The sequence below is a fragment of the Tractidigestivibacter montrealensis genome, assembly GCF_024741235.1.
GTDB lineage: Bacteria > Actinomycetota > Coriobacteriia > Coriobacteriales > Atopobiaceae > Tractidigestivibacter > Tractidigestivibacter montrealensis.
Genome location: NZ_JANSKA010000004.1, coordinates 57,046 through 172,388 on the forward strand (window position 1 = coordinate 57,046; position 115,343 = coordinate 172,388).

Genomic DNA, 115,343 nt, shown 5'->3' on the forward strand with positions numbered 1-115,343 from the left:
CGCGCTTGGTGCCGGGATGGTGGCTAGCTGCTACTCCGTGGCCAACAACCTGCCCAATCAGCTGTACGAGATTGTCGTAGGCGGCATGCTGGTCACGGCGTTTTTGCCGGTCTACATGTCGGTCAAGCAGCGCGAGGGCGAGGAGGGCGCCAGCCGCTACACGTCGAACCTCGTCTCCATCGTCACGCTGCTCATGGGAGCCGTGGCCGTTCTCGGGTTCATCTTTGCTGCGCAGCTCGTGTGGACGCAGTCCTTCTCGGCTACCAGCGACTTTGACGCGGACTTCGCCACCTACCTCTTTAGGTTCTTCGTGGTGGAGGTCGTGCTCTACTCGCTCTCCTCGATCTTCTCGGGCGTGCTCAACGCCGAGAGGGACTACTTCTGGAGCAGTGCCAGCTCGATTTTCAACAACTTTGTCATCACCGCGTCGTTCTTGCTCTACGCGGCGCTGGTGAACGTGAACCCCACGCTGGCCACGCTGATTCTGGCCATTGGCAACCCTGCCGGCGTGGCCGTGCAGGTGCTGGTCCAGATGCCGTCACTTCGCAAGCACGGCATCCACCTCACGTGGCACATCGACTGGCACGACCCGGCGCTCAAGGATACGCTCTCCATTGGCATTCCCTCGCTGGTGGTCATGATCACGTCGTTTGTCACCACGTCGGTGCAGCAGAGCACATCGCTTTCCGTCTCGGTTTCTGGCGCATCCGTCATCTACTACGCGCGTCTGTGGTACACGCTGCCCTACGCCATTCTCGCCGTCCCCATCACCACGGCCATGTTCACCGAGCTCTCCGACCGCTTTGCGCACAACGACATCGACGGCTTCAAGCGCGGCGTCACCTCCGGCATGAGCCAGATCCTCTTCTTCATGGTGCCGTTTGGCATGTACCTCATTGCCTTCTCCATGCCGCTGGCGTCGCTCGTTGCGGCTGGCAAGTTCACCGCCGACCAGCTCTCCATGACTGCTGCCTACATCTGCGGCCTTGCTTGCGCGCTGCCGTTCTACGGCATTGGCATGTACTTCCAGAAGGTGACCTCGTCCATGCGCCAGATGAGGGTCTACGCGCTGGCAAACGTCGTGGGCGGTGCCGGGCAGGTTGCCGAGCTGTTGTTGCTCAACCCCGTATGGTTCGGCGAGACGGGCTCCATGTTTGTGATTGCGCTGACGTCCTTTGTCTTCTTCCTGCTCGTCGACGTTGTGACCATCGTGAACCTGCGTTCCTCGCTGGGGCGCGTGGGCTTTGGCTCGGTGCTGAAGTCTTTCGTGAAGTCGGTCGTCTTTGGGCTGGCGGGCGCCGGTGCGGGCATTGCGATCCTCTGGGCACTCTCGTCGTTTGTTGGTAGCTGCGAGGGGCACACTTTCCTGGCGCTGCTGTACTGCGCAGTGGCGGGCATCCCCTCTGTGCTGGTCACGTATGGCCTTGCCATCCTGTTCAAGGTGCCCGAGGCGCACTTCATCAAGTCCGTTCTCGCCCGCTTCACGCGCCGGCGCGGATGAGACAAAGGGACTGTCCCTTTGTCTCATAACGGTCGCCGGAGGGCACGTTTTGTTGCAGCTTGCATCATGGAGGCCTTTCCGGCGACTAATAATCGCCGATGGGCGTCAAATGGCGAAAAACGCAACAAAACGGGGCTTCCGGCGACTCGAGCACGAGCCCTCGCGCCCTGCCGCTGTACTCTCCCCATATGAATGGAGCGTTAACGCTCTGTGAGCGATGGCCGTACGCTGCCCTGTGCACTTTAGTATGCTAAAGTGACAACGCACGAGAAGGACAACGCACGAGAGACGACGGCGCGCCACACAACGCGCGCGGCAATTTCCGTCGTGGCAGAGCGGTATGCTCTACGTACGAAAAGGGGAGAGGGGCAGGCGTGATAGCAGGCACACCAAGCGGGTTCCGTGACATCCTTCCTCAGGAGGCGCTCGCGCGCGAGCGCATCTCCGGCATCGTGCGCGAGGTCTTCTCGTCGCATGGATACCTTCCGGTTGAGACGCCGCTCTTGGAGTCGCGCGACGCCCTCGAGCGGGCCGGCCGCATCAAGGGCCTGCCGTTCCAGCTCTTCGACGTGGACGGGAGCCTCCTCACGCTGCGCCCGGATCTCACGCTGCCCATCGCGCGCATGGTCGCCACGCGCGTGAGCCCGGACCGCCTGCCCGTGCGCCTTCGCTACGAGGCGCCCGTCGTGCGCGAGGAGTCCTCGCTCAAGGGCCAGCCGCGCCAGTTCACGCAGCTAGGCGTGGAGCTTGTGGGTGGTGATGGCGCCGCCGCCGAGCACGAGGTCGTGGACCTTCTCGCCGAGACGCTCGTCGCGCTTGACGTGCCCGCGTGGCGCATCGTGCTGGGCTCTGTCAAGCCGCTCAAGGCCCTGCTCGACACCTGCGCACCCAGCGCGCGCTTCCGCGAGGAGGCACTTGCCCTGGTGCACGACTCAGACTTTGTCTCTCTGGACGAGCTGGTCGAGAAGGCCGCTGCAGCAGGGGAGCTGGAGCCCGCCGCGGCACGCGCCATCTGCCGCATCCCGCGCCTGGTGGGCGGCACCGAGGTGGTCCCCGCGCTCAACGCGCTGCTCGACGAGGCGGGTGTCGAGAAGGACGCCCGCGGCACCGCGGAACTCTCGCATCTGGTTGACTCGCTCTCGGACCTCTTTGCCGATGGCCGCGCCTCCTTTGACTTCTCGATCATCAACTCCTTCGACTACTACACGGGCATCATCTTCAAGGGCTACGCCGAGGGCATCGCGGCCTCGCTTGCCTCTGGCGGCCGCTACGACGCGGTTCTCACCAACTTGGGGCGTGAAGGCACTGCTGCCTGCGGCTTTGCGCTCTCGCTCGAGCGCCTGCAGGAGATTCTGGGCGAGCCGGGAGAGTCGGGCGTGGTCACCCCCGGCGTGAGGCTTGCCGAGAGGCCCCTGCGCATTGCCGTCCCCAAGGGGTCGCTCCTCAAGGACACCATCCGCGTCCTGGAGGCTGCGGGGCTGCCCGTGGAGGGCCTGCGTGACCCCGGCCGCCAGCTCACGGTGCGCGAGGGCGACGTTGAGTACGTGATCGTGCGCGCCCAGGACGCGCCTGCCTTCGTGGGCCACGGCGGCTGCGACTGCGGCATCTGCGGGCGTGACTCGCTCGTGGAGGCCAACATGGACGTGCTCCAGCTCGTCGACCTGGGCTTTGGCGGCTGCCGCTTTGTGGTTGCCGAGCCGCGCTCCAAGGCGGGCCTCGCCGAGCGCAACTACGCCTGGCGCGGCACCGTGCGCGTGGCCACCAAGTACCCGCGCATCACGCAGGCCTACTACGACTCAATTGGCCAGCAGGTGGACATTGTGACCCTGCACGGAAACATCGAGCTTGGCCCCATCGTGGGCATGACCGACCGCATCGTGGACATCACGGCAACGGGAACCACGCTCCGCGAGAACGACCTGGTTGTGGTGGATGAGGTCATGGAGTGCGCCGCCCGCTTCTTCGCGGGCCCGGCCGCATACCGTTGCGACAAGAGGATTCGCGACCTGGCGACTCGTCTCGCCGAGGTCGCGGGAGGGGAGTAGCTTTGAGAAGGATCACGCTTGCCGCCGGACAGGTGCTCACGCAGGCAGACCTCAATCGCTCGGGGGCGCTTCCTCGTGAGGTGATGGAGAGCGCCGCAGCCATCGTGGATGACGTGCGCGAGAGGGGCGACGCAGCCGTTCGCGAGTATTGCCAGCGCTTCGACGGCGCCTGCCCCAGCGAGTTCCGCGTCCCGCAGGAGCTGGTGGACGCTGCCCCCAGCATAGTGGATGCGGAGTTCCTCTCGTCCCTGCGCCGCGCCTACCGCCAGATCCGCGAGTTCCACGAGCGCCAGCGCGAGAACTCCTGGTTCGAGACGCGCCCCGACGGCACCATCCTGGGCGTCAAGGTGACGCCGCTCGACTCCGTGGCCATCTACGTGCCCGGCGGCCGCGCGCAGTACCCCTCGACCGTGCTCATGGACGCCATCCCGGCAAAGGTGGCCGGCGTGGGTCGCGTTGTCATGGTGACGCCGCCCCAGCACGACGGCACGCTCTCTGCCTATACCTTGGCCGCGGCCTCCGTGGCTGGCGTCGACGAGGTCTACGCCGTGGGAGGTGCCCAGGCGATTGGCGCTGTGGCATACGGCACCGAGTCCATCCCCCGCGTCGACAAGGTCGTGGGTCCCGGCAACGCCTACGTGGCGGCCGCCAAGCGCCACGTCTCCGGTGACGTGGGCATCGACATGATCGCCGGCCCGTCCGAGGTCTGCGTCCTGGCGGATGCCTCGGCGGACCCCGTTGTGGTTGCGGCGGACCTCATGGCCCAGGCCGAGCACGACCCCATGGCTTCCTGCTACCTCGTGACCTGCGACCCCGCGCTTCCGGACCGCGTTCTCGACGCCGTGGAGCGCTTGGTCTCGCAGAGCCCGCGCGAGAAGATCACCCGCGCCTCGCTTGACGACCGCGGCGTGGTGGTTGTTGCCGCAACGCTGGCAGACGCCGTGGAGGCCGTGAACGTGGTGGCGCCGGAGCACCTCGAGCTGCACTGCGAGGACGCCATGTCGCTCCTGGGCTCGGTGCGCAATGCGGGCGCCATCTTTGTGGGCGCCTGGAGCTCGGAGCCCCTGGGCGACTACGTTGCCGGCCCCGATCACACGCTTCCCACCGGCGGCACGGCGCGCTTCTCCAACCCCCTGGGCGTCTACGACTTCCAGAAGCGCTCGAGCGTTATCTCCTACACGCCGCAGGGTCTTCTTGCGGATGCTCCTGCCGTCCAGGCCATGGCCCAGGCCGAGGGCCTCTGGGCGCATGCGCTCTCCGCTGGCCTGCGCGTGAAGCTGGCCAAGGAGGGCGAGAGGGGCTTCGCGGATGCCTCTGCTGCCTGCGAGGATGCCACGCACGCCGCGTGGCCGCGCACGCTCGACGAACCGGGCGTGCCCAAGCTGCCGGGATACGAGGGATAGGGGAGAGATGACAGGCATCACACCAGAGGTCCGCGCGCTCATGCGGCCGTCCGCGGCGGCGCTCGAGCCCTACGACCCGGCCTTCTCGCCCGTCGATGTGATCCTCTCGGCAAACGAGAACAACTACGGCATCCCGCCCGAGGTGGCGCCGGTGCTCGCCAAGGCCGTGACCGAGGCCGCCTGGAACCGCTACCCCGTGCCCCTTGGCGGCGAGCTGCGCAACCAGCTTGCCGCGTGGCATGGCGTGGCGCCCGAGCAGGTGATTGTTGGCAACGGCGGCGACGAGCTGCTCTTCAACCTCTTCCTGGCGTTTGGCGGCGCGGGGCATGCCCTTGTGAGCTGCCCGCCCACCTTCTCGGTCTACGGCCTCTACGCTTCCATGGTCGAGACTCCCGTGGTGGAGGTTCCGCGCGAGAAGGACTTTGCCCCCAACGTGGACGCGCTGGTAGAGGCCGCGCGCACGGCGACGCTCGTGGTCGTGACCTCGCCCAACAACCCCACGGGCGACCTCTTCCCTCGCGAGGGCGTGCGCAGGCTCTGCGAGGCGTGCCCGGGCATCGTGCTTGTGGACGAGGCCTACATCGAGTTCGCAGACCCGGGCTCGACCGTCGAGGACCTGCTTGACGAGTACCAGAACCTGGCCGTGCTGCACACCTTCTCCAAGGCGTTTGCGCTGGCAGGTGCCCGTGTGGGCTACGTGCTGGCAAGCCCTGCGGTGGTGGCGGCGCTTGCCGCCGTGCGGCAGCCCTACTCGGTGAGCGTGCTCGACCAGGCCGCAGCCCTTGCCGCCGTCACGCACCGCGACGCGTTCCAGCCTGCCATCCAGGCCATACGCCAGGACCGCGGTCGCCTCTCCAACATGCTGGGTGGCCTCGCGCCGCTGGACGTGCGCGTGTGGCCCAGGCAGGCAAACTTCCTCTGCGTCCGCGTGCCGCACGCCCACGAGGTGTGGTGCCGCCTGCGCGACGAGCACTCCATACTGGTGAGGGACTTCTCGTCCACGCCCGGCCTCGAGGACTGCCTACGCATCACCGTGGGCAAGCCCGAGGAGAACGACCTTGTGGTCGCGGCACTCACGTCCATCCTGAAGGGGGAATGACCATGGCACGCGTGGCAAGCGTCTCTCGGCAGACCGCCGAGACATCGATTGAGGTCACGGTGAACCTTGACGGTACCGGTACCTCGGACATCTCGACGGGGGTGGGCTTCTTCGACCACATGCTCACGGCGCTCTCGCGCCACTCGCTCGTGGACCTCACGGTGCACGTGAAGGGTGACACCTGGGTGGATGACCACCACACCGTTGAGGACACCGGCATCGTGCTGGGACAGGCGCTCCACCAGGCGCTGGGCGACAAGCGCAGCATCCGCCGCTTTGGCGATGCGCTGGTCCCTCTCGACGAGGCCCTGATCATGGCGGCCGTTGACATCTCCGGCCGTGGCGAGCTCTTTTGGGACGTGCCCATTGGCCCGCAGAAGGTGGGCACCTTTGACACCGAGCTGGGGCACGAGTTCTTCTGCGGCCTGGCGCGTGACGCCGGCATGACCGTTCACCTGCGCGAGGTTGCCGGCGAGAACGCACACCACATCCTCGAGGCCACGTTCAAGTCGTTCGCCCGCGCCCTCCGGGCCGCCGTCGAGCCGGACCCGCGTGTGGAGGGCATCCCGTCCACGAAGGGGGCGCTCTGATGGCATCCGCAAAGATCGTCGTCATCGACTACCACAAGGGCAACCTCCTCTCCGTCCAGCACGGCCTTGCCGCCGTGGGAGGCGAGGCGGTCATCTCGGACGCGCCCGAGGACATTTCCGTTGCCTCTGGCCTTGTGCTTCCCGGCGTGGGGAGCTTCGAGAGCGCCATGGAATACGTGAATGCCTCCGGCCAGGGTGAGGCAATCCTCGACGCGCTTGGTCGTGGCGTTCCCTTCCTGGGCATCTGCCTGGGTCTCCAGCTCCTCTTTTCCCGTGGCGAAGAGCGCTCTGGCGAGAGGGGCCTCCCGCACGAGAACGAGGAGCCCGTCGCCGCCGGCACGCCTGGAGACGACCGCTGGGTCGCCGGACTGGGCTACTTCCCCGGTTCTGTCACGCGGCTGCGCTCGGGGAGGCTCAAGGTGCCGCACGTGGGGTGGGACCAGGTCTACCCAACCGAGGTTGGCGAGAGAGCGCAGCTTCTGCGAGGCGTGCCCTCAGGTGCGAACTTCTACTTCACGCACTCCTACGCGCTGGCTGACGATGTCGACCCAACGCTGGTTGCTGCCCGCACGCACTACGCGCGGAGCTTTGGCTCTGCCGTTGCCCGGGGTCCCGTCCTTGGTGTGCAGTTCCATCCCGAGAAGTCCTCGGCAACGGGCCTTGTCATTCTCTCCAACTTCGTCGACATCGTGAGGGCTGGGGGCGTCCGATGATCCTCTTCCCGGCAATCGACCTGGTTGGCGGCCGTGTGGTGCGTCTTGCGAACGGTGACCGCTCGCGCATGGACGTCTATTCGGATAGCCCGGCCTCCGTGGCCCGCGACTTTCTCGCCCGCGGTGCCAGCTGGGTGCACGTGGTAGACCTCTCGAGCGCGCTTGGCGAGGACGAGGCAGCCCGCGAGGCTAACGCCCAGGCGATACGCGCAATCTGCCAGGTCGAGGGGCTTTCGGTCGATGCCGGAGGCGGCGTGCGCTCCATCGAGGCCATGCGCCGGCTTGCGGGGCTGGGCGTGCGGCGCATCGCCATTGGCACCGCGCTCGTGCGTAACCCCGCATTTGCCCGCCAGGCGGCGAGCGAGTTTGGCGACATGGCGGTGGCAGACGTCGCCGCGAAGGACGGCGTGGTGCGCGTGAACGGCTGGCGCGAGGGCGGCTCGCTTGCAGCGGACGACCTTGTTTCCAGTCTTGCTAAGATGGGCTTTCGCCATCTTGTCTTCACTGACATCGCGCGCGACGGCATGCAGACGGGCGTCGACCCCGCGGCGTACAGGCACATCGCCGAAGTTGCAGGCTTTCCCGTGGTGGCCTCGGGTGGCATTGCCAGCGTGGACGACGTGCGTTCGCTTGCCGCGCTGGGCCCACAGGTGGTTGAGGGCTGCATAACGGGGCGCGCGTTGTATGAGGGCGCGCTCACGCTCGAGGACGCTCTCGCCGCGTGCGGGTAGACAGTGGGGGTCTGCCGGCCCTCCTGCCCGGCTCAGCGCTCGCCGCCTTTGGCGGCTCGCTCGCTGCGCGATTCGCCTAGCAGGAGGGCCGGCAGACCTCGAAACGGCCACGCGCAGGCAGCGCGCCCTCGCGCAACGTCGCTTGGCTTCTGTTCTTTTGTTCTTTTGGAAGGTCGGGCCCTGGTCCCAGGCTCCAGTCAGGGGATGACCCTCTTAACGCGTTAGTTTCGTGTAATAGCCCCTTCGCGCCTCTCGCAAAGTGAGTCGCGAAGCGAGCGAGCCGCCCCAAGGGCGGCGAGCGCCGAACTTTGAGAGAGGCGCGAAGGGGCTCCCATCGAAGGGAAGTAACCATGCTGACAAAGAGGGTCATCCCCTGTTTGGACGTCAAGGACGGCCGCGTCGTTAAGGGCGTCAACTTCGTCGACCTACGCGACGCCGGCGACCCCGTGGAGCTTGCCGCCAAGTACGACCGCGAAGGCGCGGACGAGGTTGTCTTCCTCGACATCACCGCAACCTCGGATGATCGCTCCACTACGGTGGACCTGGCCTCTCGCGCGGCAAGCCAGCTGCACATCCCCTATACCGTGGGCGGCGGCTTCCGCGACGTCGAGGGCTGCCGCGTGATGGTCTCGGCGGGCGCCGACAAGGTCTCCATCAACTCGGCAGCCGTGCGCGACCCTACCCTCATCACGCGCGCTGCCAGCGCCTTTGGCAGCCAGGCCGTGGTCGTGGCCATAGACGCCAAGCAGGTGGGTCCGGGCGACAAGTGGGAGGTCTACCTTGCCGGAGGCCGCATCCCCACGGGCATCGACGCCGTCGAGTGGGCCGAGGAGGCCGCACGCCGCGGCGCCGGAGAGATTCTTCTCACGAGCATGGACCGTGACGGCACCAAGGATGGCTTCGACATCCCGCTCACCCGCGCAGTCTCTCGTGCCGTGAGCATCCCCGTAATCGCCTCGGGCGGCGTTGGCACGCTCGAACACTTTGCCGAGGGCATCATCGAGGGCGAGGCCGACGCCGTTCTCGCCGCGAGCGTCTTCCACTTTGGTACGTACACGGTGCGTCAGGTGAAGGAGTACATGGCGAGCCAAGGCATCCCGGTGAGGCTCGACTTCTAGCGCACCTTGCGCTCCGCTATCCGCAACACCTGTACGAGAAGGAGCAAGAACCATGACAGATGCTTCGCACGTCTCGCCAACCTATGCCGGCGAGCCCACGCAGCCCTGTGACGACTTTCCCGGCTGCGTGAGCTTTGACGCCCACGGTCTTGTGCCCGTGGTGGTGCAGCAGGAGGGCACGGGCGAGGTGCTCATGGTCGCCTGGGCCAACCACGAGGCCCTGGACCTCACCCTCAAGACGCGTACCAGCTGGTTCTGGTCGCGTTCGCGCAAGGAGCTCTGGAACAAGGGTGCTACCAGCGGCAACATGCAGCAGGTGCGCCGCATCCTTGTGGACTGCGACGCAGACACCCTCGTCTACGTGGTTGACTCGCCCGGTCCCGCCTGCCACACGGGACACCGCAGCTGCTTCTTCCGTGAGGTTCCTCTCGTCTGAGCTCCGTGCCCCCAAGCGCTACGTTGCCTGCACATTCCGCGGGCGCCCTTGCCGTACACTGGGGTAGGTTGCTCGCACAGACCAAAGGAGAACAGATGGGCGTCAGAACCGCAAACGTGCAGGACGGAAACATCGGGGAGACCCTGGAGGGGCTTGCCGCCGTCATCCACGAGCGTGCCGCCTCGGCGTCCCCGGAGGAGTCCTACACGGCGCGCCTCCTCACGCCCGAGAAGGGCGACAAGCTGCTCTCCAAGCTCGCCGAGGAGTCCTCGGAGATCATCATGGCTTGCAAGGACGAGGACCACGACCACATCCGCTACGAGATGGGCGACCTTCTCTACCACATGCTCGTGGTTGCCGAGAAGTACGGCATCACCCTCAATGAGCTGGCCGGCGAGCTTGACGCCCGCCGCAAGTAGGCAGAACCGGAGGTAACCCAAGCATGGCGCAGAGGCCCAAGGTCACAGACAGAGACGAGCTTGCCAAGAAGATCCAGCCGGTCATCCTGGGGGCAGACTACTCCTGCTACGCGTATGTCCGCGCCTTCTGGGAGGCCTACCACGTTCGCTCGATCATCTACGCGGGCTCGGACATCAAGTCCATCTCGCGCACCAAGTTCGCTAACTACCACGTGGAGGAGGGCGTCGACTCCGAGGAGGTCCTCATCCCGCTGCTCAAGCGCGTGGGCGACCAGCTTTGCGTCGAGGGACGCGTGCCCTTCCTCGTGACCTGCGGCGACTTCTACGCGCGCATCGTCTCGAAGCACAAGCCGGAGCTCGAGCGCTGGTACTACACGCCTGTCGTGGACTTTGACGTGCTCGACTTTGTCACGCAGAAGCAGAACTTCTACGAGGTGTGCGAGCAGGTGGGCATGGCCTACCCCAAGACGCGCTTCCTCGACTGCTCGCTCAAGGGCGCCGTTCCCAACGACGAGGGCTTCACCTACCCGCTGGTGGCCAAGCCGTCCAACTCGGCCCACTACCACTATGCGGAGTTCGAGGGCAAGAAGAAGGTCTTCGTCATCCAGACGCCGGAGGAGCTGCGCCGGGTCTACACGGCACTCCAGGAGTCCTGCTACGACGACAGCCTCATCGTGCAGGAGTTTGTCCCGGGCGGCGACTCCCACATGTATGCCCTCTACTGCTACGTCGACAAGGACTCCAACCCTGTATTTACGGTCTGCTGCCACGTTGGCCTCGAGGACCACCACCCCAGCGCCATCGGAAACGCCGCTGCCATCGTCCCCGAGCCAAACGAGGAGATGACCTCCTCGGCCGCGCGCTTCCTCAAGAAGGTAGGCTACCACGGCATGTGCTGCTTTGACGCCAAGTACGACGCGCGCGACGGCAGCTACCGCTTCCTCGAGGTCAACGCCCGTCCCGGCCGCAGCTCGTGGCTCGTGCTCCTCTCGGGCATCAACTATGCCCAGATTCAGGTGGAAGACGCCATTCTCGGCGTGAACCCTGAGCCCGTGGAGCCCAAGGGCGACTGGGCTTACGTGGGCGTCCCCAAGGCTGTGATCGAGCGCTGCATGCCCAACGTGCCCGTGAAGGAGCGCGTGCTTGCTGCCTATGACAACCACACCGCGAGCTTTGCTCTCGACTGGCCCGAGGACTCCTTCTCCCAGCGCTTCTGGGCGCGGGTCAACTTCGAGCATCAGGTCTCTAAGTTCAAGCGCTACCTCCCCGAGCCGGACCAGCCGTGACGGTTGGGCGCTCCAGCGCAGGAAGGCATAGCGTGCCATGACAATCCGTGACCCCGGTGCCCGCCCCGACTTCGATGACGCGCGTTCGCTTGACGAGAGCCTGCCCGAGTTGCGTCGCCAGGTGGACGACGCGCCCACCGACCCCGGCTGCTACCTCTGGAAGGACGCGCGCGGACAGGTCGTCTACGTGGGCAAGGCCAAAAACCTGCGTGCTCGCCTGCGTCAGTACGTGACGCTCCAGGACGACCGCGACAAGATCCCCCTCATGATGCAGGTCGTGCGGTCGTTCGACTACATCGTGGTGGGCTCCGAGCACGAGGCCCTCGTGCTCGAGCGCAACCTCATCGCCCAGTATCACCCGTACTTCAACGTGGACTTCAAGGACGACAAGAGCTACCCCTACATTGCCATCACCGAGTCGGACGTGTTCCCGGCCATCAAGTACACGCGCGAGCACCACCGCAAGGGCACGCGCTACTTTGGGCCCTACACCGACGCCCACGCCGCACGAGACACCATCGACACGCTGCGCAAGGTCGTTCCCATCTGCATAGCCACGTGCGCGGAGTGGAAGCGCTGTCGTCGCGAGTTGGAGCGCCGCCCTGACGAGGCGGCCGTGGCCAACCTGGCGCTTGCCCGCACGGGGCGGCCCTGCTTCGACTACCACATGGGCAAGGGGCCGGGCGTCTGCGTGGGCGCCATCGACACCGTCGAGTACGCCAAGCACGTGCGTCAGGTCGAGGACTTTCTCGCCGGGCGCCGCTCGCACGTGGTCTCGGCCGTGGAGGAGCAGATGCGCGAGGCCGCCACGGACCTCGACTTCGAGCGTGCGGGCCGCCTCAAGGCGCGCCTCGAGAGCCTGAACGCCTTGGACGATCGCCAGCAGGTCATGTTCTCCTCGGACGTCTCGCTTGACCTCATTGGCTTCTACCGCGAGGAGACCATCAGCGCGGCGTGCGTCTTTGTGGTGCGCGAGGGCCGCACGGTGCGCACCGTCGAGTTCATTCTCGACAAGGGTGCGGACGTGGGGGAGGTCGAGCTGCAGGGCGGCTTCCTCAAGCGCTACTACGACGAGACGGCAGACATCCCCTCCGAGGTGGACGTGGACGTAGACCTGCCGGACGCCGAGCTCCTCTCGGAATGGCTTGCCGAGAAGCGCGGGCGCGCCTGCCACATCCATCACCCGCAGCGCGGCGAGAAGCGCCACCTCCTGGACATGGCGGCCGCCAACGCCCGCCATGCGCTCATGCGCTACATGGTGCGCACGGGCTACGCGGACGACCGCACCAACCAGGCGTTGCTGCAGCTCGAGAGCGCGCTTGCCCTCGACGCGCCGCCCATGCGCATCGAGTGCTTCGACATCTCGACGCTCCACGGCCACTTCACGGTTGCCTCCATGGTCGTCTTCACCAACGGCCGTCCCGACAAGTCCCAGTACCGGCGCTTCAAGATCCAGACGCCGCTCACCGAGGCGAACGACTTCGTGAGCATGTCGGAGGTTCTCGCCCGCCGCTACGCGCCCGAGCGCATGGCCGACGAGCGCTTTGGATCGCGCCCGGACCTGCTGGTGGTCGACGGCGGCAAGCCCCAGCTCACGGCTGCCATGGAGCAGCTCTCCTCGCTGGGACTGGACATCCCCGTGTGCGGCCTTGCCAAGTCTGACGAGGAGGTCTTTGTCCCCTGGGACGAGACGCCCGTGGTGCTGCCCTCGGGCTCGGCCTCGCTCTACCTCATCAAGCAGGTGCGCGATGAGTCGCACCGCTTTGCCATCACCTTCCACCGCGAGCTGCGCGACAAGGCCATGACCGTCTCGGTGCTCGACGACGTGCCGGGCGTGGGCCCCAAGCGCAAGCGGGCCATCATGCGCCGCTTTGGCTCGCTCAAGCGCTTGCGTGCTGCGAGCGTGGAGGACATCGCCCAGGTTCCGGGCGTGCCCGCCGAGGTGGCGCAGGCGGTCTACGACGCCCTGCGCGTCTGGGACGAGGAGGCCCAGACGGTGGCGGAGAAGGCCCGTTAGTCGGGGACCGCAAACATTCCGGAGATGTAGCTAAAGTCTCCGTCGATGTGGCTCACGGTGGAGCGGCCAAGCGGAGACAGATTGTCTGTCAGGTCAAACGAGAGGAGCTCGCGATCGGCGCCCACAACGTAGAGCGTGTCGCCAGAGATGCAGCTCTGCATGGCGGTGCAGGTAAGGTTGTGCTCTTCCGAGAGCGGTTCCCACGTTGCGGGGTCGTAGAGCGCGGCTGTGGTCGGGCTCTCGCTATGAATGTCTCCAAAGAGGAGGAGCACGTAGCCATTCCAGGGGAGGGCATCAAGCACGGCCGTATCGAATTCCTTCGATTCGAGCATGCCCGTGTCGGTGTGGTAGATGCCGAGCTGCGTCGATGGGACTTGCCCCGAGGTATCTTCCCAATTCGCAAAGAAGAGCAGGTCGCCTGCGGCAACGGGCCGATAACGACCGGATCCAAGCTTAGTCGTGGTTACGGTGTCCATCAGATTGAGGTCTCGGCCGTAGATGCTGATCCACGATGTGGACTCGTCTGGCGCATCAGGCGAGAGGGGACTTCCCGTTGAGAAGGCATACAGCTTCCCGCCGTAAAGGCAGAGGGATTCGATGTAGGTGTCCGTCTCCTCAATGTCAGTGACATCGCCCGTTTGCCGGTCAATGCGGCATATGTGCGAGACGTTGTTGAGGTTGCTGCAGGTAAAGATATAGTCATCGTCTGCGCAGACTCCATAGAGGTTTATCTGATCGACGCCGTAGCGGGTCACGGAAAGGTCATCCAGGTCCACGCCGAGCACCGTCTTCTCGTCGCGCTTGGTTGTGTAGCCTTGAGGGATAACATAAAGCGTGCCGTCATAGACGGGGGAGAGGTTCCAGTCACATCCGAGCGTGGCATAGTCAAGCGGCAGATCGCCGAGTTCGTCGAGCTCGCTGTCATAGAGAATGATTCGGCTACGCGCCTGGAACTGCCGTGTCTCAATCACGCCAAAGGACGCCTGTCCCGTGGGGGCAGGGGAGACGTTTCTTCTGGCAAGCCAAACGATGAAGAACGCCGTGGCAGTGCATGCGAGAAATGCAACCAGCAGTGCGGCACGCTTTTTCATCTGCGTCTCCAGTCAGGGGTGAAGGAGGCGCACCCCCATGGAATAAACGGGGTGCACCGTGAAGCCAGACTATACTTGAGAGTAAATTGTCGACGTATGCGAAGACATAACAAGTTCTGCCGGGTAGACCGCATTACCCCAGGCAGGTGTGTCGAGGTCAATTCCATAGAGGTCTTTGTAGGCAGCCCACACAAGCTGAGAACAATAGAAAGAGCTACGCGTATCCCTATCGAAGAAATTGTAGTTGTATGGCTTTCCAATCTGCGAATAACACCAGTTGGCCGCTGCTGCATCTTGTGTCGTGGTCGTCTCGTTCACGTTTAGACCGTATACGACCCCCTTCGAGGATGCCCAGTTATTTGACCCAAAAACGACTCCTTGGTCTGTGGACTCTACAACTCTTGAGGAAGAGTAGACGATAGCTGCATGTCCAGAAGGAATCCACTTAAACTTGTCCCCGGTGACAAGGATCACTCCCTTGCGAGTGGGGTAGGTTCCCAAGCGCCTCATTGGTCCCTTATCGGACATTATCGGCATACGTGCAGCCTCTTCCCAATAGGGCGCGAACTCCTCTTCAGAGGGGACATCTCTCGCGGGTGGCTCTGATGCAACTGCAGGGGTGTGAAAACTACTGATAGCGAGAAGAACAACGAGGATTGGTAAAACGGCAATCATCTTCTTGTACATCTCAAACTCCTCTTGGATAAGGAATGTTCTCGCCGTATCGATCCGAGATACTTCTGAGACGTTTTAGTCGACAGAGGTGCTTGTACCGTTCCATCTATCTCTTCCTCTCGCCTCCGTGTTTGATATGGGACTGACTAGGAAGATGATTTCAGGATTAGGGGTTCGCGTCTGTCGTCCAAGAGGATGGGATTCGTAAATTCGTGTCAACTCAAGAGCGAGGTTATTACCTTGTGCAATTCAGCTGCGCTGTGAATGCCAAGGGCGACATAAATGCGACTCCGGTATGACTTAACAGTTCCTCGTGCTATATGAAGCTGATCACAGATTTCACTCTCGCTGTCACCCCGAGCGATGAGGAGGGCAATTTGTGCTTGGAGCTCGTTGAGCCCGCAACTGCGGAGGTGCTTGAGCACCACGTCCGCGTCCTTCGGAGAGTTTCCGTCGGGGGATGTTGTTGGGGAGATCTTTCCAAATACCATGGCCCCGGCAACAAAAAGAAGTGCACACAGCATGTATGACACGTCGGGATGAGATGTGAGTAGGGAGTCAATGGGTCTCTGAAGAAGGAAACAGAATCCCACGAGAGCCGCGAGTTCGCGGGAGCGACAAAATAGTCCCTGTATGCCTGTTTGCAGGAGATGCCTGGTGCGATGCGTCCACGAGATTTCAGCTCCGGGTAGAGCTACGTTCGTGCCAACGAGCAAAACGGTTGCGAAAAGAACCAACAGTGAAAGGATGCGAAAGAGCCACAGAAGTGGCCAAGACGCCACCAGAAGCGCTGCGGAGAGTGTCGTTCCGGTAGCCGCGAAGAGGCTTTTTTCCCATGAGGGGGAAACGCCAAGCCGTTGTCGAAGGGCTTCCTCTCCTCCCGAATCTGGATGGCAGAGAAAACCGACGAGCGCACCACAGATGAGAGCGAGTCCAAAGGCGTGTGCAGTCACAAGTTGACTGTCAGCATCGAAAGGACACAAGGTATATGCAAGGCAGAACCCCATACAGGTAAGGGTGCTCCAATGCTTATGCAAGAATGCAAATCTACGGTTGGCTGATGTTGAGTTTTCGCTTGCGTTATCAGATTTGACGTCATTGCTCTGCTGTGCAGAAGAGATGAGAAGGCAGAGTTCTTGCTTGGAGCGTATTCCCAATTTCTCATATCCCCGAGAGCGATTGGTATTGACAGTTGACTCTGAGACGCCGAGTTCTTGTGCGATGATGCGGCGCGGCTTTCCAAGTGCGGTACTGATAAGAACCTCGGTCTCTCGACTACTGAGCGGACGGAGTGCATGGGAGGAGAGAAGCTGCTCGATACGGGTGCTCTCACGGGCTATTTGCCTGGGATTTGTCGACTCTCCGGTGGTGGTTGTATGCCTGGGGGACGCATGACGGATAAGACATACAATTACGACGGTAACAGCAAAGAGGTGCGTCCCCGTTAGAACAAGAGCGAGATGTGGGTAATCCGATAGGGTGTCATAGAGTGAGGCCGAGAATACGAGTCCGGAGACAAGTGAGAAGAGCATCCGTTCGTCTGTTCCGGAAGATAGACGAGTGAGGAGTTGCGCTACGAGAGATGCCGTGGCACCGAGGCATGCCGAGAAGGCGGGAAACCATGGGCCGATTGCCGGAAACGAGAGACCCAGAACAAGCGGCACAGCAAAAGTAATTCCGAGAATTACTGCAGACTGGAGAACTGCGTTACCATTGGGTTCCGGATGCGCAAACTCAAGGGCGAGACAAATCCACCCAACAAGAGCGAATGCGGTAGCTACGACCTCAGCTGCAGCAAACTCTACGAGAGCGTTGGCTTCAACAAGCAATACCTCTAGCGCGAAGATGGGAATTGCGACTATGGCTCCTGCAATAGCCATGAACTGCCGACACTTCTCGGAAGAGACCTTGTCGGCAGCTCCGAGCGTGCGTCCGACGAGCAAGGCGGCGCAGGTGAGGCTGAGCGTGAGTAGTGGTTGGCGGGGAGGTAGCGCTGCAATCAATCCCGACCAGATACACCAGATGGGCTTACCTCTTCGCGCAAGGATGGCATACGCTCTCATCATGTCTCCCTCATGGCTTGATGCTGAGAATAGGACAAAGCCTGCTCTACTGAGGCTGCGCTCCGGTAGGTGGTGGGCGAGAGCCCGATGAGACAGCGCGGGATATCACTCGGGTTCGCTGTGCCTGATGTGAGTATGCAAAAGCGCCCAGCTCCGAATCTCGCGAGCCAGTTGCTCTCAGCATCGGCTAGCCTTGTCTCTAGTCCAAAATGGCGCGACCATGGTGGCCGCGCGGAGAGGAGCATCAATGGCTGTCAATCCGCTCGTCCAGTCCCTCAAGGGCAAGCTCATCGTTAGCGTCCAGGCGTATCCCGGAGAACCCATGCGCCACCCCGAGACCATGGCCCAGATCGCCCGCGCCTGCGAGCTGGGTGGTGCCGCAGCCATCCGCTGCCAGGGCCTCTCGGACATCGCCGCCATCAAGGGCCGCGTCGAGGTTCCCGTCATCGGCCTCTGGAAGGAGGGCCACGACGGCGTCTACATCACGCCCACGCTGCGCCATGCCGTTGCCTGCGTGAACGCCGGTGCCGACGTGGTGGCAATCGACGCCACCAATCGCCCGCGCCCCGACGGCCGCACCTTCGAGGAGACCGTCCGCGACCTGCGCGCCCAGTGCGAGACCATCGTCATGGCCGACTGCATGACCATCGAGGACATCCGTCGCGGCGTCGCGTGCGGCTGCGACATCGTGTCCACCACGCTCTCGCACAACAAGCCTGCCATCGACACCACGTTGGACGACGGCCCCGACATCGCCCTTCTCGCAGAAGCCGCCAAGGAGTTCCCCGGCTTCCCCGTGATCTGCGAGGGCCACGTCCACACCCCGGCGGATGCGCGCGCGGCCATCGACGCCGGCGCGTGGGCGGTGGTCTCGGGCACCGCGATCACGCATCCCACGAGCATCACCAGCTGGTTCAAGGCGGCCATCGAGGCGTAGGGCATTCTTGGCAGATGGTAGTAACCCGGCCCTAGCGGCCATGAGAGAGGAGAAGCACATGGCAGAGAACAACGGGTCTGGAACTGCGGCGCCGCTCGATGCGGCCGCTGCCGCAAAGGTAGCGTTTGCCGAGGTCACAGGCGAGCCATTCCCCACAGACATCTACACGGCGCCGCAGCTCTCCTGGACGGTCATCGGTTGCGGCGTGATTGCCAACCAGATGGCGACCTCGCTTGCCCTCTCCGGCCGCCATCTCCGCGGCGTTGCCAACCGCACGCGCGAGAAGGCCGAGGCCTTCGCCAAGCGTTACGGCGTGGAGCGCGTGTACGACTCGGCCGAGGAGCTCTACCAGGACCCCGGGGTAGATGCCGTCTACATCACCACGCCGCACAACACGCACATCCGCTACCTGCGCGGTGCCCTCGCGGCAGGCAAGCACGTTCTCTGCGAGAAGTCTATCACGCTCAACTCCGAGGAGCTCGACGAGGCCCGTGCGCTTGCGCGCGAGAACAACGTGGTGCTCATGGATGCCACGACCATCCTGCACATGCCGCTTTACCAGGAGCTTCTCCGCCGCGCCAACGCGGGAGAGTTTGGTGCCATGAACCTGGCGCAGCTCAACTTTGGCAGCTACAAGGAGTACGGCGACCTCACCAACCGTTTCTACAACCCCAGGCTGGCGGGCGGCGCGATGCTCGACATTGGCGTCTACGCGCTCTCGCTCATGAGGCTCTTCATGGCAAGCCAGCCCACGGAGGTCGTTTCTCTCGCCAACCTGGCGTCGACGGGCGTGGACCAGACCTCGGGAATCGTGTGCCGCAACAAGGAGGGGCAGATGGGCGTCCTCTCGCTTACGCTCCACTCCAAGCAGCCCAAGCGAGCGGTCCTGAGCTTTGACCGCTGCTACGTCGAGGTCATGGACTATCCCCGCGCTGACGTTGCAACCATCGTGTGGACGGAGGACGGGCGCCGCGAGGAGGTTCGCGCAGGTCGCTCGGGCTATGCGCTCTGCTACGAGATTGCCGATCTCGAGCGTACGGTTGCGGGCGACGCACGTGCAGCAGGCCTCATCGACTACGCCGCTGACGTCATGCAGATCATGACCCGCCTGCGCCGCGAGTGGGGCGTGGTCTATCCCGAGGAGCGCGCATAGGTGCTAGCTGCAGAAATGCGCCCTTCGACGAGAAAATGCCGCCTGAGCGAAGGTGTCGTACGGAATGCTGTCGAAACCTCACACTCGGGCGAGAAATTCTCCCCCGAGGGGCGCTTTCGTATGAAGTAGCTGCGATAACGTGCCCTCCGGCGTCAATTCCGCGCCGGAAGGGCAATTTCGTACGTAATCCTTGCGGTAACGCTGCTTCCGGACCCCCGGACCCCCGGACCCCCGGACCCCCGGACCATTTTGCTTCCGGACCAGCGGAGAATAGCTCCTTTTCTTAAACGGCGGTTGCGTTTGCCCAGGTGGCGGCTAACTGGATTAAGAAATGGAGCTTATACTCCACGGGGCGAGAGGGGCTAGAGCCTGAGAGAGGCACGCCATCCCAACTTAGAACGTTGCTATTAGCGAGAGCCCCTATCAAAAGCGCATCTCTATGGACGGCACTGCTGCATCTCGGCACTTTATTGCGCGTTTTTCCTCATCCTAAATACGTTTGCTCAGATAAGCTCAAATTTACGAGAAATATCGCGCAATAATCCTATGCGAGAGTTTCGATAGTGGGGCGATCGCCCCGCCCGCCCGTCGAGAGGCCCGCCCGCCGAGAAGCCCGCCCGCCGAGAAGCCCGCCAGCTGAGAGCCCCGGACGAGAAGCACGGGCCCCGGGGGAGCAACGGCACCAGCACCAGCGCACCGGCTGGGCACCAACCCCTATACTTGATGCGGTTTCCACCAGAGCGGAGGAGGGGCGAATGCCAGACACAAGCACCGGCCAGGACATGCGCGACGCCGAGAGCCGCGACCGCGTCCCCGACATCGTGATCATCACGGGCATGTCCGGCTCGGGCCGCACGCAGGCCCTGCACTGCTTCGAGGACATGGGCTACTTCTGCATCGACAACCTCCCTCCGCGCCTTGTCCCGCAACTCGCGGAGCTCGTGGGAATCAACTCGGGCGTGGGCCGCCACCTGGCCGTGACCTGCGACCTGCGCAGCCAGGGCCTCTTCGATGAGCTCACGGACACCATCCGCCAGCTCGGCGAGCACGAGCTCTCCTGCAAGCTCCTCTTCCTGGACGCCTCCGACGAGATTCTCATGCGCCGCTACAACGAGAACCGCCGCCGCCACCCGCTCGCGGTCCCCGGCGAGTCCGTCGAGCACGCCATCAAGCGCGAGCGCCGGCAGCTCAAGGACGCGCGCGCGATGGCCGACCTCGTCATCGACACAAGCCACATGCGTACCTCCGCCCTGCGTGCGCGCCTCAGCGCGGCCTTCTCCGAGCTCACCGAGCAGCAGCTCCTCGACGTGAACGTCTTCTCGTTTGGCTTCAAGCACGGCATGCCCTCCGAGGCAGACCTCATGATCGACGTGCGCTTTCTGCCAAACCCCTTCTACGACCCCGAGATGCGCTATCTCACGGGTAATGACGAGAAGGTCGCACGCTTCGTGATGGACAACAAGATCACGCGCGACTTCATGGACGCGTGGCTGCGGCTGCTCGACGTTGCCATGCCGGGTTACGTCGCCGAGGGCAAGGCGCGCCTGTCCATTGCCGTGGGCTGCACGGGCGGCCAGCACAGAAGCGTCGCCATTGCCAATGCCACGGCGGCCCACCTCAAGGCGCAGGGCTATCGCGTGAACCTCTTCCATCGCGACCTCCCGGAGGCTGTCGCTACGGCTGCGCACGACGCAGCCACGGGCGAGAGGTAGCCCATGTCCTTCACCGCCCAGGTAAAAGACGAGCTCTCGCGCATAGAGCCCGCCTCCCGCATGGCCGAGCTCGCGCAGCTCTCGGCGCTTGTCCGCGTCTGCGGCACCATGAGCTTCCACGGTTCGGGGCGCTACTCGATTCGCATCGCCACTGAGACCGGAGCCGTGGCGCGCACCGTCATCAAGCTCACGCACCGCGTGTTTGACCTCGAGACCTCGCTTACCGTTAGACGCTCGGTCCTTCACAAGACGAGAAACTACCTCATCGAGATGCCCGAGCAGGACCGCCTGGCCGACGATCTCACCAGCCTGGGGATTCTCATCCCCGGGCGCGGCATCGCCCTAGGGGTGCCCGAGGAACTTCTCAAGACGAGAGAGGCACGCTGCGCCTTTGTGCGGGGCGCCTTCATGGCAGGTGGCTTTATCGCCGATCCGCGCGGTGACTTCCATCTCGAGATCGCGGTGACGGGGGAGGAGTTCGCCCGAGGCCTGGCCGATGTCATCTCGACCCTGGGCGCCTCGGTGCGCATCAACCGGCGCCGCGGCGCCTACGCGCTCTACCTCAAGAGCTTCGACGACGTGCTGTGCCTCCTGCGCCTGATGGGTGCCCAGCGCATGGCTCGCGTGGTCGAGGTCGCGCGTGCGAGAAAGTCCGTCAAGAACGACGTCAACCGCCGCGTCAACGCCGAGGTGGCCAACCAGGCGCGCTCGTCCTCGGCAGCCGTGGCGCAGCTCGAGCTCATCGACCGGGCGGACGAGCTCGTGGGCATCTCGCGCCTCCCGCCTGCGGTGCGCGAGTTCTGCGTCGCGCGCAGGGAGAACCCCGAGCTCTCGCTTGCGGCGCTGGGCGAGACCTTCGATCCGCCGGCCTCCAAGTCCGCCATGTACCACCGGTTGCTCAGGCTGGAGCAGATCGTGGGCGAAGAGGGCGCACCCGAGAAAAACTGAGAACGTTTCCACATCAGAAAATCCTCATTTATTCTCATAAAAGCGCAGCTAGATTGCATCACATACTATATTTTGCACAGAAATGCGTCCAGAATTGTGCCAGCGTTGCGGATTACTCGTTTTAGATTGGCAAACGTGCGGTAGAATGTCCCTAGCAATGACGTTTCGGCGTTGTTACATGGTCAGTCGGGGGGAGGCCCCGTCGGCCACTCGAAAGGAGAAAGCATGGCAGTTAAGGTTGCAATCAACGGCTTCGGTCGCATCGGTCGCCTGGCGTTCCGTCAGATGTTCGGTCACGAGGGCTCCGAGATCGTCGCCATCAACGATCTTACCTCTCCCGAGATGCTCGCCTACCTGCTGAAGTACGACTCCACGCAGGGCAACTACTCCCGCGATCACGAGGTCACCGCTGGTGAGGACTCCATCACCGTCGACGGCAAGACCATCAAGATCTACAAGGAGGCAGACGCCAACAACCTGCCTTGGGGCGAGCTCGGCGTCGACGTCGTCCTCGAGTGCACCGGCTTCTACACCTCCAAGGCCAAGTCCCAGGCGCACCTCAACGCTGGCGCCAAGAAGGTCGTCATCTCCGCTCCTGCGGGCTCTGACCTCAAGACCATCGTCTACAACGTCAACCACGAGACGCTGACCGCCGACGACGACATCATCTCCGCCGCCTCCTGCACCACCAACTGCCTCGCTCCTATGGCCAAGGGCCTGAACGACTACGCCCCCATCGTCTCCGGCATCATGACGACCATCCACGCCTACACCGGCGACCAGATGATCCTCGACGGCCCGCAGCGCAAGGGCAACTTCCGTCGTAGCCGCGCCGGCGCGGAGAACATCGTCCCCAACACCACCGGTGCTGCCAAGGCCATCGGCCTCGTGCTCCCCGAGCTCAACGGCAAGCTCATCGGCGCCGCTCAGCGCGTTCCTACGCCCACCGGCTCCCTCACCAACCTCTACGCCGTGGTCAACAAGGAGGTCACCGTCGAGGGCGTCAACGCCGCGATGAAGGCCTACTCTGAGCAGATTCCCGAGACCTTCGGCTACAACGAGGACCAGATCGTTTCTCGCGACATCGTCGGCATGACCTATGGCTCGCTCTTCGACGCCACCCAGACCATGGTCAACCCGCTCGGCAACGGCCAGAGCCTCGTCCAGGTCACCTCTTGGTACGACAACGAGAACTCCTTCACCTCTCAGATGGTCCGCACCATCAAGTACTTCGAGAAGTTCGTCGCCTAGTCGATGCTTCGGTGAGGTAACTATGGGGCGCGGTTTGCAGCTTTCGGGCCGCGGCCGCGCCCCTATTTTTGCACGTATCGACAATAAGGAGTGAACATGGCTTTCACCAAGAAGACCGTTCGCGACATCGACGTCGAGGGCAAGCGCGTCCTCGAGCGCGTCGACTTCAACGTGCCCCTGAAGGATGGCGTCGTCACCGACGACACGCGCATCAAGGCCGCCATCCCCACCATCAAGTACCTCAAGGAGCACGGCGCTGGCATCGTGCTCATGAGCCACCTCGGCCGTCCCAAGGGCGACGGTCCCGAGCCCGAGCTCTCGCTCAAGCCTGCCGCCGAGAAGCTCGCCGAGCTCACCGGCTATGACGTGAAGTTCGTCGACGACACCTACGGCGAGAAGGCCGCTGCCGCCGTTGCCGAGGTCAAGCCTGGTGACATCCTTGTGCTCGAGAACGTCCGCTTCGACAAGCGCGAGAAGAAGAATGACCCCGAGATCGCCAAGAAGCTCGCCTCCTACGGTGACATCTTCGTGCTCGATGCCTTTGGCACCGCGCACCGTGCGCAGGGCTCCGTGGTCGGCCCTGCTGCCTACATTCCCGCCGTCGCCGGCTTCCTGCTCGAGAAGGAGGTCGACACCCTTACGTCGATCTTCGCCGAGCCCGAGCGCCCGTTTGTCGCCATCGTGGGCGGCTCCAAGGTTTCCTCCAAGATTACCGTTCTCGATCGCCTGATCGACTCCGCTGACACCCTCATCGTTGGCGGCGGTATGGCCTACACCTTCTTCCTGGCCCAGGGCTACACCGTGGGCACGTCGCTGCAGGAGCCTGACTACGTCGACGAGGCCAAGAAGCTCCTCAAGAAGGCCGAGGACAAGGGCGTCAAGCTGCTCCTGCCGGTCGACAACGTGGTCACCGACGACTTCGACAACCCCACCGTCAAGGAGGTCGTCGACTCCAACAAGATCCCCGACGACCGCATGGGCATGGACATTGGCACCAAGACCCGCGAGCTCTATGCCGAGGCCATCAAGGGCGCCAAGACCGTCTTCTGGAACGGCCCCATGGGCGTCTTCGAGAAGGACGAGTTCGCTGACGGCACCAAGGCCGTTGCCGAGGCTGTCGCCGAGGTCAAGGCCAACGGTGGCACCTCCATCATCGGCGGTGGCGACTCCGTGGCCGCAATCAACAAGTTTGGCCTGGCTCCCAAGATGAGCTGGATCTCCACGGGCGGCGGCGCCTCGATGGAGCTCGTCGAGGGCAAGGCTCTTCCTGGAGTGGAGGCGCTTCTCGATGCGTAACAGGATGATCGCTGGCAACTGGAAGATGAACAAGACCTACGACGAGGGCGTTGTTCTCGCGCAGGGTCTGGTCGACGAGCTCAAGGACGGCACCGGCTCGGTGGACGTTGTTGTTTGCCCGCCCGCCATCGACGTCAAGGGCGTCGCCGAGGTCATCCAGCAGGCCAATGCCCCCATCGCCGTGGGTGTCCAGAACGTCTACTGGGAGGAGAAGGGCGCCTACACGGGCGAGACCGCTCCTGACATGATCACCACCGTTGGTGCCACCTACTGCATCATTGGCCACTCCGAGCGTCGTGGCTACTTTGGCGAGACGGACGAGGACATCAACAAGAAGGCCAAGGCCCTCATGGCCCATGGCATTGTCCCCATCTCCTGCTGCGGCGAGTCCCTCGAGGTCCGCGAGGCCGGCAAGCACGTCGAGTTCGTGGTCGAGCAGATCAAGAAGGACACCGAGGGCCTCACGATCGATGACCCCTCCAAGTACGTGGTTGCCTATGAGCCCATCTGGGCCATCGGCACCGGCAAGACCGCCACGGCCGATGACGCCGAGGAGGTCTGCGGCGCTATCCGCAAGACCCTGGCCCAGATCTTTGGCCAGGAGACCGCTGACGGCATCCGCATCCTCTACGGCGGCTCCGCCAAGCCCGAGAACGTGGGCGGCTTCCTTGAGAAGGAGGACGTTGACGGTGCGCTCGTCGGCGGTGCTTCGCTCAAGGCCGACAGCTTCGCAGCCATGGTCCGCAGCGCAATGGCGTAGTGAGACAAAGGGACTGTCCCTTTGTCTCATTCGGCCCCGGTGCGCCTGTCGCGCCGGGGCCTTTTCTAGATGGGGTGGTTCTTCTAGCCCGAAAGGTGGCGGAAGTTGTTTCTCGAGAAGTCGACATGGCCTGCAGTCGAGGCATACTTTGCAAACAATGACCTGGTAGTCCTTGGGTTTGGCAGTACGGAGAACCATGGGCGGCACAATCCACTTGGAACCGACTGGATGGCCCCCCAGAGGATACTGGACCTCATGGATGAGCGCAGGCCCAAGTTTCTGTACGGGCCGACGCTTCGCCTTGGGTCTGCCGATCACTTCATTGACTACCCCGGAACGCTCTCGCTTGGGGATGACCTCCTCCATCAGGTGACCGCACGAATCTGCGGGCAGCTCTACCACTACGGCGCTCGGCACTTCTGCTTTGTCAACGGTCATGGGGGAAACACCCGAGCCCTCACCATAACCGGCTATGACCTCAACGACCGTGGCTGCCAGGTGGCGCTTCTCAACTGGTGGAAGCTGGCAGGCGAGCTTAACCCTTCGTGGGGTGGAGGCCACGGCGGTGCTCAGGAGACCTCAGCCAACCTCTGGATAGACCGAAGCTCCGTGGACACTTCCGCATTGGGCCCCATGGACCTTGTGGATGACGGCGGTAGCGATATCAAGACAAAGGGATTTGATGTCGTCGAGTTTGAAGGGGTTCACCCTTCGCTCATCCGTCGCGCTCGCAGGTATGCCTCGAACGGATGGATAGGGAAAGACGATCCCAAGCAGGCGTCTGCGGAGTGGGGAGAGCAGATGCTCACCTCCTTTGCGGATTGGGCCGTAAAGTTTCTCGACGCCTTCGCTCAGTCTCCGCTGCCGGGCCAGATAGAGCGCTAGGCGAGAACGTCGAGGCTTCTCCCCACGATTGCACGGAGACCTTCTCTGCAGGAACGCGCCCTCCGGCGAGAAAATGACGCCGGAGCCGGGGTTACCGCAGCGATTCCGTACGGGATGCACCCCCGAGCGGGGGTTTCCGACGGGATTCTGTACGAGAAGGGCTCCGGCGCCCTTTTAGCGCCGGAAGGGTCGTTGCCGCAACTATCGCGTACAAAAGAGTTCTTCCGGCGCCGTTTGGGCGCCGGAGCTTGAGTTATAGCGACGTTCGTCTCTGCGGCCTTCTCGCAGAAAAACGGGGCCCATCGGCATCGACCGGTGGGCCCAGGCAACTACGCGCTGAGATCTGTTGAGAACTGCGCCTACTGCGCGGGCGTTGCGTCCCTTAGCTCGGGCAGGCGTGCGGCATCGACCTTGATGCCGGTGAACTTGTTCGAGGTCACCTTGTTCAGGGTCTTGTGGAGCATGGGGATGATGGGCATGTCCTCGGCAGCAATGGCGTCCGCCTCGTGCATGAGCTCGACGCGCTTGTCCTCGTCCACGGTCTTTCTCGCCTCGTCCAGCTTGGCGTCGAACTCGGCGCTGGAGTAGTGGGAGACGTTGTCGCCCACGCCGGTGTACATGAGCGGCTGCAGGAAGTTGTCCATGATGGGATAGTCTGCGGTCCAGCCACGAGATCCAAGCTGGAAGGTGCCGGCAACGTAGTCGTCGAGCATCGACGCGTATTCCTTCTGGTCGATGGTCACGTTGATGCCCACGGCCTTCCAGTCGCCCTGCAGGACCTCGAACTCGTTTGTCTTGTTGGACGAGGAAACCATGATGGTGAGGTCGATGCCGCGCATACCGTCTGAGCCGGCGGGATAGCCTGCCTCGTCGAGGAGCTGACCAGCCTTGTCAACGTCATAGGCGCAGTACTGCCACGTGGTCTCGTCGTTGCCCTTGATTCCCGGCGGGACAATGTCGCCTGCGGGCTGCGCAAATCCCTCGTAGAGGGTGTCGCAGAGGTTCTGGCGGTTGATGGCAAGAGACATTGCCTGGCGTACCCTCTTGTCGGAGAGGAAGGGGTCGTTCACGTTGTACGCAAGGTACTCAGTGTACAGAACCTCGCCAACCATCGTCTGCTTGTTGGGAGTGCCGGTGTAGCCGTCGTCCGACTGTCCGTACTTCTCGACCGTCTCCTTGACGCGCCCCGCGGGAACGTCGCAAAGGTCGAGGTTGCCGGCCTCAAACTCGCGGAATGCCGTGTCGGTGTCCTTGTAGATGTTGAAGTGTACGGCGTCGACCTTGGCGGGGTTGTCACCGGCATAGTCCTCGTAGCGCTTCATGTTGATGTACTGGCCATCGTTCCAGGTGCCATCCATCTGGAAGGGGCCGTTGCCAACCGGCGCCTTGGAGTAGGTGTCGTAGTTGTCCTTCGCGCAGTCCGGGATGGGCGAGAGGGGCGTGCAGCACACCACAAAGGGGAAGTCTGCGTAAGGGCCGGTGAGCTCCACCTTGAGGGTGTAGTCGTCGGGGCAGGAAAGCCCCTCAAGCTCTTCGACGTTTCCGTTGACCACGTCTTCATAGCCCTTAACCATGGCAAGGTGGTACGAGACCACAGACGGCGCCGTGGTGGTCTTGGGGTTGCAGATGCGGTTCCAGGCGTACTGGAACGACTTGGCCGTGACGTCGGTGCCATCGTGGAACTTGAGGCCCTGCTTGATGTGGAAGGTCCACGTCGCGGCGTCGTCAGATGACTCCCAGGACTCGGCAACGCTGGGCTTCAGCTCCTCTGTGTCGTAGTCGTAGACCGTGAGCTGGTCAAAGAGCTGAGAAGCAACAGCCGCGCCGTTGAACTCCTCGATGTCAAAGGGGTCGATTGACGTGGGGTTCGTGATTGCATAGTTGATGGTTCCTCCCGATGCCGCCTCCCCACTGGATGACTCTCCGCTGCTGGACGAGCGCTGTCCGCAGGCACCAAGTCCTGCGGCTGCCATCGCGGCAGCTCCGCCCTTGATGAAGGTGCGACGATCCATCGAATGACCCATCTTTTCCTCCCACCGTCTGTCCCCATGCGGACACCGCATGACCGCAGTGTCCGCTTTTCGAGAAAGATGTTCGTCCTGTTGGAGGAAAGTGGCGGAGGACTGAAATACGCCTGAAGCAAATATTTGCAGTATTGAAACTCCTGGCCTGATTTGCCTACCGCTCGCCGACTGCAACTCGAAAGTCGCATGGCCGCACCTCGCTCGCGAACCTCACAAGAATGGGTGCGAGCATGACTGCCCGCACCCATCAAGAGGCACCGTCTCCAATGGCGAGAAGCTTCGCCCGTGCTGTCCGCTATTCCAGCGCAAGGAAGGCACAATAGCCCTTATAGGCCTCCCAGATGTCCGCCTTGCTCGTGACCTCCCAGGGGGAGTGCATCGAGAGCACGCCAATGCCGGAGTCAATCACGTTCATGCCGTAGGTGGCCAGGATGTAGGCGATGGTGCCACCGCCACCGGCGTCAACGCGGCCGAGTTCGGCGGTCTGGAAGCGGACGTTTGCGTCATCCATCACGCGGCGGATGAGGGCAACGTACTCGGCGTCGGCATCGTTGGAGCCAGACTTGCCGCTGCCTCCCGTGTACTTGTTGAAGGTGAGGCCGCGCCCAAGGAAGCACGAGTTCTTTGCCTCGAAGACCGAGGAGTAGCTGGGGTCGAAGGCCGCGGAGACGTCACTCGAGAGCATGCGAGAGCGCTCGAGGCAACGGCGCAGCGCCAGGGGAGTACCCTGTCCGGCTGCCTCGATAAGCTCGGCCATGACATCCTCAAAGAAGCGGCTGCTCATCGAGGTAGCACCGCGGCTGCCAATCTCCTCCTTGTCAACAAGGATGGTGACGGCGGTGCGCTTGGGCGCCTCGCACGCAAGCTGGGCAAGAAGCGAGGGGTAGGCGCAGGAGCGGTCGTCCTGGCCGTAGCCCAGGATCATCGAACGGTCCAGGCCCATGTCGCGCGCCTGGCCTGCGGGCACAATCTCAAGCTCGGCGGAGAGCAGGTCCTCCTCGGTGATATCGTACTTCTCGGCGAGAATATCAAGGACGGTTGCCTTAACCGCTTCTTTGTCTTGGTCCTTCTCGGCGCCGTCGCTAGCTGCCCTGGGGCGGTTGCCCACAATCACGTCGAGAAGCTCGCCCTCAATGAGCTCGGACGCCTTCTTCTGCATCTGCTCACGGGCAAGGTGGGGGAGAAGGTCGGAGACGCAGAAGACGGGGTCCGAGGGGTCCTCGCCAATCACGACCTTGATGACGCTCCCGTCCTTCTTGGCAACAACGCCATGAATTGCCAGGGGCAGGGTTGCCCACTGGTAGGTCTTCACGCCGCCGTAGTAGTGCGTGTCAAGCGTGGCGATGTCGTTTCTCTCCTCGAGCGGGTTCTGCTTGACGTCCAGGCGGGGCGAGTCGATGTGAGCACCAAGGATGTTGACGCCCTGCTCGAGAGGCTCCGTGCCCAGCTCGATGAGCATGAGGCTCTTGCCGCGGACCGACGCGTAGACCTTGTCGCCGGCGGAGAGCTTCTTGCCTGCCTCGACCTCTTCCTCAAGCGGGCGATACCCATGTGTCTCCGCAAGCTCGATGGCAGTAGCGCAGCACTCTCGCTCGGTCTTGTTCTCCGAGATGAACTTTCGGTACCCCTCGCAGAATTCCGTGAGTTGCGCCAGGTCCTTCTCGCCATAGCCCTTCCAGGCGTTTGGTCTCTCCATTCCTGCTCCTTTCCAAAGTCCTCAGGTAAGCTCCGGAGAAGACTGTATCACCCATGGAACCCACGCCGCTCATCGTGCCGCTCGCCGGACGCCACCTGAGTTGTGGAATGAGAAAAACGATAAAACGCGCGTATCACCATATGCTATGCTGAATAGCATTGCATACAGCCCATCCGCTCTCGAAGGAGCCAGAATCCGTGAACGTCCTCAACGTCATCCTCCTTGTCCTGCTGTTCATCTCCGGCCTGCTCACCGTGGCTCTCGTCCTCATGCACTCGGGCAAGGGCACGGGCGTTTCTGACATGATTGCCTCCTCGCTCTACAACGCCTCCGCCGGCTCTGGCATCTGGGAGAGGAACCTCGACAGGCTCACGGTCATCACCTCCGTCATCTTTGTGGCGTGCGTCATCGTGATGGCGGTGACCTTCCCCACGGGAACCATCAGCCTGGCCGGCTAGGCCTTCTCGAAAAACGGTTTCATGCGGGACGGAGCGGCGAGTGCCCTCCGTCCCTTTTTTATCCGCACCACATTCTTTGGTTAACAAGTGGGACATTGAACCATCGAGTTGGCATCCTTAAACGCTTGCAAGCCTATGCTGGTGACATAAAGGCTTGTCGCAAGGAGGATGCCACATGTACATGGAGAGAAGCACCTGGACGCAGGTTCGTGACTACTTCAAGGAGCACGACCTGGTGATTATTGGAGTTGGCTCGACGGAGTGCCACGGCAGGCACAATCCGCTGGGCACCGATACCATGGCGCCAGACAAGATCCTTGAGCTGCTGGAACAGCGCGACGGGACGTATCTTGTGGCACCAACACTTCCCTATGGCGCAACGGACGACCTCGTTGGGTACCCTGGCACGGTGAGCCTTGGTGTCCAGGGGCTCTACGACGTCCTTTCGAGCATCACGCGGCAGCTCAGAGCCTATGGCGCACGCCGCTTCGTCTTTCTCAATGGTCATGGCGGTAACGTCAAATCTCTCTCTATGGCGTCGATGGACCTGAACGATGCCGGCTGCCTTGCGGCGGTGGTCAACTGGTGGAGGGTTGCCCCGCAGCTTGATCCCGCATGGGGCGGCGGGCACGGTGGCGCCATGGAGACCAGCGCCAACCTTGCCATCGATCCCGCTTCCGTTGACATGTCGCAGGTGACAGACGAGAACCTGCTCCCCGACATTGGGGCCGACATGCCCTCAACGGGATGGAACAGCGTGATCTTTGGCGGTGCCGAGGTGGAGTTCCCGCGAAGGCTCGCCCGGTTTGCAAGCTCCGGCTGGGTTGCCGAAGGCCACGAGGACCATCCGCGCGGCGCAAGCGCCGAGCTTGGGAAGGCGATGCTTGAGGGCACTGCGGCGTGGCTACAGGAGTTCACGCATGCCCTCGAGGCGGAGACGCTGCCCAAGCCAATCGACTTCTCTCGGGCAACGGAGCACCTCGACCAGTAGCGCACACTGCATAGCTGCATCTGTACCAGGCGTTCCCGCCTGCCGAGGAACGGGCGGACAACAAGGAGGAGAAATGCGCATCGAGCTGAGTACCTGGCCTGCCGTGAAAGACTACTTTGAGCGGGGAAACGACCTCGTCGTCATGGCCATAGGAAGCACGGAGGAGCACGGGAGGCACAACCCGCTGGGAACAGACACCCTTGCACCCAATCTGCTGCTGGAAAAGATTGATGCTGCCCTTGGCGAGGACGTGCTCATTGCGCCCACGATTCCCTTTGGCAACGCGGATGACCTCCTGGGGTTTCCGGGAACGCTCTCGATAGGCTATGACCTTCTCCGTTCGCTTGTCCGGACGCTCAGCATGCAGCTCTACGACTATGGAGCAAGAAGGTTCCTCTTCATCAACGGCCACGGCCCCAACATCAAGCCCATCTCAAGCGTGTGCGAGGAGCTCAATAGGCGAGGGTGCCTCGCGGCAAGGGCGGATTGGTGGCTCATGGCAGGCGAGCTCAACCCTGCGTGGGGCGGTGGCCATGGCGGGGCAGAGGAGACGGCTGCGGTGATGGCCGTCGACCCCTCGCTTGTGGATTCCTCCGAGCTTGGCCCCATGGCGCTTGCTAACGACATCTCCGACGAGCTTCCCACGTCTGGCTGGGACAACGTTGAGTTCAAGGGCGCTCACGTTGCCATTCCGCGTGACGCCTGCCGCTACGCCGGCAACGGCTGGATTGGCCCCGACGACCCAGCGAACGCCAACCCGGAGTGGGGAGGCCAGATGATGGACGGCGTAGCCAGCTACCTCGTCGACTTCATCGGCGCCCTCAAGCGCGCGCCGCTTCCCGCGCCCATGCCCGTCCGCACTACCAAGGCATACGGCGGCAATGGCGACAAGTAACGTCAGCACGTACGCGATATTGGCTCCCAAGAGAGAGGCAAGTGGCAATGGATTTCAACGATAGCGAGGTCGTGGACCTTCTCGGCAGGCTCTCTAACGCAAAGTCCCCCTCGGGCTTCGAGGACGAGACCATAGAGGTCGTGCGCGACTTCTGCCAAGGGTGGGCAAAGGTCGAGACCAACAGCGTCCACGACGCACTCGTCACCCCCAAGAACTTTACTGGCGAGAAGCCCGTGCTCATGCTCGATGCCCACGGCGACGAGGTTGGAGGCATGGTCAAGTCCATCCGCTCCAACGGCACGATGACCTTCGTTGAACTAGGACGCTTCTCTCCCAACGTGCTCACCGGCCAGGACGTGCTGGTGAGAAACACGCTTGGCGAGTGGGTCCATGGCGTGATTGGCGTGAAGCCGCCCCACTTCATGAGCGCTGCCGAGCGCGCCTCCGGAGAGCTGCAGCTCATCCTGGACGTTGGCGCCACCTCCAAGGAGGAGGCGGTAAACGTCTTCCATATGGGCATGGGCGAGCCTTTTGTCCCGGCCACCAAGTTCGAGTACAACGAGAAGACTGGCGTTGCGTTGGGGAAGGCATTCGACTGCCGCGCAGGAGTCACCGCAGAGCTCCTCGCCCTGCGCGAGCTTTCTAGCCGCACGGATCTACCCTTTGACGTTGTTGCCTCGGTGAGCTCGATGGAGGAGGTGGGGGAGCGCGGCGTGCTGGCAGCGGCGCTGCACTTCGATCCCATGGTCGCCTTCATGTTTGAGGGCTGCCCGGCAGATGACACGTTTACCATCCCCGATGACGTCCAGACTGCCTTTCGCCATGGCCCCATGTTTCGCTACTTTGACTGCTGCATGATTACGAACCCTCGCTACCAGCGCTTTGTACTCAAATGTGCGGCGGAGGCGGGACTTGTCTGCCAAACGAGCGTGCGGGAGGGCGGCGGCACCGACGGCGGCCCCACCCACATGCTTGACATCCCCTGCGTGGTCGCTGGCGTTCCCAGTCGCTACGTCCACTCGGGAACCGCGCTGTGCACGCTCTATGACGTAAAGATGACGGCGGAGGTTGCGGTTGCCGTGGCCGAGCGGATTACTCCGGATGCCGTTCGCTCCTTTTAAGCAGAGCGGGACCCCTGGCAATTTGGAGTTGCGTTAACGGGTAATTACATTGTCATTTCATAAACTTTTCTATTTACGTTCTTAACGTTACATGTGGACTATTCAACCTTAATGAACACTGTTTAGAAACAATAGCCCGCTACCCTGTTTCACAACATCAAGGTGGGACTTGATGCTTTGACAGTCAAATTGGTGTGGAAGAGGAGGAGCATATGGAAGACAGGTTTGGCGGAGTCTCTCGTCGAGGCTTCATCAAGGGTGGCGTCGCAGCCGCCGCACTGGCCGGTCTCGCGGGATGCGGCAAGAACAACTCTGGAAGTGCGACTTCGGGTGGCTCTTCTTCTGATGCGGGAGCCAGCACGGGCGGCGTGCTGAAGTACTACATCAACGACCCCGTTGCCATCGACCCCTACAACACGCAGGAGTCCGAGGGCACCCAGGTCGCGAAGTGCCTGTTCGATTCCCTCACCAAGTACAACTACGACACCAAGGAGCTTGAGCCGGCGGCGGCCGAGTCCTGGGAGTCCAACGACGACGCGACCCAGTGGACCTTCCACATCCGCAAGGACTGCAAGTTCCACAACGGTGACACCGTGAAGGCAGAGGACTTCAAGCGCGCCTTTGAGCGCATCTGCGACCCAACGATGAAGACCCCCTCGGACGTTGCCTACCACCTCGACCCCGTCAAGGGCGCCAAGGAGATGCAGGCGGGCGAGGCCGACGAGATCTCTGGCGTCACGTGCCCCGACGACAACACGCTCGTCTTCGAGCTCACCACCCCTATGTCCGAGTGGCCGCTCGTCTGCGCCCACCAGGCGCTCGTGCCTGTTCCTAAGGCGGCACGAGACGATCCCGACAGCTTCCTCGTTGCCCCCATCGGCAATGGCCCCTTCCAGATGGATGGCTCCTGGGTCTCCGGCCAGTACATCAACGTCAAGAAGTTCGACGGCTACTATGGCACCCCCGCAAAGCTCGATGCCGTGAACTTCTCCATCCAGAAGGACCCGGACACCGCCTTCAAGGAGTTCCAGGCCGGCAACATCGACTTCTGCTCCGTGCCCTCCGGCCGTCTTGCCGAGGTCGAGCAGCAGTATGGCACCTCTGACGACGGCTATACCGTGACCCCCAAGAAGCAGGTCCTTACTGGTGCCGAGGCCTCAACCTACTGGCTCATCTGCGAGATGGGCGACGAGACCCTTGGCAAGAAGGAGGTCCGCCAGGCACTTAGCCTTGCCATCAACCGCCAGAACATCTGCGACACGCTCTTCGAGGGCTCCCGCAAGCCTGCCACAAGCTGCTTCCCGCCGCTTATCGATGACTCCCCTGATTCCACGTGGGAGTACTGCGACTACGACCCCGAGAAGGCCAAGGAGATTCTTGATAGCGCCGGCTACACGGCAGACGCGGACGGCAAGCGCAACCTCACGGTTAAGCTCTCCTACAACTCCGGTGGCGGCCACGAGGACATCATGTCCATCATCCAGGGCGACTTCGAGGCCATCGGCGTGACCGTTCAGCAGAACTCCCTGGAATGGGCTGCCTACCTCACCGCGCTCGATGACGGTGGCTTCCAGCTCGGCCGCATGGGCTGGATCACCGACTACCCCAACATGGACAACTTCCTGTACCCCAACTTCTACAGCACCTCGTCGAACAACTACGGCAAGTACTCCAACCCTGAGTTCGACAAGCTGGTCGAGGACGCCCGCAAGGTCACCGACGAGGAGGAGCGCAAGTCCGAGTATCGCAAGGCCTGCAAGCTCCTGGGCGAGGACATGCCGGTCATCCCCATCATGTTCTACGCGCACGACCACATTGGCTCCGAGAGGATTCAGAGCCTGTACTACGACCCGGCAGGCATTGCCCACCTAGGCGAGGCTAGCGTCCAGGCCTAGTCCCCACGAGCTCGTGCGGGGCATCGGGTTTCCGGTGCCCCGCCCCGCCTTAATATCGGCATCTATTGGCTCGTCCCATGTGGTGGCAGGGGAGTGACCATGGGAAAATACATCATCAAGCGCGTTTTGCAGTTCATCCCGGTGTTCTTGGGAGTCACACTGATTCTGTTCTCCCTCGAGAACATCGTCCCGGGAGACCCAATCAGGCTGATTGCCGGAGACAAGAAACTCGACCCCGTCACCGAGAACAACCTGCGCGCCTCGTTCCACCTCATCGAGACGAACGACGATGGCACAATCAAGTACGACGAGAACGGCAACACCATCGAGACCCCCATGTGGGAGAGGTACTTCCTCTACGTTGGGGGCCTTCTCCACGGCGACCTTGGCGTGAGCTACCAGAAGTCTGGCCAGTCGGTCTCGAGCATTCTGGCAGACAAGTACCCCTATACTGTGCGGCTTGCCATTGTGGCTATCATCATGGAGGCGGTGCTCGGCATAGGAGCCGGCATAGTGAGCGCACTCAAACGCTACTCATTCTGGGACATATTTGTCACGTTCCTCTCGGCCCTGTTCGTCTCCATGCCCGCATTCTGGTTAGGCATGCTCTTACAGCTGTTCTTTGGCGTGTTCCTCAAGGATGCCACTGGCGGCGCCTTCTACCTGCCAATATCTGGCGCTGGTGGCCCGTATGCCGAGTTCCAAGACTGGGTGTACTACATACTCCCCGCGTTCACCCTGGCTGCAATCTCGATGGCATACACGGCCCGCATCATGCGCTCCCAGCTGCTTGAGGTCATGAACCAGGACTACATCCGCACGGCAAAGGCCAAGGGGCTCTCTCGCAAGGACATCGTCATTCACCACGCCCTCAAGAACGCGCTTATCCCCGTGGTCACCTACATTGGCATGGACTTTGGCGGCCTTCTTGCCGGTGCCATCCTCACCGAGACGGTCTTCAACTGGCCGGGCGTTGGCTACGAGACCTATCGTGCCATCACGCAGCGTGACTGGCCGCTGGTACTTGGCTCGGTAACGGTCATCGTGGTTGTGGTCATGGTCATCAACCTGATCGTCGACGTGAGCTATGCCTTCCTTGACCCGCGCATTCGCTTTGGCGCACCCAAGAACGAGAGGTAGGCAGGCATGGCTGATAACACCGCACAGACGCAAGAGAAAGCCAATGACGAGAACACCCTGGGCATCTTCTCGGCAAAGGCTGCCGCCGCAGCCGTCAATGCCCAGACCTCGTCTCGCACTATGTGGGGCGATGCTTGGAAGAGGCTGAAGCGCAACAAGCTTGCTATGATCGGCATGATCTGGATTGGCTTCGTCATCGTTGTTGCCCTGACGGCAGACCTTTGGGTTCCGGGTACGCTTGGCAGCCCAACCGAGACCGAATCGGCAACTATGGCGCAGAACTCTAGGCTTGCGCCATCGGCCGAGCATCCCTTTGGCACCGACACGCTGGGGCGTGACGTCCTCTGCCGCGTCATCTACGGTTCGAGGATCTCGCTTGCCGTCGGCGTTCTTGCAACTGCCATTTCGACCGTGCTGGGCCTCATCATGGGCGCACTTGCCGCCTATTACGGTGGCATTTGGGACACCATCATCATGAGGTTGGCCGACATCTTCTTAGCCTTCCCGTACACGCTCTTTGTCATCGCGATGCTTGCGGTCATTGGGCCGGGCGTCCAGAACGTGTTTATCGCCATCGGCATCCTGGGCTGGCCGTCCATCGCCCGCGTGTTCCGTTCGGCAATCCTTACCGTCAAGGAGAACGACTACGTTGACGCGGCGCGTGCGATGGGCGCCTCCGACGCGCGCATCATCGCCCGCCACATCTTCCCCAACTCCGTGGCAGTCATCGTGGTCTACGCCACGATGAACATCGGCTCCGCAATCCTCACCGAGGCTGCCCTGTCCTTCCTGGGTATGGGAGTCCAGGCACCCAACCCGTCCTGGGGCATCATGATTCAGGACGGCGCAACCTACCTGGCCACCCAGCCCTGGCTCATGATCATGCCCGGCCTCGCGATTCTCACCACGGTGCTCGCCTTCACCCTTCTGGGCGATGGCCTGCGCGATGCCCTCGACGTCAAGATGAAGGATGCCTAAGCCATGTTCAAGAAGAAGACCAGAGTGCAGATGCACCTCAAGGACCAGCCCGTCCCCGAAGGAGAGCACCTTCTCGAGGTCGATGACCTCAAGATGTACTTCCACACGCAGGACGGCGTGGTCAAGGCCGTGGACGGCGTGTCCTACACCCTCGACCGCGGCGAGACGCTCGGCGTGGTTGGCGAGTCTGGATCGGGCAAGTCCGTCACGCACCTCACCATCATGGGCCTCATCGACATGCCCCCGGGACGCATCGAGGGGGGTGACGTTCGCTACCGTGGCCAGTCCCTGCTCAAGATGAGCGAGGAGCAGATGCAGGACATACGCGGCAACGACATCGCGATGATCTTCCAGGACCCCATGACCTCGCTGAACCCCGTCTACACCATTGGACGCCAGCTGGGCGAGGGCCTGCGCCTGCATCGCGGCTACTCCAAGGAGGAGGCCCTCAAGCGTTCGGTCGAGCTTCTCGACATGGTGGGCATCCCCAACCCCGAGCAACGCGTCAAGGACTACCCGCACCAGTTCTCGGGTGGCATGCGCCAGCGCGTCATGATTGCCATGGCCCTTGCCTGCGACCCCGACATCCTCATTGCCGACGAGCCCACCACGGCCCTCGACGTGACCATCCAGGCGCAGATCATCGAGCTCATGCGCGAGATGCAGAAGAAGAACGGCAACGCCATCGTGATGATCACCCACGACCTGGGCGTTGTTGCCGACGTTGCCGACAAGATCATGGTCATGTACGCGGGGCATCCCGTGGAGTTTGGCCCTGCCGAGGAGATCTTCTACAACTCCACGCACCCCTACACCTGGGGCCTCATCCGCTCGATCCCCGACCCGGTCATGACCGAGAAGCACCCGCTCACGCCCATCAAGGGCAACCCGCCCTCGCTCGTGACGCTGCCCTCCGGCTGCGCGTTCTCGCCGCGTTGCCCGTATGCCACGGACAAGTGCCGCTCCGAGCGTCCTGACCGCATCATGGTTGGTCCCAATCACTATTCCTGCTGCCACTACGCGCTTGACAAGGACTTTGTCACCAAGAATGCCCCCAAGACGAGCAGGACCACGGCAGCAGCGCCTGAGCTGGCCGAGAAGGGAGGCGAGGCGTAATGGCAGAGCCCCTTCTCAAGGTCGAGCACCTCACCAAGGAGTTCCCGGTAGACTCGAGTGTCTTCTCTCGCGAGAAGCGCAAGGTCTCTGCCGTGAGCGACGTGAGCTTCCAGATCTATCCCGGCCAGACCCTTGGCCTGGTCGGCGAGTCCGGCTGCGGCAAGTCCACCACGGGCCGCTGCATCATGCGCCTCATCGAGCCAACCTCCGGCAAGATCACCTTCGATGGCAAGGACGTCACGAAGATGAACGGCAAGGCTCTCAAGGCCATGCGACGCGACATGCAGTACATCTTCCAGGATCCCTACGCGAGCCTCAACCCGCGCATGACCATCGGCGAGATCGTCTCCGAGCCTCTCGTCATCCACAACTTGATGCCCGACAAAGTCGAGCGCACCAAGTACGTAGCGTCCCTTCTCGACATGGTTGGCCTGAACCCCGAGCACATCAACCGCTACCCGCACGAGTTCTCGGGCGGCCAGCGCCAGCGCGTGGGCATCGCGCGCGCCTTTGCCCTGAAGCCAAAGCTCATCATCTGCGACGAGCCGGTCTCGGCGCTCGACGTCTCCATTCAGGCGCAGGTCTTGAACCTCCTGGCCGACCTTCAGCAGGAGTTTGGAACGGCGTATCTCTTCATTGCGCACGACCTCTCGGTGGTCCAGCACGTCTCAGACCACGTGGCCGTGATGTATCTGGGCAACCTCATGGAGTACGCGGACTGGAAGGAACTCTACGAGAAGCCCTGCCACCCTTACACGCAGTCGCTCCTCTCGGCCGTGCCGGTGCCCGACCCCGACATCCAGCACTCGCGCAAGCGCATCATCCTTGCCGGCGACCCGCCTTCGCCCATCGATCCGCCTTCCGGATGCCGCTTCCACACGCGCTGCCCGCTTGCTACGGAGAAGTGCGCCAAGGAGCACCCGGACTTCCGCGACCTTGGCGGGGGACACTTCTGCGCCTGCCACTACGGTCAGCCGTTCCCCATCAAGGATTCGTCGATCGAGCTGTAGTAAAAAAATCAATCTTTGTTGATTTTCGCCCCGCGCCACGACCCTCGGTCACCGGCACGGGGCGTTTTGGTCGTTTGGTTTGCATTCTGTTTTCTATTGTGTAACAGAGCCATGGTGATAGACTACCCCATGTTGTGTCGTGCCACGCCAGACCCACATGGCGTTGCGTGGCACGCGACATGTGGGTGGCTGTGCGGCTGGATCCCGTCTCCTTTCGTTGTGCCAGGGGGACTCATGCTCCGTATGGCTCGGGCGAGCGGAACCCCCAAGGGGCGTGCGGGCGCAGGTGGCCGGCACCTCTCCTTTGGTTGCGCGAACGGCACAAAGGAGTTTCGATGGCACGATTTCTAGGGTACCTGGCCAAGAGGATCGTCAACTACATTGTGATGATCTTCGTTGCGACCTCGCTTACCTACTTTCTCGCGTGCGCTTTCATGAGCCCGCGCTCGAACTACGAGTCGCGCACGCCCCGGCCCTCCCAGGAGTCCATCGAGGCCTCCCTGGACAAGGCCAACCTCAACGACAAGACCCCGGTCACCGAGCGCTACCAGCGTTGGCTCACCAACATCGTGACCGAGTGGAACTGGGGCCTCTCGCCCGCGGGCGACTCCGTGAACAACGAGATCTCCAGCCGCATTGGAGCATCGGTCAAGCTCATGCTTCTCTCAACCGTCCTTTCCATCGTGATTGGCGTGAGCCTGGGCGTCTACACGGCGCAGCGCCAGTACCAGTGGCAAGACAGGTTCTGGAGCGGCCTTGCGTCGGTCTTTCTCGTCATCCCCACGGTCGTTCTGGCAATCCTCATCGTTTTCTTTGCCATCGAGATAAACCAACAGACGGGACAGCGCATCTTCTACGTCACTGGCCTCTCGAGCTACGACGGCCCCAACGTATTCGTTGCGTTCATTGACTTCCTGCAGCACATCCTTCTGCCCACGATCGTCCTTACCATCATCAGCTCCGTGGGCTACCACCTGAACCAGCGCACCTACCTCCTGGACGAGATGCATGCGGACTACGTGCGCACGGCACGCTCCAAGGGCCTCACCAAGAAGCAGGCCATCCGCAAGCACGCGCTGCGCGCAAGCCTTATCCCCACCTCGGTGAACGTGGCGTTCTCGATTGCCAGCATCTTCACGGGTGCCGTCATGACGGAGAAGATCTTCGCCATCCACGGCATGGGCGAGTACTTCATCAACTGCATCAATAACAACAACATCAACGGTGCCGTTGCGGTCGCCGCCTTCTCGGGCGCCTGTACGCTTGTGGGCGCCCTGCTCGCAGACCTCTTCGCTGCGGCGCTCGACCCCAGAATCAAGATGAGCTAGGAGATGGCAATGGAAGAGCAGAACAACAAGAACGAGCAGCTCACCAATGCCCAGCTCGAACTCCAGGCCGACGCTGCCGGCCCCAGCGAGGTCAAGCGCATAAGCTACGCGAGCCTCATCGCGCGCAGGTTCTTCAGGCAGAGGAGCGCCGTGGTTGGCCTCACCATCCTGGGCATTCTGGTGCTTCTCGCCATCTTTGGGCCCCTCATCTGCAAGTACGACTACACCGACCCAGACTTTACGGCCATCAACGTGGCCCCCAACGCTCGCCACTGGTTTGGCACCGACGGCGGCGGCTTTGACCTCTTTGCCTGTGTGGTGCACGGCCTTGGCCGCTCCCTTGTGATCGGCCTCACCTACGCCATCCTTACCACTGCCATCTCGGCCATCGTGGGCACTGCCATCGCCTATGCGCGCGGATGGGGCGAGAAGATTGGCATGTGGCTTCTCGATATGCTGCTTGTCATCCCGAGCTTCCTTCTTGTTGCCATGATCGTCCGCGCCGCCTCCGGCACGCAGGGCTGGCTCATGCTCATCCTCGGCCTCACTGCCTTTGGCTGGATCGGCTATGCGCGAACGCTGCGCACCATGGCGCTCTCGCTGCGCGAGCGCGACTACGTGCGCGCGGCCAAGTACATGGGCGTTCCCTCGATCAAGATCATCATTCGGCACCTGATTCCCAACCTGGGCTCGATCCTGGTCATCGACACGGTCCTTGGCGTCATCAGCGGCATCAACTCCGAGACGGCCTACAGCTTCCTGGGCCTGGGCATCAAGGCGCCCGACACCTCGCTGGGCTACATCCTCTCGCAGGGCTCCTCGGCCATGCTCTCTGCCCCGTGGATCGTCCTCATCCCATCGGTCGTCCTCATCATCCTGTGCGTGAGCATGCAGCTCATTGGCGACGGACTGAGGGACGCCTTCGACCCCTACTCCCGCGCTGCGGGCGAGGTGGCCGACGAGGAGTCCAAGAAGGACGAGGCCGAGAAGACCGCCGCTGCTGCCGCCGGCACCGCTGCCGGATCACACCACGAGTAGACGGAGACGTACGCATGTCTGACACCACCAGCACCACAACCATGGACGACACGCTTCGCTACGAGCTGCTCGAGGCAAACGGGCCCAAGGGTGCGCCAACCGGCGACCCCGTCATGAGCGTTCGCAACCTGCGCGTCTCCTTCAACACCGAGGCCGGCGTGGTCCACGCCGTGCGTGACGTGAACTTTGACCTCTGGGGCGGTCGCACCCTGGGTATCGTGGGCGAGTCCGGCTCGGGCAAGTCGGTCACGGCGCTCTCGCTCATTGGGCTTCTCGATGACAACGCGCGCGTCTCGGGCTCGGTCAAGCTCAACGGCGAGGAGCTTATCGGCAAGAGCGACGAGGAGATGTCCAAGATCCGCGGCGCTCGCATCTCGATGATCTTCCAGGACCCGCTCTCTGCCCTTACGCCCATGTTCTCCATTGGCGACCAGCTTGCCGAGGCGCTGCTCATCCACAATCCCGGCATGCCCAAGGACGAGGTGCGCAAGCGCTGCATCGAGCTGCTCACCCTGGTTGGCATCACCAACCCCGAGGACCGCCTTGACGCATATCCCCACGAGTTCTCTGGCGGCATGCGCCAGCGCGTTGTCATTGCCATCGCCATTGCGAACAACCCCGACATCATCATTGCCGACGAGCCCACCACGGCCCTCGACGTGACCATCCAGGCGCAGATCCTGGACATCCTGAAGGTCGCGCAGAAGGAGACCGGTGCCGCCGTCGTGCTTATCACGCACGACCTGGGCGTTGTTGCCGGCACGGCAGATGACGTGATGGTCATGTACGCCGGCCGTGCGGTGGAGCGTGCGAGCATTGACACGCTGTTCGAGCGTCCCTCTCAGCCCTATACCATGGGCCTTCTCGGCGCCGTGCCCAAGCCCCACATGGCGGCCGAGCACCGCCTGGTCCCCATCAAGGGCAACCCGCCTTCGCTTGCGGCCATTCCCGCGGGCTGCCCCTTCTCACCGCGCTGCCCCATGGCAACCGACGAGTGCCGCGTGACCGAGCCTGACCTCCTGCCCATCGAGGCGGGGGAGGGCCACCTGGTCTCGTGCCACCACATGGACCAGATTCGCGACAAGCGCCTCACCTACGCCGACGTCTACCCGGCGCTTGAGCCGCTGCTGCCCAAGTGGGCCGACGTCCCGCGTGACCAGCGCCCCGTGGTTCTCGAGGTCAAGGACCTGGTGAAGACCTTCCCCATCCAGGGCAAGGGCCTCATCCGCAGGAACAAGGGAACCATGACCGCGGTCGATCACGCATCGTTCACCATCCACGAGGGCGAGACGCTGGCGCTTGTCGGCGAGTCCGGCTCGGGCAAGTCCACCACGCTCATGCAGATCATGGACCTTGTGGTGCCCGAGGAGGGAACGATCACCGTCCTGGGTAAGAAGACCTCCGAGCTGAAGAGTGCCCGCGACCGCCGCGAGTTGCGCCGCAACCTCCAGATCATCTTCCAGGACCCCATGAGCTCGCTTGACCCGCGTATGCCCATCTACGACGTGCTGGCCGAGCCCCTCGAGGCCCAGGGCTGGGACAAGGCCAAGATCAACAAGCGCATCGGCGAGCTTATGTACCTCGTGGGCATCAACCCGGACTACGTGGACCGCTTCCCGTCGCAGTTCTCCGGTGGCCAGCGCCAGCGCATTGCCATCGCCCGTGCCCTGGCCACAAGCCCCAAGCTGCTCCTTCTCGACGAGCCCATCGCGTCGCTTGACGTGTCTATCCAGGCGGGCATCATCAACCTTCTCGAGGACCTGCAGGTACAGCTCAAGATTTCCTACCTCTTTGTTGCGCACGACCTTGCCGTGATTCGCCACATCTCCGATACCGTGGCCGTGATGCACCTGGGCAAGATCGTGGAGTACGGCGACACCGAGGAGGTCTTCACCAACCCCCAGGACCCCTACACAAAGGCGCTTCTCTCCGCAATTCCCATCCCCGACCCCAAGGTCGAGCGCACACGCGAGCGTCTTGTCTACCGTGACGGCGAGCTCATTCCTGCCTCGAGTCTGCTTCCCACCTCGCTTACGTAGCGAGAGGGGAGAGAAGCCGGCCGGTTCAGGCCGGAACGTGACCTTGCGGGCCCGGACCTCCGGGCCCGCTTCTCTGCGGTAACCGTACAATTTGTGTCCAAATCATTACGTATCGATTTCTAAACACGATTCAATAACGATGTGATTTCATTACCTAATGCCAGTCTGATACCATCTTTAACGGTTCATTACGAACCGGTATCATCCGAGAGAACGGGAGAGAACATGTCTGTTTCCAACCTTTCGCGTCGTGCCTTCCTGGGCATGAGCGGCAGCGCCGTTGCGCTGGCAGGGCTTGGTCTCGCTGCCTGCGGGTCCGACTCCGCGTCCAGCGACAATGCCAACGCCACCGGCACCGCCAACAGCACCGACGTCACTGGCGCCGAGACCCAGAACGGCTCGCCCGCAACCACCCCGCTTGACCAGCTGCCGCTCCCCGAGAAGGGCAAGGTCTACAACAACCCGCTCGATCGCGACCAGATCCAGGACGGCGGCACCCTCACCCTTCCTGCCGGCGAGATCGGCCCCAACTGGAACTACCTCTCCGTCGAGGGCAACACCGCCGAGATGCACAACATGTGGGACTGGTACATGCCCACCAACCTCTTCATCTCTGACGCCACCGGCTCGAAGTTCGAGCCCAACCCCAACTTCGTGACCAAGGCCGAGACCAAGGATGACGGCGGCAAGCAGACCCTGACCCTCGACCTTAACCCCGATGCCAAGTTCAACGATGGCACCCCCATCGACTACCGCGCCTTCCAGGCAGTCTGGACCGTCATGAACGGCACCAACTCTGCCTACACCCCTGCCGCCACCGACGGCTACGACCGCATCGAGTCCGTCGAGAAGGGCGACTCTGACAAGCAGGTCGTGATCACAACCTCGAATCCGGTCTATCCTGCCGAGGCCCTCTTCAACTTGGTCATTCACCCCGACGCTGCCGATCCCGAGGTCTTCAACAACGGCTGGAACAACAACCCCCACGCCGACGACTGGGGCTATGGTCCCTACACCGTGGACTCCTTCGACACCACGCAGGTCACCTTTGTTCCCAACCCCAACTGGTGGGGCGACGCACCCAAGCTTGAGTCCGTCACCTACAAGCAGATGGACTTTCAGGCGCTCTTCAACGCCTTCAAGAACGGCGAGATTGACGCCACCGGCACGGCCCAGAGCGGTTCTCAGGAGATGCTCTCCAACTTCTCCAGCATGGACAACGCCGAGATCCGTCGCGCGAACAGCCTCTCCATCGCCAACATCGAGATCAACTCCACGCGCGGCGTGCTCACCGACGAGAACGTGCGCAAGGCCTTCGTGCAGTGCCTCGACATCCCCACGCTGCGCTCCGTGGTGTTCCAGGGCGTGAACTGGGAGGAGGACGTCCCCGGCTCGCTGCTGACCCCCGTCTGGGCAGATGGCTACGAGAACAACATGCCGGATGACGTCACCAGCCTCAACACTGCCGACGAGCGCACCGCCGCGGCCAAGAAGACCCTCGAGGACGCCGGCTACGCGCTCGACGACGACGGTTACTACGCCAAGGATGGCACCGAGGTCGCCTTCTCCTTCACCACGTTCGGCGACTCCAACACGGTGAAGAACCGCGCTGCCGCCATCATCAAGATGGCCAAGGACGCCGGCATCAAGATTGACCAGGACGCCAAGCCCTCCTCGGAGTTCTCCACCACGCTCACCAGCGGCTCCTGGGATATCTGCCTGTTTGGCTGGGTTTCCACGCCCACCTCGGTCTGGAACGGGCCCCAGATTTACGGTTCGGACTCCCCGTCGAACTTCACGCACCTCGGCAGCGCCGACCTCGACGCCGAGCTGGCCAAGATCATCTCGATTGAGGACCACACCGAGCAGATGAAGGCCCTGAACGCCGCCGAGAAGAAGGCCCTTGCCTCCTACGGCTTCGTGCCTCTGTACGCCGGCCCCGACGTTGTCGTGACCAAGCAGGGCCTCGCCAACTACGGCCCCGCGCTGTACCTCACCGTGTCCAACGAGAACATCGGCTGGGCCAAGTAGTTCGGCTGTCGCCGGAAGCGCGATTTCTGCGAAGCTTGCAACATGCGGGCCCCTCCGGAGACATTTCGTCGCCGGAGGGGCCCTTCTTTCGGGACTTGCAGCGGCAGCGCCTCAAGCTGCGGATGCCGAGAGCTCCTCGGGCAGGGAAGGCGGGTCTTCTCGTCAATGCCGCACTTTGTCGGCAATGCCGCACCTTCTCGGCATTTAGGAATTTTCCGAACGGTTAGGGTTGCTTAAATGGCGAGAACGCGCGGCATCGCGGAGGTGCCGCGCATTTCGAACGGTTAGACCGCCTTAAACGTTCGGATTTTTTCTAACCAGTGAAATCGCGCGGCATTGGCGAGAGGGTCGGACCGTCTGACGACAGGAGTAGGTCCTGTCCCTTTCGGCACATTTTTGGTCTGGCGAGAAAAACTTGCGATTCGCGCTTGCCACCGCGCGAGCGTGTGTTAAGATACTCCTCGCGTTCAAGGCGCACGTCGGAGTGGCGGAATTGGCAGACGCGCTAGCTTGAGGTGCTAGTGACTGACTAAAAGGTCGTGCGGGTTCAAGTCCCGCCTCCGACACCACGAGCGTTCGCGGGTCCCCGGAAACGGGGGCCCGCTTTTTTGTGAGACAAAGGGACAGTCCCTTTGTCTCATGCGTCATTCGTAGCCCGCTCGCAACCAAGACGAAAACAGAAAGCGCGACCATGTCCCCCAAGGTTCCTTGTCGGCCGCGATGCCGGTGCGGGCGCCGCGGCACCATCGGGAAGGGGTGTGCCATGGAGAGCGCAATGATCGACCAGCTGACCGTCTGCCTGCCCAACGAGCCAGGAAGGCTCGCCCAGATGAGCCGCGCCATGGGCGCGGACAACATCCAGATTCACGCCCTCATGGTGGCAGACACTACGGACTTTGGCATCATCCGCATCGTGTGCGACCGCCCGCAGGACGCCCTCTCGCTCCTGCACGGACTGGGCTACGACGCCACGCTCACGCAGGTTGTGGGCATCGAGGTGTCAGACGTCCCTGGCGGTCTGGGGGTTCTTCTCGACCATCTGGCCTCAGCCGACCTCAACGTGGAGTACGCTTACACCTGTCCCATGGGCGGGCGAACGATCGACATCGTGAAGGTCACGGGAGAACCGCTTGCCATCAAGCTGCGCGAGAGCGGCCTCACGATGGTCTCGGCAGAGGAGCTCTGCACGCCACGCCGGACTGTGTGAGAACGTCGTGCCGCCCGGGACCCAGGCTTCGAGGAAAGGGCGGCACGTGGCAAAGAACGCACTCAGCACACGGCGCGTGGAGGGCATAGGAGAGGGGAGCCTCGCCGCCACCTTCGCGCGGCTCCTGCAGCTTGCCTCAGAGGCTGTAGTGGCCTTTGACGGGGCGGGACGGGTTCTTCTCGCCAACGACCAGGCAACGTCTCTGCTGCCGCACAGAGAGGCCGAGGGCCTTGCTGGCGCGGACGTGCGCACGCTCTTCCCCCCGGCGGGAAGCACCGACCCCGAGGCTCCCTTCTCGGTAGACGCGCTGCCGTTTCCCGTTGATGGGACGCCGACGGTGGTGACCATGGCCTCGCACGCGGGCGAGGCCATGCGACTGAGGGTTCGCTGCGACCGGGTGCAGGCGGCAGGCGAGACGTACGTGGCGGTTGCGCTTCCGGCCGAGAGCCAAAGCCTGGAGGAGCGCCAGGGCGAGAGGGACCTCGATGACCTGCGCCGCGCAAACAAGCGCCTGGCAGGCGCCCTGCGTATCGTCCTGGACACGCTTGACTCGCGTGACGTCGCAACGCTCTTCTCGCGCGTGCTCGAAGAGATTACGCAGACCATGGACGCCGACGCCACGATTGTCTACTTGGCCGAGTCCGACGGCTTCCACCTGCGCGGCATTTCCAAGTCGCTTGAGGGCGCCCGCGTGCCGCACTTCATGGCGTACGGCAAGTCGGTCGAGACGCTTGCCACACGCGCGGGGCACGCGCTGCGTCTGCGTGTGAAGCCCCCGCAGCCGCAGGAGCTGCGACAGGGCAAGATTCGCGTGAGCGAGGTCGTGGACGAGGAGACCCGCGAGATCCTACGCATTCGCAGGAGCCTGCTTCCGCCCTTTGCGAGCTTCTTTGCCGTGCCGGTGTGGTTTGGCGGCCACGTTATTGCCATCATCGAGGTGGGCTGGTCTCGCCCGCGCCCTCTGGACACAGACGACGCGCGCCTGCTCGACTCGGTTGCGCATTACCTCTCGGTGCAGCTCATGGGGGCCTTCTCGACCATGCGCCAGCAGCGAGCGGAGCGGCTCAACCAGCGCGGCTCCGAGCTGCGCGAGGAGCTCCTGGATGCCTCCGAGGGCGACGAGGACCTTGCCTCCCGCGCCGAGCAGGCCTTTGCGCAGGCGGCCGAGGAGCTCGATGCCGTTTACGTGCGGCTCGAGCAGAACGTCCACCAGAGCGTCCTGGTGGCGGAGCTCCCCGTCACGGGCATGCGCGCCGTGCCCATCGACCTCGACGCCGCCGAGGAGGGCCATGTGGAGGACGACGTGGCCGTGGTGCCGGTGCTCGCGGGCACGGACGTCTACGACGTCCTGCGCGACTTGGGGGAGCCCTGTGTGGGCGCCCTCGTGGACGCGGGCAAGCTGGCGGGCGAGAGGCGCTGCTGCCTTGTGCTGCGCCCGGACGGCGCCGAGCCCCTCGACGCGGGCGAGCTCGCGTTTCTCGGCACGCTTGCCGGCGACGTGCGCGACATCTTCCTGGGCGAGGAGAGGCGCGAGAAGGACAAGCGCATCTCCCAGGCGCTCCAGACGGGCATGCGCAACGTCCTGCAGCACGTGGACGGCCTTACGGCGCAGGGAATCTACTCCTCGGCAACCGAGTCAGCCTTCGTGGGCGGCGACTTCTACGACCTCATCCGCCTGCCGGGGCGGCGTGCCTGCGTGATCATGGGCGACGTCTCGGGCAAGGGCGTTGAGGCGGCCTCGGTCTCGGCGGCCGTCAAGACGGCGCTGGGCGCGTACTCGTGGGAGGGCCTCGCGCCCGCGCGCATGGTGCGCTCGCTCAACGAGTTCCTTCTCGGCTTCTCTCGCATCGAGACGTTCGCGACGCTCTTCGTGGGCATTGTGGACCTTGCGGCGGCTACGCTCACGTACTGCTCGGCGGGGCACCCGCCCGCGGTGCTCGTGCGGGCGGGAACGCGCCAGATGGACCTTCTCGACGTGCAGTCCGGCGTCGTGGGTGCCTTCCATGACATGGAGTACCGCGATGGCGTGGCGACGCTCTGCGAGGGGGACATCCTTTTCCTCTACACCGACGGTACCACCGAGGCGCGCTCGCCCTCCGGCGCGTTCTTTGGCGAGGACGGCCTGCGTGACATGGTGTCTGCCGAGACCGCAGGGGACTTCGATGGGCTTCTCGACCGCTGTTTGGCGCGTCTGGATGACTTCACGGGGCGCAACCTGAACGACGACGTCTCGATGGTCGCCGTGCGCTTCGACGAGCTGGGGTAGGGCGCGTAAGGTCTAAGGCGCCGCCGTGTCGCTTGCGCACTTCTCGGCATACACCCGCATGGTTGTGGGAAGCATTCCCGTATGGAGAGAATGCCGGACATAGCCGTTGTGAACGTCTCGGGAGACCTGGACGTGACGAGCGTTGGTGCGCTGAGAAGGACCATCGACGCGCTCATCGCCGACGGCTGTCGGCGCATTGTGCTCAACATGGATGACGTTGGCTTTGCGGACTCCGCAGGGCTGGGGCTTGTGCTCTGCGAGCTGCGGCGCATGAGGTCTCTGGGTGGGCTGCTGTCGCTCACCAACGTGCGGCCGCGCGTGTACATGAGCCTGGCGCTCATGCGCATTGTGGACTACATGCCGGTCTCGCGCGCTGGAAGCAAGAGGACCGTCTCGGAGCTCGACCCTTCCGTTCTGCCGCTGTGGCGCACCACGTTTCCCGTGGACGCCGTGCACCTTGGCGAGGCCCGCGACCACGTGGGCGAGCTCATGCGTGGCATGCCCTTCTCGGATGACGAGATCTTTGATATGACGCTTGCGTGCGGCGAGGCGCTGGGCAACGCCGTCGACCACACCTGCGCCAGGGGTGTGCTTGCTACCGTCACGGCTTACGACGACCGGATCGAGGTGGACGTGGCAGACTGTGGCGATGGCTTCGAGCTTGGTGCCGACGAGGAGCCGCCCGAGGCGGGTCCCGGTGCCGAGCGCGGGCGCGGCATTCGCCTCATGCGCCTACTCGCCGATGCCGTGTCGATCACGCGCAAGCCCTCGGGGAAGGGGACCGTTGTGCGGCTGGTGAAGCTCGTGCCCGCGCGCGAGAAGATCGGCGTCGTGGGTGGCGCCGGCGCGTAGACGCGCGTCGTACGCGGCGACAGTCATGGACGTCGCCGGAAGCCCCAAATTGTTGCAATTCTCATCAAAACGTGCCCTCCGGAGACAAATCATCGCCGGAGGAGCCCCTGTGTTGCAAATGGCGCCAAAATGGGCTTTCCGGCGACGAGAGAAGCCCACGCAAGAAAAAGGGCACCCGCTCTCACGGGTGCCCGTTCTTTTTCTGGAGGCGAAGCCCGGATTCGAACCGGGGGTAAGGGCTTTGCAGGCCCGTGCCTTACCACTTGGCCACTTCGCCATATGAAAAAGGCCGATTTGCACCGGCCGGAAATGCATGGAGCGGGCTACGGGGTTCGAACCCGCGACCTCCACCTTGGCAAGGTGGCGCGCTACCAACTGCGCTAAGCCCGCGACGCAGGGGATAATATACGGGAACCATCGCGTCGATGCAAGCGAGAATTTGAAATTTTTTGAGGGTCTTGTAAACGCCGCAGGTAGAAGCCACAAAATGACGAGAAGAATCTCTGAAGACGTCGCTGGCGGTCGTGTCGTATGCTAAGAGGACGCGCGATTGCGCCCGTGCCGCCGGATAGTCACCGCCCATCCAAAGGGAGACGCCCCATGATCCTTAGCCTGCTCACGCTTCTCCTCATTGCCCTTATCGTCGAGGGCTTTGTCCGTGTGATTCGCTACTTTGCCGATTGGCTGCGCCAGGGAAGGAAGCTCGACGAGTCGGAGGTCTCGGAGGCGCACGAGGCAGAGGAGGCTGCCGAGAAGGTCGCCGAGCGCGACCTCAAGGGCATAGACGACAAGGCCGTCCCTCAGCGCCGCGCAACCGTCGTGCGCACCGAGCACGATGCGATTGAGACGTACCTCGACGAGATGCACCTGGGCTTCTACCAGATCATCATCGTCTTCTTCCTAGGCTGTATTGCAGGCCTCTTTGTCGAGGAGGTCTGGATGTTCGTGACGGCGGGCCTCACGCAGAGCCGCGTGGGCCTGGTATGGGGGCCCTTCTCGCCACTCTATGGCTTTGGGGCCACGTTCCTCACGCTCATCTGCTTTGAGATGCGCCGCCACCACGCCAAGGGCTGGCAGATCTTCCTCATCTCCATGGCGGTGGGTGGCATCCTGGAGCAGGTCACCGGCTGGTCGATGGCTATGCTCTTCCACGCCGAGTCCTGGACCTACGAGTATCTGCCCGACCACATTACCCAGTGGGTTGCCTGGCGCTTCCTCTTCTTTTGGGGCATCCTGGGGCTCACCTGGTGCCGCGTGGTCATGCCGCCCCTGCTCTACCGCATTGGCATGCCCACCTCTCACCGCCAGCTGGTCTTTGTGATCCTGGTGAGCGTCTACCTTGCGGCGGACATCTGGATGACGCTCGCATGCTTCAACCGCAAGACGGCGCGCGACGCCGGCATCCCCGCGAGCAACGCCTTCGAGCAGTGGGTGGACGAGCACTACACGGACGAGTTCATAGCCAACCGCTTCCAGAACCTCGTCATTGGGGGCGACGAGCAGTGATGCCCGACCGCATGGTGCCACGGTCTGCCGCGCAGGTGCAGGCCACGAGCGGCGCGGGCGCGCCTGCCCCTGCCCGCGATGTCTACCTGGACTACGCTGCCGCCACTCCGCTAGACCCCAGGGTCCTCTCGGCCATGGAGCCCTACCTCACACGCTGCTTCGAGAACCCCTCGGCCCCGTACGCCCGCGCCCGCGCGGCGCGAGATGCCGTTGAGGGAGCGCGGGCGGACATTGCGCACCTCATGGGCGCCAAGCCAGATGGCGTCATCTTCACCGCTGGCGCCACCGAGGCCAACAACCTTGCCTTTGCGGCAGCGGACGGTGGCGTTGTGACCGACGCCGCCGAGCATGAGTCCGTCCTCGCCTGCGCCCAGGCACGCGATGCCGTGGTGGTGAGCGTGGGCGCCGACGGCCGCGTTGACCCGGAGCGGCTGTGCGCGGCCATTGGCCCCACCACGCAGCTCGTCTCGGTTGAGCTTGCAAATGGCGAGGTGGGCGCCGTACAGCCCGTGCGAGAGATTGCCCGCAGGGTCGCCGTGGTGCGCCAGCAGCGCCTGGCCGAGGGGAGCCGCGTGCCCCTGTGGCTGCACACGGACGCCTCACAGGCCGCCGGCTCGCTCTCGTGCAACGTGACCTCGCTTGGGGCCGACATGGTCACCCTCTCTGCCGCCAAGGTCTACGGGCCAAAGCAGGTGGGCGTCCTCTGGGCGGGGGAGGGTGTGCGCCTGCGCCCTCTGGTCCTCGGCGGCGGCCAGGAGGGCGGCGTGCGCTCCGGCACCGAGAACGTTGCCGGTGCGGTGGGGTTCGCTGCCGCGCTCTCAATCGCGCAGGGCTGCCGCGCCGAGGAGTGCCGCCGCGAGGAGGCGCTGCGTTTGCGGCTTGAGCGCGCCCTTGCGGACGAGTTCCCCGGCATGGTGGTCTCGGGGCCGAGAAGCCCCAAGCACCGCCTTCCCGGGCTTCTCCACGTGAGCTTTCCCGGCCTCGAGGCCAGGCGCCTGGTGGTGCTTCTCGAGCGCCGCGGGGTCTCTGTTGGGACGGGCAGCGCCTGCGCGGCCAGCCGCATGCGCGAGAGCCACGTCCTTCACGCCATGGGGCTGCCCCCGGAGGTCTCGGCGGGGAGCCTCCGCATCACGATGGGTCGGCAAACCAGCATTGACGACATCGACTACGCGGCCGCGCAGATCGCAGATGCCGTGCGCACTGAGATGCGGCGCACGGGCCTCTCCCAGGACGACATGCTCGGCCGTGCCGGTGGGCTGGCCGTGGGGAGGCGGCGCTAATGGGCGAGAAGGTCTTTCTCGGCCTCTCCGGAGGCGTGGACTCGGCGCTCTCGGCCGCGCTCCTTGTGGAGCAGGGCTATGACGTCACGGCCGTCTACATGCGCAACTGGTCGCGTGACCTGCCGGGGTACCGCTGCCCCTGGGCCGACGACCTCGCGGACGCCGAGCGCGTTGCCGTGACCCTGGGCATTGGCCTCGAGGTCTGGGACTGCGAGGAGGAGTACCAGCGCACAGTCGTGGACTACCTGGTGGACGCCTACGCGCGTGGCCTCACGCCCAACCCAGACGTGATGTGCAACCAGACCGTCAAGTTTGGCACCTTTGCCGACCGCGCCTTTGCGCGTGGCGCGGACCTCATTGCCACGGGGCACTACGCCCGCGTGCGGCGTGGTCCCACGACCGGCTCCATCCAGCTACTGCGCGCCGTGGACGAGCACAAGGACCAGACCTACTTCCTCTGGCGCGTGGGCGAGGAGGCCTTGTCGCGCACGCTCTTCCCCGTGGGCGACGTGCGCGACAAGGCCGAGGTGCGCCGCATGTGCGCTGAGAGGGGCCTGGGCGTTGAGTCCAAGCCGGACTCCGACGGCATCTGCTTCGTGGGGCCCGTGGGGATAAGGACCTTCCTCCTGGACACGCTGGAACGTCGGGCGGGAGACATCGTGGAGTGGGAGACGGGTCGCGTCCTCGGTCACCACGACGGGGCATTCCTCTTCACGGTTGGGCAGCGGAAGGGCCTCGACCTGGGTGGCGGCCCTGCTCGATATGTGGTTTCGACGGATACCGAGAAGAACGTGGTCTACGTGACCGCAGACCCTGCGTGCCCGGGCCTGTGGTGTACGCAGCTCAACCTCTCTGACGTGCACTGGGTTGCCGGCGAGGCACCCGCAGACGGCGACTACCTGGTGAGGACGCGGCACACGGGCGAGCTGCGGGAGGCTCGCCTGGAGGTGCTCGACGACAGGCGCGCTCGCGTGAGCTTCCCCGAGCCCGTGCGCACAGTGGCACCGGGGCAGTCGGCCGTCGTCTATGGGGGTCTCGTCTGTCTGGGCGGAGGAATCGTGGAACCAGACCCGGTGGCATATAATCGGTAAGTTACTCATGTGGTGAAACCAGGTGGCAGCGCTGGCGTTGACCTGGGACGAGGCTGGTTGGAGGTGCTTGTGGCAGAGGACGCCGAGAAGAAGGCCCCTGCGGCGCAGAAGCGCCCCAAGGCTCCAAAGCCGCAGGTGGTTGGTGCCAAGGTGAGCGCCTCCGCACCCAAGCGGACAGCAGGTTCCGCCAAGGGTGCCGCCGGCTCTGCCGGTGCCAAGGTCAAGTACCGCGTCAATGCCGCCAAGGCGGTCTCTGCCCAGGACCGAGAGGCCGACAAGCAGAGCATGGGCCAGGTGCGCAAGAGCCTGGTCTTTCTCGGCGGTGTTACCGTTGCCTACCTGGCATACCTCATCTTCTCTGGCCAGATGGATGTGTTTCTCGCCAGCCTCTCCCAAGTTGACAGCAGCTGGATGCTGCGTGGGGTCTTCTGCTATGTGGTCTATTACATCATTGGCGTCTCGGCGTATGTGCTCTCGGTCATCACGGACCCTAGATCTCCCGTGGGTGTGCGCGACCTCATGAGCGTCGAGGCAGCCGGCGTCTTCTTCATGAACCTCACGCCCAATGGCATGGGCGCCGCGCCTGCGCAGATATACCGCCTTACGCGTGCAGGCCTCTCTGTGGGCGGAGCCGGCGCGCTCCACTCAACGCGCTTCATCATGTACGAGGCGGGCGAGGCCATCTTTGCCGCCATCATGCTCATCTTTAGGCTTGACTACTTTCTCAACTCCTTTGGCGACTTCATCATCATTGGTATCCTGCTCTTTGTGTTCAAGATCCTTGAGTGCGCGGTGCTCTTTGGCATCTGCGCATACCCCAAGTTCTTCTCGAGCATTGGCAACTGGGTGCTGCGCTTTGCCAACAAGCACGGCTGGGTGAAGGACTACGACCACTGGTACCAGGTCGTGAACAACCAGATCAACGAGTTCTCCGACGGCTTCAAGTCTGCCGCCAAGAACAAGGGCGACCTTGTTGGCGTGCTGGTGCTCACGCTGCTGCAGCTGGGCTGCCTCTACGCGCTGCCATGGTTCGTGCTCAACGCCTTTGGCAAGGAGGCCGACCTCATCACCTGCCTGGCGTCCGGCTCGATGCTTGAGCTGCTCACCTCGGCCATCCCGCTGCCCGGTGGCACCGGCGGCGCCGAGGGCGGCTTTGCGCTGCTCTTTGGCGGCATGTTTGGCGCGCAGGCCTCGGCGGGCTTCGTGCTCTGGCGTGCCATCGAGTACTTCCTGCCCACGCTGTGCGCGGCACCGCTTCTGGGCCTGCGCTCGACCAGCGGCGAGAGTATCAACCATCGCTTCAAGCGCTATGGGGCGCGGCTGCGCAGGCTCTTCTCGCGCGGGAGCGGCGGCAAGGGCTCCGGTGGCATCAAGATCACGTTCAAATAGAGAGGCGGCGGGAAGCGCATATGGCTTCCCGCCGCTTTCGTAACGTGTGCCGGTCGTATGACGCTACCAGGAGACCTTGGCGATGTTCTCCTCGATGTGTCTGCAGCTTGCCTGCCAGCGCTCCTGCTCGTGCGGTGTCATGGTGGGGACAATGACCTTCTCGACGCCGCTCGCGCCAATCACGCAGGGTAGTGAGGCATAGTGGCCTGAGACGCCGTAGACGCCCTCGACGAGGGTCGAGACGGGCGTCACGAGCTTGGTGTCGCCTAGGATGGCCTCGATGATTGCAACGGTTCCGTTGGCGATGGAGTACTCGGTGCACGCCTTGCCCACCATGGTGGTGTATCCGCCGCGCACGGCCTGCGTCTCGAGTGCGTCACGGTCGAGCGTGACGTCCGTCTGCGCCTCTAGCTCCTCCGGGGTGAGGCAGCCAAAGGTTACGTGAGACCACAGGGCAAACTCGGAGAAGCCATGCTCGCCGAGCATCCAGGCGTTGATGGAGCCCTGGTTGAGGCCGGTCGCGCCGGCAAGCGCATGCTTGAAGCGCGCGGAGTCGAGCGTTGTGCCCGAGCCCAGCACGCGGCGTGGGTCGCAGTCTGCCAGGTCGCGTATCTCGGTGGCGATCACGTCGTTGGGGTTGGAAACGCTCACCCAGATGCCCGTGAAGCCCGCGTCCTCGATGCGGCGGACGAACTTCTTGGGCTCCTCTGTGGTGGGGACAAGCTCGCCGTCGCGGTCGGTGCGGGCGGCGTCCACGTGACCCGCGGCGTTGACGATGACGTCGCAGCAGGCAAGCTCCTCGTAGCGGTCGTCGCACTCGACGACGCGCGCGGGGCGCGGATAGAAGCTCATGGCGTCAAGGAGGTCGTTCGACTGCGCACGGCAGAGCTTCTCATTTGTGTCCGATAGGCGAATCTCGTCCGCGAGGCCTTGCGCGAGCAGCGCGTTTGCGACGTGCGCTCCCACGTGGCTGCAGCCGATGATGCCGATAGTCGTATGCGTTGCCATTCTCCGCGCTCCTTATGTCGTGACTTGTCTCGATTAATTGTCTCACTAGGTGCTGCTGCTTGTCATAAAGCGGACCTCATCTACCCTGGGCACATGCACGCGAATGAGCGCCGTTGCGCGGTCCTGCTCGTCTGTGGCGAGCGTGCGGGTGCTGGTCACCGTTGCCACGATCCGTTCGGTTGGCCGCGGGGAGCCTGATGCGTAGCTGTACTCGGTTCCCACGGAATAGCGCTCGACCTCGGGCTGCACCGCCTTGAGCTCCTGCGTTGTGAGAGCGGTCTCGTACTGGTCCGAGGCCTGGGAGGGGGTTGCCGTTGCGTCCTTGGCGTGCTGCTGGATTGTCTCTTGGACCACGCCGGTGGTCACCATGAGGCAGGGGATCGCAAAGACGAGCGTCCCAATGATGACGTTCCTGCGCAGGCGACGTGATATGGCCACGGCATCCTCGCTCTCCTGCGGGGTTACGACGCCGTCGTCGTTGATGTCTCGGTGGAGCGGCACATGCAGGAGGAGCAGCACGACCTCTGCGGCGAGCGCGATGAACACTACGTTGACGCCAAACTCGTAGATTGCGCCAGCGAAGCGCGTGAGGCTTTGCTGCGCGATGCCATAGCCGGCCGAGCACAGAGGCGGCATGAGGGCGGTTGCCACGGCAACGCCTGCTATGAGGGTCGAGGGCTCCTGCTTGCGGGAGTTGCCAAGCCCGCCCGCAAAGCCGCCGGCAAGGGCGATGAGCAGGTCCCAGATCGTGGGCGTCGAGTTGTCGAGGAGGGCGCTGGTCTCGTAGGGGATGGGCGTGAGGAGGAAGTAGAGGGTGGAGGTTGCAAGGCAGATGAGCATCTGGAGCGCCAGGCCGGCGACCGCGTTGCGCAGAAGGCGCCTGTCGGCCGTTGCGACGGCGTAGGAGATGGCTAGCACCGAGCCCATGAGCGGGCAGATGAGCATGGCGCCCACGATGGCCTCGGTGGAGTCCGTGTTGAGGCCAATCGAGGCAATGAGCATGGCAACGATGAGGATGCACATGTGCGTGCCATCGAGCTTCGAGCCTCCCACGAAGCGCTTGCGGATCTGCGGCCACGACGCACGACCTTCGCGAACGTCGAAGGCTCGTCTGAGCGCGGAGACGCCGCGGCGTGTCCAGCTCGCGCCAATGCCCGCGTCTTCTGTTTTGCTCTTCTCGGCCATTGCTGCACCTCGAAATCCCGGTTCGACCTATCCGTATGCCAGCCTCGTTCACTCTTGTGCCCCAAAGGTGGGGTTGCAACGCTGCGCGAGGGTGCGTGGTGGCAATTACGGGCGACACAGCACACCAGGTAGCAATCTCCGCAGTCCGACAGGTGTCCAAACTACGCACGGCTAAGGATGAGACGAACAAAAGCCCAGGTCGACACAAACCTTAATCCCGACCGTGCGTAGTTCGGGAAAGGGAAGAGCTCTGGACAGCAAGTTTCGGTGGTGCTCGACCTTCCCAGCAATGCATGCGAAGCACAAATCAGCGTACACGTGTTCTCATTTTACTGTCGGGGGAGTAGAATGGTTTGCTACGAATGCTGCGTCGTGCGGGGAGGTGCAAGTTGGACGAGGGAAGTACGGGCCGTTCAGCGGATGGCGCTCGCTCGCGTGCCGAGGAGGTCCTCGAGCAGATCCTAGCCTCGAAGGATGGCCGCGCGCTCGTCAGCATGAGCCAGACTACCTACTCTGACCAGCCAATCCTTCGTACGGGTGCAGACTTCGCCCGTGAACGCGCAATGCGTCGCCAAGAGGGACGCAACACCGCGCGCAGCGCCCGTGAGCAGCGCGTCGAGAGACGGCACCAACAGGTGAGCTTCCCTGCGCCTACCTGGGGAGCGTCCTCGACTCCCGAGTCCGCGCAGTCGGCGTGGCCGTCGTTCTCGTTTGACGCACCGTCCTTCTTCAACGAGGAGAGCGCGGAGCTCCTGGATTCCGAGCTGCCGCCCACACTGCAGGAGCTGCGGCACCTAGAGAAGGTGGGCCTACGCCCGGGAGAACTCTTCTGCCGCCAGGCTCGCCTTGCCGCAGAGTTCGAGGATAACCTGCCATTTGAGGGTTTCCATCCCTATCGGTACCTGCCAACATACAAGGACCTCGGTAACCGAGAACTGCGTGGGTACTTCACTTGGCGCGCGTCCTGGCGTCGCGGCACGGCCATCGATGTGCCGGCAACCTACGTCACCATCTTGACGTTCGAGCTCATCAACGGCGTGGGGGCCACTCCGGGGACCGAGGTCCTCGCCTGCCTGCGTAAGCTCGAGCAGCGCTGCTTTGAGCAGGATGCGCTCGGCATTGGGCCCAGCGTGACGATGGACCTACGGCGCTGGGAGCGCGACTATGCCATCTGCATGGGGCTTGACGTTCAGCAGACGGTTGCGGAGGCAGACCGTGCGTTTGGCGCAGGCGTCGAGACGCTGCGGGCAATGGAGCGGGCCGAGCTTTCATCGCGTGGGCTTCTCGAGGACCATCAGGCAGAGAAGGTGTCCGCCCCAACAGATGACGAGGTCATGGTGGCCATGGGCAACGTCTCTACCATGGACATCTCTCGCTCACCCTTTGTCCGCGCGCATCGTGAGTCCTTCGCTGTCGTTGCCGCTGCCGTGGCGCGGCGCATGGCAGTGCACTGCAACCGTCGCCGGAAGACGGGCTGGGTTGACGGCCTGGTGGGCTACCGCACGTCCTGGCCGTTTACCCCTCTGGCCGGAGTTCCGCTCGAGCGCGGCTGGGAGGGCCCCGACCGCACGGTTCGCGTTTGCCCCGGCCAGACGGTAAGCTTCCGCTTTGGCCGCTGGACGGAGCGACAGGCGTATTCCACTAATGAGCGAAGCCGCGACCTGGCGCGCCTCCTGCGCGCCATCGACCGCCAGATGCGCATCGACTGGGACTTTGGCCACCCCCTCAAGGAGCAGACGCTTCCTCGCTACCTCCAGAAGATGGTGACGGAGGAAAGCCAGGCGCAGCACGAGCGCGAGGAGGAGGCCGAGAGACGCCGGTTCAAGGTTGACCTCTCCAAGCTGGGCGGCATTCGCAGCGCGGCGGCGGTCACGCGCGAGGCTCTCCTGGTGGACGAGGAGCGCGAGGGGTACGTACCAGGTGATGCGGCAGCGGAGCCCGCGGCCGCGGCGCTGGCGCCAGAGTCTGCGGTTGCACCTCCGGCGGCAACACCGGTGCCCGCACCGCAGCCGGCCAAGACCGACCTTGGCCTTACCGCGCAAGAGCACGCCCTTCTCGACGCGCTTCTCGCCCATAAAGAGCCGCCTGCCGCCGCGGGGGCGTCCCTCGACATGCTTGTCGACTCAATCAACGAGAAGCTCTTTGACCTCGTGGGAGACACGGTGCTGGAGTTTGGCGACGTCGGCCCCGCCCTTATCGAGGACTACGAGCAAGACCTGAGAGGATACCTACAGCAATGACGCAAACTACCCAAGAGCAGGCGCCGCGCGTTCCTCGTCGCATCGCGCAGGTGATCATAAATTCCCTGAAGGGCGGCGTCGTCCCGCGCGTTGGCCTGCCCTACATCACGGTGGGCCGCGACCGCGAGGTGGCCGCTCTCCTGCACGACCTCGACTTCGTTGCCGATGGCGGTGCCAGCTTCCGCTTCCTGGTGGGTCGTTATGGCAGCGGCAAGAGCTTCCTGCTCCAGACCATTCGCAACCATGCAATGGGGAGGGGCTTTGTGGTTGCGGACGCGGACCTCTCGCCCGAGAGGCGCCTACAGGGCACGGGCGGCCAAGGCCTTGCCACCTACCGCGAGCTCATCCGCAACCTCAGCACCAAGACCAGGCCAGAGGGCGGTGCCCTCAACCTGGTGCTCGACCGTTGGGTCTCCAACGTGCAGTCGCAGGTGACGCTCGAGGACGGCCTCGCCCCGGAAGACCCGGCTTTCGCCGACGCCATGGAGCGGCGCATCATGGGCACCATGGCCTTGGTGCAGGAGCTAGTCCATGGCTACGACTTTGCGCGCCTTCTCACCATGTACTGGCGCGCTCACCTCGAGGGCGACGACGAGACCAAGGCCAACGTCACCAAGTGGTTCCGTGGCGAGTACCGTAACAAGACCGAGGCCAGGCGCGAGCTGGGCGTGGGCATCGTGATTGGTGACGATGACTGGTACGACTACCTCAAGATTCTTGCGACCTTCCTTGTGGGGGCGGGCTACAAGGGCCTTGTCATCCTCCTCGACGAGATGGTGAACCTCTACAAGATCCCCAATGCGGTGAGCAGGCAGTACAACTACGAGAAGGTGCTCACCATGTACAACGATACACTCCAGGGCAAGGCGCATCACCTGGGCATCATCATGAGCGGAACGCCTCAGGCTGTGGAGGACAGGCGGAGAGGGCTCTACTCCTACGAGGCGCTCCGGAGCCGCCTCACGCAGGGGCGCTTCTCGCAGGACGGCCTGGTGGACATGCTGGCGCCGGTCATCCGCCTGGAGCCACTCACCCACGAGGAGCTGCTGGTGCTCGTCGAGAAGCTCGCGGACATCCACGCGGGACTCTTTGGGTACCAGCGCACCATTACCCAGGACGAGCTTGTGCGCTTCCTCGAGACCGAGTACGGTCGCGTGGGCGCGGACACACACCTCACCCCGCGAGAGGTCATCCGCGACTTTGTCGAGATGCTCGACATCCTTTCGCAGAACCCCGGTGTCACGGTTGAGCAGCTGCTTGGCAGTGGGCAGTTCACGTCGCCGGTGAAGGCGCCGGCAGAGCAGGGCGCGGCGTCGTTTGCTGCGCCAGGAGGCGGGCAGGCCCCTGCCGCGCAGGACGAGTTCGCCGAGTTCGACATCTAGGCCGCCATGGACGCTTTCGACCGCTATGCGCCGTTCATCCAGGACTTCATCTACGACCACGACTGGCAGAGTCTACGGGCGGTGCAGGTTGCCGCCGCAGACGCCATCTTCAACACCGACGAGAACGTCCTGCTCACGGCTTCCACCGCCTCGGGCAAGACGGAGGCTGCATTCTTCCCCATCCTGACGGAGCTTTGGGAGGACCCACCGGCTTCGGTTGGCTGCGTGTACATCGGCCCGCTCAAGGCACTGATTAACGACCAGTTCCTACGCCTCGAGGACCTCTGCGCCGATGGCAACATACCCGTGTGGCACTGGCATGGCGACGTCTCGCAGTCGCACAAGGCTAAGATGCTCAAGCATCCCTCGGGCATCCTGCAGATCACGCCGGAGTCGCTCGAGTCCATGCTGCTTCACCGCCATAACGCTATCCCTCGTATCTTTGGCGACCTGCGCTTTGTCGTGATAGACGAGGTGCATTCGCTCCTGCGAGGAGACCGAGGCGGCCAGACGCTCTGCTGCCTTGAGCGCCTCTCGCGACTGGCGGGCGTGGTGCCGCGCCGCATTGGCCTCTCGGCCACCATCGGCGACCCAGAGGCAACAGGTGCGTACCTCTCCGCAGGTACGGGTCGCGGATGCGTCATCCCCAGGCTGGAGGCCCCCAAGGAGCGGTGGCGTCTTTCGATGGAGCACTTCTACGTGAGTGGGCCGCAGGCGCCGGAGCGCGGCGAGGATGGGCTTGGTCATGGCGCTGGTGCGGAACCAGCGGAGGCAACGTACGAGACCCCCCTGCGTACGGTAGCCGAGCAGCGCGTGCCCAGCCGAGAGGAGCGCGTGGAGGACGTCTCGCCAAGCGTCGCCGCGCCCCAGACCGAGCAACCGGAACCCGAGGCCCCCACAGACAGGGCGCCCGTCTTCGCAGACCCTGGGCTTGCCTACGTCTTCGAGCACACGCGTGGTCGCAAGTGCCTGGTCTTCGCCAACTCTCGCGAGGAGTGCGAGGCCGTTACCACAACGCTGCGCCAGTACTGCGAGGCGGTAGGGGAGCCAGACCGCTTCCTCATCCATCATGGCAACCTCTCGGCAAGCTTCAGGCAGACTGCCGAGGAGCTCATGCGCGACGAGGACGCAAACCTCACCACGGTGACCACCTCGACGCTCGAGCTGGGCATTGACATCGGGCGCCTGGAGCGGGCGTTCCAGATAGACGCACCGTTCACGGTGAGCTCGTTTCTGCAGCGCATGGGGCGTACCGGCAGGCGTGGCCAGCCAAGCGAGATGTGGTTCGTGATGCGCGAAGACGAGCCCGAGGCCAGGGCACTTCTCCCCGAGACCGTGCCCTGGAAGCTGCTGCAGGGCATTGCACTCGTGCAGCTCTACGTGGAGGAGCGCTGGGTCGAGCCGCCGAGGCTGGACGGCCTGCCCTACAGCCTTCTTTACCACCAGACCATGGCGACGCTTGCCTCGACGGGCGAGCTCTCGCCCGCGGACCTTGCGCGCCGCGTGCTTACCCTCTCGCCCTTCCATCGCGTGACAGCAGATGACTATCGTACGCTGCTGCGGCTCCTCGTCGAGACCGACCAGATCGAGCGCACCGAGACGGGCAGGCTCATCGTTGGCCTTGCGGGCGAGCGCGTGACGAACGACTTCCGCTTCTATGCAACGTTTGCCGAGGACGAGGAGTACACGGTGCGCTCGGAGTCCCAGGAGCTGGGGACAATCGTGCAGCCGCCGCCCGTGGGGGAGCGCATTGCCATTGCGGGCGCCGTTTGGGTGATCGAGGAGATTGACTACAAGCGCCATCTCATCGAGTGCACGCAGGTTAAGGGCAAGGTCCCCGCGTACTTTGGAATGTGCGCAGGAGACGTGAACACCCGCGTGCTCGAGCGCATGCGGGGCGTTCTCCGCGAGACGTGCGACTATCCCTACCTGCGCACGAATGCGCGCGCCCGGCTGGCGCAGGCGCGTCATGTGGCGTCGTTAGCCCATCTGGCGTCAGAGCCGCTCGTGTGCCTGGGTGGTACCTCATGGTGTCTTCTGCCCTGGCTGGGGAGCTACGCGTTTCTCGCGCTCGAGCGCTTCCTCAAGATTCGCTGCGCCGACAAGCTCGGGCTCAAGGGGCTGGACTCCTCGCGCCCATACTTCATGCAGTTTACGATGAGCGCCGATGCGCATACGTTCTACCGCGTGGTTAAGGAGGAGGCCGCGCTCCCGCTTGACCCCATGGAGCTGGTCTATCCCGGTGAGGTTCCTCGCTTCGACAAGTACGACGGGTTTGTGTCCGACGAGCTGGTTCGCAAGGGCTTTGCCTATGGCGTGCTAGACGTTGAGGGCATGCTGGCACGCGTGCTTTCGTGGCCGGATGCGCCCGGATATGACATTCCCGCCTTGCCTTGCACGAATCTGTCAGGAATCTGACGAGAACAAATGTTCTCATACATGGTACGATAGTATCGCAAGGGATGAAGCCACCCCGGAGGCCCCCACTGGCACGTGATGGCGCACCTCTCCCTTGCAAACAACGCTCGAGCGTGGTCGGCGACGGCCGGCCTCCTGTTGGTTGTTTGAGGTCTGGGGGCAATCATATGTCTGGATACCAGGAGAGTTTGGTCAAGGTCAGCTGCTTGGCAGAGGCGGCCGGCATCCGCAGGGCGTTTGACGAGTGGAAGGTTCCGTTCTTTCGCATGTACGGGGTGGAGCGTGCAGTACGGGATGTGAGCCCAGACCTCCCCTCCAGAGAAGGTGACATGCTCTGCCTGCCCCGCATTCCCATAAGAGATGGAGATCTGTTCGTGGTGCTGTGCGGGGATCGGCATCCCTATCAGTGCTGTAGCGGAAGATGGTTCTACATTGATGGGCTCGCAGACGCCGTGCACGAGAATTACCGCTCCTACCTTGTTCCCGTGGACGAGGACAGGGTGCGCTCCTCTTGGGGTGACAACGCTCGTCTCGCCCAGCGCTCGTATGTGAACTGGAAGGACTACCTCGCCAACGTCGCAAAGACTTGGGACAACGACGAGGTGGATCCAAGGGCGCGGTTTGCGGAGGTTGTCTACGGCATTGGCGAAAAGGCACCCGCAATTATGGGAATAGACCCAGATCCTATCTACGCCATCGCGCGGATGCTCCGAGAGCGTGGGGTCACGGGGGCAATTGTAAACGGCAAGGTCCCCATGGAGGACATCATGTAGGCGATAGGGGGGACTGCTGGACGGAGGTTCGCAGCGACGGGTGGTTCCCAGGGTCACCTACTCGCGTTGGCGCTTCTTGCCCTCGCGCTGCGCTTCCATCTCGTCGAGCCGCCGCTCATTCTCCTGGTACTGCTCTGCAGGTACTGGCTTTACGTGCAGGCCTTCCGCCCAGTTGCCGCTCTCGTTCCTCTTGAGGTGTCGGTAGCCAATTACGGAGAAGACCAGCGCCCCGGCAAAGTTCACGAGCAGGTCCTTCATGGTGTCGATAAGCCCAATGTCAAGGTAGCCGTTGATGGTCGTGGTGTCGCCGCTAGCGGTGGTAATGGCGGTCGTCGCTATGTCGCGTATCTGGATGCGATTGCCTTCGTTTGCAGGGTCAAGCGCCACGGAGGAGATGCTTGTGACAAAGGTGTCCTTCTGCATGTCCATCCCCAGGAAGGTATCGAAGCCAAACTCGACAAACTCCCACAGCACGCCGATGGTCATCGAGAAGCAGAAGGCAACAATTGTCACGTAGATGGGGGAGAGGTTGATGTTCTTGCTCGAACGGTTAAGGAGGTCCACCAGGGAGAAGCCTATGGCAGCACACAGGAAGCCGTTGAGCGTGTGCAGGACGGTGTCCCAGCCGGGAATTAGCACGTAGTAGTGGTCAATCTCGCCAAGGATCTCGGCGGCAAAGATGAATGTGTAGATGATTGCCTGGAAGAGACCGGGAATCTCGATGTGCGCCTTGTCCTCCACGATGGAAGGCACCAGAAAAAGGACGAGCACCAGGATGGAGATGGCCACGCCTTCCCAGCGTTGGGTCATGATGCAGCGGATGAGCGTGAGCAGGACGAGTACCCTGAGAATCGAATAGAGGATGAAGGTGCGGCGGTGAGCGCTATGCGGTCCTTGAGGCGTCGCATAAACGCCTGGAGCTTGCCCCTTGCCATGCGTACATCCTTTCACGGTTCAAAATGTGATGAAAAGTATCGTAGTCCACCCAGGGCGTGCGCAAGGGCGAGAAGGTCACGCACTGCCTGCTGGCCGCCAGTTCCCATCATGGATGTGCCGAGAAATGCCGGGGGTTGTGAACGGCGGACGCATTGGATGGGTAGTATCCGGTTGCATGATTCCGCATACGGTGCCAGCACGTGTCTCACGAGGGGGTACATCCATGGAAGACAACGTCTCAGATCCCATCGTGGTCCCAACGACCGCGAAGAAGGAAGCCCCGATCATCCAGGCCAGGCTGCGTCATAAGATTCTCAAGATGCCGGAAGAGGCATGGAAGGCAAGCGGCATCAGGATCTTTGGACGCAAGATTCGCGCTCTCGTCTACACCACAGACCTCGCGGTCATCAAGAACTGCGATGCCGATGCCGTCTTTGCGGTCTACCCCTTCACCCCGCAGCAGTCCATCTCCGAGGCCATCATCGACGCTTCGAGCATCCCGGTGTTCTGTGGCATCGGGGGAGGCACCACGCGCGGCGTGCGCACGGTGACGCTTGCACATGACGTGGAGTGCCAGGGGGCCATGGGCGTGGTGCTCAACTCGCCTATTTCTAACGTCAACCTCCGCGCCGTCTCCCTTGCCATCGACATTCCCACGGTCATTACCGTGGTGAGTGCCGATACCGACATCGCCGCACGTATCGACGCCGGTGCGGCCATCATCAACGTCGCTGGCGGCAAGGACACGCCGGCTATCGTGAGCAAGATTCGCGAGAAGTTCCCTGACGTGCCCATCATTGCGTCGAGCGGTGGCACAGAGGAGTCCACGAGGGCAACAATCGAGGCCGGCGCCAACGCCATCACGTACACTCCGCCCGCGCCAGCCATCCTCTTCAAGCAGATGATGGCACAGTACCGCAGCCCCGCGTCCACCGCAGAGCAGCCCCAGCACACGGCGCTCGAGGTGCTTCAGGCCGCGGGTCTCTGGCACGACCAGCACGACCAACAGCAGTAAGTCTAACGCCATAGACTGGCTGGCCTTCCCAGCCAGCAACCAGAGAAGGTCGGGGCATCACGTCCCCGACCTTTTCAGCTTTCGCGCAACGTCGTGCCCATGGGATGGTGTGAGACCTCGAAGGGGTTCCGTGGCGCATCGTGGGGAAGACTCTTCCGCAAGACGACGCCATGGCGCCGCGCAAACGGAAGAGGGGAGTCTCACATGCGCGAGGAGACATCGTCCGAAACCAAGCAGGTCCCAACGGAGGTCCTGTCGGACGAAGCGGTTGCCGCTCCGCGAGTGGCGCACTGGTGGAGGCGCCCCGTTGCCGCCACGTCTCGCGCGTCCAAGGCCGCCTGCATGCTTGCTGCGGCATTTGCTCTCACGGCGGTCTTGGGCGTAACCCCCTCGAAAGTCGTCGCCGAGGAACTGGACCATGCGGGGGTCATCCAGGAGGAGGTGGGACAGGAGTCTCTTGCCAGTGAGGGTGCTGACCAGACGGTCTCTGCACAAGATGACTCTGACAACCACAACGCGGTACAGGTCGCGGCAACCGTGCCCGACCCTATAGAGCCCCACATGCAGCCCACAACGGATTCGTCAACGTCTCTATCGCTTGCCGCGGCCTACGTCTCGGAGGAGCAGAACGAATCTGGGGATGGCTCCGGCGGTGACGATGATGCCACGAGTGAAGACTCGGAAAGAGAGCTCAACGACGAAGTTCTCACCTCTACGGGCGATGGCTCCACCGTGCTGGTGGGCGCTGGCGAGTCCCTCGTGGCGCGAGGATCGACCATCATCTCGCTTTCCCCTTCAGATTCCTCTGCGTTGAGCGTCACTGACGGCGCGACAGCAGATATCGCAGCAGCTTCGACGCTCTCTGCGCGCGGCGAGAATTCCATCGCGCTTGCCTGCGCTGGGACGGGATCCCTTGCCTGCCTGAGCGACTCGTCTGCCTATGCCTCTGGCGAGAAGTGCGCCGCTATCGCCGCGACTGACGGAGCAAGCGTCTCGATGGAGCGCGGAAGCCTCGAGGCAACGCCGGGCACCATAGTGCGCGCCGAGGGGTCTGGCAGCAGCGTCTCTCTCGTCGACGTCCAGATCCTCTCGACTGGTTCCCTTGCGGAGCTCTGCGGCGACGCAGCTCTCTCGCTTGACGGCGTCACCTCCGCAAGTTCCCATGCCGCGGCAATCTACGTTGCCGCCGGCGTGCCAAGCCTTCGCCTCACCAACGGCTCCGTCGTGCGAGGGACCATCGTGATAGCTGATGGGGCGGACATCGACATCCAGACCGACGCAACCTCGCGCATCGACGGTCGCATCGTGTACCTCTCTGCCGCAAACGTCGCGTAGTCCTTGGGCGCTATACTTGCAACCCGAACATGGTCGCGGAAGGCGGTGTGTGGACGCGTCGCTCGTGGCCGCGACCAGATGCGCCCGGGCGGCGCGAAAGGAGCATCACATGGCACAGCGGGTTCAGGGAACCGAGGACCTCTTTGGCGGCTACATGCGCGCCTGGCAGCACATGCAGGACGTGGCGCGCGACCTCTTTGGCGCGTATGGCTTCGACATGGTCGAGACCCCCGCAATCGAGCAGGTGGACACCTTTGTCCACGGCATTGGCGAGTCCACGGACGTCGTGCGCAAGGAGATGTTCCGCGTTGTCTCCGGCGCGCTCTTCGAGAACCTTCTCGAGCAGGGCTCCGAGGCTGGTCTCAAGCCCAAGCAGCGCCTGGCCATGCGTCCCGAGGGTACTGCCGGCGTTGTGCGTGCCGCCGTTGAGAACAACATGGTGCCCCAGGGAGCCGCGCCTGCCAAGCTGTGGTATGCCGAGGCAATGTTTCGTGGCGAGCGTCCCCAGAAGGGCCGTCTGCGCCAGTTCCACCAGGTGGGCGTCGAGTGGCTGGGCGCCGCGGACCCGGCGGCGGATGCCGAGTGCATCATCATGCTCATGGAGTACTACAAGCGCCTTGGCTTTGACCCCTCTCGCCTGCGTCTCTCCATCAACTCGATGGGCGATGCCGCATGCCGTCCCGCCTATCGCGAGAAGGTCCGCCAGTTCATTCTCGACCACGCGGACGAGATGTGCGAGGACTGCCTCGAGCGCGCGGAGATCAACCCCCTGCGCAGCTTCGACTGCAAGAACGACCACTGCCGCGAGGTCATGCGCGATGCACCGCTTGCCAAGGACAACCTCTGCGACGAATGCGCCGAGCACTACGCGCAGGTAAAGCGCTATCTTGACGCAGCGGGCGTTGCCTATGTCGAAGATCCCACGCTCGTGCGCGGCCTTGACTACTACACGCGCACGGTCTTCGAGGTGGAGGCTGTGGACGGCGGCGTTGGCGCTATCGGCGGCGGTGGTCGCTACGATGGGCTCATGGAGCTCGAGGGCGGAAAGCCCACGCCTGGCATCGGGTTTGCCGTGGGCTTCGAGCGCATTGCTCTCGCGCTTGCCGCGCAGGGCGGCTCGCTCGAGACGCCCCAGCCCGGATGTGTCTACGTGGCCGGGACCTCTGCGGACGAGCGCGAGGCTGTCTTCTCGGCTACGCTTGCGCTGCATCAGGCGGGCGTGCGTACCGAGGCCGACTACCAGGGTCGTTCGCTCAAGAGCCAGTTTAAGCAGGCTGACAAGCTCGGGGCGCGCGTCTGCGTGGTTATCGGGCCCGACGAGGTGGCGGCCAATGCCGTGACCCTTCGCGACATGGAGACGCACGAGCAGACCCAGGTTCCCGACGAGGAGCTCGTTTCCGCGGTGACTGCGCGCTTGGCGCAGTAGCGCAACCGCGCCGCAGCTCTAGTTCGCAAGTTTGTGCCCTCCGACGCTTGGCGCCGGAGGGCACATTCCGTCTCGCACTCCATGGCGTCTCTGTTCTCCCCTGCTCACCTTCGTGGAGAATAGCTCCCTTTCTTAATCGCCGGACACGTTTCCCCAGGTCGCTGGAGCCGGTTCTAAGAAAAAGGAGCTATTCTCCGCGAGAGAGGAAGTGTGACGTGAGAGAAGAGTCGGATGCATGTTGAGAGAGAAAGAATGCGCGTAAAAACAATAACGAGAGTGGCGTAAAATCTATAATGAAATTGGCGTATTATCTAAAACGAAGATTTCATACAGATTGCCGAACGTTGTTTACGTTGATAGCGTAGGAGAGCGATGACACAGACGCTTCAGTCCGGCACTCTCACCCCGCAGGGATATCGTCCGCGCCTTATTGAATGCAGGCTTGACGCCCTGATGAACGCATTCGGCTGCGTAGAGATTAGTGGACCTAAGTGGTGTGGAAAAACATGGACGTCTCTGTCAAGGTCGATGAGCGTAACGCGACTGGATGATCCCGCCCAGCGTGAAGCGGCACAAATGGATCCCATGCTTGCTCTAATTGGAGACGAGCCCCATCTCGTGGACGAGTGGCAGGAGGTTCCAGAAGTCTGGGACGCAGCTAGGCGACGTGTTGACGAAGCGGGGAATCGTCGTGGAATGCTACTTCTTACGGGATCATCGTCACTCTCCAAAGAGATGCGTGAGAAAGTTCATCATTCTGGTACCGGAAGGATCGCTCGTCTCTCTATGCGTCCGATGTCACTTTTTGAGTCTGGCGACTCAAGCGGACTGGTTTCATTAGGTTCGCTGCTTGCGGGCAAGCCCCTTGTTCCAGCTAGTGCACATGCTGACCTTGCGGACGTCGCTCGGTGGTGCTGCAGGGGCGGCTGGCCAGCCAACCTTGGACTTTCCGATGATGCGGCTTTCGAAACTTCTGTGCAGTATCTTCGCTCAGTTCTTGATACGAACATTTTGGAAGAGGGCCGTTCTCCTCGCACCGCTCTGGCGCTCATGCGTGCACTCGCCGCAAATGAAAGCCAGGCAGTTACGTACAAGACCCTCCAGCGTGATATGACAGAGGGCGAGAGCGCACCGGACGTACTCACCATTGCTTCCTATCTCGAACTTTTTGATCGACTCCATCTTACGGAAGAAATCAGAGGCTGGGAGCCACCCATGCGTGCAAAGGCACGTGTGCGAGTGAAGCCCAAGCGGTACTTTTGCGACCCCTCGCTGGCTGCAGCCCTATTGGGCGCTACTCCGGACCGGCTGCTGAGTGATATGCAGACGTTGGGATTGCTCTTTGAGAACCTGGTGATTCGGGATTTGTTAGTCTTCCTCTCGACGTTTCCTGGAATCGACAATCGTCTCTTTTATTATCGCGACGAGAAGGGACTGGAGACAGATGCCGTCATCGAGTCTGGTGGAAGATGGGCGGCTGTGGAAATCAAGCTCAGCGACACCAAGGCGGACAAGGCAGCCGAGAACCTGAAGGCCTTGCGGCGTAAGGTGCTATCTAATAATGTCGGGAAGAATCCCGAGCCGGTTTTTCTTGCCGTGGTGGTGGGGCGCGGGAGTTTGGCGTATAAACGTAACGATGGGGTCTTGGTAATTCCAGCCTCGCTCTTGGGGGCGTAACTGGCCATTCCCATCATTCATTCACCTTCGCGGAGAATAGCTCCTTTTCTTTATCGTCGGCGGCGTTTCCCAGGTCACTGGAGCCGGTTCTAAGAAATGGAGCTATTCTCCGCTCACGAAGATCTGTTTCGCCAGCGAGGGAGTATGACGCGAGAGGCGCGTCACCCCTACGCGAAGCGCTTGTCGTGCCTGGCTGCAGAGCGCACCACGAGGAACACTATCACGTAAATCAAGGCAACTACCAGCAGAAACGTTCCGTCTCCGTAGTTGGCGAGCGTAGCCGTGGCATCGTAGAGCCCGTGCAGCAGGGCGGAGAACGCAAAGCCAACAACTACGCACAGCACAGAGCCAATGCGGTGTCCCCTAACGGCAAGGTACTTGGCCTCCCCGTAGAGCATGCCAAACAGCACCGCAAAGCCCATGTGAGCGGGAATGGCCATGACCGCCCGGCTCATGAGCACGCCCGTGCCATAGTTGAGCCCGTACATAACGTTCTCCATGCCGGCAAACCCCAACGAGGTGAAGACCGCATACACCACGCCGTCGTAGCGACAGTTGAACGCGGGATTGTTCCATGTGGCGCGGCTCATGAGGATGTACTTGCACGCCTCCTCGATGACGCCCACCACCACAAAGTCCGAGAGCAGCTCAAACCCCAGGGTGTTCTCGTCGAGGCCGGACAAGAGGCCAAAGACCGACATCCCAACTTCTTCGAGCACGCCGGCGAGAAAGGCTGCCAGCACTCCTCGCAGAATCAGCTGCGAGAGAAGCCCCGACGGCTCCTTCTCCAAAGGGTCGAGGTTATAGACATAGCGCATGAGGGCCACGGCAGGCCCAATGGCAAGGATGAGAAAGAACAGCAGGTAGAGCGTGAAGCCGTTTGCCAGGAGAAAGAACATGGAGAACCTTTCCGCGGAAATATTGCTGGGTGGAAGGTTACCCATTTGCTACGGGAATGCGCTCGTCGGCGAGAATCTGCTCCCGAAGGCCTCTTTTACACGTGATTGCTTCAGCAACGTGCCCTCGGGGGTCCGCGCGACGCCGGAGGCCACATCTCATACGGAATTCCGCCGGAAACCCCTGCTCGGGCGTCAATTGGGCGCCGAAGGGCGCGTTTTGGCAGGAAGTGCGTACGAAACCCTGCTGCGGCGTCAGCCTGTGGGGTCGGCGTTGTTCCCGTCCCTACGCCGCGGCGGGAATCCTCCGCACGTCATCGGCAGGCGTAAGGCCCAGGAGCTGAGCTGGCCTGCTGTCGGGGAACTCCGGGCGCCTGCGTTGCCAGACGCTTATCGCCAGGGTCCACAGCGGCAGAAGGTAGCAGAACGTTGCCGTCACAATGCTCAGCGCCGGCGCGCCCACGCTCGAGAGCACGGCTACGTTGGAGATGGACCACGGCACAAGCGGACTCACGATGACCACGCTGTTCTCGAGGTCAAGCGCCAGGGCGCTTCCGTTGCTCTCGGTGCGGCGACACAGCTGGTCGGTGAGCATGATGGCAAGCGTCTGGTTGCACGCGACCATGCACGAGACCACGCTTGTGGCAAGTACGCCGATGAACGGGGTGGACTTGCGCGAGAAGCCCGTGACCAGCCCAACGGCACCGTCGAGCAGGCCAGTCTTCTTGAAGATGCCCGCATAGGTGGAGGAGATGCCCACCACAAGCGTCACGTTGGCCATCGAGACAACCCCGCCTCCGTCGATGAGCGGTGCCACCGCAGGGTCTGCGACGTGGTAGCCAAAGACGAGGAGCTGCGGCAGCTCGGCAGGCGAGACGCCCTGCACTCCAACGCATACCGCGCACGCCATACCCAGACTCGCCGCCATGGCCACCAGCACGTTCACGTGGGCAAGCGAGAGCGCAACAACCAGCGCTGCCGGAAGGATCACCAGCCAGGAGAGCGAGAACTTATCGGCAAGCGCTGCCGCTACGTCCGCGGCATTGGCGCCCCCCTTTGCCAGCAGGCCCATCGCGAGATACGCCACGCAGGCAACGAGAAACGGCACGAGTCCGGTCCGCAGCATTCGACGAACGTTGTCGTAGATGCTCGTGCCCGTGAGCTTGGACACCAGGACGGCGCTTCCCGAGAGGGGGGAACAGCGGTCGCCAAAGTAGCAACCTGCGAGCACCGCGCCACCTGTGGCCAGCTCGTTTGCGCCCATGGCGTGCGAGACGGCCATGCAGATCACGCCCATCGTGGCTGCCGTGCCAAAGGCCGTGCCCATGAGCAGCGACATGAGGCAGCAGAGGAGAAACGCCGCGAGCACGGCTGCAGAAGGCTGGATGAGCGACGAGGACCAGCTCACGATTGCCGCGATGGTGCCGGAGGCACGCCATGCCGCGGCAAGCGCGCCCGCAACCACAAAGAGGACGAGCATGGAGGCAACAGAGCGCATGGATGACGCTCCGGCGCGCAGCAGCTCGGGGAGTCGGAGACCGCGGTGCATGCCGTAGGCGAGGAAGAGAGCCAATCCAGCGGCCAGAATTGCCACCAGGGGAATGCCCATGGCCGTGCCCGCCACGAGCATTCCCGCAAACACCCCAAGCGTTGCCGTCTCTGCCATGTCCCTCGTCCTTCTCAGTGCGTTAGCCTCAGCACGAGAAACACTATGGACATACAACAACCAAGTCAAACTGATAATACTAGTATGTATCACTAAGAAGTTTTGTAATATGGACACAACAGGGCAAACGTGATGGGGCTGCTCGCACGCCTGCATGAGATTCGCAGAAAGGTGCTGTCACATGAACTTCCAGACCATGGACTACTTTGTTGCCGTTGCCGAGGAACGCAGCTTCACGCGTGCCGCTGCTCTCATGCACGTGAGCCAGCAGACCCTCTCGGCAAGCGTTGCCGCCGCCGAGCGCGAGCTTGGGGTGAAGCTCGTCGAACGCACCGTCCCGCTTGCGCTCACCTACGCGGGCGAGGAGTTTCTCGCCTACGCGCGGCGCTTCCAGGCCGAGCAGCGTGCCATGGGCCAGGAGTTCCGCGACATCGCGCACAACGACCGGGGCAGGATTCGCGTGGGTGTAACGGCCACGCGCGGCCACATCATCATGCCGCGCGCCATTGCCATGTACCAGCGCGCGCACCCTCACATATCCATTGCGCTCTTTGAGGGCGAGAACGACGAGCTTGTGGACGAGCTGGGGGAAGGTCGTCTCGACATGGTCGTGGCCACCGTCGCGGAGCGCGTGCCAGGCCTCGAGGTGCACCAGCTCTTTCGCGAGGAGGTCGTGCTCATCGTGGCGCGGTCTCTCCTCGAGGACCTCTACGGCGAGGAGGCGGATCGCGTTGCCGAGGAGTGCGAGGCCACCGGCTCGATTGAGGGGCTTGCTGCATGCCCATTCCTTCTCATGGGCGAGAAGGATGTGCCTGGCGAGTACTCGCGCCGCAAGCTCGCCGAGGCGGGCATCTCGCCCGAGGTGCGCGTGGTGTCGAAGAACTCCGAGACGCTCATGGCCCTGGCGCTGCGCGGCGTGGGTGCGTGCTTCGTGCCTTCGGAGCTTGTCGCCACCACCTTTGCAGACCCCATCGCTGCGGGCATGCGCGTCATTCATCTGGGGGAGGAGATGAGCTATCCGCTCTCGGTGGCGTGGCGCTCGTCAGCCCACGTGTGGTCGGCCATTCTCGGCTTTGACCAGGTGCTTCGCCAGCAGTTTGCCGATGGCTCGAGGATGACGTAAGCGCAGGTCGATACAGATTTGCCATACGAATGTGTTGCGGTAACCAAGGCAGCGTGTCGCCAGTTGGGGAGTGGGCCAGCACTACTGATATCGCAGCGACTCCACGGGGTCGAGACGCGCAGCGCGCCAGGCGGGATAGAACCCAAAGAGCACGCCGATGCCAACGCAGATGCCGCTGGCGAGACCAACTGCCTTCGGAGAGATGACGGGCGTCACCGACATCCCGCCTATCTCGCTTGACAGGCTGGCAAACTGTGCGAGAACGTTGGCGCCGGCATACCCCAGGATTATCCCAAACGCGCCGCCCACCAGGCACAGCGTGATGGACTCCAGCAGGAACTGCCACGTGATGTCGGAGCGCCGCGCCCCCAGAGCCTTTCTCAATCCAATCTCGCGAATCCTTTCGGTGACGTTGGTGAGCATCATGTTCATGATGCCAATACCGCCAACCACAAGCGACACGCCTGCAACGCAGGTCATGAGCGCCTGGAACGCGCCCATCGTCGAGTCGAGCTGCTCGATGACCGAGGCCATGGTCGTGACGCCGATGTAGTAGCTGGATCCATCGGGGCTCGAGGGATCCTCCTCCGGCAGGTTGAAGTAGCTCCTGAGGTAGGACTCCGTCCGCGCGGCAATGCCGTCCATGTCGGTGCCCTCGCGAGCAAAGCCGATGATCTGGCTCACGCCCGTGTTTCCGCTCATGCGCTTCTGCATGGTAGAGAGCGGCACGAAGGATTGCCCGCCCATCACGCCCGATTTGCCAATGACGCCCACCACGGTGTAGTCGTCGTTGCCCACGTGCACGCTCTGTCCCACGGCCTCGTCCGCGGACCCCCACATGCGCTCGGCAACCGACTGGTCGAGCATGATGACCCGCGAGCCAGCGTCCTCCTCGCTTTGCATGATGGTGCGTCCGGCGATGGCCTTCGTGCCCATGGCCTCGAAGTACTCCGGCTCCACGCCCAGGAAGGTGCAGTCCTCTTGGGTGACGCCGTTGGACACCGTCCCCGAGTTGTAGGATGCCGCGGTTATGAACTCGTAGTCGTCGGACATCCCGGCCTCGAGCGCGTCGATGTCGTCCATCGTGACCTCGCGCCCAGGCCAGCAGTCGATCATGACCGTGCGCGACTGCGATAGACCCAGCTCGCCCACGAGCGACGCCTTGACGCCGTCGATGAGCGCCGTCATGGAGATGACGGCGGCGATGCCAATGACAATGCCAAGGATCGTGAGGAGGCTGCGCCCTCGGTTTGCCTGGATGGCCGAGAAGGTCTCGTAGAAGAGGTCCCGTATCCTCATGCGCCTGCCGCCTCCTTCGAATCTCCGAGGGCACGCTGCTCTCGTTGGGCAAGCGACGCCACGTAGGCCTGTTCCTGCTCGTCCGAGAGGAGCCGGCCGTCTCGAATGTGTACCACGCGGTCCGCCCAGCCAGCAACGCTAGGGTCGTGCGTGATGAGAACCACGGTCTTTCCGCGCCCCTGCATGCGCCTGAACGTGCGCATGACCAGCTCTCCTGTGGCGGAGTCGAGGTTTCCCGTGGGCTCGTCGGCAAGGATGAGCGCAGGGTCGTTCACCAGCGCACGGGCGATGGCCACGCGTTGCATCTGTCCGCCGGAGAGCTCGTTCGAGCGGTGGGTGTAGAGGCTCTCCGGAAGGCCGACCTCAACGAGCGCCTGCCATGCCCTCAGCTCGCGATCTGCGGTGGAGCCTCTGCTGTAGACCAGGGGGAGCATCACGTTTCTAAGCACCGTAGCGCGTGGCAGCAGGTTGAAGGATTGGAAGACAAAGCCGAGCCGCGTCGAGCGCACGTGCGCCAGCTCATCGTCGGTGAGCTTCGAGACGTCGATGCCCTCGAGGAGGTATTGCCCGGACGTTGGCCGGTCAAGGCATCCAAGGATGCTCATGAGCGTGGACTTGCCCGAGCCAGAAGGTCCCATGATGGCGAGAAACTCGCCGCGCTCGACGTCCAGGCTCACCCCGCGCAGCGCGGGCGTGAGGCCGGCCGCCGACGAATAGATGCGGCAGACCTTCTCGGCGTGGATGACGGGGGATGCCATCTTAGGCCGCCGAGCTTGCGGACGTGTCCGCGGAAGCGGAGTCGTCGTATGAGCCGGAGTCGCCTTGCATCATACCGATAACGACCTCGTCGCCCTCGGCGACGTCTCCCTCGACGGCCGCCATGGTGCCGTTATTGGCAAGCACCGTGACGTGCCTTTCCTCCGTCGTGGGGAAGCCCGTCTCGTCCTGGCCGGTGACCACACTCACCGTGGCCTGGTCGCCCTCGCCGTTCACAGCGCTCAGCGGGAGCATGAGCGCGTCCGGGATGTCCGTCGAGGAGATGGTGACGCTTGCCGTCATGCCCGGCTTGAGCGCCGGGTCCGGGTTGGGTATGAGAAGGTCGACGGCATAGGTGACCACGCTTCCACCGTAGCCGGGGATGGCACCTTGGGCATCCGAGGAAGAGACCGTCGCAATGCGGGTGACCGTGGCGTCAAGCTCCACGTTTGGAAGCGCCGAGAAGGTCGCCCGCGCCGCCTGCCCAACGGAGACCTTCGAGATGTCCATCTCGTTCACCTGCACCGAGACCGTCATCTGCGAGAGGTCGCCGATAGTGATGAGCGAGCCGGATGCGCCAGAGGAGACCGTGGCTGCCGCGCCAGCGCCTGCGCCAGAGCCCACGGCCGCGCCCTCGACGGCGTTCATGACCACGATCGTGCCCGAGGCCGGTGCCGTGACCGTGCGCTTGTCTGCGGTGGCAACGGCGTCGTCATAGGCGGACTGGGCTGTCTCGAGCGCGAGCTGGGCGGAGTCGACGGCGTCGGCGGCCGAGTTCACCGTGGCGAGGTCCGTCTGGTCTGCGTAGTAGGCGTTGTAGGCGGTGGCATAGTTCTCCTTGGCTGAGGAGAGCTGGGTCCTAGCCGAGCGAAGCTGGATGTCCGCCTCGCGCACGGCCTTGTCGAGTGAGTCGTTGCGGATGGTGAGGAGGGTGGTGCCCGCCTCGACGTAGTCGCCCTCGCTCACGAACACCTCGGAGATGATGCCGTCCACCTCGGGCGTCACCACAACGGAGTTCATGGGCTGGACATTGCCGGACGCCTTGACCTCGTCTGTGAACTTACCGCGCATGACGGGCGTGGTCTGAAGCGAGGGCTCCTCGGGGGCGTTCGCGCTTTGCTGAGAAGTCACGGTCCAAACGAGAACAGCAACAACCGCGCAGGCGGCAACGATGCCAACGATGATGTTCCTGCGGCGGCGCTTCTTGCGGTGAGCGAGAAGGCTTGCCATCGCGTCACGGGTGTCCTCGTCCTCCTCGGCGCTCTCGCCAGGCAGGGAAGGAAGGGTGTTGGGGGAGTCCCCGGAGATGACGGGGAGGCTGTCTAGCGGATGGGTTTTCGGCGTTGTCTTGTCGGGTTCGCCGAGGTCGTTGGTGTGGTCGGTCTCCTGGGACATGCGTCCTCCTCGCCCTTGGGTGCAAAACGGGTGGTGCCGGGGTGTTACCGAGTCCGTGATGCTGTCATGCCTGCTCAGCGTGCTTGTGGAAATGATACCGGGGTATTGTCATCAGGAGCCTATCGGCAAGCTTACAAATCCGTAAGCGGCGCTTGCAGCCGTGGTCGGAAGAGGGGAGAAGTACGGAATTCTCGGCCCGTTGGCTATGGTTTGAGTCCTCCGGGGTGAGGCTTGTGGTCCGTTGGCTTAGGGTCTCTCGATTATTGAACGAAATTTCTCGAAGAGAAGACATTTTGCCAGTTGTGATTGAGAATACCGAGAAATATCGCGCAATAATCTTGCCCTAATCGTGCCAGCCCAGGAGCTCAGGGCTTATCTGCCTGGCGAAAATACGTCGCAAATAAGGCTGGTAATCAGCACTGCCACAACAAAGCTCCCCGGTGCCCACACAGCACCGGGGAGTCCGTAGAGAGGCTATCGCGTAAACGCTACGCCGCGCTTGCTTGGCCCTCGCGCTTAAGCTCATACGAGTCGTCGCCATCGTAGACGCTGCGGTCTACCAGGCCCTCGCCGGCGGCCACGATAAGCGAGGCCTCTGCTGCGCCAAGCACGTTAGTTGCCGTGCGGCCCATGTCGACGATCGAGGAGATGGGCGCCACAAGGGCGATGGTCTCCACGGGAAGCCCCAGTGCGGCGAGAAGCGCCGTCGCGGTGATGGTCGCCGTGCCGGGCACGCCTACGGTGCCAATGGAGACAACAAGCGTGAGCAGGACGAGGAAGCCGTACTGGACCGGCGTGAAGGGGATTCCCAGCGCGTTGATCGCAAAGACCGCCACGAGCGTGGGCCACATACCGGCGCAGCCGGGCATGCCAAGGTTCGCACCAAGGCCTGCGGTGAAGCTCGCCACGTCCTCATCCACGCCCAGGTTCTGCGTGAGCGAGCGGATGGTCACAGGCAACGTGCCAATACTGCTCTGCGTGGTGAAGGCGGTTACCGCAGCGGGAGCCATGCCCTTGAGGAAGCGCACCGGGCTGAGGTGGCCCACCCAGGCCACGAATGCAGACTCGACGCCAAAGAACTGGATTGCCAGGACCACGTAGGCAACGGCCAACACGCCAAGCAGCGGTACGAGCTGGGTGACGTCGGCGCGGCCAACGGCGCGGCCAATGAGCGCTACCACGGCGTACGGCGTGAACCCAACAACCCAGCTTACGGTCTCGCCCAGGACCTTGTTGCCGGCGTCGATGAACGCCTTGAACGGCCGCACGTCGACCTTCTCGCCATCCTGGCGCTCTGAGGCAAGCCGGTTGTACGCCAGCGCTACGATGATCGCAAAGACGATGATGGGCACAACTGCGTTGCTTGTCCACGCCGCGGCAAGGTTCTGCGGGAAGAGCCCCACGATGGTGTCGGTGACGGTGGGAACCTCCTTGGCCTCGTAGGTTACGCCGTCAAGCGAGAAGCCCGTACCCACGCCCAGGGGCAGCGCGATGGCAAGCGTGAGGAGTGTCGCCGTGAGCGTGTTGAGCACGAGAAAGACTACCGACTTCACGCCGATGCCTTTGAGGTGCACGAGGTCCGCCAGGTTGGTGACGCTCGAGATGATGCTAAAGAGGAGGAGCGGCACCACAAGCGCGGAGATCACGTTTGCGTAGATGGTGCCAAAGATTGCGTAGTACGAGAAGCCCTGGCCAAACGCGACGCCGATGACTATGCCGAGTCCGGTCGCGATGAGGGTGCGCACGCCAAAGCCAACCTTGAACCTGCGCTTGAGCGTGGCGAGAAGGGCGAATGCCACAATGGTTGCGACGAGTGCCCAGAGTGCCGTGATGTCGATCTGCATGGGATGTTACCTTCCGACGTGTCGTATGCGTTCCAAGTGGGGGATGCGGGCGAGCTGCCTCGGCGTGCTGGTTTCGCTACACATTCGGTGACAGATGATGGCCATGATGCGCTCCTCAATCTCTAGTGCGTTGGTAGGATATTGGTATGGTCGTGCATCGGTGCTTCCGGTACAAGGCGGGGCGTTACAGCGTTTTCCGACAACTGGCGTTCGGAAATGAGGGGAGCGAGGCTAGCGGAGAGGGCGCTGCTCCCCAGCGCGTTGGCTGACGTAGAATACCCGCGCAAGTGTCAGCAAGAGTAGGGAGAGGTGCTGTGTGTCATTGGAGACAGAAAAGTTCGTGCGCTACGAGTTTCTCGGCGAGAAAGACGACGCCTCGCGGCTTGAGTTCCGCGCGCTTGAGGACTGCTCGGCGCTCGACCTGGCGCTCTCAATGGGGATGTCGCGGCGCTCTGCCGCTCGCGCGTTCCAGCGCGCCGGGCTTTCGCGTAGGGGAGAGACGCTTGCGGCGTCCTCGCGTCTGGTTGCCGGGGATGTGGTGAACGTTGCCCTCGTGCGGCAGGCAGCCATGCCCGCCCCGCCAGATGTGCCGCCTGCCACCATTATCTACCAGGACTCCGTTTGCCTTGCTGCCGAGAAGCCCGCGGGCATCCTCGTGCATGGTGACGGCACCGGCGCGCCCACGCTCACGAATCGCGTGCGCGTCTCGCTTGCTCGGCAGGGCGTGACGGCGAACCCCCAGGCCGTGCAGCGCCTGGACGTCGAGACCACGGGGCTTGTGCTCTTCTCGCTGGCAGAGGAGTTCCAGCCCGCGTTTGACGCGCTCGTTGCCGGACACGCCATGCGCAAGCGCTACCTTGCCGAGGTGAGTGGCGCCTTTCCGGGAGACGTGACTACCATCGAGAAGCCCATCGGTCGCGATCGCCACGATGCGCGCCGCATGCGCGTGTGCCGCCTCGGCCAAGGCCAACCCGCGCTCACGCGGGTGCGCGTGCTGGAGCGACGTGGCAACCGCACGCTCCTTCTCGTCGAGCTGGGAACGGGGCGGCGACACCAGATCCGCGTGCACCTCTCGTCTCTGGGATTTCCCATTGTGGGAGACACACTCTACGGCGGTAGGAGAGACCCGCGCGGACTCATGCTGCATGCGCTTGAGGAGGAGTTCGACCATCCGGTGAGCGGTGCGCACGTGCTTCTCCGCACGGAAGTCCCGGAGCGGTTCCGGGTCTAGCGGGCTGACGCCGTTCGCAAATGCGCACCAGTTCGAGTCGTGCAGCGCGGGCTGGGTTGCGCGATACTGTTGATGAAGGGGACGCCGTCATCGTGGCGACGTGACGCCGTTTGCAGTGCGGCGCGAAAAAAAGGACGAGAAGCGAGAGGATCCACCTATGGCTGACACCATGCGTGGCGTGTATACCAACCTGACGGAGATTAGGCGCAACGTCTTTTGCGAGGTCGCGAAGATTGCCTACGAGGGTGGCGACGACCAGGCAAAAAAGCTCGACGAGCTGCCCTACAAGATCATCCCTGGTGACGTTGCCACCTACCGCGAGAGCGTGTTTCTCGAGCGCGCCATCGTGGGCGAGCGCATCCGCCTTACGCTGGGCCTGCCGCTGCAGGGCGTCGACCGCCCCGAGCAGCTCTCCGACGGCCTTGCCGAGGCCGCGAAGCCCGAGACCTACTACCAGCCGCCCCTCATCAACATCATCAAGTTTGCCTGCAACGCCTGCGAGGACAACGTCTACCGCGTTACCAATATGTGCCAGGGCTGCCTTGCGCACCCCTGCCGCGAGATCTGCCCCAAGGGCGCCATCACCTTTGTGGACAAGAAGGCCCACATCGATCAGGAGAAGTGCATTCACTGCGGGCAGTGTGCCAAGGTCTGCCCGTACCACGCCATTCTCCACAAGGAGCGCCCCTGTGCCTCGGCCTGCGGCATGCATGCCATTGGTTCAGACGAGCACGGTCGTGCGCAAATTGACTACGAGAAGTGCGTCTCGTGCGGACAGTGCCTCATCAACTGCCCGTTTGGCGCCATTGCTGACAAGAGCCAGATCTACCAGGTGATCCAGGCCATCAACGCAGGCGACGAGGTCATCGCGGCCGTGGCGCCGGCGTTTGTCGGCCAGTTTGGCGGCAAGGGCAACGTGGGCAAGCTGCGCGAGGCCTTCCACCAGCTGGGATTCTCCGGCGTCGAGGAAGTGGCGCTTGGCGCAGACCTCTGCACCATCCAGGAGGCGGACGACTACCTGAACGAGGTCCCAGACAAGCTTCCCTTCATGGGAACCTCGTGCTGCCCCGCATGGTCGGTCATGGCAAAGAAGGAGTTCCCCAAGTACGCCAACTGCATCTCCATGGCGCTCACGCCCATGACGCTCACGGCGCGCATGATTCGCACCCAGCACCCGCACGCCAAGATCGTCTTTGTGGGGCCCTGCGCCGCCAAGAAGCTCGAGGCCATGCGCAAGTCCATCAGGAGCGAGGTGGACTTCGTGCTCACCTTCGAGGAGATGGCGGGCATGATGGAGGCCAAGCAGATTGACTACCTCTCGCTGGCTGACGACAACAAGAGCGACTTCGACGTGGCCTCTGCGGACGGCCGCGGGTTTGCCGTGGCGGGAGGCGTGGCTACGGCCGTGGTCAACGCCATCCACCGTCGCTACCCCGACCGCGAGGTCAACGTGGCCAACGCCGAGGGCCTTGAGGACTGCCGCAAGATGATGAAGGACGCCGTGCGCGGCAAGTACCCCGGCTACCTGCTCGAGGGCATGGCGTGCCCGGGTGGTTGCGTGGCCGGCGCCGGCACGCTGCAGGCCATCAACAAGTCTGCCGCAGCGGTCAAGCGCTATGCCAAGCGCTCGCCGCACGAGAACGCCACCGAGAACGCGTATCGCGTGCTCATCCCGGCGCTTGCCGAGGAGGGCGACGTGGACACCGAGGTCGAGGAGACCTTCGAGGCCCAGCGCCCGGTGGAGTAGCGGAGTCTCGGGCCGCCGAGCTTTCGTCCTTCTCGCCGGTGCCTTGGCGAGCAGCGCTACACATTCGTACCCGAATCTGTGACCTGCGCAGGTCGATACAGATTCGCACAACGAATGTGTAGCGCTTTTAGATGGCTGCATCCCACGCATGACAAAAGACCCCACTGGAGCGCGTGACTCCAGCGGGGTCGTATCAAACGTAGCGGGAAACCCAGGGCTCGTGCCCGGGCCATCCGGAAGAACCGGGCGCCAAGGAGCCGAGAAGGCCCTTCTACTCGGTCTTCTCGCCCTTGACCGAGGCATAGAAGGTTGCCTGGTCAAACACGTCCTTGATGGTCTTGCCATGGACAAAGGGAAGCATGAGGAACTCGTCGACCGTGTCGACCAGCTCGCTGCAGTCCACGAAGTGGTTCTTGGAGTTGCGCCGCGAGGTGTCTTGCGCGCGCCATGCCTCATAGTTGACGTCTGTGAGGTAGTAGACGGCCGACCCGACCTTCATATAAACCGAATGGTTTCTATGAAGGTAGTCGGCCAGATCGTTGTAGCTGATGTCGAGCGCCTCTGCCGCTTTCTTTCCCATGGCATGTCCTTTCGCCGAACGACCATGACCTGCATAGATTGACTATATCCCCGTTGGCGCAGAGTTAGTCCCGCGTTTGGATAATGTTCCCTTCTCGTCGGCAAGCGATTGTTTCTCCAAATAAGCAGCAGCTCGATGGGGGTGCGCATGCGCCGCCCGCCCGATTGCCCGGGGTTGGTCGCGTCTTCTCTTCGCGCGTGCGCTAGCATTGTTGGGAATGCGCAGAGGCTCGGGCGCCTCTTGGTACCCGTTTGAGGCTTGATGAAGGAGCGCAGCCATGGAAGCAAGCGAGGCCAAGGTTCTTGCGTCAGCGTGCGAGCCGCGCCGCACCGTGCGCACCTTTGACGGCACGTCACTTGCGCCAGAAGCTCGCGAGCTTCTGGAGACCCTGGCATCCAATGGCGAGAATCCCTATGGCATACCGGTTGACCTGCGGCTTATTGATGCCGAGACGTACGGTACCACAAGTCGCGTGATTCGGGGGACCAGCTGGTACGTTGTTGGCGCTCTCCCGCGCTGCCCTCACGCCGAGGAGGCCTTTGGCTACGTGGTCGAGCGCCTGGTTCTTGCCGCGGCGGCGCACGGCCTGGGGACGGCGTGGCTTGCGGGCACCATCGACCGGCCTACCTTCGAGCGCGTGGTGGGCGTTGACAGGGACGAGAACCGCATCATGCCGGCGGTGATTGCCGTTGGCGTGCCGGCGGCGCGCATGTCGGCGCTCGAGCGCGTCATGCGCTCAAAGCTCCATGCGGACGAGCGGGCGCCGTGGGATACCCTCTTCTTCCAGGGAGACTTTGCGCATCCCATTGCCTCGCCGGATGCATGTGACCCCACGCTGGCGGCCACGCTCGACTGCGTGCGGCTGGCGCCATCGGCGCAGAACCTCCAGCCGTGGCGGCTGGTCTGCTCTGACGGACGCATCGACCTCTTCGAGCATCGCACGTTGCCGCTCAGGCCCATCGGTGACGTGCAGCTTGTTGACATGGGGATTGCCATGCTCCACCTGGAGGCTGGTCTCGCCCGGCAAGGCGCGCACGGCGCGTGGTCGTTCGATGGGCCGGCGGCTGGCGCTGCCGGTGCGAGCGCCTCGGCCACCTACGTTGCCACCATCAGTTATTAGACACAAATCGCATCAAGTGTCGTTTACTTCTCGCATCACGGGGTAGATAATTCATCGAAACAAAGGTTAGCTTCGAGGCACGGCTCGGGGCTCGAGTGAGGGAGGCGATACCGATGGGCAGCGAAGACGAGACACATTCAAGCCTGTCTGCGGCCGCCAACCCAAGGCACGCCCGTTTGTAGGTCCTGGGAGGGCCAGCAACGCGAAGCGTAAGTCGCATCAAGGGCGCTAGCAACCTGGCGGTTCGCAGACAGCAGTTCTACAGGTTGCGATAGCAGAGGAGCGATACCACCCTAATAGTTCAAGGCAAGTTCACATGATGCAGGGAGGGCCGGCAGTCCCAGAGACGCCGGCCCTCTGTTTTTTCTCTTGTCGGCCACGCCCCTGCTAGTGGCGCACCTCGAAGGGCGTCTTTTCTCCGCGCTCGAAGGCGAGAAGCGCGCTCGCGGAGTTGCGGATCATCGCCTCCACGTCCTCGGCGGTGTAGAACGCCATGTGCGGCGAGACGATCACGTTGGGGAATGCCATGAGGACCGAGCGGTCCCGGTTGGGGAGCACGTCCCGGCTGCGGTCGAGGTAGTAGAGGTCCTCCTCGTGCTCGATGGTGTCCAGCGCCGCCGCGCCCACCTGGCCGGACTCCACGGCCTCCACCAGTGCCTGCGTGTCGATGAGCATGCCGCGCGCCGCGTTCACGATGGTCACCCCGCGCTTCATCTTGGAGAAGGCGGCAGCATCGATCATGTGGCGGTTCTCGGGCAGGCCTGGCGCGTGGAGCGTGATTGCGTCCGACTCGGCGTAGAGGGTGTCAAGGTCGACATAGGTTGCGAGCTTCGCAACCTCGGGGTTGGGATAGGGGTCATAGGCAAGGAGCCTGCAACCAAAGCCTGCGAGGTGCCGCACGACCGTGGCGCCAATGCGCCCCGTGCCAATGACGCCCACCGTGGAGGTCGAGATATCCTTTCCCAGCTTGCCGTGAAGGCCAAAGTCCTGCGCGAGGGACTGGCGCGAGAGGAGCTTCACCTTTCGCTGAGCCATGAGCAGCAGCATGATGGCGTAGTTGGCCACACCCTCGGGTGGGTAGGGGGCGTTCGCCACGCGCATGCCCAGCTCGTAGGCATGGGCGACGTCGATGTGCTCGTAGCCGATGGTCCTGGTGGCAAGGTTCTTGATGCCCTCCTCGTGGAAGGCGTCGAGAAGGTCTGCCGGCATGGGGTTGGTGATGATGCAGAGCTCGTCATAGCCGCTGGCCAGGCTCACGTTCTGGAGACTGGGGTACTCCGACGTCCAGCCGTACTCGAATCCCATCTCGTGCGCGCATGCGTCGAGGTAGCCCAGCTCGTCGTACTCGCGCAGGGCATAGGCAAAGAGCTTCATGTTTGTTCTCCTTAGGTCACGCTGAGTGCGGCTCCATGGTAGCCGCCGTGGTCGGGCGGGCGCAGCTCGGCGAGCAACGCGAAACATGCCGGTCAAACGGGTGCACCGTCAGTTCGACAGGGGCGGATCGACAGCTCGTCCCTTCTGGAGCGAGCGCTGACGTTGTCGGGCAACTTTCGGACAGAATTTGCGCCGGGCAGGGGGCAAAACGTCCGATTTCTGCCCCATGGTTCTCGGAAGGGGCCGGGGCGTGCGGACCGTGCGCCCGAGCCGGCGGAAACGCAGACGGCTCGTCCTTCTCGCCTATCAACCCGTGCACGGAGATAATCTCAGCGCGTATGCAGTAGATTTTCGGCCCTTAGGGGTTTATCGCCCCCGGTGGTGGGTACCTAGATATACGTTGGCTTGTCTCAAGGGAAAGAAGCGCACATGAAGCAATTCAAGACAGAGTCCAAGAAGCTCTTGGACCTCATGATCAACTCGATCTACACCAACAAGGAGATCTTCCTTCGCGAGCTCATCTCCAACGCGTCGGACGCCATCGACAAGCTGAGCTTCGAGAGCCTCACCAACCCGGACGTCCACGTTGACCAGGACTCGCTTGCCATCCACCTTGCCTTTGACAAGGACGCGCGCACCATCACGGTGAGCGACAACGGCATCGGTATGACCAAGGACGAGCTGGACAAGAACCTGGGTACCATCGCCCACTCGGGCTCTGAGGCCTTCAAGGAGGCAAACGCCGAGCACCAGGGCCAGGACATGGACATCATCGGCCAGTTTGGCGTGGGCTTCTACTCTGCCTTCATGGTTGCTGACAAGGTCCGCGTGGTGAGCCGTGCCTATGGTGCGGACGAGGCCTTTGCCTGGGAGTCTGACGGCCGGAGCGGCTACACCATCGAGCCTGCCGCTGAGGGAGAGCGCTCGGGCGAAAATGACCACGGCACCGATGTGACGCTCTACCTGCGTCCCTCGACCGAGGAGGACAACACCGACCGCTTCCTCTCTGAGTGGGGCCTGCGCGACCTTGTCACGCGCTACTCCAACTATGTGCGCCATCCCATCCAGATGATGGTCACCAAGAGCCGCGAGAAGCCCAAGCCCGAGGACGCCGGCGACGACTACAAACCCGAGTACGAGGACTACCAGGAGCTTGAGACCCTCAACTCCATGACCCCCATCTGGAAGAAGCGCTCGAGCGAGGTCAAGCAGGAGGACTACGACGAGTTCTACAAGTCGACCTTCCACGACTGGGAGAAGCCGCAGTGCACGATCAGCTTCCACGCCGAGGGTGCGCTCTCGTACGACGCGCTGCTCTTCATTCCGTCCGAGCAGCCGTTCGACCTCTACAGCAAGGACTACGAGAAGGGCCTGGCTCTCTACTCGTCAAACGTCCTCATTCAGGAGAAGTGCGCCGACCTGCTCCCTGACTACTACAACTTCGTGCGCGGCATCGTCGACTCGCCTGACGTGACGCTCAACATCTCCCGCGAGACGCTGCAACAGAATTCGCAGCTCAGGGCCATAGCACGCCGTATCGAGAAGAAGATTCACTCCGAGCTCGAGGACATGCGCGACAACGACCGCGAAGGCTACGAGAAGTTCTTTGGTAACTTTGGCCGCGGCCTCAAGTTTGGCATCTACAACTCCTACGGCTCGAAGGCCGCCGACCTCGCCGACCTGCTGCTGTTCTGGTCGGCCAAGGAGGGCAAGCAGGTCACGCTCAAGGAGTACGTGACGGCCATGCCCGCCGAGCAGGACAAGATCTACTACGCCGCCGGCGACTCCCGCGACCGCCTGGAGAAGATGCCCGTGGTGACCTCCGCCGTGAACCACGGCTTCGACGTGCTTCTCTGCACGCAGGACGTCGACGAGTTCATGTTCCAGTTCATGCGCACCTACCACGTGGACGCCGTGGCGGGCGACTCCGAGCACAAGGGCACCGACGCCCGCGACCTCGAGTTTGCTAACGTCTCTTCCGCGGATCTCGACCTTGCGACCGAGGACGAGAAGAAGGCTGCCGACGAGGCGACCACCGAGCACAAGGACCTTATCGACGAGCTCAAGGGCGACCTGGGCGACAAGGTCACCGACGTGCGCGTGGCGGCTGGCCTGGGCGACGCCCCTGCGACGATTGCCTCCGAGGGCCCGGTCTCGCTCGAGATGGAGCGTGTGATCTCCCAGGGTCCCGAGGCTGCCTCTGCCCCCAAGGCCCAGCGCGTGCTGCAGCTGAACGCTGCGCACCCTGTGTTTGGCAAGCTCGTCGCGGCGCAGGAGGCTGGCGAGAAGGACCGCCTCAAGCTCATGGGTTCCATCCTGTATGACCAGGCGCTTCTCGTCGAGGGACTGCCCATCGACGACCCGGTGGAGTTCGCCAAGAACGTGACCGAGCTCATGTAGGAGTCGGTGGGGAAGCCTACTCGGCGGGGTCGGCCGGTGTCGCTGCGCTTTGCGCCTCACTGGTCGCATCCTTATCATCATTGGCAACCGCCCTCGTGACCTCCTTGGAGGGAACGAGGGCATTCTTGTCCGTGCAGCCCATGATGAGCTGGTTGAGCTCGGCGATGTAGGCCTGCGCGAGGCTTGAGAGCTTGCGCTCGCGGTGCACCACGTAGCCCACGTTCATGACCTCGTCCACGTCGAGCGGGATGGCCACAACACCGTCGAGCATCTCGTCCGAGCGCACGCCCGTCGAGACAAGAAAGCCGTCGTAGCAGCGCAGGAGGCTCGTCATGGTCGCGCGGTCGCTCACGGTGATGCGCTGGCGGTGGGGGAGCGACGAGAGCGGCTCCTCGGAGTAGTAGAGCGAGCCCTCAGGGCCCTGCTCGAAGGTGTAGCGCGGATAGTCCTCGAGGTCCTGCACGCGCACGCTCTTGCGGCTGGAAAGCGGGTGCCCCTCACGGACAAAGACGTGCGGGCGCGCCCGGAAGAGCGAGACAAAGCGCAGGTTTGCCTCGTCCAGGCGGCGCCTGAGCACGCGCTCGTTATAGGTCGAGAGGTAGAGCACCCCGATGTCGCTCCTAAAGGTGCGCACGTCGTCGATCACGTCGGCCGTGCGCGTCTCGCGCAGGGTGAAGTCGCAGGACTCGTCGTGGCGCTTTGCGACAAACTCCGTGAAGGCGTTCACCACAAAGGCATAGTGCTGAGACGAGACGGACAGCTTGCGGTAAGTGTCGTTGCGGTCGCTCTCGTAGTGGCGAATCATGAGGTCTGCCTGCTCGACCACCTGGCGCGCATAGGCGAGAAGCTCCACGCCCTCGGACGTGAGCGTGATGCCCTTGTTCGTGCGGTTGAAGACCTTGACACCCATCTCCTCCTCGAGCTCGCGGATGGAGGTCGAGAGGGCGGACTGGGAGATGTAGTGGCTGTGCGCCACGGAGTTGATCGACCCGCTCTCCGCGACGGCGATGAGGTAGCGAAGCTGCTGCAGGCGCATGCTAGTCCTCCTCGCGCTGGCCGGGGAACATCTTCCGTTCAGAGAATTCCGCCTGCACGGTCGCAAGCATGAGGTCCACGTCCTCGAGGCCCAGGTGGCGCTCCTTCTCGTTCTTGCTCAAGGTGCCGCGGCGGCGGGCCCAGTTCTCGAGCGTGGCGGGATGGGTCTCGCGGGGGAGCAGGCGCACCTCGGAATCCACGCGACGGCAGATGTCGCGCGTGTCGATGGGCACGATCTTGCCGGCCTTGCGCGCCTCGGCGTAGCCGTCAACGTTGAGCATGAACCAGGAGTCCTCGAAGGCGGCGTTGTGTGCCATGTAGGGGAAGGCCGTGAGCGCGGCAAGAATCGCCTTCTGCATCTTGGGGTTCTGGCGCAGGGGAGGCACGCCCTCGAGGTCCTTCCAGGTGATGTGGTGGATCTCTGAGAGGGGCACGCCCTTCTCGGCGTACATCTCGGGCATGCCGCAGTAGGCGGAGTAGGGGTTGGTGGACTTGGCGGTGGGGGTGAGGTTCATGAACTCCAGGCCAACGTTGATCACGTAGCCGCGGTCGGGCTCGCGGTCCGAGGTCTCGAGGTCGATGCCCACCACGGCACCCCACACCGGCGCGTCGATGTAGGCAATTCCCAGGTCGGCTGCCGTGGGGCCAGAGATTCGGGCGACCTCCTCGTCCGAGCGGTGCTGAAGCGTGGCCACACCGTGGATGAGGTCCGCGTCCGAGAGGCGCCGTGCGAGGTTGAGACCGTTGGTGTTTCTCAGCCGCTCGATGCCAAAGCGGTCGCAGATGTCGCGGTTCCTGTCGGCAAGGCCTCGTACCAGGTCGAACGAGAAGGGCTCGCGACCAAGTGGCGCCGCCTTCCAGGCGTCGGTCAAGACCTTGATTGCCTCCTCGTTCTTGGAGCGCTCCTGGGTGAGAGAGTCGTCGTCCGTGAGGAAGCCAGGGAAGACAAAGGCGTTTGCCTGCTCGATTGCCTGGGAGAGGTCCATGCTTGCCGCTTTCGCTCCTGGCGGGTGAGGCCCGCGCGTTGTTGCCGTGTGAGGCGTCCGGTGGAACCAGACGGAACCATACAGACTAGCAGAGGGGCGTGGTGGCGGTGTGCGCAGGCGGAGGCAATCGGCGTGGCTCCCGATGGCGCGGTTCTCGGCACGGCGCTATCTGCCGCGCGTTATCGCCGGTTAGGGAGGCCTAACCGTTCGGAATCCGCGGCAACTGCCTACGACGCGATAACCTCCGGCCATGCGTCGCCAAACTTCTTGCGAAGGTCGAGAATCGCCTCGCAGAACGTGTATCCGTGCGGCGCGGATGTGCGCACCAGGTGCCCGTCGCGGTAGGCAATCAGCCGGTTGCGCGGAACCGGCTTCCAGAGGTCCTTCTCCGCGTCCCCGCCAAGCGGCTTTGTCGAGAAGACGATGGCATCGTCCGACAGCTGCCGGTAGTTGAGCGTGTCCTCTGACGTGTTGGTGTGCACGTAGGTGTAGGTGCCATCGTCCATGATGAGGTTCTGGCGGTTGAGGTTAGAGATCTGCGAGAGGGCGCCGGCCAGCGCGTCAAAGGTGCCGTCAAAGCCCAGTGCGCAGCCCGCCCGCATGGTGGCCTCGTCCAGGACGTCGAGAAGGAAGAGCATCGTTCGCTCGCTGTCCGTCTCGCCGAGCTCGATGCGGTCATAGCCTGCGAGCAGCTCTTCGTTGAAGAGGATGCCGTTGTGGATGAGAGTCCACTCGCGCCCGGAGATGTCCGAGCCCAAAAACGGGTGGCAGTTCTCCACGCTCTGTGCGCCGCAGGTGGAGAAGCGAACGTGCGCCTCCAGTCGGCAGGCCTCCACGGGTTGCTCCAAGATCTTGGGCAGGAGCGTTGACTCGTAGGCCGGGATGGGCTCGCGCCAGAGCATGACGTCCGCCTCGGGGTCGCCGGGCTTGCCACGGTCGTCTCGCCACGAGAGGCCCCAGCCATGCGGGTTGTCATGGCTGTGGGTGTAGAACTCCCTCAGGTAGGCGTTGGCCAAGACCGGCCTTCCCGAGTTGATCGCGAAGAGCTCGCACATGCCGGGCGTCCGATTTCAAGCGGGTGCAGGTACAACATGATGATAGCGCGTCTCGTGTGACGGTGCTGTTACCGAGTGGCGCTAGTACCCCACGGTGCAGGGGAAGACGAGGGCACGCACGCGCTGGGCAATGGCGTCGAGGGTCTCTCTTGGCGCCTTACTAAGGCCCGAGGCAGGCGTGTCGCGGTCCACGGTGTAGATGGTCACGCCCTCTGGCTTGATGCGCTCAAGCGCCGAGAGCCACGCGCCCACGTGGGCCTCGTCCGTGTTGTCGAGCGAGCGACCATCGTAGCTGCCGCGCAGGAAGATGGTCTGCACGATAACGTGGCCGTTGAATGACGCGAACGTCTCCACCTGGCGCTCCACGCTATAGGGCACGCGGGGACGGTCGAGCGCGGCCACGTAGGTGGCGTCGACGGTGTCAAGCTTGAGGACGTTCCTGTCCACGCGGAGAAGTGCTGCGTGCACCTCTGGCCGCGCAGCCTGCGTGCCGTTTGAGAGCACGGTCACGCGTGCCTCGGGTGCGTAGCGGTCGCGAAGGGAGAGCGCCGCGTCCACGGCGGCCGGGAAGACGGGACTCGCGGTGGGCTCTCCGTTGCCGGCAAAGCAGATGTCATCGAGGCGCTCGCGCTTCTCGGCCATCGCCGCCAGGGCCTCTTCCAGGGCAGACGTCATCTGGTCAAGCGTCACGTAGCCGTCGTGGGTGTGACGCTGGTCGTTGAAGCCGTTCTCGCAGTACAGGCAGTCGAAGGTGCAGATCTTGCCCGTTGCCGGCATGAGGTTTACGCCAAGGGAGACGCCAAAGCGCCTGCTTAGTACCGGCCCAAAGACGGGGCTCTGGTTGAGGAACGTGGGCATGCTCGTGGCCTCCAGCGCTACCGGTCAAGTCGCCTAGATTTCGTCGGCGAAGGTGACAAAGTCGAGGTTGCCAATGGACTCGATGAAGAGGCTCTTGCGCCCCATCGAGGAGAGTTCCACGGAGAAGGTCGCCGCCGTGCCCTTCCTGCCGTCCTGGCCACGAATGACCTCGAAGTTCTCGTACGTGCAGTCCCATGAGTGGAGCTTGCGGAGAAGCTCTCGCACGCCCGAGGGCTCGTCGAACTCAACGTAGACGTCGAAGGTCTTTGACGCTCGCCTGATCACGCGGTCGAGGCGGTTCAGCCCCTCGAAGGTGAGGATAACGAAGAAGAGGCCGATGAGCGCACCCTCCGCAAAGCCGATGCCCGCTGCCAGGCCGATGCACGCGCAGGCCCAGAGGCCGGCTGCGGTGGTGAGGCCGCGCACCTCGTTCTTGCCCGTCACGAGGATGGTGCCCACACCGAGGAAGCCCACGCCCGAGATGACCTGCGCGCCGATGCGGTTGATGTCGCCGCGCGCGTCGGGGAACTGGTGAAGGACGTACTCGCTCACGATCATGGCCATGGCGGCGCCAATGCACACGAGGACGTGGGTCTTGATGCCCGCGCCCTTGTTGTGGAACTCGCGGTCTATGCCGATGGCCAGGCCAACAAGGGTCGCGATGAGCAGCCGCAGAAAGACGGCATGGGCACCCCATGCCGCCGTCTCTGCCACAAAGCTCTGCCAGGCCTCACCGATCATCTTGCAGCGCGCTCCGTACTACTCGTCGCCAAAGCTGATGCCCAGGAGCTTGGCCTCGCGCACGAGGTCGCAGTTGGGGTCAACGTACTTGAGCTTGCCGGCCACGTCCTCGAGGGGCACGCGGCACATCTTGCCGCCGACCTTCGCGATCATGTAGCCGTACTTGCCCTCGAGGCAACCGCGCGCCGCCTCCACGCCGCACTGCGTTGCAAAGATGCGGTCCTGGGAATCTGGCTGGCCGCCGCGCTGGGTGTGGCCGGGCACTGCCACGCGGACCTCGCGGTCGGTCCTGCGGGCAATCTCCTCAGCGATGTCGTAGGCCACGGAGGGCTTCACGCGCTGCGCGACGAGCTTCTTGTAGTCCTTCTTCTTCATCGCCGCCTCCTCCTTGGAGATGGCGCCCTCGGCGCAGACGATGATCGCAAAGCGACCGCCGTTCTCCTCGCGCCTGTCGATGGCCTTGACCACGTTGTCCATGTCGTAGGGGATCTCGGGGATGAGAATGACGTCGGCGCCACCGGCCACGCCCGCGTAGAGGGGGATCCAACCGACCTTGTGGCCCATGATCTCGATGACGAAGACGCGACCGTGGGAGCTTGCGGTGGTGTGGATGTCGTCGATGCAGCGGGTGGCCACGTCGGTTGCCGAGGTGAAGCCAAAGGTGATGTCGGTGCCCCAGGTGTCGTTGTCGATGGTCTTGGGGAGCGCGATCACGTGCAGGCCCTCCTGCGAGAGGCGGTTTGCCGTCTTGGTGGACCCGTTGCCGCCCAGCACGAAGAGGCAGTCGAGCTTGAGGTTCTTGTAGGTGCGCTTCATGGCGGGGACCTTCACGGTGCCATCGGCCTCGGGGACGTCAAGCAGCTTGAAGGGGGTGCGGCTGGTGCCCAGGACGGTGCCGCCCTGCGAGAGCAGGCCGGAGAAGTCGCCGGGCGTCATCTGGATGTAGCGGTTGTGGATGAGGCCCTGGTAGCCGTCGAGGAAGCCGTAGATCTCGACGTCCTGCTTGGTGTTGTGCATGACGGTCTTGACGATTGCGCGCATGGTCGCGTTGAGCGCCTGGCAGTCGCCACCGCTGGTGAGAAGGCCAATCCTCAGCATGTTTCATCCTCTCCTGTGGTCCGTCGCCCCTGACGGACGCCTGAGGAGAGTTTGGCACAAGTTGGAGCAGCTGGTGGGGCCGGCCGTCAGCGGGTGCCGGCCCGGCGCAGGCGTTGGCCTTGCGTGGGGCCGGCTGGGTGAAGCCATGGTCATAGCGAGAGGAACAGCTGGTGGACCCTGAGGTCTGGGTCAAGCTCGGGATGGAAGGCGAAGCCGAGCTGAGTGCCCTGCCGCACGGCCACCACGTTTCCATCCACGCGCGCCAGGACCTGGACGCCCGCACCCGCATCCACCACGCGGGGCGCGCGGATGAAGGTCAGGGGCACCTCTCGGCCAACGCCTGCGACGTCTGCCGTCGCATGGAAGCTCCCGAGCTGGCGTCCGTAGGCGTTGCGTTCGACGGTCACGTCCATCGTGGCCAGGCGCGGCGTGCCCTTGTCGTCATGCGCGGCAAGGCGCTGCGCCAGGAGGATGAGCCCGGCGCAGGTGGCAAGCACGGGCATACCATCCTCGATGCGCTCGCGCAGGGGCTCGAGCATGCCCAGCTCCTCGAGGAGGCGACCCTGGACCGTGGACTCGCCACCCGGAAGCACCAGCCGGTCGAACGAACGGGCAAGGTCATCGGGGCCACGCAGCTCGAAGGCCTTCTCGCCAAGCTCCGCAAGGCGTGCCTCGTGCTCGGCGAAGGCTCCCTGCAGGGCGAGAACCGCGGTCGCCATTACTTGCCCCTCTCGGCCATGAGCAGGTCTATCTCGTCCTTGTTGATGCCAACCATGGCCTCGCCGAGGTCCTCGGAGAGGGCGGCCACCTTCTCGGGGTCGTCAAAGTTGGTGACGGCGCCAACGATGGCGCGGGCGCGCTTGGCTGGGTCGCCGCTCTTGAAGATGCCCGAGCCCACGAAGACACCCTCGGCGCCCAGCTGCATCATGAGCGCGGCGTCCGCGGGGGTGGCAACGCCGCCTGCGGCAAAGTTGACCACCGGGAGGCGGCCGCTGTCGTGCACGGAGCGCACGAGTTCGACCGGTACCTGCAGGCGCTTCGCCTCCTCGAAGAGCTCGTCGTCGCGCAGGCTCACCACGTGGCGGATCTGCGCGTTGATGAGGCGCATGTGGCTCACGGCCTGAACCACGTCACCCGTGCCCGGCTCGCCCTTGGTGCGAATCATCGACGCGCCCTCGGCGATGCGGCGAAGTGCCTCGCTCAGGTTGCGCGCGCCGCAGACGAAGGGCACCGCGAACTGGGTCTTGTCGATGTGGTAGACGTCGTCGGCGGGGGAGAGGACCTCTGACTCGTCGATGTAGTCGATGTCGATGGCCTGGAGCACCTGCGCCTCCACAAAGTGGCCGATGCGGCACTTGGCCATGACGGGGATGGAGACCGCGGCCTGGATGCCCTTGATCATGTGGGGGTCGCTCATGCGGCTCACGCCGCCCGCCGCGCGGATGTCCGCCGGGATGCGCTCGAGCGCCATGACGGCGCACGCGCCAGCCTCCTCGGCAATGCGTGCCTGCCCAGGGGTGGTGACGTCCATGATGACGCCACCCTTGAGCATCTGGGCCAGCTCGCGGTTGAGCTTTGCGCGCTCCGGTCCGGGCGCCGGTGTGGTGGTCTTCTCGTCCTGTGCCATTGTCGTCCTCCTCGTTCTGGCGTGTTCGTGTGGCTACGTAGGGTAGGCTCAATATGGTCATAGTGAAATGCCCAGAACGTGATAGGTTGATAGGGCCAAAATAAGGCCAGTGTTACCGTTTCGATAAGGCCAGAGGTCGAGAGGATGGTTGCATGCGAGGCATTGACCTCACCGGGCGAGGGGAGCTTCCCCTCTACGAGTACCTCTACCGGTGCATTCGTGACCAGGTTGTGACGGGCGAGATTGCAGCGGAGGAGCGGCTGCCCTCGCGGCGCACCCTCGCGGAGCGCCTGGGGGTGAGCGTGGTCACCGTGGAGGGGGCCTATGCGCAGCTGGTTGCCGAGGGGTATGTGGTCGCCCGGTCACGTCGCGGCTACTACGCCGCAAGCCTGCCCTCGCTGCCCAATGTGGCCGCGACGATGCCCGTGGTTGCTGCCTCTGCGCACACCGCAAAGGCGGGGTGGGAAGATAAACGCGCCGCAGGTAGCGTGCCGTATGACCTCACGCGCGGAGCCAACGTGGCCTCGCCGGGGGCGGCCCGGCTCTGGGAGCGGGCGCTGCGCGATGTCATCTCGCACGAGCCGGACGACGTCCTCTATCGCACGCCGCCTGCTCGCGGCGTGATGCGCCTCCGCGAGGCGATAGCCGACCACCTCGCGCGCTCGCGGGGGATGTCGGTGGACCCAGAGCTGGTGGTCGTGGGTGCCGGTGCGCAGGCGCTCTATGGGCTTGTCGCGCAGCTCCTGCGCGAGGGTGGGCCCGTGGGAGTCGAGGACCCTGGCTACGCCCGTGCGAGCGAGACCTACCGAGCACATGGGCTTGACGTGCGCTACCTGCCACTCGACGCCGAGGGCATTTCGGTGCGGGCCCTGCGTGGGTCTTGCGCTGCCGTTGCCCACGTGATGCCGTCGCACCAGTTTCCCACTGGTCGCGTGATGAGCGTCGCGCGTCGCTACGAACTTCTGGGATGGGCTGCCGAGAAGGACCGGCGCTACCTCGTCGAGGACGACTACGACTGCGAGCTGCGGCTTGCCGGCCGTCCCATCCCGGCGCTCGCGAGCATCGACGCCACGGGCAGCGTTCTCTACCTCAACACCTTCTCGAAGAGCCTGTCGTCCGCGCTGCGCATTGCGTACCTGGTGCTGCCGGCATCGCTCGACACCATGTTTGACGATCGGCTGGGGTTTCTCTCCTCAACCGTGCCCGCGATCGACCAGGTCGCCCTTGCCCATGCGCTCGAGTCCGGCGCGTACGAGAGGCACGTCGCCCGCTATCGCCGCGGGATGCGAGAGGTGCGCGACGCGCTGGTCGAGGGGATCCTCGATGGTCCGGCGAGTGGACGCGTGCGCGTCGAGGAGGCAGACTCCGGCATTCACCTCGTGCTTGCGGTCGAGGACGACGGCCGAGGGGAGCGAGGGATCGCCGCCGCGGCGCGCGCGGAGGGAGTGGGGCTGGCTCCGCTCTCCTCGTTCGCACACGTCCCGGAGCATGCGGCGGCAGGCGATGGCCGCGCCAGGTTCGTTGTGCAGTACGACGGGCTCTCGGTCGAGGACGCCCGCGCCGCCGCCAGCGCGCTTGGCTCCGTGCTATAGGCCGAGCTTGTCTCTTACCTGCGGGAACGGCAGCACGCTGGGCTGCCCCAGGGTGTGCTCGCCCAGGTCGCGCTCCATCCATACCGTGTCGTACCAGCGGCCAAACTTGTAGCCGCACTTGGGGAAGCGACCAATCTCGCGGTAGCCGAGCCGCGTGTGGAAGGTGACGCTTCCGTTGTCGAGGTGGGTGTCCGGCGTGCTAGTGGTGGCGATGCAGGCATAGAGGTTGAGAACGCCCTGCGCAGCGAGCGTGCGCTCAAGCTCCCGGTAGAGCGCCGAGCCAGCGCCGTGCCCGCGCTTCTCGCGCGCAACGTAGATGGAGGTCTCAACGCACCAGGCATATGCGGCGCGGCCGTAGTAGGGGCTTGCGTAGGCGTAGCCCACCGCCACGCCCGAAGGGTCGCGCGCCACCAGCCAGGGATGCGTGGAAGTGATTCGCTCGATGCGCGAGGACATCTCGCGTGCGCCGGGTGCCTCGTACTCAAAGGTGATGGCGGTGTCTTGCACGTAAGGGGCGTAGATGATGGCAATGTCTGCGGCATCTGTGCTGGTGGCAACCGTAATGCGGAGCTCTTCCATGGGTTCCTCCTCCTGGTGTTAGAGCCAACTATAACGATGGAGGGCAGTGAGGGCTTGCGACGGTTGGGGCCCACGTGGGCCCGCTGCGCAAAAAGGCGATGTCGGACGGAGATTGAAGCTCCGCTGCACAAAAAGGGGATATCGAACGGTCCCTTTCGGCTGCTGACATTAAGAATTCAACTAAAATTGTAAAGATATGAATATATGTAGCTAATATATGCATAAATTTGCAAATATAATTAAAAAATTGATGTTGCAATCCCGAAGGCACCGTTCGATAGAGCTTTTTTATGCAGCAATCGCGATTTCTCCGTCCGATAGAGCACTTTTATGCAGTCAACGGACCTCGAGTCCCTGAGTGCGCATGTCGGTCGCTGAGTACGCCCCTCTGCCACCTCTTTGGCCGACGCTCCCCTGTGATAAAGTGCGCTCACGGACGCTTGCCCCGCTTGGGGTGGCGGCTGGGTGACAATGGGTGCACGCGCCGGAGGTTCGGCCGGCGCAGATTGGCTCGAAAGGCGGTATGGCATGGCAGACGAGCACGACGGCACGGCGGCTACCGGCAACGCGGAGGCGGCGGAAGTTACGCACCTCCCGCACGAGAAGCTCGAGGAGATGCAGCTTGAGGGAGTGCGCCGCACGTTGGTCAACTGCTACGAGCATATCCCGTTCTATAAGCGCTCCTTCGACGAGGCGGGCTTTGACCCCTATCACCTGGCCTCTCTCGATGACCTTGCCAACGCGCCCTTTGTGACCAAGCAGGACCTGCGCGACGCGGCCCCCTACGGCATGCTTGCCGTGCCCCTCTCTGACGTTCGAGAGATCCACATGTCGTCTGGCACCACGGGCGTGGCCACGCTTGGCGCCTACACCCAGCATGACCTTGACTTCTGGGCAGACTGCTTCGCGCGCGGCATTCGCTACGCGGGTGGCGGCACCAACGACGTTGTGCAGGTTGCCTACGGCTACGGCCTCTTCACGGGCGGCCTTGGCGCCCACTACGGCGCCCTCGCCTCTGGCGCAACGGTGATTCCCACCTCTGCCGGCAACACCGAGCGTCAGATTCGCATCCTGCGCGAGATGGGCACCACGATCCTCTGCTGCACGCCCAGCTACGCCATGCACATCGCAGACACGGCGCTGGAGATGGGCCTTGACCCCTCGCGCGACTTCCACCTCAAGGCGGGAATCCACGGCGCCGAGCCCTTCTCGGACAACTTCCGTGCCGAGCTCGAGCGCAAGCTCAACTACAAGGTGCTCGACATCTACGGCCTTACCGAGACCATGGGTCCGGGCGTGGCCTGCGAATGCCTCGAGCAGGACGGCCTTCACCTGGCAGAGGACCACTTCTTTGCCGAGATTATCGACCCGGCCACCGGCAAGCGCCTGCCCGACGGCGAGTGGGGCGAGCTTGTCCTTACCACGCTCGATCGCGAGGCATCGCCCGTCGTGCGCTACCGCACGCGCGACATCACGCGCATCCTGCCTGGCGAGTGCCCCTGCGGCTGCACACACAAGCGCATCGACCGCCTGCATGGCCGCACCGATGACATGCTCATCATCCGCGGCGTGAACGTCTTCCCGTCGCAGATCGAGGACGTCATGAAGACCTTCGATCAGGTCTCCAGCTGGTACCAGATCGAGGTTGGCACAGACGAGCGCTCGCTGGATGTGGTCACGCTTAAGGCCGAGGCGAACCCCGACTTCGACTTCGACCAGACCGGCGCAATCGAGTCCCTGCAGCGTCAGATCTCCGCGCGCCTCAAGACCGACCTCTCCGTTGGCATCAAGGTTCGCATCGTCGAGCCCAAGTCCATCTCGCGCAGCACCGGCAAGGCAAAGCGCGTCATCGACACGAGGAAGGGGATTAAGTGATGATCAAGCAGATTTCGGTCTTTCTTGAGAACGACAAGGGCCGTCTGGCCGCGCTCTGCCGCTGCTTGGCGGACGCGGGCGTCAACATGAGCGCCCTCTCGATTGCCGATACCCCGGAGTACGGCCTGGTACGCATCGTATGCAATGAGGCCGACAAGGCCAAGGCGGCGCTCGACGCGGCCGGCTACCGTGCTCGCGTGACCAAGGTCACGGCCGTGGCAGTGCCAAACCGCCCCGGCGGCCTGGCCGAGCTCCTCGAGACGCTGGACAACGCAGACATCTCGGTGGAGTACGGGTATTGCTTCTCGCACCAGGACGGCAATGCGATCTTTGCCCTCAAGGTGACGGACCCGGCGCAGGCGGCCGAGGCAGTCTTTGCCATCGAGCGAGCCGGCTTCCAGATTCTGGAGGAGGGCGAGCTGGACTAGCTTGGGTCCCGGACGTCGTCCTTCTCGCGCTTGGCGGCCTTGTCGCCGGAGAGCGCCGTATGTTGCAATTTCATTCAAAACAGGCCCTCCGGAGACAATTTGTCTCCGGAGGGCCTTTGGTGTTGCGTTGTGCCTCATTTTGGGACTTTTGGCGACGTGCGGAATACCACGTTCCGCCGCGATGCCCTACAGGCGCTCGAAGAGCGATGCGCTTCCCGTGCAGTCGTCGTCGATTGTGGCGGGCAGCGCCGGGACCATGGCCTCGATGAGTTTGCGCAGCAGGTGGAGGTTCTCGTTGAAGACGCGCAGCACGTCATCGTTGGTGACGGCGGCGTACTTGCCCAGGCCGGAGTCGTAGTCGGTGACCAGGCTCACGTTCACGTAGTGCATGCCCAGCTCGCGCGCAAGCCACGCCTCGGGGTACTGCGTCATGTTTACCACCGACCAGCCCATATTCTGGAACCACTCGCTCTCTGCGGTGGTCGAGAAGCGCGGTCCCTGGACGGTGACCACTGTGCCGCCGTCGTGCACGGGAATGCCCAGCTCGCGGCACTTTTCGACGGCCACCTTGCGCATGGTCTCACAGTAGGGGTGAGCGGCGGAGAGGTGCTGCACGCCCAGGCCTAGGTCATGCGTGAAGAACGTGTCGGCGCGGCCCTTGGTCCTGTCCACAAACTGGTCGCAGATCACAAAGTCGCCGGGATGGATGTCAAGCGAGAGGGACCCCACCGAGCACGGCCCAATGACCTGCTTCACGCCCAGCTCGCGCATGCCCCAGAGGTTGGCACGGTAGTTGACCTCGCCGGGGGCGAAGGTGTGCTTGTGGCCGTGGCGGGGGAGAAACGCGACCTTGCGACCGCCGATGGTCCCCACGGTGTAGACGTCGGAGGGCTGGCCCCAACGGGTGTCGAGGGAGACCTCCTCGTAGTCGCCCTCGAAGAGGCTGTAGAAGCCGGACCCGCCAAAGATGCCGATTTCTGCCTGCGGAAGCTCTGCCATGCGTGACTCCTTTCGAATGCGGTGCATATGCCCTCGTACATTGTAGAGTGGCGTCTCTGCTCCGTCACGCGGCACCGCATCAAAGCCAATCGATACAAGCTCTATATGGGAAGGTACATCAAAATGTATTTTACCTATCCATTGGCCAATCCTACTATCAAGACTGAAAGGCGGCGCGCCCCATGGCGTGCTGCACAGGGACCGCAACAGGTGTTGCCGTCCAACCGCATGTCGTTATAGGAGGCAACAATGGTTCTCGGAATGGGTGTTCCCGAGCTTCTCGTCATCCTTTTGGTAGCCCTGATCATCTTTGGGCCCAAGAACCTTCCCAAGCTCGGTTCCGCTATCGGCAAGACCGTCAAGAACGTGCGCGAGGGCATGGAGGAGGGCAGTGACGACAAGGACGTCGCCAAGGCCGAGAAGTCCAGCGCCTCCGAGAACGTCGAGGAGGTTGTCGCCGATCCCGATGACGCCGATGCCGAGGTTGATTCAAGCGCCAAGTAACTCTGATTCCCATTTCCCCAGGCCGGACGGCCTCCTTCCTCCGCCCGGCCAGTTCCTATCCCAGATCGCCGAGAAGAGCCAAGCATCTCTGCGCAAGCGGTGACATGTAACGGTCTGCCTTCCAGACCACCGCCTGCCGGGTTGACAAGCCCTTCTCGGCGATCACCTTTATGAAGCAATCGCCCGTGTCGGTGACGGGGAGCAGCGTCTCGGGCACGAGGGCAACGCCCATTCCGCCCCGTGCCCAGGTGCAGGCCGTGCGCTCGTCGTCTACCGTGCAGCTCACGGCAAGCTCTGCCTTCGCCTCATCGAATGTGGCCCGCACCTGCTCCTCAAGGCGGCGCACGAGCACCACCGGCACGCCCGAGAGCTGAGCGCAGGTGACCTCCATCTCCGCGCCCACCTCAAGCGCGGGCGGCATGATGGCAAGCATGCGCTCCGTCTTGGCGTAGCGGCAGCGCAGACCGGCGCTCGCGAACGGCGTGCGCACCACGCCGATGTCCACCACGCCGCCCTCGAGCATCTCGAGCACCTGGGGCGTGTCTCCCTCGCGCAGCTCCACCGAGACGTTGGGTGTGGATGCAAGCTCTATGAGCCTCGAGCCCGGCACCGATCCCGCGCACGAGGCATCGACCCCAAGCGTGAGCACGCCGGTCATGCCCTTGCCCACGCCCTCGACGTCGCGCTTTGTTGCCTGTGTGAGCGCGAGGATGCGTGTTGCCCGCTCGTAGAGGAGCTTGCCCGCATCCGTGAGCGTGGCCGAGCGCGGCCCCCTGCGCACGAGCGTGGTTCCCAGCTCGCGCTCCAGCTGTGCCAGCTCATACGAGAGCGGTGGCTGCGAGATGTGCAGGCGCCGCGCGGCCGCCGTGATCTGATGCTCCTCGGCTATGGCGACGAAGTACTCCAACTGCTTGAGATTCACGCGTGCCTCCTGCGACGTCTGCGTGCGCACGGCTGCCCAGCGTGACGGCGGCGTGCGAACAAGTCATACGAGAATTGTATGGCGTTACCCTAGAACATGCACGCACAAGATGGATGCCCAAGGCATAGCTACGTACCCATGGGTAGAATGTGGGCACAGAGGCCGCCGGACGCATGCGCCGGCACACACGGAGGGTGAGGTCCACATGGCCCGCAACAGCGACAACTACCCCAGCTACGAGGTCCCCGGTGAGGACTTCGACCCAAAGCGCGAGGTAGAGGAGGCAATCGACGCGGGCGAGAAGGCCCTTGCGTGCCTCAATCGGGCGTCCAAGTGCCTTGACAGCGCGTCGGGGTGGGGCATGCTCGACATCTTTGGCGGTGGCCTCATCACTGGCCTGGCCAAGCACCACCGCATCGACGAGGCGCAGGATGCCCTGCGAGAGGCGCAGTCGTCCCTCGCGGTGTTCTCGCGCGAGCTCTCGGACGTTCGCGAGTTCTCTGGCCTCAAGGTGGACATTGGCCGTGGCTGGACCTTCGCGGACTTCTTCTTTGACGGTGCCATCTCAGACATCGTGGTGCAGAGCAAGATCGAGGACGCGCGCAGTCGTGTGGACCATGCGCGTGACACCGTACGAGATGCCCTCGCGCGTCTGGAGAAGCTCCGCTAGGCGTCTTTGCACACCGAAAACGTGGCACTTACGCTGGGCTAACGTCTTGTTCAAACAAGTTGTAGACGTTATGTGCAGTTAACGATGAAGCAACATATCGCTCCTGCATGGCGGGTACCGTATTCACCAGGAACACCGCTAGGAAAGGAGGACTCCATGAAGATCAAGAACCTGAGCAGGCTCCAGAAGAAGGTCCTTGACGCCTGCATGGACGGCTGGTTCATGAGCGGCGAGTACACCGCCATGTTCGACAACCACCGTCGCAGCTTCGAGGCCGATAGCCCCCTGTGGCTCTACCGCGATATTGAGCGCTGGTATGGAAGCCATGCCGCCAACCACGGGGATTCCCACCTGCTCGTCAAGTGCACCAGGGTCGATTAGGGGCAATACGCCCCGGCACCCCGGTGCCGTCCGGGGAAATGACAAAGTGCACGTTGGCAAGCGGGACCCCACGGGGTCTTTTTTGTTAGTCTTCGGGGAGTAGCGCCCGCGCGCCGCCCCCGTTTTACCTTTGGGGCAGCCTGGAATCCCTAGGAGGAACCCATGCCCCTCTCGCTCAACTCTTCTCTTGATGGCCTTAGGCTCTCTGGCATCAGACGCTTCTCGGCACTTGCCGCGCAAACTCCAGGGTGCGTCTCGCTCACGTTGGGCGAGCCAGGCGAGGACACCCCACCCAACGTATGCGCCAAGGTGGGGGAGGACCTCCACCGCGGCCTCACGCACTATCCGCCCAACAACGGCTTTGCATGGCTTCGCGAGGCCATCTGCGCGTGGGAAGCCGAGCGCGGCGTGCGTCTTGCGCCGGAAAACGTCATTGTGACCGACGGCGCAACGGAGGCACTCTTCTGCGCTATCACGACGCTTCTCAACCCCGGTGACGAGGTCATCATCCCCACGCCGGCGTTTCTCCTCTATGACTCCCTTGTGAGGCTGGCGCGCGGTGTGCCCGTGCCGCTCGACACCACTGCGAGCAACTTCCAGCTGGATTCGCGCGCGCTTGCGCAGGCGATCACGCCCCGTACCAAGGCGATTGTGATTACTTCGCCCAACAACCCCACGGGGTGTGTGCTCGACCGTGGCAGCATGGATGCCGTTGCCGAGGCGGTGCGTACGCGCGACCTCTACGTGATCTGCGATGACGTCTATGGCGAGCTTTGCTACGAGCCCGGCTACCGGCGCTTCTCGGCCCTCTATCCCGAGCTTGCGGATAGGGCCATCGTTGCGAACAGCTTCTCGAAGCCTTGGGCCATGACCGGTTGGCGCCTTGGCTGGGTGGGCGCGGGAGAGAAGGTCGCTGCCGCCATGGCAAAGGTGCACCAATACGCAGTCTCGTCGGTGCCCGCTTTCATGCAGCATGCCGCCATGGAGGCGCTGGCCACAAGCACAGCTCCCATGCGCGCCTCCTACCAGGCAAGACGTGACTTTACGGTGGAGGCGCTCGACCGTATGGGGCTTTCCGTCGTCACGCCCCAGGGCGCGTTCTACGCGTTTCCCAGCATAGAGGGACTGGGCCTCGCAAGCGAGGAGTTCTGCGAGCGCGCCATCCGCGAGGCGGGCGTGGCGCTGGTGCCAGGCTCGTGTTTTGGCGGCGAGGGCCACGTGCGCCTGAGCTATGCCGCTGACGAGAAGACCCTGGCTACCGGCCTTGAGCGCCTGGCCGGCTTTGTGGGGGCGCTCCGAGGGTAGCGCTGCGGTAGCCGTACCCGCTGCCGGCCGTGGGCCCAGGCGCTACTCGTCCTCCACCACGTGCGCCATCATGAGCAGCAGGGCCACCGCGACGCCCTGCTCGAGCGAGTCCTTGCGGATCCACTCGTCGCGCGTGTGGGGGAGGCCACCCGTGATGGTGCCCACGCACACCGCCGGCACGCCAAGCGAGAGCGGCACGTTAGCGTCGGTCGAGGAGCTCACGTGGCGGGCGCGCACGCCGAGGACCGCCTGGATGGCATCGTCGCAACGACGCGTGAGGCGCCGCTCGGCGGTCTCGTTCACGTTGCCGGTGGCCGGACGGCGGCCTATCACGTCGATTCGCACCTCCATGTCGTCGCGGGCGTCCGCCCGGGCAACGAGGTCGCGGAGCTTCTCGTCCATCTCTTGCAGGCACGGCTCGCTCGTGGAACGAAACTCGCAGAGGCACGAGGCCTCGCTCGCGATGCTGTTGACCGTGGTGCCACCCTCGATGAGCCCCACGTTGCAGGTGGTGCGGGCCTCGGTTGGGCGCGGCAGGTCGTACATTGCGCACACCACGCGCGAGAGCCGCTCGATGGCGTTGGGGACGCCCCAGTTCTTCCAGCTGTGGCCGCCCTGCGTGTGCACGCTGATGCGGTAGCGCATCGACCCCACTGCCTCGGTGACCACCTCGGGGAAGTGTGCGTCGAGCGCGGTGAGTTCGGTCACGGGGGCTGTGGCTTCGCGCATGAGCTGCTTGGTGCCCTTGAGGTTGCCCAGTCCCTCCTCGCCGGAGTTCGCCACCACCACAACGCAGGTGTCGAGCTTGGGGCGGTGCTTGAGGAACCACTTTGTGGCCATGAGCAGCGTCACCAGGCAGGCCGTGTCGTCGCCGATGCCCGGGGCGTACATGTTCTCCTCGTCCTCGGTGAGTGGCAGCTCGCCCGTGTCGGGAAAGACGACGTCGGTGTGGGCGGAGAAGACCGCGCGGCCTGGCTCGGAACGGTCGCCCAGGATGCAGACAACGTTATGCGCCTCGTCCACGGTGACGTCGGTTGCGCCCTGCTCGCGGAGCCAGGTTGCTACAAACCAGGCGCGGCGTCCCTCGTCACCCGTGGGGGCGCCAATACGCCCGAGCGCGCGCAGAAGCTCGAGCGACTCCTCGCGCACCTCTCGCGCAAACTCCAGTGCTGTGTAGGTCTCCCTTGGGTTCATGAGGTCCTCCAGAGCGCGGCGCGCCGCCGCGTAGCGTGCGTGTTGCCCCTAGCATACTCCCCCGTCGTCGCCCTGCCGATCTCCTATCGGCCGTTGAGCTGTCTACCACATCGTGAAGAAGTTTTTCTCCGTTGGTGTTCCGCTCGACCTTGCGCCGGCGCGGCGCGGATGCTAGCGTTGTCCGCACGATAGAGGAGCGGGCACGATGGTCCTGGAGGAGCCGGCGGGCAAGGATTCCGGGAGAGGCGATGCCCGCCGAACTTCCGCGTCAGGCATGGCGCGGCGGTGGGCTCGGCGGGAACACCGCCGGGACTGTCCGTGGAGAAGATCCGCGGGAGCGCTATCCCCGGCCACGCGGCGCTGCTGCGTGGTCCCCGGCGGCGCCCCTGCGGCGCGTCTGGGGGAGCAATGGGGGAAAAGCTACCGTTCGTCACAAGAGACCAGCTCGAGCGTGCCGCCGCGCAGTGGCCCACGCCCTTCCACGTCTATAGCGAGAAGCTCATCCGCGAGCGTGTGCGCGCCTTGAAGGCGGCGTTCTCGTGGAACCCCAGCTTCACCGAGTACTTTGCCGTGAAGGCGACACCCAACCCCACGATCGTCTCGATTCTGGCCGAGGAGGGCTGCGGCTGCGACTGCGCAACCGCCACGGAGCTCACGCTTGCCAGCGCCTGCGGCGTGCGAGGCGAGCGCATCATGCTCTCCTCCAACGACACACCCGACGAGGACTACCGCCGCGCGCGCGACCTAGGCGCCATCATCAACCTGGACTCGCTCGACATGGTGGACTGCCTGTCGCGCGCGTTGGACGGAAAGTTGCCCGCCATGGTCTGCCTGCGCGTGAACCCGGGAGGCAACTTCACGGCCTCAAACGGCATCATCGGCGAGCCCGAGGACTCCAAGTTTGGCATGACCGTCGACCAGGTCATGGAGGCGGCGCGCAGGCTTTCCGCCATGGGCGTTACCGAGTTTGGCCTCCATGCGTTTCTTGCCTCAAACACGCAGGTGGAGGACTACTACCCGCGCCTCGCGCGCGTGCTCTTCGAGCTGGCCGTGCGACTTTCGCGCGAGCTTGACGTGCACGTGCGGCTGGTTGACCTCTCCGGCGGCATTGGCATCGACTACCGACCCGAGGATGTTCCCGTGGACATCGCTGCCGTGGGCGAGGGCGTGCGCCGCGTGTACGAGGAGGTTCTCGTGCCTGCGGGTATGGGTGACGTGGCCCTTGCCGCCGAGCTTGGCCGCTGGATGCTGGCGCCTGCGGGCGGCCTTGTGACCCGTGTGATCCACGAGAAGGTCACCTACCACGACTACCTGGGCGTCGACGCCTGCGCCTCCAACCTCATGCGCCCGGCGGTCTACGGCGCCTACCACCACATCACCGTGATGGGTCACGAGGGCGAGCCCGCAACCAGGCGCTACAACGTGGTGGGCAGGCTCTGCGAGAACTCCGACCAGTTTGCGCGCGACCGTATGCTGCCCGAGGTCCACATCGGTGACCTGCTCTTCATTCACGACGCTGGCGCCCACGGGCACTCCATGGGCTACAACTACAACGGCACGCTCCGCTCGGCGGAGCTGCTGTTGCGCGAGGATGGCTCGTTCGAGCTCATTCGGCGCGCCGAGACGCCCGCAGACTACTTTGCAACACTTGACTTTCCGGGCTCGCGCTTCTCGGCGCTTGTCCACCCAGAGGGCTAGGACACACGTAGGGTTACACGCAGGGCGCCCGCGGGGCGCACACGAGAGGGGACGCACAATGGACATGCAGGGACTTACCGGTTCTGTCGTGGCGCTGGTCACGCCGTTTCTGGAGGACGGCTCCATCGACTATGGGTCGCTGGAGCGCCTGGTCGACTTCCACCTCGAGAACGGGACCGACGGCATCCTGGTCTTGGGGACCACGGGCGAGTCTTCCACGATGACCGACGAGGAGGACCTTGAGGTAGCCAAGACCGTCATCGACCGCGTGGCTGGCCGTATCCCCGTCATTGGCGGCGCGGGCTCCAACTCCACGGCGGAGTCGCTCCGCAAGGCAAAGGCGCTGGAGAAGCTTGGCGCCGACGGCCTTCTCCTCATTACGCCCTACTACAACAAATCCAACGAGGAGGGCATCTACCGCCACTTCACGACGGTCCTCGACCAGGTGGACGTGCCGTGCCTGCTCTACAACATCCCCGGTCGCACGGGTTGCTCCATCTCGGAGAGAAACGTCGCACGCCTGGCCACGCACCCCAACGCGTGGGGCATCAAGGAGGCTTCGGGCAACATCTCCTACGCGACGATGGTTGCGCGCTACCTCTCGGATGACTTCCGCATGATGAGCGGCAACGACGATATGGTGGTGCCCATCCTCTCGTTGGGCGGCGTGGGCGTGGTCTCGGTGTGGGCAGACGTCGCGCCGCGCACCGTGCACGACATGTGCGAGAAGTGGCTTTCCGGCGACACCAAGGGCGCGCTTAAGGTGCAGCTGGACAACCTCGACCTGGTGCATGCGCTCTTTGGCGAGGTCAACCCCATTCCCGTGAAGGCCGCGCTCGCCAAGATGGGGCTCATTGGCCCTACCGTGCGCCTGCCGCTCTGGCAACTCTCGCCCGAGGCGGACGCGCGTCTGGAGGCTGCCATGAAGGGGGCTGGTCTTCTTGGCTAGCGTGCTGGTGGTTGGCGCCAAGGGGCGCATGGGGACGCTCCTTCGGGCAGCCGTCGAGGCGGATGCGGATCTCTCGCTTGCGGGCGGCTACGACGCAGACAACATCTCTGAGTTTGACTCCGTTGCCCCAGCGGTAGACCTCGTTATCGATTTCTCGGCGCCCGCGTCGATTTCCCACGTGGAGGCCTACGTGCGTCGCACGCGCGCCGCGCTGCTCTCGGGCACCACGGGCCTCTCGGCGGAGGACCTCTCGCGCATCGAGGCACTGGGCAAGGTGGCACCCGTCATATGGAGCGGTAACTACTCGCTGGGCGTGGCGGTGCTCCGCCATCTGGCGAGAGAGGCCGCGGCCTCGCTTCCCGGCTGGGACACCGAGATCGTCGAGTGCCACCACAGCCGAAAGGCAGACGCCCCCTCCGGTACGGCAAAGATGCTGCTCGAGGCCGTGGATCCCACGGGTGAGAGGAGCGTTGCCTACGGGCGCGAGGGCATTGTGGGGCCGCGCCCGGCGGGCGAGATTGGCATGCACAGCCTGCGCGGCGGCACCGTGGCGGGAACGCACGAGGTGCTCTTCTTTGGCGAGGACGAGGAGGTCGTGCTCACGCACCGCGCGACGAGCCGTCAGATCTTCGTGAACGGCGCCATTGCCGCGGCCAAGCGCCTGCTGGCGCGCGAGCCCGGCTTCTACGACTTCGACACGCTCATGTTTGGATAGCCTGTAGAAACGAAAACCGCCAGGTCAACGAGAACCGCTAGGTGGCTGGCGAGAGGGGAAGACCCATGGACGCCCAGGAAATTATCGACTTCATCGCAAGCGCGCCAAAGAAGACGCCGGTCAAGGCATACGTCAAGCTTGCCCCCGGCGCGAACGTGGACTTTGGGCCCAGCTCCCACGTCTTTGGGACGGGCGACGTCGTGGTCTTTGGCGACTGGTCCGAGGTTGGGCCGGCGCTTGAGGCGGCTGGCAACAACGTTCTGGACGTGGTTGTCGAGAACGACCGTCGCAACTCCGGTGTGCCGCTGCTTGACGTGCGCAACGTGAACGCCCGCATCGAGCCTGGCGCCATCATTCGCGACCAGGTGGAGATTGGCGACAACGCCGTTATCATGATGGGCGCAATCATCAACATTGGTGCGGTCATTGGCGCGGGCACCATGATCGACATGGGTGCCGTCCTGGGTGGGCGCGCCACTGTGGGCGCGCACTGCCACGTGGGTGCCGGCTGCGTGCTTGCCGGCGTGGTTGAGCCCGCGAGCGCGACGCCCGTGGTGATTGAGGACGACGTGCTTCTCGGCGCAAACTCCGTGGTCATCGAGGGATGCCGCGTGGGCAAGGGTGCCGTTGTGGCTGCCGGTGCTGTGGTGACTGAGGACGTACCCGCAGGTGCGGTTGTTGCCGGCTGCCCCGCGCGCGTCATCAAGATGAAGGACGAGAAGACCGAGGCCAAGACTGCGCTGGTAGACGCCCTGCGCAACCTGTAGGGGGCGGTTCTCGGCCGAGCTACGGTGACAGAGGGTTGCGCTTCTCGCCGAGCTTCTCGCCGTCGTAGCTCTTCTCGTCGAGATGCCGCGAGTTCCGAACGTTTAGGCCGGCTTAACCGGTGAAATTTAGCGTCATTCGAACATTGCCGCGTATTCCGAACGTTTAAACAGCTCTAACCGTTCGGGATACGCGGCATGTTCATGTTGCTAGACGCAGCTTTTCTCGCCGTACAACGGCACAGTGAGAATCGGCGTATAGGTGAGCTGCTCGCCCGTGGGGTGGTGGCTCCACATGAGGGCCACCTCCGTGTGGCGCGTCTCGAGAGGGGGAAGCCCGCAGGAGACCTCCTTGCAAATGCGCCACAGGTCAGGCATCCCGTTGGCTCCTACCTCTCTTGCTGGCCGCGCGCCACGCACAAGGGTTACATGCGGCACGAAGGGCCTCTTGTCCACAGGAAGCCCCTCTGCGGTCAGCTCCCGCACGAGCGTTCGCTGGAGGACGAGAAGCCCCTCTTGCCGAGAGACGCCCCGCCATACGATGCCCCCGCGCCGGTGCTCAAAGGCGCCAAGGTCGCCAAGAGAAAGGCTCACTGGGCCGCATTCGCGTGCCGCAGAACGCAGCGCCTCTGCCGCGCGCTGCTCGCCTGCGCCGTCGAGCATCCCGAGAAACGCCATGGTCAGATGGATAATTGTAGTGGGAGTGGGACGCCCAGAGCGAAGCCTTTTCAGTACGGCGTCACGTGATCGCGCAAGCGCCTCCTGTTCCTCTTCCGAGAAGCGCAACGCAATGAAGAGCCGCTTTTGCGTCTGGTCCGCAGAGAGCTGGTGGTTCTCGGCATTATTCATGTGGCCTCCTGTGGTTACCTCCTATAGAGAAGCCTATCCCAACCACGGGTTCCTCTGCCCCTCTGGCGGGGATGCGGCGGCATGCGCCCGCGTCCTGGCATACAGTCGTTAGGTAGGCGGGGAGAGGCCCGCACGCAAAGCGATGTCGGGAGGGCATTCATGAAGATCAAGGCTTTGGTCGTGCACGAGAAGAACGGTCCGTACTGCATGGAGGACGTCGAGCTGGACGAACCGAAGGACAACGAGGTCCTCGTGCGCAACGTGGCCTCTGGCATCTGCCACACCGACGAGTTTGGCCGCTCGCAGGGCGTGCCCATCGCGCTGCCGCTTGTGCTTGGCCATGAGGGTGCCGGCATCGTGGAGCGCGTGGGCGCCAACGTGGACGACCTCAAGCCCGGCGACCACGTGGGCATCACCTATGCCTTCGACGGGTCCTGCCCGGCATGCCAGGCGCACGAGCCTTACTACTGCGAGAACTTCAACCAGATCAACTTTGGCGGCGTTGCCACGGACGGCACCACCCGCCTTCACCAAGACGGCCACGACGTGAGCATGTTCTTCGGGCAGTCCTCGTTTGCTACCTACTCGGTGGCCAACGCTGCCTCGGTCTGCAAGGTTGAAGATGACGTTGACCTGGGAATTGTTGCTCCTTTGGGCTGCGGCGTGCAGACGGGTGCCGGTGCCATGATCAACGTGGCACACGTGGACGAGACAAGCGCCGTTGCCGTCTTTGGCTGCGGCGCCGTGGGTATGTCGGCCATCATGGGTGCTGCCGTTGCGGGGGCCAAGGTCATTATCGCAGTGGGCGGTAACCCCAAGAGCCTGGCCCTTGCGCGCGAGCTTGGCGCTACCCACACCATCAACCGCAAGGAGGTGGATGATGTTCCAGCGGCGGTCCACAAGATCTGCCCGGCCGGCGTCGACGCTACGGTGGATACCTCGGGCAACCAGTACATGATGGTCAATGCCATCCGCAGCCTCAAGTTCCACGGAACGTTCCTGCCCGTTGCGGCGGCTGGCTGCATCGACCACTTTGACGTGGGCGGCGACATCATGATGCCCATGCGTACCATGAAGGGCACCTGCGAGGGAGAGTCCGACCCCAAGACCTTCGTCCCGCAGATGGTGCGTTGGTACAAGGAGGGCCGCTTCCCCGTGGACAAGATCCTCTCGTTCTACGACTTCTCCGAGATAGATAAGGCCCTTGCGGACACGTCCGGCGGCAAGGCGATCAAGGCCGTGCTTAGGATTTCGAAGCAGTAGGCTTGTCACTTGGTCCTGCGTTCTTAGGCGCCCCCTTCTCGTGATTGACAGCCTTGTTCTATCTGTTATAGTTCAAGTAGAACAAATGTCGTTACCTCGAAGGGGGTGCCAGCATGCCCGTTGTGATTGACCAGATGTCGGAAGAGCCTATCTACCGGCAGATTCGCGCGCAGGTGATTGAGGCCATCGCCACGGGGGAGCTTTCTCCCGGTGACCCCCTTCCCTCGGTGCGCTCGCTCGCGCGCGACCTTGGAGTGAACCTCCATACTGTGAACAAGGCGTATGCCGTCCTGCGCGACGAGGGCTACCTCACCATGCGCGGCCGTTCCGGCTCTTTTGTAGCCGATGCGGATGGTGCGCCCGCGCGTCATCTCTCAGCCGAGCAGGACCAGCTCATGGCACGTGAGCTGCTGCGACTTGCAGTTGCGTATAGGGCTCGCGGGGGCTCGGAGCAAGGCTTTGTGGAGGAGGCGGCCCGCCAGGCGCGTGCGGCATACGGGGCGGGAGAATCCTTGGCCAAAGGAGATGGTACGGATGAGTGCTGAGTCTGTCCTTTCAGTAGTCACGATTCTCATTCTTGTGCCACTGTGTGGCGTTATCTTTGCCCTGACCCCCTGGCTCACGCCAAAGGGCGAGCTCTTCTCGGTGAGCGTTCCTACTGCCGCTGCAAGTGATCCACGGGCCCGGTCGCTCAAACGTGCCTACTCGTTGTGGGTGCTTGTGGTGACGGCTTTGCTTACGGGCTGGGTTTCTTACGTGCTGGTTGCGATACATCCCAACATGGCTGCCCTTGCCTCCTGCGTGGCAACGGTTGTGCTGGTGCTCTTTGGCTACTTCCTCATGTTGCATTACCGCGATAAGGCACAGGACCTCAAGCAGGCCCGCGGCTGGAAGGCCAAGGCGCGAAAAAGTGCGGCAATGCTCGGCAGCGCCGGCGCTCCCAAGCCGGTCCCCCTGTGCTGGGAGCTCCTCAACCTGTTGCCCATTGCTGCCTCGGTTATGGTCGCCGTGCTGGGCTACGATAGCGCGCCGGACCTCATCCCCATTCACGCTGGAATGGACGGTGTCGTGAATGGCTGGGCCGAGAAGTCAGTGCCGGTCATGCTTCTGCCCATCGTCTTCCAGCTTGCAATGGCCGGCACGATGGCCATCTCCCATGCCATGCTTCTGGGCTCGAAGCGGCCAATCGACCCGCGTCATCCCGCATCGAGCGCCTTCGCCTACGGTGCCTATATCCACGCATGGAGTGCGTGCTGCGTTGGCATGGGCCTGGCGCTGAACGCGTCCGGAGTGGTGCTGGAGGCATCCATGGTGGGATGGGTGTCGTTTGACGTTGGCGGTACGACGCTCACGGCTGTTGCCTTGGCCGTGCTTGTCCCCTGTGTTGTTCTCGGCGTGCGCTACGGTCAGAACGGCACGAGGCTCCTCGCGCGTCTGCCCGAGGACTTCACGCTTCCCGCAGATGAAGACGACCGCTGGTACGGCGGCGTGTTCTATGCCAACCGGAAGGACCCGGCGGTCGTGGTGCCCAAGCGCTTTGGGATTGGCTGGACGCTCAACCTTGGCAGGCCGGCGAGCTGGCTCATCGTGGCAGGGCTGGTGGCCATCTGCGTGTTTGCCCTGGTGGCGGCGATGCAAGGGTAATTCGCGGGCTGCGGCCACGCACCACGCCCCTCTACCGCATCCCCCTCTCGTTCTTTAGCGGTTTTTGAGAATCGAAGGCCACGTTTGCCCTGTTGTCGAGAGGTGCGATTATCAATTTCCGCTAAAGAACGCGGACGGGGTAGGGGGAGGGTCGCGGCACGGCAGTCTGACGTACCGTCTCGTTGGGTAGATAGCTCTCGGTCACGTGTCCGGTGGCACAGGCGTCACCGGCATCCAACGGGAAGGAAGGGCTCTATGGTTAATCGGTTTGTCCTCAACACCATCTCGTATCACGGCTCCGGGGCCATCAAGGAAATCCCTGGCGAGCTGAGCCGTCGCGGCCTCACCAAGGCCTTCGTCTGCTCCGACCCCGACCTCGTGAAGTTTGGCGTCACCGCCAAGGTGACCGACCTTCTCGACGAGGCGGGCTTCCCCTATGTGGTCTACTCGGAGATCAAGCCCAACCCAACCATCAAGAACGTGCAGGATGGCGTGGCTGCCATGGCGGACTCCGGTGCTGACTGCATCATCGCCATCGGAGGCGGCTCTTCCATGGACACCGCCAAGGCAATCGGCGTTATCCATGAGAACCCCGAGTTCGCAGACGTCCGCTCGCTCGAGGGCGTGGCAGACACCAAGAATCACGCCACCTTTACCATTGCCGTGCCCACCACGGCGGGCACCGCGGCCGAGGTCACGATCAACTATGTGATCACCGATCCCGAGAAGGTCCGCAAGTTCGTCTGCGTGGACACCAACGACATTCCTGAGGTCGCCGTCGTCGACCCGGACATGATGGCTTCGATGCCCGTTGGCCTCACGGCTGCAACCGGCATGGACGCGCTCACCCACGCAATCGAGGGCTACACCACCAAGGGTGCCTGGGAGCTCTCGGACATGTTCCACCTCGAGGCCATTCGCATCATCTCGCACAACCTGCGCGAGGCCGTGGCCGAGGCAAAGTCCAAGAAGCCGGGTGAGGGCCGCAAGGAGATGGCGCTGGGCCAGTACATCGCCGGCATGGGCTTCTCCAATGTTGGCCTGGGCATCGTGCATTCCATGGCGCACACCCTCTCGGCGCACTATGACACCCCGCACGGCGTGGCCTGCGCAATGCTCCTGCCCGTGTGCATGGAGTACAACGCCGACGCCTGCGGCGAGCGCTATCGCGAGATTGGCCGCGTGATGGACGTGGCCGGCTGGGATACCGACCCCATCGACGTGGTGAACAAGAACGTGGTTGCTGCCGTTGCCAAGCTCGGCGAGGACGTGGGCATCCCCAAGACCTGCAACGGCCTGGTTGAGG

At 63.4% G+C, this 115,343-nt stretch carries 97 protein-coding genes, 3 tRNA genes and 1 riboswitch (2 of these 101 only partly in view); of the genes, 69 read left to right on the plus strand and 31 right to left on the minus strand.

The genetic code is table 11. The features are described 5' to 3' along the window. The 12 genes from murJ to uvrC form a co-directional block, all read left to right on the plus strand. A protein-coding gene (gene murJ / locus NVS32_RS06555) for a murein biosynthesis integral membrane protein MurJ (protein ID WP_258499100.1) crosses the window boundary here: on the plus strand, positions 1–1,501 show its 3' portion. Its footprint begins 203 nt before the window's first position; only the last 1,501 of its 1,704 coding nucleotides appear in the window; its start codon lies beyond the left edge, outside the window; its stop codon occupies positions 1,499–1,501. 374 nt (positions 1,502–1,875) lie between these two features. Then, entirely contained in the window at positions 1,876–3,546 is a 1,671-nt protein-coding gene (gene hisG, locus NVS32_RS06560; protein WP_258499101.1) for an ATP phosphoribosyltransferase, read from the plus strand. 2 nt (positions 3,547–3,548) lie between these two features. After that, positions 3,549–4,949: a histidinol dehydrogenase gene (gene hisD / locus NVS32_RS06565; protein WP_258499102.1), complete on the plus strand. Its 1,401-nt coding sequence runs from the start codon at positions 3,549–3,551 to the stop codon at positions 4,947–4,949. A 7-nt stretch (positions 4,950–4,956) separates the two neighbouring features. Then, entirely contained in the window at positions 4,957–6,048 is a 1,092-nt protein-coding gene (hisC, locus tag NVS32_RS06570) for a histidinol-phosphate transaminase (RefSeq protein WP_258499103.1), read from the plus strand. Between the two features lie 2 nt (positions 6,049–6,050). Further along, positions 6,051–6,638 carry an imidazoleglycerol-phosphate dehydratase HisB gene (gene hisB / locus NVS32_RS06575; RefSeq protein WP_258499104.1) on the plus strand — a complete coding sequence of 196 codons (588 nt, stop codon included), beginning with the start codon at positions 6,051–6,053 and terminating at the stop codon, positions 6,636–6,638. After that, the gene (locus NVS32_RS06580; protein WP_258499105.1) at positions 6,638–7,351 is read left to right on the plus strand and encodes an imidazole glycerol phosphate synthase subunit HisH; all 714 of its coding nucleotides are present in this window, start codon (positions 6,638–6,640) and stop codon (positions 7,349–7,351) included. Before hisB ends, NVS32_RS06580 begins: the two co-directional genes overlap by 1 nt. Beyond that, entirely contained in the window at positions 7,348–8,082 is a 735-nt protein-coding gene (locus tag NVS32_RS06585; protein ID WP_258499106.1) for a 1-(5-phosphoribosyl)-5-[(5-phosphoribosylamino)methylideneamino]imidazole-4-carboxamide isomerase, read from the plus strand. Before NVS32_RS06580 ends, NVS32_RS06585 begins: the two co-directional genes overlap by 4 nt. Before the next feature lie 350 nt (positions 8,083–8,432). Next, entirely contained in the window at positions 8,433–9,200 is a 768-nt protein-coding gene (gene hisF / locus NVS32_RS06590; protein WP_059054819.1) for an imidazole glycerol phosphate synthase subunit HisF, read from the plus strand. Positions 9,201–9,252: 52 nt separating this feature from the next. After that, positions 9,253–9,636: a phosphoribosyl-AMP cyclohydrolase gene (hisI, locus tag NVS32_RS06595; RefSeq protein WP_258499107.1), complete on the plus strand. Its 384-nt coding sequence runs from the start codon at positions 9,253–9,255 to the stop codon at positions 9,634–9,636. Between the two features lie 95 nt (positions 9,637–9,731). Beyond that, positions 9,732–10,055: a phosphoribosyl-ATP diphosphatase gene (hisE, locus tag NVS32_RS06600; protein ID WP_258499108.1), complete on the plus strand. Its 324-nt coding sequence runs from the start codon at positions 9,732–9,734 to the stop codon at positions 10,053–10,055. A 23-nt stretch (positions 10,056–10,078) separates the two neighbouring features. Further along, positions 10,079–11,341 carry a carboxylate--amine ligase gene (locus NVS32_RS06605; protein WP_258499109.1) on the plus strand — a complete coding sequence of 421 codons (1,263 nt, stop codon included), beginning with the start codon at positions 10,079–10,081 and terminating at the stop codon, positions 11,339–11,341. A 37-nt stretch (positions 11,342–11,378) separates the two neighbouring features. Further along, positions 11,379–13,358, plus strand: coding sequence for an excinuclease ABC subunit UvrC (gene uvrC, locus NVS32_RS06610; protein ID WP_258499110.1), 1,980 nt, complete (start codon positions 11,379–11,381; stop codon positions 13,356–13,358). Here the strand turns inward: uvrC and NVS32_RS06615 are convergent. The 3 genes from NVS32_RS06615 to NVS32_RS06625 all read right to left on the minus strand — a co-directional run bounded on the left by NVS32_RS06615 (position 13,355) and on the right by NVS32_RS06625 (position 17,004). Beyond that, positions 13,355–14,449: a hypothetical protein gene (locus tag NVS32_RS06615; RefSeq protein WP_258499111.1), complete on the minus strand. Its 1,095-nt coding sequence runs from the start codon at positions 14,447–14,449 to the stop codon at positions 13,355–13,357. The two genes, uvrC and NVS32_RS06615, sit on opposite strands and share 4 nt — an antisense overlap. Before the next feature lie 69 nt (positions 14,450–14,518). Beyond that, a complete protein-coding gene (locus NVS32_RS06620) occupies positions 14,519–15,136 on the minus strand; it encodes a YiiX/YebB-like N1pC/P60 family cysteine hydrolase (RefSeq protein ID WP_258499112.1) in 618 nt (205 codons plus the stop codon). Between the two features lie 203 nt (positions 15,137–15,339). Continuing rightward, positions 15,340–17,004 carry a LuxR C-terminal-related transcriptional regulator gene (locus NVS32_RS06625; RefSeq protein WP_258499113.1) on the minus strand — a complete coding sequence of 555 codons (1,665 nt, stop codon included), beginning with the start codon at positions 17,002–17,004 and terminating at the stop codon, positions 15,340–15,342. 430 nt (positions 17,005–17,434) lie between these two features. On the opposite strand from NVS32_RS06625, the gene NVS32_RS06630 reads away from it, so the two are divergent. The 8 genes from NVS32_RS06630 (at position 17,435) to NVS32_RS06665 (ending at position 26,129) form a co-directional block, all read left to right on the plus strand. Beyond that, positions 17,435–18,124: an N-acetylmannosamine-6-phosphate 2-epimerase gene (locus tag NVS32_RS06630; RefSeq protein WP_258499114.1), complete on the plus strand. Its 690-nt coding sequence runs from the start codon at positions 17,435–17,437 to the stop codon at positions 18,122–18,124. Positions 18,125–18,182: 58 nt separating this feature from the next. Continuing rightward, positions 18,183–19,277, plus strand: a complete 1,095-nt coding sequence (locus NVS32_RS06635) for a Gfo/Idh/MocA family protein (protein WP_258499115.1) — start codon at positions 18,183–18,185, stop codon at positions 19,275–19,277. Positions 19,278–20,032: 755 nt separating this feature from the next. Then, positions 20,033–20,989 carry an RNase adapter RapZ gene (rapZ, locus tag NVS32_RS06640; RefSeq protein WP_258499116.1) on the plus strand — a complete coding sequence of 319 codons (957 nt, stop codon included), beginning with the start codon at positions 20,033–20,035 and terminating at the stop codon, positions 20,987–20,989. Positions 20,990–20,992: 3 nt separating this feature from the next. After that, positions 20,993–21,937, plus strand: a complete 945-nt coding sequence (whiA, locus tag NVS32_RS06645) for a DNA-binding protein WhiA (RefSeq protein ID WP_258499117.1) — start codon at positions 20,993–20,995, stop codon at positions 21,935–21,937. Positions 21,938–22,162: 225 nt separating this feature from the next. Further along, positions 22,163–23,188, plus strand: a complete 1,026-nt coding sequence (gap, locus tag NVS32_RS06650) for a type I glyceraldehyde-3-phosphate dehydrogenase (RefSeq protein ID WP_032111523.1) — start codon at positions 22,163–22,165, stop codon at positions 23,186–23,188. 96 nt (positions 23,189–23,284) lie between these two features. Continuing rightward, a complete protein-coding gene (locus tag NVS32_RS06655) occupies positions 23,285–24,484 on the plus strand; it encodes a phosphoglycerate kinase (protein ID WP_258499118.1) in 1,200 nt (399 codons plus the stop codon). Further along, positions 24,477–25,244, plus strand: a complete 768-nt coding sequence (gene tpiA, locus NVS32_RS06660; protein WP_258499119.1) for a triose-phosphate isomerase — start codon at positions 24,477–24,479, stop codon at positions 25,242–25,244. The genes NVS32_RS06655 and tpiA overlap by 8 nt, the downstream gene beginning before the upstream one ends. A gap of 105 nt (positions 25,245–25,349) precedes the next feature. Next, complete coding sequence (locus NVS32_RS06665) at positions 25,350–26,129, plus strand: creatininase family protein (RefSeq protein ID WP_258499120.1); 780 nt, start codon at positions 25,350–25,352, stop codon at positions 26,127–26,129. A gap of 359 nt (positions 26,130–26,488) precedes the next feature. On the opposite strand, the gene NVS32_RS06670 is transcribed toward NVS32_RS06665, so the two are convergent. Continuing rightward, entirely contained in the window at positions 26,489–28,153 is a 1,665-nt protein-coding gene (locus NVS32_RS06670) for an ABC transporter substrate-binding protein (RefSeq protein WP_258499121.1), read from the minus strand. Between the two features lie 295 nt (positions 28,154–28,448). After that, positions 28,449–29,849, minus strand: a complete 1,401-nt coding sequence (locus NVS32_RS06675; RefSeq protein ID WP_118156473.1) for an aminopeptidase — start codon at positions 29,847–29,849, stop codon at positions 28,449–28,451. A gap of 197 nt (positions 29,850–30,046) precedes the next feature. On the opposite strand from NVS32_RS06675, the gene secG reads away from it, so the two are divergent. The 17 genes from secG (at position 30,047) to NVS32_RS06760 (ending at position 50,214) form a co-directional block, all read left to right on the plus strand. Next, complete coding sequence (gene secG / locus NVS32_RS06680; RefSeq protein WP_118156474.1) at positions 30,047–30,307, plus strand: preprotein translocase subunit SecG; 261 nt, start codon at positions 30,047–30,049, stop codon at positions 30,305–30,307. 175 nt (positions 30,308–30,482) lie between these two features. Beyond that, positions 30,483–31,298, plus strand: coding sequence for a creatininase family protein (locus NVS32_RS06685; protein ID WP_042089276.1), 816 nt, complete (start codon positions 30,483–30,485; stop codon positions 31,296–31,298). A gap of 73 nt (positions 31,299–31,371) precedes the next feature. Beyond that, positions 31,372–32,193 carry a creatininase family protein gene (locus NVS32_RS06690; RefSeq protein ID WP_258499122.1) on the plus strand — a complete coding sequence of 274 codons (822 nt, stop codon included), beginning with the start codon at positions 31,372–31,374 and terminating at the stop codon, positions 32,191–32,193. Positions 32,194–32,240: 47 nt separating this feature from the next. Then, positions 32,241–33,314, plus strand: coding sequence for a M42 family metallopeptidase (locus NVS32_RS06695; RefSeq protein ID WP_032111530.1), 1,074 nt, complete (start codon positions 32,241–32,243; stop codon positions 33,312–33,314). Between the two features lie 212 nt (positions 33,315–33,526). Next, a complete protein-coding gene (locus tag NVS32_RS06700) occupies positions 33,527–35,209 on the plus strand; it encodes a peptide ABC transporter substrate-binding protein (protein WP_258499123.1) in 1,683 nt (560 codons plus the stop codon). Positions 35,210–35,308: 99 nt separating this feature from the next. After that, positions 35,309–36,349, plus strand: a complete 1,041-nt coding sequence (locus NVS32_RS06705) for an ABC transporter permease (RefSeq protein ID WP_032111532.1) — start codon at positions 35,309–35,311, stop codon at positions 36,347–36,349. 6 nt (positions 36,350–36,355) lie between these two features. Beyond that, positions 36,356–37,327 (plus strand): ABC transporter permease, encoded by a 972-nt coding sequence (locus NVS32_RS06710; RefSeq protein ID WP_258499124.1) that lies wholly within the window; start codon positions 36,356–36,358, stop codon positions 37,325–37,327. Positions 37,328–37,330: 3 nt separating this feature from the next. After that, on the plus strand, positions 37,331–38,443 hold the full coding sequence (locus tag NVS32_RS06715) for an ABC transporter ATP-binding protein (protein ID WP_258499125.1): 1,113 nt from the start codon (positions 37,331–37,333) through the stop codon (positions 38,441–38,443). Further along, the gene (locus NVS32_RS06720) at positions 38,443–39,453 is read left to right on the plus strand and encodes an ABC transporter ATP-binding protein (protein WP_258499126.1); all 1,011 of its coding nucleotides are present in this window, start codon (positions 38,443–38,445) and stop codon (positions 39,451–39,453) included. Before NVS32_RS06715 ends, NVS32_RS06720 begins: the two co-directional genes overlap by 1 nt. Positions 39,454–39,788: 335 nt before the next feature. Further along, positions 39,789–40,781 carry an ABC transporter permease gene (locus tag NVS32_RS06725; protein WP_258499127.1) on the plus strand — a complete coding sequence of 331 codons (993 nt, stop codon included), beginning with the start codon at positions 39,789–39,791 and terminating at the stop codon, positions 40,779–40,781. A 9-nt stretch (positions 40,782–40,790) separates the two neighbouring features. Continuing rightward, positions 40,791–41,819, plus strand: coding sequence for an ABC transporter permease (locus NVS32_RS06730; protein ID WP_258499128.1), 1,029 nt, complete (start codon positions 40,791–40,793; stop codon positions 41,817–41,819). Positions 41,820–41,833: 14 nt separating this feature from the next. After that, entirely contained in the window at positions 41,834–43,858 is a 2,025-nt protein-coding gene (locus NVS32_RS06735) for a dipeptide ABC transporter ATP-binding protein (protein ID WP_258499129.1), read from the plus strand. Between the two features lie 225 nt (positions 43,859–44,083). After that, positions 44,084–45,889, plus strand: a complete 1,806-nt coding sequence (locus NVS32_RS06740) for an ABC transporter family substrate-binding protein (protein ID WP_258499130.1) — start codon at positions 44,084–44,086, stop codon at positions 45,887–45,889. Between the two features lie 478 nt (positions 45,890–46,367). Further along, positions 46,368–46,458, plus strand: a tRNA-Leu gene (locus tag NVS32_RS06745). Positions 46,459–46,652: 194 nt separating this feature from the next. Then, positions 46,653–47,096, plus strand: coding sequence for an ACT domain-containing protein (locus NVS32_RS06750; protein ID WP_258499131.1), 444 nt, complete (start codon positions 46,653–46,655; stop codon positions 47,094–47,096). A 46-nt stretch (positions 47,097–47,142) separates the two neighbouring features. Next, positions 47,143–49,362: a GAF domain-containing SpoIIE family protein phosphatase gene (locus tag NVS32_RS06755; protein ID WP_258499132.1), complete on the plus strand. Its 2,220-nt coding sequence runs from the start codon at positions 47,143–47,145 to the stop codon at positions 49,360–49,362. Positions 49,363–49,443: 81 nt separating this feature from the next. After that, a complete protein-coding gene (locus NVS32_RS06760; RefSeq protein ID WP_258499133.1) occupies positions 49,444–50,214 on the plus strand; it encodes an anti-sigma factor antagonist in 771 nt (256 codons plus the stop codon). A 203-nt stretch (positions 50,215–50,417) separates the two neighbouring features. On the opposite strand, the gene NVS32_RS06765 is transcribed toward NVS32_RS06760, so the two are convergent. Next, a tRNA-Cys gene (locus tag NVS32_RS06765) sits at positions 50,418–50,491 on the minus strand. 37 nt (positions 50,492–50,528) lie between these two features. Beyond that, positions 50,529–50,604: transfer RNA gene (locus NVS32_RS06770), tRNA-Gly, on the minus strand. Between the two features lie 210 nt (positions 50,605–50,814). Between NVS32_RS06770 and NVS32_RS06775 the strand changes: the two genes are divergently transcribed. The 4 genes from NVS32_RS06775 to NVS32_RS06790 all read left to right on the plus strand — a co-directional run bounded on the left by NVS32_RS06775 (position 50,815) and on the right by NVS32_RS06790 (position 55,480). Further along, positions 50,815–51,720, plus strand: coding sequence for a putative ABC transporter permease (locus tag NVS32_RS06775; RefSeq protein WP_258499134.1), 906 nt, complete (start codon positions 50,815–50,817; stop codon positions 51,718–51,720). Beyond that, entirely contained in the window at positions 51,720–53,000 is a 1,281-nt protein-coding gene (locus tag NVS32_RS06780) for a cysteine desulfurase family protein (protein WP_258499135.1), read from the plus strand. The genes NVS32_RS06775 and NVS32_RS06780 overlap by 1 nt, the downstream gene beginning before the upstream one ends. Next, entirely contained in the window at positions 53,000–54,091 is a 1,092-nt protein-coding gene (gene mnmA / locus NVS32_RS06785; protein WP_258499136.1) for a tRNA 2-thiouridine(34) synthase MnmA, read from the plus strand. The genes NVS32_RS06780 and mnmA overlap by 1 nt, the downstream gene beginning before the upstream one ends. A 69-nt stretch (positions 54,092–54,160) precedes the next feature. Beyond that, complete coding sequence (locus NVS32_RS06790) at positions 54,161–55,480, plus strand: lysylphosphatidylglycerol synthase transmembrane domain-containing protein (RefSeq protein ID WP_258499137.1); 1,320 nt, start codon at positions 54,161–54,163, stop codon at positions 55,478–55,480. Positions 55,481–55,543: 63 nt separating this feature from the next. Here the strand turns inward: NVS32_RS06790 and NVS32_RS06795 are convergent, their stop codons facing one another. Beyond that, positions 55,544–56,488 (minus strand): lactate/malate family dehydrogenase, encoded by a 945-nt coding sequence (locus tag NVS32_RS06795; protein ID WP_258499138.1) that lies wholly within the window; start codon positions 56,486–56,488, stop codon positions 55,544–55,546. A gap of 45 nt (positions 56,489–56,533) precedes the next feature. After that, positions 56,534–57,673, minus strand: coding sequence for a DUF389 domain-containing protein (locus NVS32_RS06800; protein WP_258499139.1), 1,140 nt, complete (start codon positions 57,671–57,673; stop codon positions 56,534–56,536). Positions 57,674–58,062: 389 nt separating this feature from the next. On the opposite strand from NVS32_RS06800, the gene NVS32_RS06805 reads away from it, so the two are divergent. The 4 genes from NVS32_RS06805 (at position 58,063) to NVS32_RS06820 (ending at position 64,486) form a co-directional block, all read left to right on the plus strand. Then, positions 58,063–59,913: a TerB N-terminal domain-containing protein gene (locus NVS32_RS06805; protein ID WP_258499140.1), complete on the plus strand. Its 1,851-nt coding sequence runs from the start codon at positions 58,063–58,065 to the stop codon at positions 59,911–59,913. Then, positions 59,910–61,295 (plus strand): ATP-binding protein, encoded by a 1,386-nt coding sequence (locus NVS32_RS06810; RefSeq protein WP_258499141.1) that lies wholly within the window; start codon positions 59,910–59,912, stop codon positions 61,293–61,295. Before NVS32_RS06805 ends, NVS32_RS06810 begins: the two co-directional genes overlap by 4 nt. A gap of 6 nt (positions 61,296–61,301) precedes the next feature. Then, complete coding sequence (locus tag NVS32_RS06815) at positions 61,302–63,713, plus strand: DEAD/DEAH box helicase (RefSeq protein WP_258499142.1); 2,412 nt, start codon at positions 61,302–61,304, stop codon at positions 63,711–63,713. 167 nt (positions 63,714–63,880) lie between these two features. Continuing rightward, positions 63,881–64,486, plus strand: coding sequence for a hypothetical protein (locus NVS32_RS06820; protein ID WP_258499143.1), 606 nt, complete (start codon positions 63,881–63,883; stop codon positions 64,484–64,486). Positions 64,487–64,543: 57 nt separating this feature from the next. Here NVS32_RS06820 and NVS32_RS06825 read toward each other — a convergent pair whose 3' ends face one another. Then, positions 64,544–65,437 (minus strand): DUF2238 domain-containing protein, encoded by an 894-nt coding sequence (locus NVS32_RS06825; protein ID WP_497023375.1) that lies wholly within the window; start codon positions 65,435–65,437, stop codon positions 64,544–64,546. Positions 65,438–65,645: 208 nt separating this feature from the next. On the opposite strand from NVS32_RS06825, the gene NVS32_RS06830 reads away from it, so the two are divergent. The 4 genes from NVS32_RS06830 (at position 65,646) to NVS32_RS06845 (ending at position 70,875) form a co-directional block, all read left to right on the plus strand. After that, positions 65,646–66,437 (plus strand): hypothetical protein, encoded by a 792-nt coding sequence (locus tag NVS32_RS06830; protein ID WP_258499145.1) that lies wholly within the window; start codon positions 65,646–65,648, stop codon positions 66,435–66,437. 204 nt (positions 66,438–66,641) lie between these two features. Beyond that, positions 66,642–67,772: a hypothetical protein gene (locus NVS32_RS06835; protein WP_258499146.1), complete on the plus strand. Its 1,131-nt coding sequence runs from the start codon at positions 66,642–66,644 to the stop codon at positions 67,770–67,772. A 109-nt stretch (positions 67,773–67,881) separates the two neighbouring features. Next, a complete protein-coding gene (gene hisS, locus NVS32_RS06840) occupies positions 67,882–69,198 on the plus strand; it encodes a histidine--tRNA ligase (RefSeq protein WP_258499147.1) in 1,317 nt (438 codons plus the stop codon). Between the two features lie 372 nt (positions 69,199–69,570). Next, positions 69,571–70,875, plus strand: a complete 1,305-nt coding sequence (locus NVS32_RS06845) for an ATP-binding protein (RefSeq protein ID WP_258499148.1) — start codon at positions 69,571–69,573, stop codon at positions 70,873–70,875. A 167-nt stretch (positions 70,876–71,042) separates the two neighbouring features. Here NVS32_RS06845 and NVS32_RS06850 read toward each other — a convergent pair whose 3' ends face one another. Next, positions 71,043–71,774: a PrsW family intramembrane metalloprotease gene (locus NVS32_RS06850; protein WP_258499149.1), complete on the minus strand. Its 732-nt coding sequence runs from the start codon at positions 71,772–71,774 to the stop codon at positions 71,043–71,045. Positions 71,775–72,057: 283 nt separating this feature from the next. Beyond that, positions 72,058–73,437: a Na+/H+ antiporter NhaC family protein gene (locus NVS32_RS06855; protein WP_258499150.1), complete on the minus strand. Its 1,380-nt coding sequence runs from the start codon at positions 73,435–73,437 to the stop codon at positions 72,058–72,060. A 181-nt stretch (positions 73,438–73,618) separates the two neighbouring features. Here NVS32_RS06855 and NVS32_RS06860 point away from each other — a divergent pair, with 181 nt between their 5' ends. Beyond that, the gene (locus NVS32_RS06860) at positions 73,619–74,560 is read left to right on the plus strand and encodes a LysR family transcriptional regulator (RefSeq protein WP_258499151.1); all 942 of its coding nucleotides are present in this window, start codon (positions 73,619–73,621) and stop codon (positions 74,558–74,560) included. Between the two features lie 81 nt (positions 74,561–74,641). Here NVS32_RS06860 and NVS32_RS06865 read toward each other — a convergent pair whose 3' ends face one another. From NVS32_RS06865 to NVS32_RS06880, 4 genes are all read right to left on the minus strand, one after another. Then, complete coding sequence (locus NVS32_RS06865) at positions 74,642–75,859, minus strand: ABC transporter permease (RefSeq protein WP_258499152.1); 1,218 nt, start codon at positions 75,857–75,859, stop codon at positions 74,642–74,644. Continuing rightward, positions 75,856–76,617 carry an ABC transporter ATP-binding protein gene (locus tag NVS32_RS06870; protein WP_258499153.1) on the minus strand — a complete coding sequence of 254 codons (762 nt, stop codon included), beginning with the start codon at positions 76,615–76,617 and terminating at the stop codon, positions 75,856–75,858. The genes NVS32_RS06865 and NVS32_RS06870 overlap by 4 nt, the downstream gene beginning before the upstream one ends. 1 nt (position 76,618) lies before the next feature. Then, the gene (locus tag NVS32_RS06875; protein WP_258499154.1) at positions 76,619–78,010 is read right to left on the minus strand and encodes an efflux RND transporter periplasmic adaptor subunit; all 1,392 of its coding nucleotides are present in this window, start codon (positions 78,008–78,010) and stop codon (positions 76,619–76,621) included. A gap of 488 nt (positions 78,011–78,498) precedes the next feature. Then, positions 78,499–79,854 carry a dicarboxylate/amino acid:cation symporter gene (locus NVS32_RS06880; protein ID WP_258499155.1) on the minus strand — a complete coding sequence of 452 codons (1,356 nt, stop codon included), beginning with the start codon at positions 79,852–79,854 and terminating at the stop codon, positions 78,499–78,501. A gap of 316 nt (positions 79,855–80,170) precedes the next feature. Here NVS32_RS06880 and NVS32_RS06885 point away from each other — a divergent pair, with 316 nt between their 5' ends. Both NVS32_RS06885 and NVS32_RS06890 read left to right on the plus strand, forming a co-directional pair. Further along, positions 80,171–81,085 (plus strand): RluA family pseudouridine synthase, encoded by a 915-nt coding sequence (locus NVS32_RS06885; RefSeq protein ID WP_258499156.1) that lies wholly within the window; start codon positions 80,171–80,173, stop codon positions 81,083–81,085. 157 nt (positions 81,086–81,242) lie between these two features. After that, a complete protein-coding gene (locus NVS32_RS06890) occupies positions 81,243–82,832 on the plus strand; it encodes a 4Fe-4S dicluster domain-containing protein (RefSeq protein ID WP_258499157.1) in 1,590 nt (529 codons plus the stop codon). A gap of 271 nt (positions 82,833–83,103) precedes the next feature. Here NVS32_RS06890 and NVS32_RS06895 read toward each other — a convergent pair whose 3' ends face one another. Then, a complete protein-coding gene (locus tag NVS32_RS06895; RefSeq protein ID WP_258499158.1) occupies positions 83,104–83,412 on the minus strand; it encodes a CDP-alcohol phosphatidyltransferase in 309 nt (102 codons plus the stop codon). Positions 83,413–83,689: 277 nt separating this feature from the next. Between NVS32_RS06895 and NVS32_RS06900 the strand changes: the two genes are divergently transcribed. After that, positions 83,690–84,532 carry a nitroreductase family protein gene (locus NVS32_RS06900; RefSeq protein ID WP_258499159.1) on the plus strand — a complete coding sequence of 281 codons (843 nt, stop codon included), beginning with the start codon at positions 83,690–83,692 and terminating at the stop codon, positions 84,530–84,532. A 387-nt stretch (positions 84,533–84,919) separates the two neighbouring features. On the opposite strand, the gene NVS32_RS06905 is transcribed toward NVS32_RS06900, so the two are convergent. After that, positions 84,920–85,906: a D-isomer specific 2-hydroxyacid dehydrogenase family protein gene (locus NVS32_RS06905; protein ID WP_258499160.1), complete on the minus strand. Its 987-nt coding sequence runs from the start codon at positions 85,904–85,906 to the stop codon at positions 84,920–84,922. A gap of 429 nt (positions 85,907–86,335) precedes the next feature. Here NVS32_RS06905 and htpG point away from each other — a divergent pair, with 429 nt between their 5' ends. Beyond that, positions 86,336–88,306, plus strand: coding sequence for a molecular chaperone HtpG (htpG, locus tag NVS32_RS06910; RefSeq protein ID WP_258499161.1), 1,971 nt, complete (start codon positions 86,336–86,338; stop codon positions 88,304–88,306). Between the two features lie 16 nt (positions 88,307–88,322). On the opposite strand, the gene NVS32_RS06915 is transcribed toward htpG, so the two are convergent. The 8 genes from NVS32_RS06915 to pdxS form a co-directional block, all read right to left on the minus strand. Then, complete coding sequence (locus tag NVS32_RS06915; RefSeq protein ID WP_258499162.1) at positions 88,323–89,342, minus strand: LysR family transcriptional regulator; 1,020 nt, start codon at positions 89,340–89,342, stop codon at positions 88,323–88,325. A 1-nt stretch (position 89,343) separates the two neighbouring features. Continuing rightward, on the minus strand, positions 89,344–90,327 hold the full coding sequence (locus tag NVS32_RS06920) for a 3'-5' exonuclease family protein (RefSeq protein WP_258499163.1): 984 nt from the start codon (positions 90,325–90,327) through the stop codon (positions 89,344–89,346). 227 nt (positions 90,328–90,554) lie between these two features. After that, positions 90,555–91,382 carry a class II glutamine amidotransferase gene (locus NVS32_RS06925; RefSeq protein ID WP_258499164.1) on the minus strand — a complete coding sequence of 276 codons (828 nt, stop codon included), beginning with the start codon at positions 91,380–91,382 and terminating at the stop codon, positions 90,555–90,557. An 81-nt stretch (positions 91,383–91,463) separates the two neighbouring features. Beyond that, positions 91,464–92,240: a radical SAM protein gene (locus NVS32_RS06930; protein WP_258499165.1), complete on the minus strand. Its 777-nt coding sequence runs from the start codon at positions 92,238–92,240 to the stop codon at positions 91,464–91,466. A gap of 33 nt (positions 92,241–92,273) precedes the next feature. Further along, a complete protein-coding gene (locus NVS32_RS06935; RefSeq protein WP_258499166.1) occupies positions 92,274–92,981 on the minus strand; it encodes an MgtC/SapB family protein in 708 nt (235 codons plus the stop codon). Between the two features lie 18 nt (positions 92,982–92,999). Continuing rightward, positions 93,000–94,079, minus strand: a complete 1,080-nt coding sequence (locus tag NVS32_RS06940) for a 6-phosphofructokinase (RefSeq protein ID WP_258499167.1) — start codon at positions 94,077–94,079, stop codon at positions 93,000–93,002. A gap of 149 nt (positions 94,080–94,228) precedes the next feature. Beyond that, positions 94,229–94,798: a pyridoxal 5'-phosphate synthase glutaminase subunit PdxT gene (gene pdxT, locus NVS32_RS06945; protein WP_258499168.1), complete on the minus strand. Its 570-nt coding sequence runs from the start codon at positions 94,796–94,798 to the stop codon at positions 94,229–94,231. Continuing rightward, positions 94,798–95,706 carry a pyridoxal 5'-phosphate synthase lyase subunit PdxS gene (pdxS, locus tag NVS32_RS06950; RefSeq protein WP_258499169.1) on the minus strand — a complete coding sequence of 303 codons (909 nt, stop codon included), beginning with the start codon at positions 95,704–95,706 and terminating at the stop codon, positions 94,798–94,800. The genes pdxT and pdxS overlap by 1 nt, the downstream gene beginning before the upstream one ends. Before the next feature lie 152 nt (positions 95,707–95,858). Between pdxS and pdxR the strand changes: the two genes are divergently transcribed. Further along, entirely contained in the window at positions 95,859–97,298 is a 1,440-nt protein-coding gene (gene pdxR, locus NVS32_RS06955) for a MocR-like pyridoxine biosynthesis transcription factor PdxR (protein WP_258499170.1), read from the plus strand. On the opposite strand, the gene NVS32_RS06960 is transcribed toward pdxR, so the two are convergent. Beyond that, positions 97,293–97,877 carry a GNAT family N-acetyltransferase gene (locus NVS32_RS06960; protein WP_258499171.1) on the minus strand — a complete coding sequence of 195 codons (585 nt, stop codon included), beginning with the start codon at positions 97,875–97,877 and terminating at the stop codon, positions 97,293–97,295. The genes pdxR and NVS32_RS06960 overlap by 6 nt on opposite strands. A 528-nt stretch (positions 97,878–98,405) precedes the next feature. On the opposite strand from NVS32_RS06960, the gene NVS32_RS06965 reads away from it, so the two are divergent. Together NVS32_RS06965 and NVS32_RS06970 are read left to right on the plus strand one after the other, a co-directional pair. Beyond that, positions 98,406–99,752 carry a phenylacetate--CoA ligase family protein gene (locus NVS32_RS06965; RefSeq protein WP_258499172.1) on the plus strand — a complete coding sequence of 449 codons (1,347 nt, stop codon included), beginning with the start codon at positions 98,406–98,408 and terminating at the stop codon, positions 99,750–99,752. Continuing rightward, positions 99,752–100,180 (plus strand): ACT domain-containing protein, encoded by a 429-nt coding sequence (locus tag NVS32_RS06970; protein ID WP_258499173.1) that lies wholly within the window; start codon positions 99,752–99,754, stop codon positions 100,178–100,180. The genes NVS32_RS06965 and NVS32_RS06970 overlap by 1 nt, the downstream gene beginning before the upstream one ends. 186 nt (positions 100,181–100,366) lie before the next feature. Here NVS32_RS06970 and NVS32_RS06975 read toward each other — a convergent pair whose 3' ends face one another. Continuing rightward, complete coding sequence (locus tag NVS32_RS06975) at positions 100,367–101,179, minus strand: S-methyl-5'-thioadenosine phosphorylase (protein ID WP_258499174.1); 813 nt, start codon at positions 101,177–101,179, stop codon at positions 100,367–100,369. 249 nt (positions 101,180–101,428) lie between these two features. Here NVS32_RS06975 and tatA point away from each other — a divergent pair, with 249 nt between their 5' ends. Then, a complete protein-coding gene (gene tatA, locus NVS32_RS06980; RefSeq protein WP_258499175.1) occupies positions 101,429–101,683 on the plus strand; it encodes a twin-arginine translocase TatA/TatE family subunit in 255 nt (84 codons plus the stop codon). 55 nt (positions 101,684–101,738) lie between these two features. On the opposite strand, the gene NVS32_RS06985 is transcribed toward tatA, so the two are convergent. Next, entirely contained in the window at positions 101,739–102,605 is an 867-nt protein-coding gene (locus NVS32_RS06985; protein ID WP_258499176.1) for a LysR family transcriptional regulator, read from the minus strand. A gap of 205 nt (positions 102,606–102,810) precedes the next feature. Between NVS32_RS06985 and NVS32_RS06990 the strand changes: the two genes are divergently transcribed. The 3 genes from NVS32_RS06990 to NVS32_RS07000 all read left to right on the plus strand — a co-directional run bounded on the left by NVS32_RS06990 (position 102,811) and on the right by NVS32_RS07000 (position 104,961). After that, positions 102,811–103,275 (plus strand): hypothetical protein, encoded by a 465-nt coding sequence (locus tag NVS32_RS06990; RefSeq protein WP_258499177.1) that lies wholly within the window; start codon positions 102,811–102,813, stop codon positions 103,273–103,275. A 156-nt stretch (positions 103,276–103,431) separates the two neighbouring features. Further along, on the plus strand, positions 103,432–103,656 hold the full coding sequence (locus NVS32_RS06995) for a hypothetical protein (RefSeq protein ID WP_059054749.1): 225 nt from the start codon (positions 103,432–103,434) through the stop codon (positions 103,654–103,656). Between the two features lie 162 nt (positions 103,657–103,818). Continuing rightward, complete coding sequence (locus tag NVS32_RS07000) at positions 103,819–104,961, plus strand: pyridoxal phosphate-dependent aminotransferase (RefSeq protein WP_258499178.1); 1,143 nt, start codon at positions 103,819–103,821, stop codon at positions 104,959–104,961. Positions 104,962–105,003: 42 nt separating this feature from the next. Here NVS32_RS07000 and NVS32_RS07005 read toward each other — a convergent pair whose 3' ends face one another. Beyond that, positions 105,004–106,155 (minus strand): M20 family metallopeptidase, encoded by a 1,152-nt coding sequence (locus NVS32_RS07005; RefSeq protein WP_258499179.1) that lies wholly within the window; start codon positions 106,153–106,155, stop codon positions 105,004–105,006. Between the two features lie 181 nt (positions 106,156–106,336). Then, a riboswitch (Lysine riboswitch) is annotated at positions 106,337–106,506 on the plus strand. A 57-nt stretch (positions 106,507–106,563) separates the two neighbouring features. Here NVS32_RS07005 and NVS32_RS07010 point away from each other — a divergent pair. The 4 genes from NVS32_RS07010 to dapD all read left to right on the plus strand — a co-directional run bounded on the left by NVS32_RS07010 (position 106,564) and on the right by dapD (position 110,284). Continuing rightward, complete coding sequence (locus tag NVS32_RS07010; protein ID WP_258499180.1) at positions 106,564–107,853, plus strand: diaminopimelate decarboxylase; 1,290 nt, start codon at positions 106,564–106,566, stop codon at positions 107,851–107,853. Positions 107,854–107,911: 58 nt separating this feature from the next. Next, on the plus strand, positions 107,912–108,802 hold the full coding sequence (dapA, locus tag NVS32_RS07015; protein WP_258499181.1) for a 4-hydroxy-tetrahydrodipicolinate synthase: 891 nt from the start codon (positions 107,912–107,914) through the stop codon (positions 108,800–108,802). Between the two features lies 1 nt (position 108,803). After that, positions 108,804–109,517 (plus strand): 4-hydroxy-tetrahydrodipicolinate reductase, encoded by a 714-nt coding sequence (dapB, locus tag NVS32_RS07020; protein ID WP_258499273.1) that lies wholly within the window; start codon positions 108,804–108,806, stop codon positions 109,515–109,517. Positions 109,518–109,582: 65 nt separating this feature from the next. Further along, positions 109,583–110,284, plus strand: coding sequence for a 2,3,4,5-tetrahydropyridine-2,6-dicarboxylate N-acetyltransferase (dapD, locus tag NVS32_RS07025; protein WP_258499182.1), 702 nt, complete (start codon positions 109,583–109,585; stop codon positions 110,282–110,284). Between the two features lie 207 nt (positions 110,285–110,491). Here the strand turns inward: dapD and thpR are convergent, their stop codons facing one another. Next, entirely contained in the window at positions 110,492–111,130 is a 639-nt protein-coding gene (gene thpR, locus NVS32_RS07030; RefSeq protein WP_258499183.1) for an RNA 2',3'-cyclic phosphodiesterase, read from the minus strand. Positions 111,131–111,289: 159 nt separating this feature from the next. Here thpR and NVS32_RS07035 point away from each other — a divergent pair, with 159 nt between their 5' ends. The 4 genes from NVS32_RS07035 to fucO form a co-directional block, all read left to right on the plus strand. Further along, complete coding sequence (locus NVS32_RS07035; RefSeq protein ID WP_258499184.1) at positions 111,290–112,393, plus strand: NAD(P)-dependent alcohol dehydrogenase; 1,104 nt, start codon at positions 111,290–111,292, stop codon at positions 112,391–112,393. Positions 112,394–112,506: 113 nt separating this feature from the next. Then, positions 112,507–112,938, plus strand: a complete 432-nt coding sequence (locus NVS32_RS07040; RefSeq protein WP_258499185.1) for a GntR family transcriptional regulator — start codon at positions 112,507–112,509, stop codon at positions 112,936–112,938. Then, positions 112,928–114,037 carry a DUF1648 domain-containing protein gene (locus NVS32_RS07045; RefSeq protein WP_258499186.1) on the plus strand — a complete coding sequence of 370 codons (1,110 nt, stop codon included), beginning with the start codon at positions 112,928–112,930 and terminating at the stop codon, positions 114,035–114,037. Before NVS32_RS07040 ends, NVS32_RS07045 begins: the two co-directional genes overlap by 11 nt. Positions 114,038–114,292: 255 nt before the next feature. Then, positions 114,293–115,343, plus strand: partial view of a lactaldehyde reductase gene (gene fucO / locus NVS32_RS07050; RefSeq protein ID WP_258499187.1) — the 5' portion only. The gene runs 113 nt beyond the window's last position; the window shows 1,051 of its 1,164 coding nt (coding positions 1–1,051); it begins with the start codon at positions 114,293–114,295; its stop codon lies beyond the right edge, outside the window.

Bases quoted from the DNA above. Each gene is read 5' to 3' on its own strand.
- hisE (WP_258499108.1), top strand. From the start codon at position 9,732: ATGGGCGTCAGAACCGCAAACGTGCAGGACGGAAACATCGGGGAGACC.
- NVS32_RS06710 (WP_258499124.1), top strand. From the start codon at position 36,356: ATGGCTGATAACACCGCACAGACGCAAGAGAAAGCCAATGACGAGAAC.
- NVS32_RS06890 (WP_258499157.1), top strand. From the start codon at position 81,243: ATGGCTGACACCATGCGTGGCGTGTATACCAACCTGACGGAGATTAGG.
- rapZ (WP_258499116.1), top strand. From the start codon at position 20,033: ATGCCAGACACAAGCACCGGCCAGGACATGCGCGACGCCGAGAGCCGC.
- tatA (WP_258499175.1), top strand. From the start codon at position 101,429: ATGGTTCTCGGAATGGGTGTTCCCGAGCTTCTCGTCATCCTTTTGGTA.
- NVS32_RS07045 (WP_258499186.1), top strand. From the start codon at position 112,928: ATGAGTGCTGAGTCTGTCCTTTCAGTAGTCACGATTCTCATTCTTGTG.
- hisS (WP_258499147.1), top strand. From the start codon at position 67,882: ATGGCACAGCGGGTTCAGGGAACCGAGGACCTCTTTGGCGGCTACATG.
- NVS32_RS06705 (WP_032111532.1), top strand. From the start codon at position 35,309: ATGGGAAAATACATCATCAAGCGCGTTTTGCAGTTCATCCCGGTGTTC.
- NVS32_RS06935 (WP_258499166.1), bottom strand. From the start codon at position 92,981: ATGATCGGTGAGGCCTGGCAGAGCTTTGTGGCAGAGACGGCGGCATGG.
- NVS32_RS06905 (WP_258499160.1), bottom strand. From the start codon at position 85,906: ATGAAGCTCTTTGCCTATGCCCTGCGCGAGTACGACGAGCTGGGCTAC.
- NVS32_RS06655 (WP_258499118.1), top strand. From the start codon at position 23,285: ATGGCTTTCACCAAGAAGACCGTTCGCGACATCGACGTCGAGGGCAAG.
- NVS32_RS06830 (WP_258499145.1), top strand. From the start codon at position 65,646: ATGGAAGACAACGTCTCAGATCCCATCGTGGTCCCAACGACCGCGAAG.
- NVS32_RS06820 (WP_258499143.1), top strand. From the start codon at position 63,881: ATGTCTGGATACCAGGAGAGTTTGGTCAAGGTCAGCTGCTTGGCAGAG.
- tpiA (WP_258499119.1), top strand. From the start codon at position 24,477: ATGCGTAACAGGATGATCGCTGGCAACTGGAAGATGAACAAGACCTAC.
- hisB (WP_258499104.1), top strand. From the start codon at position 6,051: ATGGCACGCGTGGCAAGCGTCTCTCGGCAGACCGCCGAGACATCGATT.
- NVS32_RS06720 (WP_258499126.1), top strand. From the start codon at position 38,443: ATGGCAGAGCCCCTTCTCAAGGTCGAGCACCTCACCAAGGAGTTCCCG.
- NVS32_RS06940 (WP_258499167.1), bottom strand. From the start codon at position 94,079: ATGCTGAGGATTGGCCTTCTCACCAGCGGTGGCGACTGCCAGGCGCTC.
- NVS32_RS07040 (WP_258499185.1), top strand. From the start codon at position 112,507: ATGCCCGTTGTGATTGACCAGATGTCGGAAGAGCCTATCTACCGGCAG.
- NVS32_RS06585 (WP_258499106.1), top strand. From the start codon at position 7,348: ATGATCCTCTTCCCGGCAATCGACCTGGTTGGCGGCCGTGTGGTGCGT.
- NVS32_RS06930 (WP_258499165.1), bottom strand. From the start codon at position 92,240: ATGCCCACGTTCCTCAACCAGAGCCCCGTCTTTGGGCCGGTACTAAGC.
- NVS32_RS07035 (WP_258499184.1), top strand. From the start codon at position 111,290: ATGAAGATCAAGGCTTTGGTCGTGCACGAGAAGAACGGTCCGTACTGC.
- hisC (WP_258499103.1), top strand. From the start codon at position 4,957: ATGACAGGCATCACACCAGAGGTCCGCGCGCTCATGCGGCCGTCCGCG.
- NVS32_RS06695 (WP_032111530.1), top strand. From the start codon at position 32,241: ATGGATTTCAACGATAGCGAGGTCGTGGACCTTCTCGGCAGGCTCTCT.
- NVS32_RS06915 (WP_258499162.1), bottom strand. From the start codon at position 89,342: ATGCGCCTGCAGCAGCTTCGCTACCTCATCGCCGTCGCGGAGAGCGGG.
- dapA (WP_258499181.1), top strand. From the start codon at position 107,912: ATGGACATGCAGGGACTTACCGGTTCTGTCGTGGCGCTGGTCACGCCG.
- NVS32_RS06835 (WP_258499146.1), top strand. From the start codon at position 66,642: ATGCGCGAGGAGACATCGTCCGAAACCAAGCAGGTCCCAACGGAGGTC.
- thpR (WP_258499183.1), bottom strand. From the start codon at position 111,130: ATGAATAATGCCGAGAACCACCAGCTCTCTGCGGACCAGACGCAAAAG.
- pdxS (WP_258499169.1), bottom strand. From the start codon at position 95,706: ATGGCACAGGACGAGAAGACCACCACACCGGCGCCCGGACCGGAGCGC.
- NVS32_RS06850 (WP_258499149.1), bottom strand. From the start codon at position 71,774: ATGTTCTTTCTCCTGGCAAACGGCTTCACGCTCTACCTGCTGTTCTTT.
- NVS32_RS06880 (WP_258499155.1), bottom strand. From the start codon at position 79,854: ATGCAGATCGACATCACGGCACTCTGGGCACTCGTCGCAACCATTGTG.
- NVS32_RS06895 (WP_258499158.1), bottom strand. From the start codon at position 83,412: ATGGGAAAGAAAGCGGCAGAGGCGCTCGACATCAGCTACAACGATCTG.
- NVS32_RS06870 (WP_258499153.1), bottom strand. From the start codon at position 76,617: ATGGCATCCCCCGTCATCCACGCCGAGAAGGTCTGCCGCATCTATTCG.
- dapD (WP_258499182.1), top strand. From the start codon at position 109,583: ATGGACGCCCAGGAAATTATCGACTTCATCGCAAGCGCGCCAAAGAAG.
- NVS32_RS06675 (WP_118156473.1), bottom strand. From the start codon at position 29,849: ATGGAGAGACCAAACGCCTGGAAGGGCTATGGCGAGAAGGACCTGGCG.
- mnmA (WP_258499136.1), top strand. From the start codon at position 53,000: ATGGGCGAGAAGGTCTTTCTCGGCCTCTCCGGAGGCGTGGACTCGGCG.
- pdxR (WP_258499170.1), top strand. From the start codon at position 95,859: ATGCGAGGCATTGACCTCACCGGGCGAGGGGAGCTTCCCCTCTACGAG.
- NVS32_RS06670 (WP_258499121.1), bottom strand. From the start codon at position 28,153: ATGGGTCATTCGATGGATCGTCGCACCTTCATCAAGGGCGGAGCTGCC.
- NVS32_RS06775 (WP_258499134.1), top strand. From the start codon at position 50,815: ATGATCCTTAGCCTGCTCACGCTTCTCCTCATTGCCCTTATCGTCGAG.
- NVS32_RS06760 (WP_258499133.1), top strand. From the start codon at position 49,444: ATGGAGAGAATGCCGGACATAGCCGTTGTGAACGTCTCGGGAGACCTG.
- pdxT (WP_258499168.1), bottom strand. From the start codon at position 94,798: ATGGCGACCGCGGTTCTCGCCCTGCAGGGAGCCTTCGCCGAGCACGAG.
- NVS32_RS06965 (WP_258499172.1), top strand. From the start codon at position 98,406: ATGGCAGACGAGCACGACGGCACGGCGGCTACCGGCAACGCGGAGGCG.
- NVS32_RS06795 (WP_258499138.1), bottom strand. From the start codon at position 56,488: ATGGCAACGCATACGACTATCGGCATCATCGGCTGCAGCCACGTGGGA.
- NVS32_RS06920 (WP_258499163.1), bottom strand. From the start codon at position 90,327: ATGGACCTCTCCCAGGCAATCGAGCAGGCAAACGCCTTTGTCTTCCCT.
- NVS32_RS06625 (WP_258499113.1), bottom strand. From the start codon at position 17,004: ATGGCTATTGCAGGAGCCATAGTCGCAATTCCCATCTTCGCGCTAGAG.
- hisI (WP_258499107.1), top strand. From the start codon at position 9,253: ATGACAGATGCTTCGCACGTCTCGCCAACCTATGCCGGCGAGCCCACG.
- NVS32_RS06685 (WP_042089276.1), top strand. From the start codon at position 30,483: ATGTACATGGAGAGAAGCACCTGGACGCAGGTTCGTGACTACTTCAAG.
- NVS32_RS06740 (WP_258499130.1), top strand. From the start codon at position 44,084: ATGTCTGTTTCCAACCTTTCGCGTCGTGCCTTCCTGGGCATGAGCGGC.
- NVS32_RS06605 (WP_258499109.1), top strand. From the start codon at position 10,079: ATGGCGCAGAGGCCCAAGGTCACAGACAGAGACGAGCTTGCCAAGAAG.
- NVS32_RS06875 (WP_258499154.1), bottom strand. From the start codon at position 78,010: ATGTCCCAGGAGACCGACCACACCAACGACCTCGGCGAACCCGACAAG.
- NVS32_RS06715 (WP_258499125.1), top strand. From the start codon at position 37,331: ATGTTCAAGAAGAAGACCAGAGTGCAGATGCACCTCAAGGACCAGCCC.
- NVS32_RS06975 (WP_258499174.1), bottom strand. From the start codon at position 101,179: ATGGCAGAGCTTCCGCAGGCAGAAATCGGCATCTTTGGCGGGTCCGGC.
- NVS32_RS06900 (WP_258499159.1), top strand. From the start codon at position 83,690: ATGGAAGCAAGCGAGGCCAAGGTTCTTGCGTCAGCGTGCGAGCCGCGC.
- whiA (WP_258499117.1), top strand. From the start codon at position 20,993: ATGTCCTTCACCGCCCAGGTAAAAGACGAGCTCTCGCGCATAGAGCCC.
- NVS32_RS06750 (WP_258499131.1), top strand. From the start codon at position 46,653: ATGGAGAGCGCAATGATCGACCAGCTGACCGTCTGCCTGCCCAACGAG.
- gap (WP_032111523.1), top strand. From the start codon at position 22,163: ATGGCAGTTAAGGTTGCAATCAACGGCTTCGGTCGCATCGGTCGCCTG.
- uvrC (WP_258499110.1), top strand. From the start codon at position 11,379: ATGACAATCCGTGACCCCGGTGCCCGCCCCGACTTCGATGACGCGCGT.
- NVS32_RS06860 (WP_258499151.1), top strand. From the start codon at position 73,619: ATGAACTTCCAGACCATGGACTACTTTGTTGCCGTTGCCGAGGAACGC.
- NVS32_RS07000 (WP_258499178.1), top strand. From the start codon at position 103,819: ATGCCCCTCTCGCTCAACTCTTCTCTTGATGGCCTTAGGCTCTCTGGC.
- NVS32_RS06855 (WP_258499150.1), bottom strand. From the start codon at position 73,437: ATGGCAGAGACGGCAACGCTTGGGGTGTTTGCGGGAATGCTCGTGGCG.
- NVS32_RS06990 (WP_258499177.1), top strand. From the start codon at position 102,811: ATGGCCCGCAACAGCGACAACTACCCCAGCTACGAGGTCCCCGGTGAG.
- NVS32_RS06810 (WP_258499141.1), top strand. From the start codon at position 59,910: ATGACGCAAACTACCCAAGAGCAGGCGCCGCGCGTTCCTCGTCGCATC.
- NVS32_RS06780 (WP_258499135.1), top strand. From the start codon at position 51,720: ATGCCCGACCGCATGGTGCCACGGTCTGCCGCGCAGGTGCAGGCCACG.
- NVS32_RS06725 (WP_258499127.1), top strand. From the start codon at position 39,789: ATGGCACGATTTCTAGGGTACCTGGCCAAGAGGATCGTCAACTACATT.
- NVS32_RS06995 (WP_059054749.1), top strand. From the start codon at position 103,432: ATGAAGATCAAGAACCTGAGCAGGCTCCAGAAGAAGGTCCTTGACGCC.
- NVS32_RS06730 (WP_258499128.1), top strand. From the start codon at position 40,791: ATGGAAGAGCAGAACAACAAGAACGAGCAGCTCACCAATGCCCAGCTC.
- NVS32_RS06960 (WP_258499171.1), bottom strand. From the start codon at position 97,877: ATGGAAGAGCTCCGCATTACGGTTGCCACCAGCACAGATGCCGCAGAC.
- NVS32_RS06845 (WP_258499148.1), top strand. From the start codon at position 69,571: ATGACACAGACGCTTCAGTCCGGCACTCTCACCCCGCAGGGATATCGT.
- NVS32_RS06925 (WP_258499164.1), bottom strand. From the start codon at position 91,382: ATGTGCGAGCTCTTCGCGATCAACTCGGGAAGGCCGGTCTTGGCCAAC.
- NVS32_RS06700 (WP_258499123.1), top strand. From the start codon at position 33,527: ATGGAAGACAGGTTTGGCGGAGTCTCTCGTCGAGGCTTCATCAAGGGT.
- NVS32_RS06580 (WP_258499105.1), top strand. From the start codon at position 6,638: ATGGCATCCGCAAAGATCGTCGTCATCGACTACCACAAGGGCAACCTC.
- NVS32_RS06865 (WP_258499152.1), bottom strand. From the start codon at position 75,859: ATGAGGATACGGGACCTCTTCTACGAGACCTTCTCGGCCATCCAGGCA.
- NVS32_RS06735 (WP_258499129.1), top strand. From the start codon at position 41,834: ATGTCTGACACCACCAGCACCACAACCATGGACGACACGCTTCGCTAC.
- NVS32_RS06620 (WP_258499112.1), bottom strand. From the start codon at position 15,136: ATGTACAAGAAGATGATTGCCGTTTTACCAATCCTCGTTGTTCTTCTC.
- NVS32_RS06970 (WP_258499173.1), top strand. From the start codon at position 99,752: ATGATCAAGCAGATTTCGGTCTTTCTTGAGAACGACAAGGGCCGTCTG.
- htpG (WP_258499161.1), top strand. From the start codon at position 86,336: ATGAAGCAATTCAAGACAGAGTCCAAGAAGCTCTTGGACCTCATGATC.
- NVS32_RS06815 (WP_258499142.1), top strand. From the start codon at position 61,302: ATGGACGCTTTCGACCGCTATGCGCCGTTCATCCAGGACTTCATCTAC.
- NVS32_RS06630 (WP_258499114.1), top strand. From the start codon at position 17,435: ATGGCTGTCAATCCGCTCGTCCAGTCCCTCAAGGGCAAGCTCATCGTT.
- NVS32_RS06690 (WP_258499122.1), top strand. From the start codon at position 31,372: ATGCGCATCGAGCTGAGTACCTGGCCTGCCGTGAAAGACTACTTTGAG.
- hisF (WP_059054819.1), top strand. From the start codon at position 8,433: ATGCTGACAAAGAGGGTCATCCCCTGTTTGGACGTCAAGGACGGCCGC.
- NVS32_RS06635 (WP_258499115.1), top strand. From the start codon at position 18,183: ATGGCAGAGAACAACGGGTCTGGAACTGCGGCGCCGCTCGATGCGGCC.
- NVS32_RS06800 (WP_258499139.1), bottom strand. From the start codon at position 57,673: ATGGCCGAGAAGAGCAAAACAGAAGACGCGGGCATTGGCGCGAGCTGG.
- NVS32_RS07010 (WP_258499180.1), top strand. From the start codon at position 106,564: ATGGGGGAAAAGCTACCGTTCGTCACAAGAGACCAGCTCGAGCGTGCC.
- NVS32_RS07005 (WP_258499179.1), bottom strand. From the start codon at position 106,155: ATGAACCCAAGGGAGACCTACACAGCACTGGAGTTTGCGCGAGAGGTG.
- NVS32_RS06615 (WP_258499111.1), bottom strand. From the start codon at position 14,449: ATGAAAAAGCGTGCCGCACTGCTGGTTGCATTTCTCGCATGCACTGCC.